General features: G+C 72.6%; 93 protein-coding genes, 3 pseudogenes and 2 riboswitches (2 of these 98 cut by a window edge). Of the genes and pseudogenes, 65 read left to right on the plus strand and 31 right to left on the minus strand.

Features of this window, described 5'->3' with window-relative positions; genetic code table 11:
• Positions 1-131, minus strand: the 5' portion of a protein-coding gene (locus tag ACFY61_RS00745; protein WP_389465058.1) for a hypothetical protein. Its footprint begins 82 nt before the window's first position; 131 of the gene's 213 nt are visible here — the first part of the coding sequence; the start codon lies at positions 129-131; its stop codon lies off the left edge, out of view.
• A gap of 134 nt (positions 132-265) precedes the next feature.
• On the opposite strand from ACFY61_RS00745, the gene ACFY61_RS00750 reads away from it, so the two are divergent.
• Positions 266-1243: a carbohydrate kinase family protein gene (locus ACFY61_RS00750; RefSeq protein ID WP_389465061.1), complete on the plus strand. Its 978-nt coding sequence runs from the start codon at positions 266-268 to the stop codon at positions 1241-1243.
• Between the two features lie 163 nt (positions 1244-1406).
• Here the strand turns inward: ACFY61_RS00750 and ACFY61_RS00755 are convergent, their stop codons facing one another.
• Positions 1407-2792, minus strand: coding sequence for a cysteine desulfurase/sulfurtransferase TusA family protein (locus ACFY61_RS00755; protein WP_389465064.1), 1386 nt, complete (start codon positions 2790-2792; stop codon positions 1407-1409).
• 268 nt (positions 2793-3060) lie between these two features.
• On the opposite strand from ACFY61_RS00755, the gene coxB reads away from it, so the two are divergent.
• The 4 genes from coxB to ACFY61_RS00775 all read left to right on the plus strand — a co-directional run bounded on the left by coxB (position 3061) and on the right by ACFY61_RS00775 (position 7543).
• Positions 3061-4050 (plus strand): cytochrome c oxidase subunit II, encoded by a 990-nt coding sequence (coxB, locus tag ACFY61_RS00760; protein ID WP_389465067.1) that lies wholly within the window; start codon positions 3061-3063, stop codon positions 4048-4050.
• The gene (gene ctaD, locus ACFY61_RS00765) at positions 4047-5780 is read left to right on the plus strand and encodes a cytochrome c oxidase subunit I (RefSeq protein WP_389465070.1); all 1734 of its coding nucleotides are present in this window, start codon (positions 4047-4049) and stop codon (positions 5778-5780) included. Before coxB ends, ctaD begins: the two co-directional genes overlap by 4 nt.
• Positions 5777-6175: a cytochrome c oxidase subunit 4 gene (locus ACFY61_RS00770; protein WP_389465073.1), complete on the plus strand. Its 399-nt coding sequence runs from the start codon at positions 5777-5779 to the stop codon at positions 6173-6175. Before ctaD ends, ACFY61_RS00770 begins: the two co-directional genes overlap by 4 nt.
• A 120-nt stretch (positions 6176-6295) precedes the next feature.
• Positions 6296-7543, plus strand: a complete 1248-nt coding sequence (locus ACFY61_RS00775) for an Ig-like domain-containing protein (protein WP_389465076.1) — start codon at positions 6296-6298, stop codon at positions 7541-7543.
• A gap of 7 nt (positions 7544-7550) precedes the next feature.
• Here ACFY61_RS00775 and ACFY61_RS00780 read toward each other — a convergent pair whose 3' ends face one another.
• Positions 7551-7952 (minus strand): hypothetical protein, encoded by a 402-nt coding sequence (locus ACFY61_RS00780; protein WP_389465079.1) that lies wholly within the window; start codon positions 7950-7952, stop codon positions 7551-7553.
• A 177-nt stretch (positions 7953-8129) separates the two neighbouring features.
• Here ACFY61_RS00780 and ACFY61_RS00785 point away from each other — a divergent pair, with 177 nt between their 5' ends.
• From ACFY61_RS00785 to ACFY61_RS00810, 6 genes are all read left to right on the plus strand, one after another.
• Positions 8130-8750, plus strand: a complete 621-nt coding sequence (locus tag ACFY61_RS00785; RefSeq protein ID WP_389465082.1) for a heme-copper oxidase subunit III — start codon at positions 8130-8132, stop codon at positions 8748-8750.
• Positions 8751-8824: 74 nt separating this feature from the next.
• On the plus strand, positions 8825-9634 hold the full coding sequence (locus ACFY61_RS00790; RefSeq protein ID WP_389465085.1) for a c-type cytochrome: 810 nt from the start codon (positions 8825-8827) through the stop codon (positions 9632-9634).
• Positions 9631-10689: a Rieske 2Fe-2S domain-containing protein gene (locus tag ACFY61_RS00795; protein ID WP_389465087.1), complete on the plus strand. Its 1059-nt coding sequence runs from the start codon at positions 9631-9633 to the stop codon at positions 10687-10689. Before ACFY61_RS00790 ends, ACFY61_RS00795 begins: the two co-directional genes overlap by 4 nt.
• The gene (locus tag ACFY61_RS00800; protein WP_389465088.1) at positions 10686-12317 is read left to right on the plus strand and encodes a cytochrome bc complex cytochrome b subunit; all 1632 of its coding nucleotides are present in this window, start codon (positions 10686-10688) and stop codon (positions 12315-12317) included. Before ACFY61_RS00795 ends, ACFY61_RS00800 begins: the two co-directional genes overlap by 4 nt.
• A gap of 152 nt (positions 12318-12469) precedes the next feature.
• Positions 12470-13534, plus strand: a complete 1065-nt coding sequence (gene trpD, locus ACFY61_RS00805; protein WP_389465091.1) for an anthranilate phosphoribosyltransferase — start codon at positions 12470-12472, stop codon at positions 13532-13534.
• 87 nt (positions 13535-13621) lie between these two features.
• A riboswitch (SAM riboswitch) is annotated at positions 13622-13738 on the plus strand.
• 213 nt (positions 13739-13951) lie between these two features.
• A complete protein-coding gene (locus tag ACFY61_RS00810) occupies positions 13952-15343 on the plus strand; it encodes an aminotransferase class V-fold PLP-dependent enzyme (RefSeq protein ID WP_389465094.1) in 1392 nt (463 codons plus the stop codon).
• Between the two features lie 48 nt (positions 15344-15391).
• On the opposite strand, the gene ACFY61_RS00815 is transcribed toward ACFY61_RS00810, so the two are convergent.
• Positions 15392-15673, minus strand: a complete 282-nt coding sequence (locus ACFY61_RS00815) for an Lrp/AsnC family transcriptional regulator (RefSeq protein WP_114057247.1) — start codon at positions 15671-15673, stop codon at positions 15392-15394.
• On the minus strand, positions 15670-16407 hold the full coding sequence (locus ACFY61_RS00820; protein WP_389465097.1) for a rhomboid family intramembrane serine protease: 738 nt from the start codon (positions 16405-16407) through the stop codon (positions 15670-15672). Before ACFY61_RS00820 ends, ACFY61_RS00815 begins: the two co-directional genes overlap by 4 nt.
• Before the next feature lie 118 nt (positions 16408-16525).
• Here ACFY61_RS00820 and ACFY61_RS00825 point away from each other — a divergent pair, with 118 nt between their 5' ends.
• The 5 genes from ACFY61_RS00825 (at position 16526) to ACFY61_RS00845 (ending at position 22369) form a co-directional block, all read left to right on the plus strand.
• Positions 16526-16765 carry a hypothetical protein gene (locus ACFY61_RS00825; protein WP_366478471.1) on the plus strand — a complete coding sequence of 80 codons (240 nt, stop codon included), beginning with the start codon at positions 16526-16528 and terminating at the stop codon, positions 16763-16765.
• Positions 16766-16840: 75 nt separating this feature from the next.
• Positions 16841-18205, plus strand: a complete 1365-nt coding sequence (locus tag ACFY61_RS00830; protein ID WP_389465900.1) for an NYN domain-containing protein — start codon at positions 16841-16843, stop codon at positions 18203-18205.
• Between the two features lie 212 nt (positions 18206-18417).
• A complete protein-coding gene (locus tag ACFY61_RS00835) occupies positions 18418-19443 on the plus strand; it encodes an NlpC/P60 family protein (protein ID WP_389465100.1) in 1026 nt (341 codons plus the stop codon).
• Positions 19444-19764: 321 nt separating this feature from the next.
• The gene (locus tag ACFY61_RS00840) at positions 19765-20811 is read left to right on the plus strand and encodes an NlpC/P60 family protein (protein ID WP_389465103.1); all 1047 of its coding nucleotides are present in this window, start codon (positions 19765-19767) and stop codon (positions 20809-20811) included.
• A gap of 445 nt (positions 20812-21256) precedes the next feature.
• On the plus strand, positions 21257-22369 hold the full coding sequence (locus tag ACFY61_RS00845; RefSeq protein ID WP_389465105.1) for a hypothetical protein: 1113 nt from the start codon (positions 21257-21259) through the stop codon (positions 22367-22369).
• On the opposite strand, the gene ACFY61_RS00850 is transcribed toward ACFY61_RS00845, so the two are convergent.
• Positions 22366-23553, minus strand: coding sequence for a glycosyltransferase 87 family protein (locus ACFY61_RS00850; protein WP_389465108.1), 1188 nt, complete (start codon positions 23551-23553; stop codon positions 22366-22368). The genes ACFY61_RS00845 and ACFY61_RS00850 overlap by 4 nt on opposite strands.
• Positions 23554-23632: 79 nt before the next feature.
• Between ACFY61_RS00850 and ACFY61_RS00855 the strand changes: the two genes are divergently transcribed.
• Positions 23633-24775 carry a glycosyltransferase family 4 protein gene (locus ACFY61_RS00855; RefSeq protein WP_389465111.1) on the plus strand — a complete coding sequence of 381 codons (1143 nt, stop codon included), beginning with the start codon at positions 23633-23635 and terminating at the stop codon, positions 24773-24775.
• 186 nt (positions 24776-24961) lie between these two features.
• Complete coding sequence (locus tag ACFY61_RS00860) at positions 24962-26575, plus strand: GMC oxidoreductase (protein WP_389465113.1); 1614 nt, start codon at positions 24962-24964, stop codon at positions 26573-26575.
• A gap of 108 nt (positions 26576-26683) precedes the next feature.
• Here the strand turns inward: ACFY61_RS00860 and ACFY61_RS00865 are convergent, their stop codons facing one another.
• The gene (locus tag ACFY61_RS00865; protein WP_389465115.1) at positions 26684-31114 is read right to left on the minus strand and encodes an FG-GAP-like repeat-containing protein; all 4431 of its coding nucleotides are present in this window, start codon (positions 31112-31114) and stop codon (positions 26684-26686) included.
• Between the two features lie 369 nt (positions 31115-31483).
• Here ACFY61_RS00865 and ACFY61_RS00870 point away from each other — a divergent pair, with 369 nt between their 5' ends.
• Together ACFY61_RS00870 and ACFY61_RS00875 are read left to right on the plus strand one after the other, a co-directional pair.
• Entirely contained in the window at positions 31484-37669 is a 6186-nt protein-coding gene (locus tag ACFY61_RS00870) for an RHS repeat-associated core domain-containing protein (protein WP_389465117.1), read from the plus strand.
• Positions 37669-38472, plus strand: coding sequence for a DUF4253 domain-containing protein (locus ACFY61_RS00875; protein ID WP_389465119.1), 804 nt, complete (start codon positions 37669-37671; stop codon positions 38470-38472). The genes ACFY61_RS00870 and ACFY61_RS00875 overlap by 1 nt, the downstream gene beginning before the upstream one ends.
• Before the next feature lie 350 nt (positions 38473-38822).
• On the opposite strand, the gene ACFY61_RS00880 is transcribed toward ACFY61_RS00875, so the two are convergent.
• Entirely contained in the window at positions 38823-40619 is a 1797-nt protein-coding gene (locus ACFY61_RS00880; RefSeq protein WP_389465122.1) for an AMP-dependent synthetase/ligase, read from the minus strand.
• Positions 40620-40857: 238 nt separating this feature from the next.
• Here ACFY61_RS00880 and ACFY61_RS00885 point away from each other — a divergent pair, with 238 nt between their 5' ends.
• The 6 genes from ACFY61_RS00885 to ACFY61_RS00910 all read left to right on the plus strand — a co-directional run bounded on the left by ACFY61_RS00885 (position 40858) and on the right by ACFY61_RS00910 (position 45953).
• Entirely contained in the window at positions 40858-41640 is a 783-nt protein-coding gene (locus tag ACFY61_RS00885; protein ID WP_389465125.1) for a metallophosphoesterase, read from the plus strand.
• Positions 41641-41745: 105 nt separating this feature from the next.
• A complete protein-coding gene (locus ACFY61_RS00890) occupies positions 41746-42186 on the plus strand; it encodes an SRPBCC family protein (RefSeq protein WP_389465127.1) in 441 nt (146 codons plus the stop codon).
• A 5-nt stretch (positions 42187-42191) separates the two neighbouring features.
• Positions 42192-43478, plus strand: coding sequence for an ArsA-related P-loop ATPase (locus ACFY61_RS00895; RefSeq protein ID WP_389465130.1), 1287 nt, complete (start codon positions 42192-42194; stop codon positions 43476-43478).
• Positions 43479-43553: 75 nt separating this feature from the next.
• Positions 43554-44069: a DUF5304 family protein gene (locus ACFY61_RS00900; protein ID WP_389465132.1), complete on the plus strand. Its 516-nt coding sequence runs from the start codon at positions 43554-43556 to the stop codon at positions 44067-44069.
• Between the two features lie 61 nt (positions 44070-44130).
• Positions 44131-45072, plus strand: coding sequence for an ROK family glucokinase (locus ACFY61_RS00905; protein ID WP_389465135.1), 942 nt, complete (start codon positions 44131-44133; stop codon positions 45070-45072).
• A gap of 77 nt (positions 45073-45149) precedes the next feature.
• Positions 45150-45953, plus strand: coding sequence for an endonuclease/exonuclease/phosphatase family protein (locus ACFY61_RS00910; RefSeq protein ID WP_389465138.1), 804 nt, complete (start codon positions 45150-45152; stop codon positions 45951-45953).
• Positions 45954-46290: 337 nt separating this feature from the next.
• Here ACFY61_RS00910 and ACFY61_RS00915 read toward each other — a convergent pair whose 3' ends face one another.
• Positions 46291-46920 carry a hypothetical protein gene (locus ACFY61_RS00915; protein WP_389465141.1) on the minus strand — a complete coding sequence of 210 codons (630 nt, stop codon included), beginning with the start codon at positions 46918-46920 and terminating at the stop codon, positions 46291-46293.
• On the minus strand, positions 46913-47692 hold the full coding sequence (locus ACFY61_RS00920; protein WP_389465144.1) for an alpha/beta hydrolase: 780 nt from the start codon (positions 47690-47692) through the stop codon (positions 46913-46915). Before ACFY61_RS00920 ends, ACFY61_RS00915 begins: the two co-directional genes overlap by 8 nt.
• A gap of 205 nt (positions 47693-47897) precedes the next feature.
• On the opposite strand from ACFY61_RS00920, the gene ACFY61_RS00925 reads away from it, so the two are divergent.
• From ACFY61_RS00925 to ACFY61_RS00950, 6 genes and pseudogenes are all read left to right on the plus strand, one after another.
• On the plus strand, positions 47898-48653 hold the full coding sequence (locus ACFY61_RS00925; protein WP_389465902.1) for a lysophospholipid acyltransferase family protein: 756 nt from the start codon (positions 47898-47900) through the stop codon (positions 48651-48653).
• A 71-nt stretch (positions 48654-48724) separates the two neighbouring features.
• Positions 48725-49939, plus strand: a pseudogene (macS, locus tag ACFY61_RS00930) (MacS family sensor histidine kinase); the annotation flags it as partial.
• A gap of 7 nt (positions 49940-49946) precedes the next feature.
• Positions 49947-50636: a response regulator gene (locus ACFY61_RS00935; protein ID WP_389465146.1), complete on the plus strand. Its 690-nt coding sequence runs from the start codon at positions 49947-49949 to the stop codon at positions 50634-50636.
• 72 nt (positions 50637-50708) lie between these two features.
• Positions 50709-51113: a hypothetical protein gene (locus ACFY61_RS00940; RefSeq protein WP_389465147.1), complete on the plus strand. Its 405-nt coding sequence runs from the start codon at positions 50709-50711 to the stop codon at positions 51111-51113.
• Between the two features lie 158 nt (positions 51114-51271).
• Entirely contained in the window at positions 51272-52300 is a 1029-nt protein-coding gene (locus tag ACFY61_RS00945) for a 6-phosphofructokinase (RefSeq protein ID WP_389465905.1), read from the plus strand.
• Positions 52301-52390: 90 nt separating this feature from the next.
• Positions 52391-53392 carry a 2-hydroxyacid dehydrogenase gene (locus ACFY61_RS00950; protein WP_389465149.1) on the plus strand — a complete coding sequence of 334 codons (1002 nt, stop codon included), beginning with the start codon at positions 52391-52393 and terminating at the stop codon, positions 53390-53392.
• Between the two features lie 177 nt (positions 53393-53569).
• Here ACFY61_RS00950 and ACFY61_RS00955 read toward each other — a convergent pair whose 3' ends face one another.
• Positions 53570-55438 (minus strand): anthranilate synthase family protein, encoded by a 1869-nt coding sequence (locus ACFY61_RS00955; RefSeq protein ID WP_389465151.1) that lies wholly within the window; start codon positions 55436-55438, stop codon positions 53570-53572.
• A gap of 276 nt (positions 55439-55714) precedes the next feature.
• Between ACFY61_RS00955 and ACFY61_RS00960 the strand changes: the two genes are divergently transcribed.
• Both ACFY61_RS00960 and ACFY61_RS00965 read left to right on the plus strand, forming a co-directional pair.
• Complete coding sequence (locus tag ACFY61_RS00960) at positions 55715-57070, plus strand: class II 3-deoxy-7-phosphoheptulonate synthase (RefSeq protein WP_389465153.1); 1356 nt, start codon at positions 55715-55717, stop codon at positions 57068-57070.
• Between the two features lie 168 nt (positions 57071-57238).
• A complete protein-coding gene (locus ACFY61_RS00965) occupies positions 57239-57496 on the plus strand; it encodes a bacterioferritin-associated ferredoxin (RefSeq protein ID WP_389465155.1) in 258 nt (85 codons plus the stop codon).
• A gap of 45 nt (positions 57497-57541) precedes the next feature.
• Here ACFY61_RS00965 and bfr read toward each other — a convergent pair whose 3' ends face one another.
• Complete coding sequence (gene bfr / locus ACFY61_RS00970) at positions 57542-58021, minus strand: bacterioferritin (protein WP_389465158.1); 480 nt, start codon at positions 58019-58021, stop codon at positions 57542-57544.
• A gap of 181 nt (positions 58022-58202) precedes the next feature.
• Between bfr and ACFY61_RS00975 the strand changes: the two genes are divergently transcribed.
• Positions 58203-58835 (plus strand): sulfite oxidase-like oxidoreductase, encoded by a 633-nt coding sequence (locus tag ACFY61_RS00975; RefSeq protein WP_389465161.1) that lies wholly within the window; start codon positions 58203-58205, stop codon positions 58833-58835.
• A gap of 38 nt (positions 58836-58873) precedes the next feature.
• On the opposite strand, the gene ACFY61_RS00980 is transcribed toward ACFY61_RS00975, so the two are convergent.
• From ACFY61_RS00980 to thiO, 6 genes are all read right to left on the minus strand, one after another.
• A complete protein-coding gene (locus ACFY61_RS00980) occupies positions 58874-59392 on the minus strand; it encodes a DUF4396 domain-containing protein (protein WP_389465164.1) in 519 nt (172 codons plus the stop codon).
• Between the two features lie 81 nt (positions 59393-59473).
• On the minus strand, positions 59474-60322 hold the full coding sequence (locus ACFY61_RS00985; protein WP_389465907.1) for a deoxyribonuclease IV: 849 nt from the start codon (positions 60320-60322) through the stop codon (positions 59474-59476).
• 11 nt (positions 60323-60333) lie between these two features.
• Positions 60334-62256 (minus strand): Stk1 family PASTA domain-containing Ser/Thr kinase, encoded by a 1923-nt coding sequence (pknB, locus tag ACFY61_RS00990; protein ID WP_389465166.1) that lies wholly within the window; start codon positions 62254-62256, stop codon positions 60334-60336.
• Between the two features lie 146 nt (positions 62257-62402).
• On the minus strand, positions 62403-63197 hold the full coding sequence (locus ACFY61_RS00995) for a thiazole synthase (RefSeq protein WP_389465168.1): 795 nt from the start codon (positions 63195-63197) through the stop codon (positions 62403-62405).
• A 6-nt stretch (positions 63198-63203) separates the two neighbouring features.
• Positions 63204-63419, minus strand: a complete 216-nt coding sequence (thiS, locus tag ACFY61_RS01000) for a sulfur carrier protein ThiS (protein ID WP_389465170.1) — start codon at positions 63417-63419, stop codon at positions 63204-63206.
• A complete protein-coding gene (thiO, locus tag ACFY61_RS01005; RefSeq protein WP_389465173.1) occupies positions 63416-64588 on the minus strand; it encodes a glycine oxidase ThiO in 1173 nt (390 codons plus the stop codon). The genes thiS and thiO overlap by 4 nt, the downstream gene beginning before the upstream one ends.
• Positions 64586-64698: riboswitch (TPP riboswitch) on the minus strand. (Overlaps the previous gene by 3 nt.)
• A gap of 82 nt (positions 64699-64780) precedes the next feature.
• On the opposite strand from thiO, the gene ACFY61_RS01010 reads away from it, so the two are divergent.
• The 5 genes from ACFY61_RS01010 (at position 64781) to ACFY61_RS01030 (ending at position 69737) form a co-directional block, all read left to right on the plus strand.
• Positions 64781-66001 carry an NAD(P)/FAD-dependent oxidoreductase gene (locus ACFY61_RS01010; protein WP_389465176.1) on the plus strand — a complete coding sequence of 407 codons (1221 nt, stop codon included), beginning with the start codon at positions 64781-64783 and terminating at the stop codon, positions 65999-66001.
• Between the two features lie 620 nt (positions 66002-66621).
• Entirely contained in the window at positions 66622-66987 is a 366-nt protein-coding gene (locus tag ACFY61_RS01015; RefSeq protein WP_389465178.1) for an Rv2175c family DNA-binding protein, read from the plus strand.
• A 69-nt stretch (positions 66988-67056) separates the two neighbouring features.
• The gene (thiE, locus tag ACFY61_RS01020; RefSeq protein ID WP_389465181.1) at positions 67057-67692 is read left to right on the plus strand and encodes a thiamine phosphate synthase; all 636 of its coding nucleotides are present in this window, start codon (positions 67057-67059) and stop codon (positions 67690-67692) included.
• Positions 67693-67843: 151 nt separating this feature from the next.
• Positions 67844-68761 carry a methylenetetrahydrofolate reductase [NAD(P)H] gene (gene metF / locus ACFY61_RS01025; protein WP_389465184.1) on the plus strand — a complete coding sequence of 306 codons (918 nt, stop codon included), beginning with the start codon at positions 67844-67846 and terminating at the stop codon, positions 68759-68761.
• A gap of 46 nt (positions 68762-68807) precedes the next feature.
• Positions 68808-69737 carry a hypothetical protein gene (locus tag ACFY61_RS01030; protein ID WP_389465187.1) on the plus strand — a complete coding sequence of 310 codons (930 nt, stop codon included), beginning with the start codon at positions 68808-68810 and terminating at the stop codon, positions 69735-69737.
• 96 nt (positions 69738-69833) lie between these two features.
• Here the strand turns inward: ACFY61_RS01030 and ACFY61_RS01035 are convergent, their stop codons facing one another.
• The 5 genes from ACFY61_RS01035 to ACFY61_RS01055 form a co-directional block, all read right to left on the minus strand.
• The gene (locus tag ACFY61_RS01035) at positions 69834-71300 is read right to left on the minus strand and encodes a phytoene desaturase family protein (RefSeq protein ID WP_389465190.1); all 1467 of its coding nucleotides are present in this window, start codon (positions 71298-71300) and stop codon (positions 69834-69836) included.
• A gap of 22 nt (positions 71301-71322) precedes the next feature.
• On the minus strand, positions 71323-71955 hold the full coding sequence (locus tag ACFY61_RS01040; RefSeq protein ID WP_389465193.1) for a DUF4126 domain-containing protein: 633 nt from the start codon (positions 71953-71955) through the stop codon (positions 71323-71325).
• Between the two features lie 64 nt (positions 71956-72019).
• On the minus strand, positions 72020-72427 hold the full coding sequence (locus ACFY61_RS01045) for a DUF3040 domain-containing protein (protein WP_389465196.1): 408 nt from the start codon (positions 72425-72427) through the stop codon (positions 72020-72022).
• 286 nt (positions 72428-72713) lie between these two features.
• Complete coding sequence (locus ACFY61_RS01050) at positions 72714-73472, minus strand: methyltransferase domain-containing protein (protein ID WP_389465199.1); 759 nt, start codon at positions 73470-73472, stop codon at positions 72714-72716.
• An 82-nt stretch (positions 73473-73554) separates the two neighbouring features.
• The gene (locus tag ACFY61_RS01055; protein WP_389465909.1) at positions 73555-74031 is read right to left on the minus strand and encodes an SAV_6107 family HEPN domain-containing protein; all 477 of its coding nucleotides are present in this window, start codon (positions 74029-74031) and stop codon (positions 73555-73557) included.
• 218 nt (positions 74032-74249) lie between these two features.
• Here ACFY61_RS01055 and ACFY61_RS01060 point away from each other — a divergent pair.
• The 3 genes and pseudogenes from ACFY61_RS01060 to ACFY61_RS01070 form a co-directional block, all read left to right on the plus strand.
• Positions 74250-74939, plus strand: a pseudogene (locus tag ACFY61_RS01060) (ATP-binding cassette domain-containing protein); the annotation flags it as partial.
• Positions 74940-75498: 559 nt separating this feature from the next.
• Entirely contained in the window at positions 75499-77583 is a 2085-nt protein-coding gene (locus ACFY61_RS01065) for a YhgE/Pip family protein (protein ID WP_389465201.1), read from the plus strand.
• Between the two features lie 30 nt (positions 77584-77613).
• Positions 77614-78228, plus strand: a complete 615-nt coding sequence (locus ACFY61_RS01070) for a TetR/AcrR family transcriptional regulator (protein WP_389465204.1) — start codon at positions 77614-77616, stop codon at positions 78226-78228.
• A gap of 666 nt (positions 78229-78894) precedes the next feature.
• Here the strand turns inward: ACFY61_RS01070 and ACFY61_RS01075 are convergent.
• The 4 genes from ACFY61_RS01075 to ACFY61_RS01090 form a co-directional block, all read right to left on the minus strand.
• Entirely contained in the window at positions 78895-81273 is a 2379-nt protein-coding gene (locus ACFY61_RS01075; protein ID WP_389465206.1) for a transglutaminaseTgpA domain-containing protein, read from the minus strand.
• Positions 81270-82646: a DUF58 domain-containing protein gene (locus tag ACFY61_RS01080; RefSeq protein ID WP_389465209.1), complete on the minus strand. Its 1377-nt coding sequence runs from the start codon at positions 82644-82646 to the stop codon at positions 81270-81272. Before ACFY61_RS01080 ends, ACFY61_RS01075 begins: the two co-directional genes overlap by 4 nt.
• On the minus strand, positions 82646-83650 hold the full coding sequence (locus ACFY61_RS01085; RefSeq protein WP_389465212.1) for an AAA family ATPase: 1005 nt from the start codon (positions 83648-83650) through the stop codon (positions 82646-82648). Before ACFY61_RS01085 ends, ACFY61_RS01080 begins: the two co-directional genes overlap by 1 nt.
• Positions 83651-83771: 121 nt before the next feature.
• The gene (locus tag ACFY61_RS01090; protein WP_389465215.1) at positions 83772-84326 is read right to left on the minus strand and encodes a beta-class carbonic anhydrase; all 555 of its coding nucleotides are present in this window, start codon (positions 84324-84326) and stop codon (positions 83772-83774) included.
• Between the two features lie 316 nt (positions 84327-84642).
• On the opposite strand from ACFY61_RS01090, the gene rsmH reads away from it, so the two are divergent.
• The 16 genes from rsmH to ACFY61_RS01170 all read left to right on the plus strand — a co-directional run bounded on the left by rsmH (position 84643) and on the right by ACFY61_RS01170 (position 102690).
• Positions 84643-85602 (plus strand): 16S rRNA (cytosine(1402)-N(4))-methyltransferase RsmH, encoded by a 960-nt coding sequence (rsmH, locus tag ACFY61_RS01095; RefSeq protein WP_389465218.1) that lies wholly within the window; start codon positions 84643-84645, stop codon positions 85600-85602.
• A gap of 58 nt (positions 85603-85660) precedes the next feature.
• Positions 85661-86365, plus strand: coding sequence for a septum formation initiator family protein (locus ACFY61_RS01100; protein WP_389465221.1), 705 nt, complete (start codon positions 85661-85663; stop codon positions 86363-86365).
• Entirely contained in the window at positions 86362-88323 is a 1962-nt protein-coding gene (locus tag ACFY61_RS01105; protein WP_389465224.1) for a peptidoglycan D,D-transpeptidase FtsI family protein, read from the plus strand. Before ACFY61_RS01100 ends, ACFY61_RS01105 begins: the two co-directional genes overlap by 4 nt.
• Positions 88324-88347: 24 nt before the next feature.
• On the plus strand, positions 88348-90042 hold the full coding sequence (locus ACFY61_RS01110) for a UDP-N-acetylmuramoyl-L-alanyl-D-glutamate--2,6-diaminopimelate ligase (RefSeq protein ID WP_389465227.1): 1695 nt from the start codon (positions 88348-88350) through the stop codon (positions 90040-90042).
• A complete protein-coding gene (gene murF, locus ACFY61_RS01115; RefSeq protein ID WP_389465229.1) occupies positions 90043-91464 on the plus strand; it encodes a UDP-N-acetylmuramoyl-tripeptide--D-alanyl-D-alanine ligase in 1422 nt (473 codons plus the stop codon).
• Positions 91461-92531 (plus strand): phospho-N-acetylmuramoyl-pentapeptide-transferase, encoded by a 1071-nt coding sequence (gene mraY, locus ACFY61_RS01120; RefSeq protein WP_389465232.1) that lies wholly within the window; start codon positions 91461-91463, stop codon positions 92529-92531. The genes murF and mraY overlap by 4 nt, the downstream gene beginning before the upstream one ends.
• Positions 92513-94120, plus strand: a complete 1608-nt coding sequence (murD, locus tag ACFY61_RS01125) for a UDP-N-acetylmuramoyl-L-alanine--D-glutamate ligase (RefSeq protein ID WP_389465235.1) — start codon at positions 92513-92515, stop codon at positions 94118-94120. Before mraY ends, murD begins: the two co-directional genes overlap by 19 nt.
• 46 nt (positions 94121-94166) lie before the next feature.
• Complete coding sequence (gene ftsW, locus ACFY61_RS01130) at positions 94167-95528, plus strand: putative lipid II flippase FtsW (protein ID WP_389465238.1); 1362 nt, start codon at positions 94167-94169, stop codon at positions 95526-95528.
• Between the two features lie 6 nt (positions 95529-95534).
• Positions 95535-96629, plus strand: a complete 1095-nt coding sequence (gene murG, locus ACFY61_RS01135; protein ID WP_389465241.1) for an undecaprenyldiphospho-muramoylpentapeptide beta-N-acetylglucosaminyltransferase — start codon at positions 95535-95537, stop codon at positions 96627-96629.
• Between the two features lie 18 nt (positions 96630-96647).
• On the plus strand, positions 96648-97421 hold the full coding sequence (locus tag ACFY61_RS01140; RefSeq protein WP_389465244.1) for a cell division protein FtsQ/DivIB: 774 nt from the start codon (positions 96648-96650) through the stop codon (positions 97419-97421).
• A gap of 277 nt (positions 97422-97698) precedes the next feature.
• Positions 97699-98916: a cell division protein FtsZ gene (ftsZ, locus tag ACFY61_RS01145; RefSeq protein ID WP_389465247.1), complete on the plus strand. Its 1218-nt coding sequence runs from the start codon at positions 97699-97701 to the stop codon at positions 98914-98916.
• 25 nt (positions 98917-98941) lie between these two features.
• Positions 98942-99652 carry a peptidoglycan editing factor PgeF gene (pgeF, locus tag ACFY61_RS01150; RefSeq protein WP_389465912.1) on the plus strand — a complete coding sequence of 237 codons (711 nt, stop codon included), beginning with the start codon at positions 98942-98944 and terminating at the stop codon, positions 99650-99652.
• 3 nt (positions 99653-99655) lie between these two features.
• Positions 99656-100375, plus strand: coding sequence for a YggS family pyridoxal phosphate-dependent enzyme (locus ACFY61_RS01155; RefSeq protein WP_389465250.1), 720 nt, complete (start codon positions 99656-99658; stop codon positions 100373-100375).
• Positions 100376-100510: 135 nt separating this feature from the next.
• On the plus strand, positions 100511-101128 hold the full coding sequence (locus tag ACFY61_RS01160; protein WP_389465252.1) for a cell division protein SepF: 618 nt from the start codon (positions 100511-100513) through the stop codon (positions 101126-101128).
• Between the two features lie 37 nt (positions 101129-101165).
• The gene (locus ACFY61_RS01165; protein ID WP_389465255.1) at positions 101166-101462 is read left to right on the plus strand and encodes a YggT family protein; all 297 of its coding nucleotides are present in this window, start codon (positions 101166-101168) and stop codon (positions 101460-101462) included.
• 49 nt (positions 101463-101511) lie between these two features.
• Entirely contained in the window at positions 101512-102690 is a 1179-nt protein-coding gene (locus ACFY61_RS01170; RefSeq protein WP_389465258.1) for a DivIVA domain-containing protein, read from the plus strand.
• A gap of 305 nt (positions 102691-102995) precedes the next feature.
• Here the strand turns inward: ACFY61_RS01170 and ileS are convergent, their stop codons facing one another.
• Positions 102996-106148 (minus strand): isoleucine--tRNA ligase, encoded by a 3153-nt coding sequence (gene ileS / locus ACFY61_RS01175; protein WP_389465261.1) that lies wholly within the window; start codon positions 106146-106148, stop codon positions 102996-102998.
• 535 nt (positions 106149-106683) lie between these two features.
• Here ileS and ACFY61_RS01180 point away from each other — a divergent pair.
• The 6 genes and pseudogenes from ACFY61_RS01180 (at position 106684) to ACFY61_RS01205 (ending at position 111889) form a co-directional block, all read left to right on the plus strand.
• Positions 106684-107559, plus strand: a complete 876-nt coding sequence (locus tag ACFY61_RS01180; RefSeq protein WP_389465264.1) for a TraR/DksA family transcriptional regulator — start codon at positions 106684-106686, stop codon at positions 107557-107559.
• 60 nt (positions 107560-107619) lie between these two features.
• Entirely contained in the window at positions 107620-108180 is a 561-nt protein-coding gene (lspA, locus tag ACFY61_RS01185; protein WP_389465267.1) for a signal peptidase II, read from the plus strand.
• A gap of 17 nt (positions 108181-108197) precedes the next feature.
• Positions 108198-109139 (plus strand): RluA family pseudouridine synthase, encoded by a 942-nt coding sequence (locus ACFY61_RS01190; protein WP_389465270.1) that lies wholly within the window; start codon positions 108198-108200, stop codon positions 109137-109139.
• Complete coding sequence (locus tag ACFY61_RS01195) at positions 109136-109612, plus strand: GNAT family N-acetyltransferase (RefSeq protein ID WP_389465272.1); 477 nt, start codon at positions 109136-109138, stop codon at positions 109610-109612. Before ACFY61_RS01190 ends, ACFY61_RS01195 begins: the two co-directional genes overlap by 4 nt.
• Before the next feature lie 63 nt (positions 109613-109675).
• Positions 109676-111266: pseudogene (locus tag ACFY61_RS01200) on the plus strand (Na+/H+ antiporter).
• 53 nt (positions 111267-111319) lie between these two features.
• Positions 111320-111889: a dienelactone hydrolase family protein gene (locus ACFY61_RS01205; protein ID WP_389465275.1), complete on the plus strand. Its 570-nt coding sequence runs from the start codon at positions 111320-111322 to the stop codon at positions 111887-111889.
• A gap of 21 nt (positions 111890-111910) precedes the next feature.
• Here ACFY61_RS01205 and ACFY61_RS01210 read toward each other — a convergent pair whose 3' ends face one another.
• The 3 genes in view from ACFY61_RS01210 to ACFY61_RS01220 are tightly spaced (at most 39 nt apart) and all read right to left on the minus strand, a layout consistent with a single transcriptional unit that may run on beyond the window.
• A complete protein-coding gene (locus tag ACFY61_RS01210; RefSeq protein WP_389465278.1) occupies positions 111911-112858 on the minus strand; it encodes a mechanosensitive ion channel family protein in 948 nt (315 codons plus the stop codon).
• Positions 112859-112897: 39 nt separating this feature from the next.
• Complete coding sequence (locus ACFY61_RS01215) at positions 112898-114622, minus strand: protein kinase (protein WP_389465280.1); 1725 nt, start codon at positions 114620-114622, stop codon at positions 112898-112900.
• Positions 114623-114656: 34 nt separating this feature from the next.
• Positions 114657-115343, minus strand: partial view of a M43 family zinc metalloprotease gene (locus tag ACFY61_RS01220; protein ID WP_389465283.1) — the 3' portion only. It continues 273 nt past the right edge of the window; 687 of the gene's 960 nt are visible here — the last part of the coding sequence; its start codon lies off the right edge, out of view; the stop codon is at positions 114657-114659.

The raw sequence follows: 115343 nt of genomic DNA on the forward strand, positions 1-115343 counted from the left end.
ACCGGGAGGGGGCCGGGCTCCACCGGAACCGTCCAGTGCGGGGCCATCCTGGCGCAGTCGCCCAGGAGCCGGGCGAAACCCGGCCGAAGCAGGGCTTCCGCGGCCGCTCCGGCGGCGTTGTAGTGGGTCATGGGGGCACCGTAGGCCCCGGCCGGGGGAGGAGAAAGGGTTACTATCGGGTAGTTTCGCCCGGTCGGCGGGGCGCCCGGGAGCGGGTAGCGTGAAGTGTCACTTTTGCCGCCCCTTTCGCAGGAGCATCCACGCCGTGCGTATCGCAGTCACCGGCTCCATCGCCACCGACCACCTCATGACCTTCCCCGGCCGCTTCGCCGACCAGCTGGTCGCGGACCAGCTGCACACGGTCTCGCTCTCCTTCCTGGTCGACAACCTCGACGTCCGGCGGGGCGGTGTCGGCCCGAACATCTGCTTCGGCATGGGGCAGCTCGGCATCCGCCCGATCCTGGTCGGCGCGGCCGGCTACGACTTCGACGAGTACCGCGCCTGGCTGGAACGGCACGGCGTCGACACCGACTCGGTGCGGATCTCGGAGGTGCTGCACACCGCGCGCTTCGTGTGCACCACGGACAAGGACCACAACCAGATCGGCTCCTTCTACACCGGCGCGATGAGCGAGGCCCGGCTGATCGAGCTGAAGGCGGTCGCGGACCGGGTCGGCGGCCTGGACCTCGTCCTGATCGGCGCCGACGACCCCGAGGCGATGCTCCGGCACACCGAGGAGTGCCGGACCCGGGGCATCCCGTTCGCGGCGGACTTCTCCCAGCAGATCGCCCGCATGGACGGCGAGAACATCCGCACCCTGATGGAGGGCGCGACCTTCCTCTTCTCGAACGAGTACGAGAAGGGCCTCATCGAGTCGAAGTCCGGCTGGACCGACGAGGAGATCCTCGGCAAGGTCGGCACCCGCGTCACCACGCTGGGCTCGCGCGGCGTCCGCATCGAGCGGGCCGGCGAGGCGCCGATCGTCGTCGGCTGCCCCGAGGAGACCGCGAAGGTCGACCCGACCGGTGTCGGCGACGCCTTCCGCGCCGGCTTCCTGACCGGGCTCGGGTGGGGCGTCGGCCTGGAGCGGGCGGCGCAGGTCGGCTGCATGCTCGCGACGCTGGTCATCGAGACGCTCGGCACCCAGGAGTACACCCTGGCGCGGGCGCACTTCATGGAGCGGTTCACCAAGGCGTACGGCGACGAAGCGGCCGCGGAAGTCCAGTCCCACCTCTCCGCCTGACCCCCGCCCGACCCGGTGGTGGGGGCTCCGCCCCCACCAACCCCGCGCCTCGAACGCCGGCGAGACCGGACGTGCCGCCCGGCCCCGTAAGGGGCGCGGGGAACTGCGCGACCAGCCACAGCCGGCGCGCGGACGAGACGACCAGGCCCGGGGCGGCCGTCGGTCAGTGGGTGCGGCGGACGCGGTACGACGGGCCGGGGGCGGTGGCGGTCTCGCCCAGGTAGTCGTGCCCCCGCATCGCACACCACGCCGGAATGTCCAGCCGCGCCACCTCGTCGTCCGACAGGACCGTGACGACGCCCCCCACCGCCACCCTCCCCATCGCCTTCGCCAGCTCGATCACCGGCTGCGGGCACCGCAGCCCCAGCGCGTCCACCGTGACCTCGCCCGCCCCTGCGTCCGGCGCCGCCGGCGCCCCCGGCAGGCCCAGTTCGGACCGCACCGACGCCACCGCCCTCGGCAGCACCTCCAGGAACGCGTTGACCTCCTCCGCCGTGGTGCCCACGGGCAGCGACACCCGTACGTTCCCCTCCGACAGCACCCCCATCGCCTTCAGCACATGGCTCGGCGTCAGCGTGGAACTCGTGCAGGACGATCCGGAGGACACCGAGAACCCCGCCCGGTCCAGCTCGTGCAGCAGCGCCTCGCCGTCCACGTACAGGCAGGAGAACGTGACCAGATGGGGCAGCCGCAGGTCGGCCGCGCCGACCACCTCCACGTCCGGCACCAGCCGGGCCACCCGCCGCCGGATCCGGTCCACCAGCACCCGCAACCGCGCGCCCTCCGCCTCCGCCTCGGCGCGCACCGCCCGCAGCGAGGCCGCGGCCGCCACGACGGCCGGGAGGTTGGGGAACCCGGGGGAGCGGCCGAACTCCCGCTCGTCGGCCGGGCCCTGCGGGGCGAAGCGGACGCCCTTGCGGACCGCGAGCAGCCCGACCCCCGCCGGCCCGCCCCATTTGTGCGCGCTAGCGGCGAGCAGCGACCAGCCGCCCTCCACGGGCCCCCACGGCAGCGACTGCGCCGCGTCCACCAGCAGCGGCACCCCCGCCGCCGCGCAGACCTCCGCCACCTCCGCGACCGGCTGCACGGTGCCCACCTCGTGGTTGGCGGACTGCAGGCAGGCCAGCGCCGTGTCCGGCCGGAGCAGTTCGGCGTACCCGGCGGCGGACACCGCGCCCGTGCGGTCCACCGGGACCTCCGTCACCTCACCGCCGCCGCCCGCCGCGTGCACCTCGGCCGCGTGCATCACCGAACTGTGTTCGACCGCTGATACGACCAGGTGACCGCCGGCCCTGCGGCGGCCGGCCAGCGCCCCGGCCACACCGGAGTGAACCGCGTGCGTCCCCGATGGGGTGAACGCCAGCTCGTCGGGGCGGCACCCCACCGCGTCCGCCGCGGCCTCCCGGGCCGCGTCCAGCAGCAGCCGGGCCCGCCGGCCCTCGCGGTACAGTCGCGCCGGGTCCGCCCAGCCCTCGTCAAGGGAGGCCTGGAGGGCCTGCCGGGCGACCGGGTGCAGCGGAGCGGCGGAGGCGACGTCGAAGTACGGCATCCCGCCACGGTAGGGCACACCGCGTCAGCCCCCGTCAGATGCCTTCCGGAGTGGGCCGTTCAGGGGTGGCCCGGCCGTCCCCCGTACGGCCGAGCCACCCCTTCGGGGGCAGTAGCGGCGCGTTGGGCACCCTCCCCGCGCGACCCCAAATAGCGTCCAGTAGGGTTTGGTCCGCATAAACATCCAAACCCCTGCCTGCGTCAGGGCCGGCGACCGACCCGAGGGCCGCAGCCGGCCGCGCGGGCCGAGACTCTCGGGAAGGCGCTACGTGAGTCCCTACGGCTCCGACCGCTCGCCGCGGCGCCCGATGCGGCGGAAGCTGCTGCAGGCGCTGACGGCGGGTGCGGTCCTGGCAACCGCCACCGGTTGCTCGTACACATGGAAAGACTTCCCCCGCCTCGGGATGCCGACCCCGGTCACCGAGGAGGCGCCGCGCATCCTCTCGCTGTGGCAGGGGTCCTGGGCGGCCGCTCTGGTCACGGGCGTCCTGGTCTGGGGCCTGATCATCTGGAGCATGATCTTCCACCGGCGCAGCCGCACCAAGGTGGAGGTCCCGCCGCAGACCCGGTACAACATGCCGATCGAGGCGCTGTACACGGTGGTCCCGCTCATCATCGTCTCGGTGCTCTTCTACTTCACCGCGCGTGACGAGTCGAAGCTCCTCTCCCTCTCCGCGAAGCCCGCCCACACCATCAACGTGGTCGGCTTCCAGTGGAGCTGGGGCTTCAACTACATCGAGGACGTCGACGGCGACGCCGCCACCGGCAAGGCCGGCTCGGTCCCGAAGGAGCTCGCCTCCATCCCGGACCGGTACACCAAGGACTTCCCGGCGGGCGCCGAGGGCGTCTACGAGAAGGGCGTCCCGGCGGACGTCAACCCGGACATGGCGGCCAAGGGCAAGACCTACCCGGGTCCGACGCTGTACCTGCCCAAGGGCGAGAAGGTCCGCTTCATCCTGTCGTCCAACGACGTCATCCACTCCTTCTGGGTGGTCCCCTTCCTGTTCAAGCAGGACGTCATCCCGGGCCACACCAACGTCTTCGAGGTCACCCCTAACCAAGAGGGCATCTTCATGGGCAAGTGCGCCGAGCTCTGCGGCGTCGACCACTCCCGGATGCTGTTCAACGTGAAGGTCGTCTCGCCCGAGGAGTACCGGGCGCACCTCAAGGAACTGGCCGAGAAGGGGCAGACCGGCTTCCTGCCGGCCGGCATCAACCAGACTGACCCGGCCCGGAACGCGGAGACGAACAAACTGTGAGCATCCTCAACGAACCTCAGGGTGCCGCCGCAGCCGACTCGTACGAGAACGAGCTGCCGGTACGGCGCAAGCAACCGGGCAACGTGATCGTGAAGTGGCTCACCACCACCGACCACAAGACCATCGGTACGCTCTACCTGGTCACCTCGTTCGTGTTCTTCATCATCGGTGGTCTGCTGGCGCTCTTCATGCGCGCCGAGCTCGCCCGTCCGGGCACGCAGATCATGTCGAACGAGCAGTTCAACCAGGCGTTCACGATGCACGGCACGATCATGCTGCTGATGTTCGCGACGCCGCTGTTCGCCGGATTCGCCAACTGGATCATGCCGCTGCAGATCGGCGCGCCCGACGTGGCGTTCCCGCGGCTGAACATGTTCGCGTACTGGCTGTACCTCTTCGGCTCGACCATCGCGGTGGCCGGCTTCATCACCCCGCAGGGTGCCGCCGACTTCGGCTGGTTCGCCTACACCCCGCTGTCGGACTCGGTCCGCTCCCCGGGCATCGGCGCCGACATGTGGATCATGGGTCTGGCCTTCTCCGGCTTCGGCACCATCCTCGGCTCGGTCAACTTCATCACCACGATCATCTGCATGCGCGCCCCGGGCATGACGATGTTCCGCATGCCGATCTTCACCTGGAACGTCCTGCTGACCGGTGTCCTGGTCCTGCTCGCCTTCCCGGTGCTGGCGGCCGCGCTGTTCGCGCTGGAGTCCGACCGTAAGTTCGGCAGCCACGTGTTCGATCCGTCCAACGGTGGAGCACTGCTCTGGCAACACCTCTTCTGGTTCTTCGGACACCCAGAGGTGTACATCATCGCGCTGCCGTTCTTCGGAATCATTTCCGAGGTCATCCCGGTGTTCTCGCGCAAGCCGATGTTCGGTTACATCGGTCTGATCGGCGCGACCATCGCGATCGCCGGCCTCTCCGTGACCGTGTGGGCGCACCACATGTACGTCACCGGCGGCGTCCTCCTGCCGTTCTTCTCCTTCATGACCTTCCTGATCGCGGTACCGACCGGTGTGAAGTTCTTCAACTGGATCGGCACCATGTGGAAGGGCTCGCTGTCCTTCGAGACCCCGATGCTCTGGGCCGTCGGCTTCCTGATCACCTTCACCTTCGGTGGTCTGACCGGCGTCATCCTGGCCTCGCCCCCGATGGACTTCCACGTCTCCGACTCGTACTTCGTCGTCGCGCACTTCCACTACGTGATCTTCGGCACCGTGGTGTTCGCGATGTTCTCCGGCTTCCACTTCTGGTGGCCGAAGTTCACGGGCAAGATGCTGGACGAGCGTCTCGGCAAGATCACCTTCTGGACCCTGTTCGTGGGCTTCCACGGCACCTTCCTGGTGCAGCACTGGCTGGGTGCCGAGGGCATGCCGCGCCGTTACGCGGACTACCTGGCCGCCGACGGCTTCACCGCGCTGAACACGATCTCCACGATCAGCTCCTTCCTGCTCGGCCTGTCGATGCTTCCGTTCATGTACAACGTGTGGAAGACCGCCAAGTACGGCAAGAAGATCGAGGTCGACGACCCGTGGGGCTACGGCCGTTCGCTCGAATGGGCGACTTCCTGCCCGCCGCCGCGGCACAACTTCATCACCCTGCCGCGGATCCGTTCCGAATCCCCGGCCTTCGACCTGCACCACCCGGAGATCGCGGCCCTCGAACACCTTGAGGACCACGCCGGCGTCAAGGCAGCCGTGACCGGTGGCAAGGAGGCCGGCAAGTGAAGATCCAGGGCAAGATGTTCCTCTGGCTCTCGGCCTTCATCCTGATCATGGCCGTCGTGTACGGCGTGTGGTCGAAGGAGCCGGTCGGAACCACCGCGCTGTTCCTGGCCTTCGGCCTGAGCGTCATGATCGGCTACTACCTGGCCTTCACGGCCAAGCGTGTGGACGAGATGGCCCAGGACAACAAGGAGGCCGACGTCGCGGACGAGGCCGGCGAGCTGGGGTTCTTCTCCCCGCACAGCTGGATGCCGCTGCTGCTGGCGGTCGGCGGTGCCTTCGCCTTCTCCGGCGTCATCTTCGGCTGGTGGCTGCTGTACTTCTCCACCCCCGTGATCCTGGTGGGTCTGTGGGGCTGGGTGTACGAGTACTACCGCGGTGAGAACCAGAACCAGTAACACGCGCGGCACGGCGTCGTACGACACGGACGGGGCCCGGACACCTCTTCGGAGGAGTTCGGGCCCCGTTTGTACTCACTTGGCGCGACGAATAAGTCATATGTCCCTAACGTGACCTTCATGAGTCACACACCGCGTCTTTGGACGGTACTCAGCTGCTCCCTGCTGGTCGCGTCCCTCGGGGCCGGCGCCACCGCGTGCGGGGGTGGCGACCACCCGCTGTCGGCCAACCCCTACGACGCGGCCGAACAGGTCGCCTTCAACAAGGTGGCGGGCAGCCGGCCCGTGGACCCGGACAAGCCGCTGGAGGTGACCGCCAAGGGCGCCGACGGCAGCCGGATCACCGATGTCATCGCGGTGGACCAGCACGGCCGCAGGCTCGCCGGAGAGCTCTCCGCCAAGGGGGACCGCTGGCACAGCACCGTCCCGCTGGCCGCCGGCGTCCGTTACTCCGTCACCGTCAGCACGGAGGACGAGCGGGGCGCCCCAGGCCTGCGCAGGCTGTCCTTCGACACGACTCCGGCAAAGAAGCTCCTCAAGGTCGAATTCGGCCCTGAGGAGGGCACCTACGGCGTCGGGCAGCCCCTCGACGCCACGCTCAACGAGCCCGTCACCGACAAGGCCGCCCGCGCGCTCATCGAACGCGGCCTGGTCGTCGACGCCAGGCCCAAGCCCGTCGAGGGCGCCTGGCACTGGATCGACGACACGCACATCCAGTTCCGGCCCAAGGACTACTGGCCGGCGAACTCCAGCGTCACCCTGCGCAGCAACCTGGAGGGCATCAGGATCGCCGACATGCACGGCGCCGCCTCCACACCGCTGAAGCTGGAGTTCGGCGACCGCGTCGAGGTCATCACCAACGCGGCCTCGCACTACATGACGTTCAAGCGCAACGGCGAGGTGGTCACCACCCTCCCCGTGACCACCGGCAAGCCCGGCTTCGCCACGCGCAACGGCACCAAGGTGGTCCTCGGCAAGCAGTACTTCGTCCGGATGCGCGGCGACACGGTCGGCATCGGCGGCAGCGAGTACTACAACCTGCCTGTCTACTGGGCTACCCGGGTCACCTGGAGTGGTGAATACGTCCACGCCGCCCCGTGGTCGATCGGCTCGCACGGCTACGCGAACGTCAGCCACGGCTGCACCGGCATGAGCACCGGGAACGCGGCCTGGTTCTTCGAGAACATCCGCGAGGGCGACCTCGTCACCGTCGTGAACAGCATCGGCGAGTGGATGCCGGCCTTCGGCAACGGCTACGGCGCCTGGAACATGGACTGGGAGGAGTGGCGGGAGGGCAGCGCCCTGCTCAAGGGCACGAAGGAAGGCCGCAGCCCGGTCGACGTGGCCAGGCTCCGGCCCCAGGTCTGAACGGACGTCAGGCGTCCACCGCGAGCCGCTTGCGCAGCAGCCGCGCCAGGGCGTCCGGGAACTCCACCGGGTCCACCGGAAGGGTGACCGCGGCGTCGGCGCGGCTCCAGGTCGCGAGCCAGGCGTCCTGCGGGCGCCCCATCAGCAGCAGCACCGGCGGGCAGCGGAACACCTCGTCCTTGATCTGCCGGCACACGCCCATCCCGCCCGCCGGCACGGCCTCGCCGTCCAGCACGCAGACGTCGATGCCACCCCGGTCCAGCTCCGTCAGCACGGCCGGGAGCGTCGCGCACTCCACGAACTCCACCGGCGGGAGACCCGCTGCGGGCCTGCGCCCGGTGGCCAGGCGGACCTGCTCCCGGGTGTTGGCGTCGTCGCTGTAGAGCAGAACCCTCGCTGTCGCCCGCATTGTTTCCTCCACGCGTCAGGAAATCCTGGCGCGGATGCTACTCCGTCCGACGTGCTGTCAGCAGCGCTTCGGGCAGGCTCGCGATCACTGCTCCGATGGGCCGTTCGGGCAGTGCACACCCCCCGGACACTCCGAACGGCACCCCCCGGGGTGAGGGCGGGATAAGCGACCGACATAATGTCGGTCGTGGCGACAGCAACGACAGTAGATACCGGGCACGCGCACCCGACGGTCAACAGGCCGAACCTCGTCAGCGTCGGAACCATCATCTGGTTGAGTTCCGAGCTGATGTTCTTCGCGGCCCTCTTCGCGATGTACTTCACCCTGCGATCGGTGACCGGTGCCGAGTACTGGAGGGCTCAGGCCGACACCCTGAACCTGCCGTTCTCGGCGACCAACACCACGATCCTGGTGCTTTCCTCCCTCACCTGCCAGCTCGGCGTATTCGCCGCCGAGCGCGGTGACGTCAAGAAGCTCCGGACGTGGTTCATCGTCACCTTCGTGATGGGTGCGATCTTCATTGGCGGCCAGGTGTTCGAGTACACCGAGCTGGTCAAGCACGAGGGCATGAGCCTCTCGTCCGGTCCGTACGGCTCGGTCTTCTACCTGACCACCGGCTTCCACGGACTGCACGTGACGGGCGGACTCATCGCCTTCCTGCTGGTCCTCGGCCGGACGTACGCGGCCAAGAGGTTCACCCACGAACAGGCCACCTCGGCCATCGTCGTGTCCTACTACTGGCACTTCGTCGATGTCGTCTGGATCGGCCTCTTCGCCACGATCTACCTGATCAAGTAGCGAACACGCCGCCGGGCACGCCCGGCACCCGTCCAGAAACACCGACGCAGAAGATCCTGACACCGGGGTAATCCGTGAAAAAGCTCTCCGCACGACGACGCCATCCGCTGGCGGCGGTCGTCGTTCTACTCCTTGCGCTGGCGGCCACTGGGGGGCTGTACGCCGCCTTCGCGCCCGCGGGCAAGGCGCAGGCCGATGAAACCTCCCAGTCCCTCGCCATCGAGGAGGGCAAGAAGCTCTACGCCGTGGGCTGCGCAAGCTGCCACGGAACCGGCGGGCAGGGTTCCTCCGACGGCCCGAGCCTGGTGGGCGTCGGCTCCGCCGCCGTCGACTTCCAGGTGAGCACGGGCCGCATGCCCGCCCAGCAGCCCGGCGCCCAGGTGCCGAAGAAGCCCAACATCTACACCCAGGCGCAGATCGACCAGCTGGCCGCGTACATCGCCTCCCTCGGCGCCGGCCCGGTCACGCCGACCGAGAAGCAGTACGACCCCGCCGGTGCCGACATCGCCAAGGGTGGCGAGCTGTTCCGCAACAACTGCGCGCAGTGCCACAACTTCACCGGCGAGGGCGGTGCGCTCACGCACGGCAAGTACGCGCCCAACCTTGAGGACGTCTCGCCGAAGCACATCTACGAGGCCATGCTCACCGGCCCGCAGAACATGCCCTCCTTCCCCGACACGACCATGCCGGAGAAGGAGAAGAAGGACATCATCGCGTACCTCCAGCACGTGAACGGCGAGTACTCGACCAACCCGGGCGGTCTGAAGCTCGGTGGCCTCGGTCCCGTCTCCGAAGGCCTGTTCGGCTGGGTGTTCGGTCTGGGTGCGCTGATCGCTGTCGCCGTCTGGGTCGCGGCCCACACCGCTAAGGCCAAGAAGTCATGAGTAGCCAAGAGATTCCCGAAGAGAAGCACCTGCCGAGCGAGCAGGGCGACGCGCACCACGGCGGTGTAGCGGTCGCGGACGACCCGTTCGCCGACCCGGGCCTGCCGGCCCACAAGCCGCGCATCCAGGACATCGACGAGCGGGCCGCCAAGCGCTCCGAGCGCACCGTGGCACTGCTGTTCACGGTCTCGATGCTGGCCACGATCGCCTTCATCGCCGCGTTCGTGGCGATCCCGGTCGACAAGATCGTGTTCATCTGGCCCCTCGGCAAGGTGAGCGCGCTCAACGTCGCCCTGGGCCTGACCCTGGGCACGGCCCTGTTCTGCATCGGCGCCGGCGCGGTCCACTGGGCCCGCACGCTGATGTCCGACGTCGAGGTCGCCGACGACCGGCACGCGATCGCCGCTCCGGCGGAGGTCAAGGCCAAGGTCCTGCAGGACTTCCGCGACGGCACCGACGAGTCCGGGATCGGCCGCCGTCCGCTGATCCGCAACACGATGCTCGGCGCGCTGGCCCTGGTGCCGCTGTCCGGCGTGGTGCTGCTGCGCGACCTCGGCCCGCTGCCCGAGGACAAGCTCCGCAAGACCATCTGGGCGAAGGGCAAGCTGCTCATCAACCAGAACACGATGGAGCCGCTGCGTCCCGAGGACGTCCTGGTCGGTTCGCTGACCTTCGCCAAGCCGGAAGGCCTGGAGGAGGACGCGCACGACTACATGTCCGAGATCGCCAAGGCCGCCCTGATGATCGTCCGCATCAAGCCGGAGGACATCAAGGACAAGCGGGAACTCGAGTGGTCCCACGACGGCATCGTCGCCTACTCGAAGATCTGCACCCACGTCGGCTGCCCGATCAGCCTGTACGAGCAGCAGACCCACCACGTGCTCTGCCCGTGCCACCAGTCCACCTTCGACCTCGCCGACGGCGGCCGCGTCATCTTCGGTCCGGCCGGTCACGCGCTTCCGCAGCTGCGGATCGGTGTGAATGACGAAGGCTTCCTCGAAGCGCTCGGCGACTTCGAAGAGCCCGTCGGTCCTGCATTCTGGGAGCGCGGATGAGCACTGCCACTGCCCCTGACACCGAGCGCAAAGCACCTCGTGGCGAGCGCGTGGCCGACTACTTCGACGGTCGGCTCGGCATCTACAGCCTCGCCAAGGCGAACATGCGCAAGATCTTCCCGGACCACTGGTCCTTCATGCTGGGTGAGATCTGCCTCTACAGCTTCATCATCATCATCCTCACGGGTGTGTACCTGACGCTGTTCTTCCACCCGAGCATGAACGAGGTCGTGTACCACGGCTCGTACGTGCCGATGCAGGGCGTCCGGATGTCCGAGGCCTTCGCCTCGACCCTGGACATCAGCTTCGACGTCCGCGGCGGTCTGCTCATCCGGCAGATCCACCACTGGGCGGCCCTGATCTTCGTCGCGGCCATGCTCGTGCACATGATGCGCGTCTTCTTCACCGGCGCGTTCCGCAAGCCGCGTGAGATCAACTGGGTCTTCGGCTTCCTGCTGCTGGTCCTCGGCATGTTCACCGGCTTCACCGGTTACTCCCTGCCGGACGACCTGCTCTCGGGCACCGGTGTCCGCTTCATGGAGGGCGCGATCCTGTCCGTGCCGGTCGTCGGCACGTACCTGTCGTTCTTCCTCTTCGGCGGCGAGTTCCCCGGTCACGACTTCGTGGCCCGGTTCTACTCGATCCACATCCTGCTGCTGCCCGGCATCATGATGGGCCTGCTGGTGGCCCACCTGATCCTGGTCTTCTACCACAAGCACACCCAGTTCGCGGGCCCCGGCAAGACGAACGAGAACGTCGTCGGCATGCCGCTGCTCCCGGTGTACATGGCGAAGGCCGGCGGCTTCTTCTTCCTGGTGTTCGGCATCATCGCCGCCATCGCGGGCATCGCCTCGATCAACCCGATCTGGGCCCTCGGCCCGTACGTCCCGGACCACGTGTCCACGGGCGCGCAGCCGGACTGGTACATGGGCTTCTCCGAAGGCCTCATCCGTGCCATGCCCGGCTGGGAGATCAACCTGTGGGGCCACACCCTGGTCCTGGGCGTGTTCATCCCGCTGGTGATCTTCCCGCTGGTCCTGGTCGCGATCGCGGTCTACCCGTTCATCGAGTCCTGGGTCACCGGCGACAAGCGCGAGCACCACATCCTGGACCGCCCGCGCAACGCCCCGACCCGTACCGGCTTCGGTGTGGCCTGGCTGACCTGGTACGTCATCCTGCTGATCGCCGGTGGAAACGACATGTTCGCGCAGTACTTCCACCTGTCGATCAACTCGATCACCTGGTTCACCCGGATCGGCTTCTTCGTCGGCCCGGTCATCGCCTTCGTCATCACCAAGCGCATCTGCCTCGGCCTCCAGCGCCGGGACAAGGACAAGGTGCTGCACGGTCGCGAGACCGGCATCATCAAGCGCCTGCCGCACGGTGAGTTCGTCGAGGTCCACGAGCCGCTCCCGCAGTCCCAGCTGTACAAGCTCACCGCGCACGAGCAGTACCGCCCGGTCGAGATCGGCCCGACGGTCGACGAGAACGGCGTGGAGCGCAAGGTGACGCGCGGCGAGAAGCTGCGCGCCAAGCTGAGCAAGGGCTTCTACGGCGAGGGCACGCAGATCGACAAGCCCTCGGTGGAGGAGTACAAGGAGATCCAGAGCGGCCACGGCCACCACTGACCTCCCCCGGCCCATCGGGCCTGATCCGTTTGACTGAAAAACGATCGCCACGGTGAGAGCCCCGTCCAGTCGCTGGACGGGGCTCTTTGCCGTCCCCGCGGCTGGATAGGCTTGAGCCCTTCCCATTCGGACTGTGGACCCAGGAGCGGACCATGAACGTTGTGACCCCGGCAGGCGGCGACAGCGTGGCGGCCGGGTCCTGGCCGGCCGTCCTCGACGCCCTGCTCTCCGGCCGTGACCTGACCGCCGACGACACCGCGTGGGCGATGGACCGGATCATGCGCGGGGAGGCGACCGACGCCCAGATCGCGGGCTTCATGGTGGCCCTGCGGGCCAAGGGCGAGACGGTCGCGGAGATCAACGGCCTGGTCCGCACGATGTACGCGCACGCCAACCTGATCGAGGTGCCGGGCCGGACGGTGGACATCGTCGGCACCGGTGGCGACGGCGCCAAGACCGTCAACATCTCCACCATGTCGGCGATCGTGGTGGCCGGTACCGGCGCCAAGGTCGTCAAGCACGGCAACCGGGCCGCGTCCTCCGCGAGCGGCGCCTCCGACGTCCTGGAGAAGCTCGGGGTCAACCTGGACCTCACGCCCGCCCGCGTGGCGGAGGTCGCCGACGAGGCCGGCGTCACCTTCTGCTTCGCGGTGAAGTTCCACCCGGCGCTGCGCCACGTCGCGGCCGCCCGCCGCGAGCTCGGCATCCGCACCACCTTCAACTTCCTCGGCCCGCTCACCAACCCGGCGCGGGTCAAGGCGCAGGCCACGGGCGTGGCGGACGCCCGGGTGGCCCCGATCGTCGCGGGCGTGCTGGCCGAACGCGGTTCCTCGGCGCTGGTGTTCCGCGGGGACGACGGCCTGGACGAGCTGACCACCACCGCCACGTCCCGGGTGTGGTGGGTTCGTGACGGGGCCGTGCACGAGCAGCCCTTCGACCCGAGGGACGTCGGCATCGACCTGGTCGACGTGGCGGCGCTGCGCGGCGCGGACGCCTCGTACAACGCCGACGTGGCCCGGCGGCTGCTGGCCGGCGAGACCGGCCCGGTGCGGGACGCCGTACTGCTGAACTCGGCGGCGGCGCTGGTGGCCCTGGAGCCCTCCTCCGGCTCGCTGGAGGAGCAGCTGCGGTCCGCGATCGTGCGCGCCGGCGAGGCCGTCGACTCCGGGGCCGCCCGCGCCGCGCTCGACCGCTGGGTGGCGGCCAGCAACGCGTAGCCCCGCAGCCCCACGCACACCGACCCCGTTCCACATCGTGGACCGGGGTCTTGCGTTGGGTGGATCTTGTGGCAGGATGTCTGACCAGGTCACGAGTGACAGCGTTTTGGCCCCGGCTTGCTGTCCGGCAACCCTCCGTCCGTGGCGGGGTGCCCCGGGTGATGACCAGGTCGCAGGCAGCAAGGCCTGCGGCAAGCGCGGACCCCTCGACACCAGGGGTCCTGGTCCCGAGGAGCCTTCTTTCGTGAGCAAGCGAATGCGATAGGCGCGTAGCGCCCCCTTCTTCACACCCTCCGTGCGGACCGCAGCGGTCCGGCGCGTCGAGGCACACCCGTACCGCATCCCGACACGGCACCCGTGTACCCGCGGACGGGACGTTCGAAGCCATTCAGCCCTGCCCTCCCGGGAGACACCGCCATGTCCGCGACCCTGAACACCACCGCCACCGCTGCCGCCGCCGACTCCGACACCTGCTGCGCCGGGCCGCTGCCCGTGCTGGGCCGGGACGTCACCGTCCCCCTGGTCACCGGCGGTGAAGTCCCCTACGCGGCCCTCGACTACGCGGCCAGCGCCCCGGCCCTGCAGCGCGTGTGGGACGACGTCGCCGCCTACGCCCCGTACTACGGCAGCGTCCACCGGGGTGCCGGATACCTCTCCCAGCTCTCCACCGACCTGTTCGAGCAGAGCCGCGCCACGGTCGCCGCGTTCCTCGACTGCCGCCCGTCCGACCAGGTGGTCTTCACCCGCTCGACGACGGACTCGCTGAACCTGCTGGCGCGGGCCCTGCCGGCCGGCTGCCGGGTCTTCGTCTTCGAGACCGAGCACCACGCCTCGCTGCTGCCCTGGCGGGACGCCGACGTCAGCTACCTGGACGCGCCCCGCACCCCCGCCGAAGCCGTCGCCACCCTGGAACGTGCCCTCGCCGACCGCGAACCCCACGGCCCCGCCCTGGTCTGCGTCACCGGCGCGTCCAACGTCACCGGCGAGCTGTGGCCGGTCCGGGAGCTGGCCGCCGCCGCCCACGCGCACGGCGCCCGGGTCGTCCTCGACGCCGCCCAGCTCGCCCCGCACCACCCGGTGTCGGTCCGGGACCTGGACGTGGACTGGGTCGCCTTCTCCGGGCACAAGCTGTACGCGCCGTTCGGCTCGGGCGTGCTGGCCGGGCGGGCCGACTGGCTCCAGGAGGCCGAGCCGTACCTGGCCGGCGGCGGGGCCTCCCGTACGGTGGCCCGCCACGCCGACGGCGGCGTCGACGTCGACTGGCACACCACCGCCGCCCGGCACGAGGCCGGCTCCCCGAACGTGATCGGGGTCTACGCCATCGCCTCCGCCTGCAAGGCCCTCACCGAGGCCGGATTCGACGAGCTGGTCGCCCGCGAGCAGCACCTGATCGCCAGGGTCCGGGCCGGCCTGGCCGAGGTGCCCGGGGTCCGGGTGCTCTCCCTGTTCGGTGACGACGCGCCGCGGGTCGGCGTCATCTCCTTCGTGGTGGACGGCTGGAACAGCTCGCACTTCGCGGCCGCCCTGTCCGCCGAGTACGGCATCGGCGTGCGCGACGGCCTGTTCTGCGCCCACCCGCTGGTCCGCACCCTGCTGGGTTCTGCCCCGCAGGAGCCCGGCGAGTGCGGCTCCCCGGAGGCCACCGCTCCCGGCGCGCCCTCGCTGAACGCCATCCGGGTCAGCTTCGGCGCGGGCACCCCCGACGAGCACGTGGACCGCTTCGTAGGGGCGGTGCGGGAACTGGTGGCGGACGGCGCGAAGTGGCGTTACCACCAGGAGGACGGCCGCTGCGTCCCCGCGTCCCGCTGACGCCGAGCGGCGTCTGAGCGGCGGGGGCGCGCGCGGTGAGGGAGTGGGTCAGGCGTCCAGGCCGATGGCGAAGGCCGCTTCCAGGTCGTGCTGCGAGTACGTGCGGAACGCGACGTGCGTGTCCGTGGCCTCCACGCCCGGGATCTTGCTGATGCGGCCGGGGATGATGTCGGCCAGGTCGTCGTGGCGGGCCACCCGGACCAGGGCGATCAGGTCGTAGGTGCCGGTGACGGAGTAGACCTCGCTGACGTTCTCCAGCGCGGCGATCGACTCGGCGATCTCCGGGATGCGGTCCACGCTGGTCTTGATGAGCACGATCGCGGTGATCACGGCTGGCTGTCTCCCTCGGTGGCCGTCGCTGGTCGCCTCACTCTAGTCGTACGCCGGTACCGCACCCACGCGTAGAGGAAGCCCATCGAGAACCCCGCCAGATGGGCCAGATAGGCCACCCCGGGCCCGCTGCCGGCCCGGTGCGCCGCCAGCCACTGGAGGGCGAACCAGAACAGCAGCACCATCCACGCCGGGAAGCGCAGCGGGAGGAACAGCAGGAACGGGAAGAGGCTGGTCACCCGGGCCCGGGGGAACAGGCAGAGGAAGGCGCCCAGCACCGCCGAGATCGCCCCGGACGCCCCGACCAGGGTGTGGTCGGAGGACGCGTTGGCCGCCGCGTACGCCACCAGCGACAGGTAGCCGGTGCAGAGGTAGAACAGCCAGAACCCCGCCCGGCCCATCCGTTCCTCGGTCATCGCGCCGAAGACGAAGAGGAACAGCATGTTCCCCAGCAGGTGGAGCCAGCTGCCGTGCACGAAGAGGGCGGTCAGCGGGGTCAGCGGCTCCCCGTCGCCCCGGCCGCCGAACAGCTCCGCCGGGACCACGCCCCAGCGCCGGAAGTGGGCGGTCCCCGACTCCACCAGCGCGTCCCCGGAGCCGTACGCCGGGTTCATCCCCGAGGCCGGGCCGAGCAGGAACACCGCGCAGCACGCGGTGATCAGCGCGTAGGTCACCGGCGCCCCCCGGACCGCCTCGCACACCGCCCGCCACCTTACGATCATGGGCAAGAGCATCCCGTAACCGGACGGATACCGCCTGCACGCCCCGCCGGGCCGGGCAGCCCGTAGGGTTACGTGCTGCTGTACGTCAGGCGCTTTACTTGAACAAGCGACGAAGGAGAGAGACGGCACGATGACGGTTCCCCTGCCGACCGCCACGACCCGGTGGCGCTGCACCCTGTGCGGCAACCTCACCCGTTTCGACGTCACCCGCTCGTCGAAGGTCGTGGAGTACGTGCACCTCGACCTCGCCGGAGAGCCGAAGGTCGAGGAGCGCGAGGTGGTCAATGAGACCATCGAGTCGGTCCGCTGCCGCTGGTGCAACGCGGTGGACCAGATCGAGCTCGTGGACAGGCCCGGCGCCGACTCCTGAACGGATCGGTGACACGGATCGGTGACACGGAACGGCAAGCGAACGGCAAGCGGAACATCACGGTAGGGGTGACGGATTGTGGAGCCAGCAAGCGGCGCTGAGCCGGCCGGTGCGGCCGGCGACGCCGCCGAGGTCCTCGACCGCCCGCTGCCGGAAGGCGTCCGGCGCCGCGTCGTCGCGCTCGTCTCGGACGCCTTCGGCGGCCTGACGCTCGCCGACCTCCCTGCCCAGCTGCGCCAGTACGCCCGTTTCACCCCGACCCGCCGCGCCAAGTTCGCGGGGAACGCCATGGCCGCGGCCGTCGAGACCGACGCCGTGTTCCGCGGCCGGGTCGCGGAGAAGGTCCGCGAGGCCCAGCCCGAGCTGGCCGGGGCCCTGGAGTCCGGGGCCCCGCCCGCGGCCGCCGACCCGCTGGACGTGGCCGCCGCCGCGTACGTGCTGCGCCCGGCCGGCTGGGTCAAGCTGGTGGCCGCCGCCGGTGAGGAGGCCCAGCGGGCCGACGCCGAACGGCTCGGCGAGGAGAGCCGGCGCGAACTGGAGCGGCTGCGCGAGGAGCTGGCCGTACTGCGGGAGGCCCAGCGCACCGGCGGCGAGCAGCTGCGGGCCGAGCTGGAAGCCGCCCGCAAGGAAGCCGAATCGCTTCAGCGGAAGCTGCGCAGCGCGCAGAACGACGTCAAGCGGGGCGAGGCCGCCCTGCGGAAGACGACCGCCGAGATCGAGGGGATCCGCGCCGAGGCGACGGCCCAGGTGGCGGCCGCGGAGAGCGAGACCCGGCGCCTCAAGGCGCGGCTCGCCGAGGCCGAGTCGGCGCTGGAGTCGTCCCGGCGGGCCACGAGGGAGGGCCGCAGCGTCGAGGACATGCGGCTGAGGCTGCTGCTGGACACCGTGCTGGACGCGGCCCAGGGGCTGCGCCGGGAGCTGGCGCTGCCACCGGTGTCGACCCGTCCCGCCGACACCGTCGACGCGGTGGAGCCGGGCCGGATGACCCCGAAGGACATCGCGGCGCGCGCCCTGTCGGAGACCGACCCGGCGCTGCTGGACCAGCTGCTGGCACTGCCGCAGGCCCATCTGGTGGTGGACGGCTACAACGTCACCAAGACCGGCTACCCGACGATGCCGCTGGAGAAGCAGCGGCTGCGGCTCCTCGGCGGGCTGTCGATGCTGGCCGCGCAGACCGGTGCCGAGATGACCTGCGTGTTCGACGGGGCGGAGTTGGCGGCCCCGGTGCTGCTCGCGCCGCCGCGCGGGGTGCGGGTGCTGTTCTCCAAGCCGGGCGTCACCGCGGACGAGTTGATCCGGCAGCTGGTGCGGGCCGAGCCGCCGGGCCGGCCGGTGGTCGTGGTCTCCACCGACCGCGAGGTGGCCGACGGCGTGGCCAAGGCCGGGGCGCGACCGGTCGCGTCCGCCTTGTTGCTGAAGCGGCTTTCGCGCGTCTCGTAACTCCTGCGCGTTATGCCCGATTTGAGGGAACGCTCGGTCAAGGGGCGCGTACGCAGCGTTCGGTGAAGGTAAAGAAGCCGGCGGGCGGCGTGAATTTTTCCCCGCAGGATTTGAAGTGATCACAGCCCGGTCACTAGGGTGCGGCCCAAACCTTCGTGCGATTGATCACTCGTCCGAGTGGCGGCGAAGGTGCTGCAAAGGAGCTCGCCTCCGTGGCCTCCCACCGTCGTCCCAAGCAGCCGAACCGCGCGCGCGTCACCGTGCTCACCGCGACCGCCGCCGCTGCCGTCGCCCTCTCCTCCCACTCGGCCGTGGCCGCCCCGGCCAAACCCGGCAAGGACGAGGTGAAGGCCAAGGTCGACGCCCTCTACGAGGAGGCCGAGAAGGCCACCGAGAAGTTCAACGGGGCCAAGGAGCAGCAGGAGAAGCTGGAGAAGGAGATCGGCCGGCTCCAGGACCAGGTCGCCCGGGGCCAGGGCGACCTCAACGAGCTCCGCCGCACCCTCGGTTCCATGGCCTCCGCCCAGTACCGCACCGGCGGCATCGACCAGTCGCTCGCCCTCTTCCTCTCCTCCGACCCCGAGGACTACCTCGACAAGGCCGCCACCCTCGACCAGTTGAGCGGCCAGCAGCTCGAAGCCGTCCAGAAGATCCAGACCAAGCAGCGCGCCCTCGCCCAGCAGCGGCAGGAAGCGGCCGCCAAGCTCAAGGACCTCGACGCCACCCGCAAGGAACTCGGCGAGAAGAAGGCCGCGATCCAGACCAAGCTCGGCGAGGCGCAGAGGCTGCTCAACTCCCTGACCGCGCAGGAGCGTTCACAGCTCCAGGACGAGGAGGAGCGGGCCAGCCGCGACGCGGGCGACCGGGCCGGCCTGGGTGGTGCGACGGGCTCGGGCCGCGCCGGGGCGGCCCTCGCCGCCGCCAAGACCAAGCTCGGCAGCGCGTACATATCGGGCGCCGAAGGCCCCACCGCCTTCGACTGCTCCGGCCTGACCCAGTGGGCCTACAAGCAGGCCGGCGTCGGCATCAGCCGGACCACCTGGACCCAGGCCAAGGAGGGCACCCGCATCCCCCTGAGCCAGCTCCAGCCCGGCGACCTGGTGTTCTTCTACGACGACCTGCACCACGTCGGCCTGTACGCCGGCAACGGCATGACCCTGCACGCCTCGAACCCGCGCGGCGGCGTCAAGTACGAGAAGATCAGCTACATGGACCCCCAGTTCGGGGTACGCATCTGAGCACGCGCGGTACCGCGCCCGCGCGCCGTACCGCGCCCCGCCGTACCGGGCCACCCCGCCGTACCACGCCACTGCGCCGTACCGGGCCACCGCGCCGTACCGCCCCGTGCGTCGACCGTCCGGGCGAATTCCGCGCCCCCCGCACGACCCCGCGCCCCGCCGATGACCTGCGTCTGTCGGCGGGGCGCCGCCGTCCGCCCGCCCGCGGGTCGTTGGCCGGGGTGTGTCCGCACGGCTACTGTCTGCCAGCGCGGAGCCCGGCCACGACCGTCCACGGGGGCGGACACGGGCGCCGCGCAGCGGAAGGGAGTGCGGCTTCCCGTGGGGAACCATCGCCGGCCGGCATCCGCCGGCCTCGACCGGAACGCGGCGGTCACCGCCCTGTCCGCCGCCGCGGCCGCCACCGCGACCGTCCTGACGGCCGGAGCCGGCACCGCCGGCGCGGCCCCCGCCGACCCGGCGTCCGGCGCCCGCGCCCAGGTGGACCGCCTCTTCGAGGAGGCGGAGCAAGCCACCGAGCGGTTCAACGAGGCGGGGGAGCGGTCCGCGAAGCTCCGCGCCGAGGTCCGCCGCGCCCAGGACGCCGTCGCCCGCGGCCAGGACCGCATCAACACCATGCGGGGCGTGCTCGGCGCCTTCGCCGGCGCCCAGTACCGGTCCGGCGGCCTCGACCCCACGATGGAACTGCTGCTCACCGAGGACCCGGACGAGTACCTGGAGAAGGCCGGCACCCTCGACCGGCTGACCGGACACCAGGCCCGCCAGCTGACCGAACTCCGCGAGGAGCAGCGGGCGCTGAACCAGCAGCGGCGGGAGGCCGCCGCCAAGCTCGCCGAACTGGAGGAGCTCCGCGCCGACGTGGCCCGGCACAAGCGGGCCGTCACCGCCAAGCTGGCGGCCGCCCGGCGGCTGCTGAACGCCATGCCCTCCGAGGAACGGGCCGACTACGAACGCTCCTCGCGGTCCGGCGACCGCGCCGGCGCCGGTGCCGTGCCCGACATGCCCTCCTTCGCCCCCGGCTCCGGTCGGGCCGCGGCCGCGGTGATGGCCGCGCGTGCCGCCGTCGGACGCCCGTACGTGTGGGGGGCCACCGGGCCCTCCGGCTTCGACTGCTCCGGGCTGATGGTCTGGTCGTACCGGCAGGCCGGGGTCGCCCTGCCGCGCACCTCCCAGGCGCAGCGGCACGCCGGACGGCGGGTCCCGCTGTCCGAGGCGCGGCCGGGGGACCTGATCACGTACCGCTCCGACGCGAGCCACGTCGGCATGTACGTGGGCAACGGCCAGGTCATCCACGCCCCGTACCCGGGCGCGCCCGTCCGCTACGACCCGGTCGGCATGATGCCGGTCTCGGGCGTCACCCGCGTCTGAGGCCGCATGGCCCGGCCCCGCGGGTGCCCCGCGGCGGAGCCCCGTGTGGTGGGACGGGGCGTCGGCTGCGCCGCTCGGCTCCGGCCGGGCCCGCTCAATCGCCGCTCGGGCTTGAAGCGCGACCCGGCTGCGACGGGTGCCCCGGGGGGCCCCGCCGGGGCCCGCTCAATCGCCGCTCGGGCTGGAGTGGCCCGGCGGGGTTTGGTCCCGCAGGCCGGCTCCGGGTGGGCAATTCCAGCCTCGCCGGCGATTGAGGCGCGGGGTACGGGGCGGAGCCCCGTGTGCTCGGGCGGAGCGGTGGCCGTGCGGCTTTGGCTTCGCCGGTGCCCGCTCAATCGCCGCTCGGGCTGGATGGTGCGGCCCGGCTGCGACGGCTGCCCCACGGGGTTCCGCCCGGTGCGCTCGGGCGGGGTGGGTGCCGGCGGGGGGCGCGTAGCATCGGCGGGTGCTTCGTTTTGCCGTCCGTGCTTCGCTGCCCGTCCTGCTGGCGCTGTCCGTCCTGGTCGGGTGCGGCGCGCCGGCCGGCGGCACCGCCGGCGCGGACGTGCGCCGGGCGGTAGCCGACTGGGCCGCGGGCGGTTCCGGCCGCCCCGCCGGGGTACCGCTGGAGTCCTGGGCGTACGAGGTCACCTCGGTCAGGGTCGACCCCGGCGGGGCCCGCGCCACCGCCGCGGCGGAACTCCGCTACCGGCTCGCCGGGTACGACACCGGCCCGGCCGCCGGCGCGCGGGAGCTGTCCCTCGCCGCCGAGGACGGCCGCTGGCGGGTCCTCGCCGACCGCCCGGCGCCGGGCGCCCCGCCGCAGCTGTGGGACCAGGGCCCGGTGAGCGTGGTGCGGGGCGACCGGGTGCTGGTGCTGGGCACGCGCCCGGAGCCGGAGCTGCGGGCCGTTGCCGCCACCGCCGACGGGGCCGCGCCGGCGGTCTCCGCCGCCTGGCCGGAGGGCCGCCCGGGCCGGGCCGTCGTACTGGTCCCCGGCTCCGCGGACCGCATGGCGGAGCTGCTGGGCGCCCCGGCCCCCGCCTACCGCGGCACGGTCGCCGTGACCACGGGCCGCGTCGGCGCCGCCCCACTGCCCGCGGACCGGGTCGTGGTCAACCCCGAGGCGTACGCGGGCCTGGCCGAGCCGGGCCGGCAGGTCGTCCTCGCCCACGAGCTCACCCACGTGGCGACCCGCACGGCCACCTCGGCCCGGACCCCGCAGTGGCTCTCGGAGGGCTTCGCGGACTGGGCCGCGTACCGCGGCCGCGCGCACACGCCGGCGCAGGCCGCCCCCGCCCTGGCCCGCGCCGTACGCGGGGGCCGGGTGCCCGACGCCCTGCCCGCCGACCGGGACTTCACCCCCGGGGGCGACCAGGAAGCCGTCTCCCGGGCGTACGAGGGGTCCTGGCTGGCCTGCCGTCTGATCGCCGACCGCTGGGGCGAGCAGGCCCTGCGCGAGCTCTACCGGGCCGCGGCCCGCGAACCGCTGCCCGAGGCCCTCTCCCGCACCCTGGGCACCGACCCCGCCGCCCTCACCGCCGCATGGAGGTCCGCCCTGCGCGCGGACCTCGCCTAGCGGGCCGGGGCCATGTCGTCCTCGGCGCGGGTGCCCGCCAGGGGTCGCGGCGCGGCCGGGGCGGGGTCCGGGGCCGACCACAGCACGCGGCAGGCCGCGACCGTCGCCCACACCAGCAGGGCGTTGCGGACCAGGATCAGCAGGATGCCGATCCACTCGCTCGCCACGATCTGCGAGAAGAACGTCGGGAACTCCAGCTGGGTGAAGGCCGTCGCGACGAGCAGGATCCGGGCGGGCCGCACCATCCGCGAGTCCGCCAGGGTCAGGCAGGCCGCCGCGAGGGCCACCAGCCACACCAGGTACTGCGGGCTGATCACCCGGCTGGTGATGGTGAACAGCAGCACCGCCGTGAACGCGGCCTCGTACACCACCCGCTCGTCGCCGGACCGGATCCGGGTCCGCAGCCGCCACACCAGCAGCCATCCGAACGCCACCGCCGTCAACCCCAGGGAGAGCGCGCTCACCGTCTGCACCCACGGCCCGAGGAACTCCACCGAGCCGTAGTTCAGCTTCACCTCGCCCTCCCACCAGCCGAACGCGCGCGCGAAGTGCAGCGGCAGCGCGCCCAGGGACTCCACCTCGGTGCCCCGGTCCCGCTGGAACGTCAGGAACGCCAGCGAGCCGGGCATCCAGGCGGCGAAGAGCAGGAGCAGCAGCGTCCCCGTGACCGCCGCCGACACCCAGGCCGCGCGGCCGCGCACCCCGGCGATCAGCAGTGCCGGCCACACCTTCAGCACCGCCCCGAGCGCGATCAGCGGGCCGCGTACCCGGGGCAGGAGGAGGGCGGCCACCGCCACCGCCGCGACGAAGATGTCGTACCGGGCGTACGCCGTCGGGCCGACCAGCGGCACCGCCCACACCCAGTACCAGGCGCCGCGCGCGCCCCGCCGGGCCAGCAGCCAGACGACCACCGCGTCGGCGGTCAGGCAGAGCAGGACGAAGGCGGCGGTGTAGGAGAGGAACGGGACGAGCCCCGGGGCCAGTACCGGCAGCGCGGCGCCGGGTGGGTACTGCCAGGTGACGTCGGTCAGGGGGTAGGTGCCGCCGCGGAGCACGCCGTACCACCCCTGGTAGATCACCGTGACGTCGATCGTCACGTCACCGCCCGGCAGGGGGATCACCCGGAAGGTGCAGAGCAGCAGCAGGATCCTGGTGGCCGACCAGGCCGATGAGAGCTTGAGCACCGCGCCATGATGCCCAGGTCGGGGGCCTCGGGGCCATGGGACGCGGCAATCCGAACCGGTCCGGTACTGTCGGCAGGCCATGCACAAGACGCTGATCGTGACCAATGACTTCCCGCCGAGACCGGGCGGAATCCAGGCATTCCTGCACAATATGGCCCTGCGTCTGGACCCGGACCGCGTCGTCGTCTACGCCTCCACCTGGAAGCGCGGCACGGAGGGGCGGGAGGCCACCGCCGCGTTCGACGCGGAGCAGCCGTTCCGGGTGGTCCGGGACCGTACGACGATGCTCCTGCCGACCCCGCGGGTCACCCGGCGGGCGGTGGGCCTGCTCCGCGAGCACGGCTGCGAGTCGGTGTGGTTCGGCGCGGCGGCACCGCTCGGCCTGATGGCGCCGGCCCTGCGGCGGGCCGGGGCGCGCCGGCTCGTCGCGACCACGCACGGCCACGAGGCCGGCTGGGCGCAGCTGCCGGCGGCCCGGCAGCTGCTGCGGCGGATCGGCGAGGGCACGGACGCGCTGACCTACCTCGGCGAGTACACGCGCTCGCGGATCGCGTCGGCGCTCACCGCCGGGGCGGCGGACCGGATGGTCCAGCTGCCGCCCGGCGTGGACGAGAAGGCCTTCCATCCGGACTCGGGCGGCGCGGAGGTGCGGGCCCGGCTGGGCCTGTCCGACCGCCCGGTCGTGGTGTGCGTCTCGCGCCTGGTCCCGCGCAAGGGGCAGGACACGCTGATCCGGGCGATGCCGCGGATCCTGGCGGCCGTGCCGGACGCGGTGCTGCTGATCGTCGGCGGCGGACCGTACGAGGCGGACCTGCGGCGGCTGGCGGCCTCGACGGGGGTCGCGGACTCGGTGGTCTTCACCGGCGCCGTCCCGTGGGCCGAACTCCCCGCGCACTACGGGGCGGGGGACGTCTTCGCCATGCCGTGCCGGACCCGGCGGGGCGGGCTGGACGTGGAGGGCCTCGGCATCGTCTACCTGGAGGCGTCGGCCACCGGGCTGCCGGTGGTCGCGGGCGACTCCGGCGGGGCGCCGGACGCGGTGCTGGACGGCGAGACCGGCTGGGTGGTGCGCGGCGGCGACCCGGGGGACGCGGCGGAGCGGATCGTGACGCTGCTGCAGGACCCGGAGCTCCGGGCGCGGATGGGGGCGCGGGGGCGGGCCTGGGTGGAGGAACGCTGGCGCTGGGACCACCTGGCCGCGGGGCTCCGCGACCTGCTCTGAACCGCCGCGGCCGCGCTTCCGCTTCGGGGCTGGGTGGTGCCGCGCGGGTCGGGGTTCGGGGTCGTGTGGTCGTCACGGCCCTGTGGGTCGTAGGGGTGGGCGGTGCGTTGTCAGGGGGTACTGTCACGCCGAACCGTGGCTGCGCCGCGTATGGGCGGATGGCGGGATTCCGCCCATCATGCCGCCATGTCACCTAATCTGACGCGCCGTCACGTACTGGGCCTCGCCGCCCTGCAGGCCGCCGCCACCCTCGGGGTGACGAGGATCGGCCTGACCGAGGCGGTCGCCGCCGCCGAGCCGACCTCCTACGCCCCCGCCGTCGTCGTCGGCTCCGGCTACGGCTCCGCCGTCGCCGCCCTCCGCCTCGGCGAGGCCGGCGTACGGACCGTCGTGCTGGAGATGGGCCGGCTCTGGGACGCCCCCGGTCCCGACGGGCGGGTCTTCCCGCCCACCACCGCCCCCGACCACCGCTCCATGTGGTTCCGCACCCGCACCGAGGCACCGCTCGCCCAGTTCCTCTGGCTCGACGTCGTCAACCGCGACATCAGCCCGTACCCCGGCGTCCTCGACCGGGTGGACCACGGCGCGATGTCCGTGTACGTCGGCCGCGGCGTCGGCGGCGGCTCCCTGGTCAACGGCGGCATGGCGCCCACGCCCCGCCGCTCCTACTTCGCCGAGGTCCTCCCGGCCGTCGACGCGGACGAGATGTACGGCACGTACTTCCCCCTCGCCCGCCGGATGCTCGGCGTCAACGACATCGACCCGGCCTGGTTCGAGTCCACCGAGTGGTACCGCTTCGCCCGGGTCTCCCGCAGGCACGCCCACAACACCGGCCTGCGCACGGTCTTCGTGCCCAACGTCTACGACTTCGGGTACATGCGGCGCGAGGCGGCCGGAGAGGTGCCCAGGTCGGCCCTGGCCGGCGAGGTCATCTACGGCAACAACCACGGCAAGCGCAGCCTCGACAAGACCTACCTCGCCGCCGCGCTGGGCACCGGCAACGTCACCATCGAGACCCTCCAGCGGGTGGCCGGCGTACGGGCCGACCCGGCCGGGGGCTACGTGCTGACGGTGCAGACCCTCGACCTGTCCGGCCGGGTCACCCGCACCCGCGAACTCGGCTGCCGCCGGCTCTTCCTCGGCGCGGGCAGCCTCGGCACCACCGAGATCCTGCTGCGGGCCCGCGACACCGGCACCCTGCCCGCGCTCAGCGAGAAGGTCGGTCTCGGCTGGGGCGCCAACGGCAACGTGATGACCGCCCGCGCCAACCACCTGTGGGACACCGTCGGCGCCAGGCAGGCCACCATGCCCGCCCTCGGCATCGACGACTGGGACAACGCCGCCAACCCGGTGTTCGCGGAGATCGCCCCGCTGCCCATGGGCCTGGAGCACTGGATCTCCCTGTACCTGGCGATCACCAAGAACCCGGAGCGCGGCCACTTCACCTATGACCCGGCCACCGACTCGGCCCGTCTCCACTGGCGGAGCGAGCAGAGCAGCCCGTCCGTGAACGCGGCCAGGAGCCTCTTCGACCGCATCAACCGCCGCAACGTCACGGTCTACCGGCACGACCTGTTCGGCGGCAACCGGGCCTTCGCCGGCGACTTCACCTACCACCCCCTGGGCGGCTGCGTGCTGGGGGAAGCGACCGACCCCTACGGCCGGGCCAAGGGCCACCAGGGCCTGTACGTCGTCGACGGCTCCCTCGTGCCGGGGTCGCTCGGCGTGAACCCGTTCCTCACCATCACGGCCCTCGCCGAACGCAACATGGCCAGGATCCTCGCCGAGGACCCGGCCTAGGGCCGTGGGCCGTGGGCCGGGAACGCGGGCCGGAACGCGGACGGGCCGGTCCCGGCGGCCGGTGAGGGCCGCCGGGACCGGCCCGAAGGCATCGGTCGTGCTGCCGGATCAGCTGTAGTGGCGCAGGAAGGTGCCCTTCGACCAGTTCCAGCCGGAGATGGTGCTCCAGCCCGCCTTCGCCCCGTTCAGGGCGCCGTTGGTGCCGGCGGTGTGCGTGAACATCCGCACCGAGCCGTCGCTGTAGCCGAACATGCTGCCGATGTCGTCCCGGCCGTCGCCGTCGTAGTCGCCGGGCACGATCTTCATCTGCCCGTACGACCAGTTACCGATGGCCGACTGCCACGCCAGGGTGGTGGAGGTGGCGAACTTGCCGGTGCGGTTGAGCGGGTCGGCGGCCGCCAGGAACATGGCGTCGTGGCCGTCGGCGTAGTCGTACCAGAGCATCATGTCGTCCAGGCCGTCGCCGTTGAAGTCACCGGCGTGCGGGTGCGTCCGGTTCCAGTCGCCCCAGCCGGTGGCGGTGCCCGCCCACGAGGAGAAGTGGTTGGCGAACCCGCCGTTGGGCAGGGCGAGGAAGGTCAGCGCCTTCAGGTCGCCGTTGCCGTAGCCGTACAGCGCGGAGAGGTCCTCGCGGCCGTCGCCGTTGAAGTCGCCCGTGATGAACTTGGAGCGGTTGACGTCCCAGCCGGTCGCACCCTCCTGGTGCGAGGGGAACGGGGCGTTGAACCCGCCGCTCACGTTCGAGGTGAAGGTGAACAGCGTGTCCCGGCCGTCCCAGTACGAGTACCAGGCCATGAGGTCGTCGCGGCCGTCGCCGTTGAAGTCGCCCGAGTTCAGGGTCATCGACCCCGAGTAGTAGCCGCCCTTGCCCGAGGACCAGGACACGAACGGGAAGCCCAGCTTGCCGTCGGCCTGCCCCAGCGACGTGAACAGCTTGACCACGCCGTCGCCGTAGTCGTAGAGCGCGGCCATGTCACCGCGGCCGTCGCCGTTGTAGTCGCCGGTCGCGAACTTCATGCGGCTGATGTTCCAGCTGCCCACCTGCGACTCGTACCCCTTCAGCGGGCCCTGGAAGGTGCCGTCGCTGTTGGTGAGGAACGAGTTGAGGGAGGACCGGTTGTCCGCGGCGACGTACCAGGCCGCCATGTCGCTGCGGCCGTCGCCGTTGTAGTCGTGCCGGACGACGGTGTTGCTGGACCACTTGGACTGGCCCGCCGTGTTGTAGATCACCAGGTTGCCGCGGTCCTGGAGCAGCGCGTAGCCGTCGGCCGCCAGGGACTTGGACTCCCAGAGGGAGTCGCCGCCGCCGGCCGGGTAGACCACCAGGTTGCCGTTCGACTGCATGAGGGCCGTGGCGCCGGGGTTGCCCGCGGTGTTCGTCTGCCACATCACCTTGCCGGCGTCGGAGGTGATGACCAGGTTGCCGTCGGCCTGCATGGTGAGCTTGGCGGAGTTGGACGTGTACGACTGGCCGGACGCGATGGTGGTGCCGGTCGGGATGTACGCGCCGCCGGTCACGCCGTCGATGGTGAACCGGCTGCTGAAGGAGGTGTTGGTGCCGGCCTCCGGGGCCCGGCCCGGCCAGCCGAGCATGGTGTTGTCCGACTTGCGGGCCCACAGGTCGGCGTAGACGGAACCGGCGGGGTCGTTCGTCATGTCGCCGGAGGACCCGATCACCGGGTAGTCCTTGGCGGGCACCCCGAAGCCGATCTTCAGCCGGCTCGCGGGCAGGCCCCACTTGGCCGTGTCGACCTCACCGAGGGTGCCGGCCTTGGTGGCCAGGGCGCGGAAGGTGTCACCGGTGGCGTCCTCGCGCAGCCAGAGGTCCGGCAGCCCGTCCGCGTTGACGTCGCCCGGGGTGATCAGGGTGAACCTGTCCCAGTCGGTGCCGCCCACCAGGGCGGGGGCGCGGCTGTAGGCGAGGTCCAGGTCCTTGGTGGCGCGGTTGCCGTAGTAGGCCCACAGCAGCTTGCCCTGCTTGACGAGCAGGTCGGGCTGACCGTCACGGTTGAGGTCGCCGGGTGCGGCGACCTGGTCGGCGTCGGCCCAGTGGTCGTCGCCGGACTCGCAGCCGATCTCCGGGTCGGCGACCGGGCAGGTGACGGTGGGCTCGGAGACCTTCGAGGGGAGGATCCGGCCGGTGCCGTCGTTCGGGTAGACCCGGATCTTCTTCCGCTTGTCGACGGCGTCGTACTCCAGGGAGACCAGGTCGTTGTACCCGTCCTCGTGCCAGTCGCCGAAGTTGGCGACCTGCTTCCCGGTGAAGGAACCGCCGGCGTTGGTGGCGTTGTTGAACTCCTTGGCGCCCTGGCTGGCGTAGGTCATCAGGGTGCCGTTGGAGTCGACGCTCCAGATGTCCCGGATGCCGTCGCCGTTGAGGTCGCCCTGGATGTCACGGGTGGCGCTGCGGGTGGCGTAGTACAGGTAGGTGGCGACGTCCGACCGGTTTCCGGCCCCGTCGACGCTGTACGCGTACACGAAGTGCGGTCCGTAGCTCGGCGGGGTGACCTTGGCGGCCTGGCCGGGCGCGACCTCCTTCACCTCCGGGTCGGAGTCGGACCAGTAGTGGTAGCCGCGGACGTCGGTGACGCCGTTGGGGTCGAAGGTGAAGGCGCCCTCGCTTCGGGCCCGGCCGGTGGTGGCGGGCCAGCCCTTCTCACCGTTGGGGAACACCGTGGAGGAGATCACCGGCGGCTTGCTGGGCCGGGTCCGGTCCACGGTGAACTTGCAGGTCTTCGAGACCACGGAGGCCGCGCCGTCCTGGTCGCGGGCGACGACGTTCCAGGTGTAGTCACCGGTGGGCAGGTCCGCGTCCGGGACGGACCAGGTGGTGACCCGGTCCTTGAGCGCGGGCAGCTTCTCCGTCTTGAACGGTGTGGTGACACCGGGCTTGAACAGCCGGAACTCGGCGAAGAGGTTGCCGGCGTCCTTGTCGTCGGTGGTCGCGTGGAGGCTGACCCGGGTGTTGCCGATGACACCGCCGGTGGAGCAGTCCGTCTTGGGGTGCGTGCCCAGGTCCTCGGGCTTCTTCGGCGGGTTGTTGTAGACGAACTCCAGGACCGCGGTCTTGGCGTCGAACTTCTTCCAGCCGAAGGTGTCCGACTCGTCCGAGGCGTACAGGCCGAGGGTGACGGACGCCTTGGGCTTGCCGGTGGAGGGCTTGGCCCGCGACTTGATCAGGTTGGTGACGTCGAACTCCAGGTTGCCGGCGGCGCAGTCCTTGCTCCACCCCTTGGAGTCGTTCACCGTGCCGAGCGGCACGGTGCCGATCTTGCCCGGCTGGTTGCTCCAGTTGGTCTTCCGGGAGATGTCACCGGTCTGCCAGAGCTGCACCGGCCGTGACTCGCAGGACCAGGACCAGGTGTTCCTGATCCGGAAGGTCGCCTTCTTGACGTCCGCGCCCATCACCGGGGTGGTGTCGAGCTGGACGAAGGACCGCGAGATGCGGTCGGAGCCGCCCGTCTCGGCCTCGTAGCCGACCCGGATCGGGTCCTTGGTGTTCCAGAACGAGGTGCGCGGGTAGTGCTTGTAGACCCGGGTCCAGTTCTGCTTCTTGCCCCAGTCCCAGGACGGGTCGATGAAGACCGGGTACTGGGTGTCGGCGTCGGTCAGCAGCGCCTGGTCGGGCTTGATCTCCAGGGTGTCCCCGGTGACCGTGGTCGGCATCGGGGCGTCGTTGGAACCCGGCGGGGGCTCGAAGGCGTCGGCGGGCGCCGGCTCCTCGGAGGTGGTGGCCGCCGTGGTGGCGGAGAAGGTGCTCGCGGCCGCCGGGGCGGGTTCGCTGGTGGCGGTGGTGGAGTCCCACATCGTCGGCGACGGGCTGGTGAACACCGTCTGCCCGGCCGGGTCGACGGCGAGCACGCTGCCGGTGTCCGGGTCGGTGGAGACGTCCAGGCCGACGGTGGAGAACTTGAACTTCAGCGAGGCGAGTTCGGGGTTCTTCGCCGCTTCGGCGGTCTTGACCACCAGCAGCTGGGAGAAGCCCTCGACCTCGGCCTTCAGCTGGAGGTCGACGCCGGGCAGCACCTCGGCGTACGTGGCCACGTTCTCGTCGAGGGTGGGCATGGGCAGCGCCTTGGGCCAGGCGAGCGTGAGGTTCCGCCCGTCCTTGACGCCGGAGAGCAGCGGGGCGGTGCCGCCGCCGGAGAACGTGACGTCGACCAGGGAGGCCTTCGGCTTCACCGCCCCTCCCGCGGCGAAGACGAGCGTCGGGTCGGTGGCGACCCAGACGCCGTCGCGCAGTACGCGGATGGCACCGCCGTACCGGCGGACGGACCAGGTGCCGTCCGGCTGCGCCCAGGTGTCGGTGGTCTCGGTGCGCGCGGAGACCAGCTCGTACGGCTGGCCGGTGGCCTGCGCCTGGGCGAGGGCGTGGTCCTCGGCGCTCGTCGAGCCGTTGGCGACGGGGTCCTCGACGGCGACCGCCGGGGTGGCGGCCGGCGGGGAAAGGGCAATTCCGGAAGTAAGAATTCCGGTAATCAGGGCGAGGGGAATCGCCCGATTCCGGCGGTGGCCGGAAGATTCGGTTCTATGTCTCACTAGGGCCTCTTGCTGGTTGATATTCGGCGAGACGATACAGCGGCAGTCGCTCTTCGGCGCAGGGACTTGAGGTTCCCTTGAGGTTTCCCGGTTGGCCCCTGCTTGGCGCTTCTGCCCTGCATATGGGCATGATCGCGATTGCGTCGGTATCCCTCCCGACGAGTCGATCATGCCGGTTTGGCCTCGGACCGTAATCTTTTCCCGTCCTGTAGCCTGCGGCGGATATTTCGAAATACCCGTAGGGGAGTACGCGTGAAATACGCGCGAAGAAGAGGGATATCGGTGGCGCTGGCCACCGCTGTCCTCCTGGGTGCGCTGCCAGGGGCCGCGAGCGCGGCCCAGGCCGAAGACCGTGTGAAACTGCCGCAGTTGAAGCAGCCGAAGGCCGTGCCGGTGACCGGCATGAAGGCGGGCGGGACCAAGCGTCCCGACGCCGCGGCCCGGACCCAGAAGCCGAAGACCGCCTGGCCGGCTGCCGGCGCCGGGCAGGTCTCCCTGGACCGCGGCGGTCGGGTGGGCTCGCTGCCCGTCAACGTGGTGCCCGAGGCGCCGCGTCCGGCCCCGAAGAGCTTCGGCGCGGCCGCGGCCCGCCCCGCCGGCGGCGCGGCCAAGGTCTCCGTCGCCGACCGGAAGACCGCCCGCAAGGCCGGCGTGGACGGCGTCCTGCTGTCCGTGTCCCGCCCCGGCGGCTCGTTCGCCCAGAAGACCCCGGCCAGGGTCGAGGTGGCGTACGACGCGTTCCGCCACGCCTACGGCGGCGACTGGGCGGCCCGGCTCCGGCTGGTGCAGCTCCCCTCCTGCGCGCTGACCACTCCCGAACGCCCGGAGTGCCGCACGCAGAAGCCGCTGCCGACGGAGAACGACGTCCGGACCGGCAAGCTGACCACCCGCACCGCGCTGGCCCCGACCGCCATGGTGATGGCCGCGACGGCGGAGGAGTCCGGCCCGACGGGCACCTACAAGGCCACCTCCCTCCAGCCCTCCGGGACCTGGAGCGCGGGCGGCTCGACCGGCGCCTTCTCCTGGACCTACCCGATCTCCGTGCCCCAGGTGCCGGGCGGCCCGCAGCCGTCCATCTCGCTGGGGTACAGCTCGCAGGCGGTCGACGGTCTCACCGCGGCCACCAACTCCCAGCCGTCCTGGATCGGTGACGGCTGGGGCTGGGAGCCCGGCTACATCGAGCGCAAGTACAAGGGCTGCGAGGACGACAAGACCGGCGGGACCAACACCACCAAGGTCGGCGACCTGTGCTGGTTCAACGACAACGCCGTCCTCAACCTCGGCGGCAAGACCACCGAACTCGTCTACGAGAGCGGCAAGGGCTGGCACCCGGCGTCCGACTCGGGCGAGAAGGTCGAGAGGCTGACCGGCGCGGTCAACGGTGACCAGGGCACGGCCGGCGTCGACGGCGCCGGCGAGCACTGGAAGGTCACCGGCACCGACGGCACCCAGTACTTCTTCGGCCTGAACCGTCTGCCGGGCTGGAAGGACAACGGCACCGCCGCCGACGACCCGGTGACCAACTCCACCTGGACGGTGCCGGTCTTCGGCAACCAGTCCGGCGAGCCCTGCTACAACGCGAGCTTCGCCAGCGGCTGGTGCAACCAGGCCTGGCGCTGGCAGCTGGACCACGTCATCGCCCCCGGTGGCGCGGCCATGGCCTACTACTGGAAGCAGGAGACCAACAACTACGGTCGCAACGTCTCCCAGGACGGCAAGGCCACCGTCACCCGCTACGTGCGCGGCGGCTGGCTGGACCGGATCGACTACGGCCTGCGTTCCGACGCCGTCTACACCGGCAAGCCCATGGGGCAGGTCTCCTTCGGGGTCGACGAGCGCTGCCTCGCCAACTGCGGGACCTTCGACGAGACCAACGCCAAGAACTGGCCGGACGTCCCGTTCGACCTGTTCTGCAAGGACGGCTCGACGGAGTGCAAGGACATGCACTCCCCGAGCTTCTGGTCCCGGATGCGCCTGAAGTCGATCACCACCAAGGTGCTGACCGGGGGCGTCCACAAGGAGGTCGACACCTGGACCCTCGACCAGAGCTTCCCGCCCTCCGGCGACGGCATCTCCACCCCGATGTGGCTGAAGTCCGTCCAGCACACCGGCAAGGCCGGCACCGCCATCACCCTGCCCGCCGTGACCTTCGCCGGCGAGCAGAAGGCCAACCGTGTGGACAGGACCGGTGACGGGCTGGCCCCGTTCATCCGGCTCCGCATGTCGCAGATCACCACCGAGACCGGCGGCACCATCGGGGTGTACTACTCCCCGCAGGACTGCACGCCCACCTCGCTGCCCGCGGCGGACGGCTCCAACACCACCCGCTGCTACCCGGTGAAGTGGGCCTTCGAGGGCGAGACCGCCCAGCTCGACTGGTTCAACACCTACGTGGTGACCCAGGTCGTCGAGGGCGACAACCTGGTGGAGTCCCCGGACAAGGTCACCTCGTACTCCTATCTGGACGGCGCCGCCTGGGCCAAGAGCGAGGACGAGTTCACCAAGGCGGAGGACCGGGTCCACTCGGTCAACCGCGGCTACGGCCGGGTCCAGACCCGGACCGGCGCCGCCTCCGACCCCAGGACGCTGAGTGAGTCCCGCTTCTTCCGGGGCATCGACGGCGCGGCGGTCCAGGACTCGGCGGGCGTGGCCGTCACCGACCGTCCGGAGTTCGCCGGCCAGGTGCGCGAGACCGCCACCTACAACGGCGACGACCTCACCAAGCTGATCACCGCGACCTCGTCCACCCCGTGGCGTTCGGCAGCCGTGGCGACCCGCAACCGGCCCGGCCTGCCCGCGCTCGTGTCGTACAAGACGGGCGTGGAGAAGGAGTCGACCCGGGCCACGGTCACGGCCGGCGTCCGCACCACCGAGATCCACCGCACCTTCGACGCGTACGGCATGATCGCCACCGAGTCGTTCACTGGCGACAAGGACAAGACCGGTGACGAGCAGTGCGTCACCAAGAGCTACGCCCGCAACACCGCCACCGGCATCGTCGACCGGGTGAGCCGGATCGAGACCGTCGCGGTGCCCTGCGGCAGCCCGGTCTCCCGCCCCGGCGACGTCATCAACGACGTCCGCACCTACTACGACGGCGGAGCCCTCGGCACCGTCCCCGGCAGCGGCCTGATCACCAAGACCGACCGGATCAACGGCAAGGGCGACGGCTACGACGTCCTCACCAGCGTCCCCAGCATCTGCGGCGCCACCGCCAACCAGCTCTGCTACGACGCCCACGGCCGTCAGACCGCCTCCGCCGACGCCTACGGCAAGGTCACCCGCACCGCCTACACCCCGGCCTCGGGCGAGGTCGCCACCACGGTCGCGATCACCAACGCCAAGAGTCACGTCGAGACCTCCGTCATGGACCCGCTGCGGAGCCAGCCGACGCAGGTCACCGACGCCAACGGCAAGATCACCACCACCGTCTACGACGCCCTCGGCCGGGTGACCAAGGTCTGGCTGCCGACCCGCTCGGCGACCACCTACCCGGACTCCCCGAACCACGTCTTCGACTACACGGTCCGCAACGACGGCCCGGTCGTCACGGCGACCAAGACCCTGTCGCACGACTCCGCCTACAAGACGGCCTACGCCTTCTCGGACGGCCTCCTGCGGGCCCGGCAGACCCAGGAGCCCTCTCCCGACGGCGCGGGCCGGCTGGTGACGGAGAGCTTCTACGACACGCGCGGCCTGGCCTGGCGCAGCTCCGGCCGGTTCTTCGCCACCGGCGCGGCCGAGCCCGTCCTGGTCACCGGGCAGGAGCTGAACTACCCGGCGTCCACCGACACCGAGTTCGACGGGGCCGGCCGGGTCACCGCCGTGATCGCCAAGCGGTTCGGCGACGAGACCAAGCGCACCACCACCAGCTACACCGGTGACACCACCACGGTCGTCCCGCCGCAGGGCGGCACCGCGACCACCACCACCGTGGACGCGCTCGGCCGTACCGTCGCGCACAAGCAGTACACGACGGCGGACCGCTCGGCCGGGCAGACCTCCTCGTACGCCTACGACAAGCGCGGCCGCATCGAGAGCACGACCGATCCCTCGGGCGCGACCTGGAAGTACACCTACGACGTCCGCGGACGCCAGATCCAGGTGGACGACCCGGACAAGGGCACGTCGAAGTACACCTACGACCAGGGCGACCGGCTCACGGACCTCACCGACGGCCGCCTGATCACCCTGCACACCGACTACGACGAGCTGGGCCGCAAGACGGCCGTGAAGAAGGGCACCACCCTCCTCTCGGAGTGGACGTACGACACCGCCACCAACGGCAAGGGCCGCGCGGCGAAGTCCGTCCGCTGGGTCAACGGGCAGGCCTACGAGTCGGCCATCACCTCGTACAACAGCCTCTACCTGCCGGTGCTCCAGCAGGTGACGATCCCGGCAGCCGAGGGTCTGCTGGCCGGCACCTACAAGTGGACCAACTCCTACAACCTCAACACCGGCCAGGTGATGTGGGTGCAGCACCCCGCCGCGGGCGGGCTGCCGTCGGAGAAGGTCGCCAACACCTACCTGTCCGGCTCCGGCCTGCTCAACACCGTGGGCGCGGGCGTCGACCCGATCGTCTCGGCGAACACCTACGACCACTACGGCCGCAACATCCGCCAGGAGTTCGGCGCCTTCGCCCAGCACCTGTGGGTGAGCCGCGAGTACGACGAGCACTCGGGCTCCCTCACCCGGTCCTACCTGGACCGCGAGGTCGCCCCGCAGCGCGTCGAGGACGTCCGGTACGCGCACGACCCCTCCGGCAACATCACCTCGATCGCCTCGGCCTTCGGCCAGGACGCCTCCCGCACCACCGACACCCAGTGCTTCCAGCAGGACGCCCTGCGGCGGGTGACGGAGGCCTGGACGAACACCGGTGAGACCTGTGCCGCCGCTCCCTCCACCTCCGTGGTGGGCGGTCCGGACGCGTACTGGACCTCGTACACCTACGACGCGGTCGGCAACCGGCAGACCGAGACCAAGCACAAGACGGCCTCCGGCCCGACCGCGGACACCGTCCGCACCTACGCCGCCCCGGCGGCGGGCAAGCACAACCTGCCGAAGGTCACCCAGACCGGCACCAGCCCGCACGAGGCGGTCTTCACCTACGATGCGGCCGGCAACACCGAGACCCGGAAGATCGGTGCCGCCGCGCTGCAGACCCTGAAGTGGGACGACGAGGGCCACCTCGCCTCGGTCACCCAGGGGACGAACACCAGCACCAACCTGTACGACGCCGAGGGCGGCCGGCTGATCCGCAAGGACTCCACCGGCACCACCCTCTACCTGCCCGGCGGCAACGAGCTCAAGCTCGACAAGGCCGGCACCACCGTCACCGGCACCCGCTACTACTCGGTCGCGGGCCAGACGGCGGCGGTGCGCACCGGCGGCAAGCTGACCTTCGTCTTCAACGACCACCACGGCACCGGTTCCACCCAGGTCTCGGCGGACGCCGCCCAGACCGTGGTCCGCCGCAAGACCGGAATCTTCGGCGAGGCCCGCGGCACCCAGCCCACGGCCTGGACCGGCGACAAGGGCTTCGTCGGCGGCACCAAGGACACCGACACCGGCCTGACCCACCTCGGCGCCCGCGAGTACGACCCGGCCATCGGCCGCTTCGTCTCCGTGGACCCGATCATGGACATGGCCGACCCGCAGCAGCAGCACGGGTACAGCTACTCCAACAACAACCCGGTCAACCTGTCCGACCCGACGGGCCTCAAGCCGTCGGAGTGCAACGAACCCGGCTTCGTCTGCCGGTACACCAGCAAGGGCTGGGACGTCGGTACCAAGGACTACACCGGCAAGCCCTACGAGAAGACCCTCACCTACGCCAACGAGGACCACGCCCAGCAGCAGGTCCGCCTGAGCAAGAAGCTCGCGCACAAGCAGCGGGAGCGGAGGTTCTTCGAGATCTGGGTGCTGGAGAAGCACGCTAAGGGCGAGTCCCTCGACCGCATACGGGACGCGAACAAACGCTGTTTCGGCGACCCCAAGTTCGCCTGCAAGTGGTCCGCCTACACCCAGGAGAACGGCGTCGACTTCTTCGGCATCGAGCTCACCAAGGGCGAGGACGACCGCATCAAGGAGGTGCTCAGTCGGATCGACGAGTCCTGGACCTGGCCGGGCGAGGAACCCGACCTCAAGGGCAAGGACTACAGGGACGTTCCCCTCAGCTTCAAGGACGGGGAGTTCGACGTCGCGTACACACTCGCCAACGAGGGGCACTACGTCGTGGCCCGCGGCGCCGGCCGCAGCCCGGACCGCTTCGCACCCGGCGCGGGCGGCTCGTTCGACGCCTGGGTCGACGGGATCCGTACGGAGTTCAAGGTCATGGCTCCGAAGGGCAAGAACGCCCAGAACTCCGTCAGGGACGAGATCCGGAGCGGATGGAAGCAGGGAGCGGACGCCGTCGTCATCCGGCTGAAGGACCACGACGAGGGGTTGGCCCGCAGGGCGATCGATTCCGTCAGGCGAGGAACCCAGAACCCGGTGGGCCTCACGAGTGTCCGTATCATCGGTGACGATTTCGATATCACCGAGGATCTCCGCTGATGTCCGGAAAGCTGGTGAACGACCGAACCGTGGACATCGACCTGATGATGGAGACGCTGGCGGACGCCGGCTTCGAAGTGCCCCCCGGTCGTCAGACGGCCGTCGCCCGCTCGGGCGTCGGTGTCGTCGGATGGCGGGTTTCCAGGGCTGCGGCCCTGACCGAGTGGAGGCGGCTGCTGGCTGCCAGGGAGCACACGGGCATGCACCCGGTGCTCACCGACCTCGACCCCGCCCGGCTGGTCGCCGGAGAGCCCGGAGACCCGGACGTGTTCGACGACCGGGCCGTGACGGCTCCGCGGGAGATCGTCGCCGAAGTGACGGCGGCGGTGCTCGCGGACCGGCTCGCGAACGCGGAGGACGACGAGGAGAGGCGCGGATGGCGGGAGGACTTCGATCCGGAGCAGCTCGCCGTCCAGGTCTCGTCCGTTCCGGACCCCCCTGCGACCATTGAGTCCACAGGGTCGTGGCTGTGTCTGGTCGGCACCCCGACCGGCTGGTCCGTGCCCGGGCTGGTGCCGGGTCGTCCGTACGCACCCAACTGGTTCGTGGGGCCGGAGAACCGGGGAATGCGCGACTCCGATCACGCGGCGTTCCTGCACACCTGGAACGACCGCTTCGGCGCCGAACTCCGCTTCGTGACCGACACGATGCTGGTGCTGGACGTCGCCCGGCCGCCACAGGACCCTCTGGAGGTGGCCGAGGCCGCCATCGAGCAGTACGCGTACTGCCCCGACGGCCATGACACGACCGCCTACGCGGACGGCCAGACCCGGACCGGGACCTGGCAGTTCACCTGGGACTGAACACCCACGCAGAACACCGGTGGCCCGGCGGGAACCTCCCGGCGGGCCACCGGTGCGTCCGGAACGGCATCCCACGAGGGCCGTGAGGCCCGGGAGCGGGCATTCGGCGCGTGCGCGCCCGATGGCGCGACTGGCCCCGGACCGAAACCTCGTGGCCGGCCCGCGACCGGGCACCCACGTGAGAAGGGCGGGGGGGGCGGCGGGGGGGGGGGGGGCGCGCCGCCCCCCCCCCCCGGGGGGCGCCCGGGGGGGGGGCCCCCCGGGGCCGGGGGGGGGGCGCGGGGGGGGCCCCCCCCCGCCGCCCCCCCCGCCCTTCTCACATCCGTACCCCGGCGCCCGGGGACCGCGCGTCAGCCGCGGTAGAGCGCCTCGATCTCGTCCGCGAAGTCCTTCGCGACCACGTTCCGCTTCAGCTTCAGCGAAGGCGTGATGTGGCCCGACTCCTCCGTGAACTGGGAGCCCAGGATGCGGAACTTCCGCACCGACTCCGCCTTGGAGACCGCCGCGTTGCCGTCGTCGACCGCCTTCTGCACGGCGGCGACCAGGTCCGGGTCCTCGCGCAGCTCCGCCGCCGTGACCCCGGCCGGCTTGCCGTTCTCCTGAGCCCAACGGCCCAGGAACTCCTCGTCGATGGTCACCAGCGCCGCCACGAACGGCCGGGCGTCGCCCACCACCATGCACTCCGCGACCAGCGCGTGCGCCCGGATCCGGTCCTCGATCACCGCGGGGGCCACGTTCTTGCCGCCCGCCGTGACGATGAGCTCCTTCTTCCGGCCGGTGATCGCCAGGTAGCCGTCCTGGTCCAGGGTGCCGACGTCACCGGTGTGGAACCAGCCGTCGGTCAGCGCCTCGGCGGTGGCCGCCTCGTTCTTCCAGTACCCCTTGAAGACGTGCTCGCCGTGCAGCAGCACCTCGCCGTCGTCCGCGATCCGCACCACGGACCCCGGCAGTGGCTGGCCGACCGTGCCGATCTTCGGCCGGTCCCACGGGTTGAACGCCGTGGCCGCGCAGGACTCGGTCAGGCCGTAGCCCTCCAGCACCGTGAAGCCGATGCCGCGGAAGAAGTGCCCGAGCCGCTCGCCCAGCGGCGCGCCGCCGGAGATCGCGTACTCGCCGCGCCCGCCGAGGACGGCGTGCAGCTTGCTGTAGACCAGCTTCGAGAAGATCTTGTGCTTCAGGCGCAGGCCGAAGGACGGCCCGCCGGTGGTGTCCAGCGCCCGGCTGTACGCGATCGCCGTCTCGGCCGCCGCGTCGAAGATCCGGCCCTTGCCGTCCGCCTGGGCCTTGGCCCGCGCCGAGTTGTAGACCTTCTCGAAGACGCGCGGCACGCCCAGGATCAGCGTCGGCCGGAAGGACTGCAGTTCGTCGGTCAGGTTCTTGATGTCCGGTACGCAGCCCAGCCGGATCGGCGCCAGCACCGCGGCGACCTCCACCAGCCGGCCGAAGACGTGCGCGGCCGGAAGGAAGAGCAGCACCGAGCAGTCGCCCGTGCGGAACAGCGGCTTGAGCCGCTCCACGACGTTGCCGCACTCCGCGAAGAAGTTCCGGTGGGTCAGCACGCAGCCCTTGGGGCGGCCGGTGGTGCCCGAGGTGTAGACGATCGTCGCCGGGTCGTCGGCGTTGGCGAGGCTGCTGCGCTCGTCGACCTCGGCGTCGGAGACCTCCGCGCCGGCCGCCTTCAGCGCCTCCAGCGCGCCCTGCTCGATCTCCCAGACCTCGCGCAGCTCCGGCAGCGCCTCGCGCAGCCCCGCCAGGGACTCGCTGTGGCCGGGGCCCTCGACCACGGCGGCCACCGCGCCGGAGTCGCCCAGGATCCACTGGATCTGCTCGGCGGAGGAGGTCTCGTACACGGGGACGGTGACGGCGCCCGCGGTCCAGATCGCGAAGTCGACCAGGACCCACTCGTAGCGGGTACGGGAGATCAGCGCGACCCGGTCGCCGGGGCGGACGCCCGCCGCGATCAGGCCCTTCGCGGCGGCCCGGACCTCGGCGAGGAACTGGGTCGCCGTGACGTCCTGCCAGGAGGAGCCCACCTTGCGCGCCATGACGGCGGTGTCCGGATGCTGAGCGGCGTTGCGGCGGATGAGATCCGTGAGGTTCCCGTCCGAGGGGACCTCGTACAAGGCCGGAAGGCTGAACTCGCGCAAGACTGCTGCTCCTCTGGGGCGCCATCGCCACGATGTGGACCGACCGGACGTTACCCACCGGTAGTGGGTTCCCGGTAGGGGGAACCGGCCAGATGTTCCGTGCGTCACATGACGCGGCATTGTCGCCCCGACACTAGTCCACGCCGCTCGGGACTAGGAAGTAACCGCAGGTCCGGCAGGCTCCCGCGGTCGGGACCGCCCCTGGTCGGCGTGGCCCGCGCCCCCCTAGGGTGAGCCCATGGATGGATCGAAAAGGCGCACGCGGGTCCATGTCGTCAGCGACGTCCACGGCAACGCCGAGGCCCTCGCCCGCGCAGGGGACGGAGCCGACGCCCTGGTCTGCCTCGGCGACCTCGTCCTCTTCCTCGACTACGCCGACCACTCCCGCGGCATCTTCCCCGACCTCTTCGGCGTCGAGAACGCCGACCGCATCGTCGCCCTCCGCACCGCGCGCAGGTTCGCCGAGGCCCGCGAACTCGGCCGCCGCCTGTGGGACGGGCTCGACCGCGAACGCCTCATCGAGGAAGCCGTCCGCCGCCAGTACGCCGAGATGTTCGCCGCCTTCCCCACCCCCACCTACGCCACCTACGGCAACGTCGACGTCCCCGGCCTCTGGCCCGAGTACGCCGGCGCCGGCACCACCGTCCTCGACGGCGAACGCGTCGAGATCGGCGGCCGGGTCTTCGGCTTCGTCGGCGGCGGCCTGCCCACCGCGATGCGCACCCCGTACGAGGTCGACGTCGAGGAGTACGCCGCCAAGGTCGAGGCGCTCGGAGAGGTCGACGTGCTCTGCTCCCACATCCCGCCCGAGGTCCCCGAACTCTGCTACGACACCGTCGCCCGCCGCTTCGAACGCGGCAGCGCCGCCCTGCTCGCCGCCATCCGCCGGACCCGCCCCCGGTACGCCCTCTTCGGCCACGTCCACCAGCCGCTCGCCCGCCGGATGCGGATCGGCGGCACCGAGTGCGTGAACGTCGGACACTTCGCGGCGACCGGAACCCCCTGGGCCCTGGAGTGGTGATCCCGCGACGCGCGGTAGCCTTCACGCGGCGGCCCCAGCCGCACACTTCCTCGAACTCCCCCAGCTGACGCGGGGAGGTAACCCCAGCCCGGAGGAGCCACCGCGATGGCGGAACACACCACATCGAGCATCACGATCGAGGCGTCGCCGGCCGAGGTCATGGCCGTGATCGCGGACTTCGCCCGCTACCCCGAGTGGACCGGCGAGGTGAAGGAGGCCGAGGTGCTCGAAACCGACGCCGAGGGCCGCGCGGAGAAGGTCCGGCTGCTGCTCGACGCCGGGGCGATCAAGGACGACCACACCCTCGCCTACACCTGGAAGGGCTCCGACGAGGTCAGCTGGACCCTCGACAAGTCGCAGATGCTGCGCCAGCTCGACGGCTCCTACCGGCTCGCCCCGGTCGCCGGCGGCAAGCACACCGAGGTCACCTACCAGCTCACCGTGGACGTCAAGATCCCCATGCTGGGCATGATCAAGCGCAAGGCCGAGAAGGTCATCATCGACCGCGCCCTGGCCGGCCTGAAGAAGCGCGTGGAAACGGCCTGACCCCCATGCGCACCCTGCTCATCACCGGCCCCGGCGGGGCCGGACGCACCACCGTGGCCGCGGCCACCGCACTCGCGGCGGCACGGCGCGGCGAGCGGGTGCTGCTGCTGTCCGGGGACGCCGGGGACCCGCTCGGAGCGGTCCTCGGCAACCCGGGCCCGGGCGTCGGCGCCGGCGTCGGCTCCGGCTCCGGCTCCGGCTCCGTCGACGGTCCGGGCGCCGCCGCCGGCCCCGTGCCCGGGCTGACCGTCGGCCGGATCGACTCCGGTGAGGAGTTCCGCGCCGGACTCCTCGACCTCCAGGAACGCGGCACCTCCGTACTCGGCATGCTCGGAGCGCGCCCGCTGACCGCCGAGGAACTCACCGAACTGCCCGGCGCCGAGCAGTTCGCCCTGCTCCGGGCCCTGCGCCGGGCCGCCTCCGGCACCGCCGCGCCCGGCACCGCGGCATCCGGCACCGCGGCATCCGGCACCGCGGCATCCGGCGCCGCCGCGTCCGGCGGGCCGCACGACCTCGTCGTCGTCGACCTGCCGCCGCTGCCCCAGGCCGTCGCCGCCCTCGCCCTCCCCGCCCAGCTCCGCCGCTACCTGGCCCGGCTGGTCCCCGCCGAGCGGCAGGCCGCCCGCGCGCTGCGGCCCGTACTGGCCCAGCTCGCCGGAGTGCCCATGCCCGCGCAGTGGCTGTACGAGGCCGCCGAGCGCTGGGACCGGGAACTGGCCGCCGTCCAGGCCGTCGTCGAAGCCCCCGGCACCAGCGTCCACGTCGTCGCCGAGCCGGGACCGGCCGCCGCCGACGCCCTGCGCACCGGCCTGCTCGGCCTCGCCCTGCACGGCCTGCCGGTCGGCCCGGTGCTGGCCAACCGCATGGTGCCCGCCGGCTCCCCGGAGCCGTGGCTGGCCGGGCTCGCCGCCCAGCAGGAGAAGTACGCCGCCCGCTGGCCCGGAGCCCGACCCCTGCCCCACCTGGGCCGCGACCCGCGCGGCCCGGAGGACCTCGCCCTGCTGGACCCGGGACCGCTGCCCGCCCCGGCCCGCCCCCGGTGGCCGGTCACGGACCGGCTCGCGGAGGACGGCGTACTCGTCTGGACGGTGCCGCTGCCCGGCGCCGAGAAGCGCGAGCTCGACCTGGTCCGGCGCGGGGACGAACTCCTGCTGGCCGCCGGACCGCACCGCAGGATCGTTCCCCTGCCCTCCGCGCTCCGCCGCTGCACCGTCTCCGGCGCCGCCCTCGCCGACGACGAGCTCCGCATCCGCTTCACCCCGGACCCGGCGCTCTGGCCCCGGAGCACCTGAACCGCTACCCCCGTTCGGGTAACGTCGAAGGTGTCCGCCCGCGCAGCATCCGCAGCATCCGCAGGAGAGTCCGCCATGAGCGAGGCCACCGACCGCCCCACCGACGACGACGCCTGGGCCGAGGCCTGCGCCGAGGACCTCGCCGCGGAGAAGGCGCGCCGCCGGGCCCGGCAGAGCGGCTCCGGCGACGGCTCCGCCGCCGGCACCGGCACCGCCGCCGAGGAACTGCTCAAGCTGTTCGAGGCCGTCGCCGACAAGGTCTCCGGGCTGAACAACCCGCTGATCGGCGCCGCCGCGCAGGGCGCCGTACGGCAGTTCGTCAACCAGGCCAGGAGCGCCGCCAAGCCCGTCGTCGAGCGCAACCCCGAGGTCTTCGACCACCTCGCCGCCGCCGGTTCCGAACTCCTCGCCGCCTACCGCTCCGCGGTCGCCGGCCACGAGCGCCGCTGGACCCGCGACGAGCGGCCGCCGCACGCACCGGACCGGCCGCAGAGGCACGGCGGGGACCGGGACCCCCGGGACGACGGCGACGGTCACGGTGACGGCGACGGCGACGGTCAGGGGCCGTCGGGGCGCATCGACCTCGACTGAGACCGCGCCGCCCTCGGGTACCGTTGGCCGTGGCGGGGTTTGACCGGAAACCGAGGGACTAATGGGACTCACCATCGGCGTCGACATCGGCGGCACGAAGATCGCGGCCGGCGTGGTCGACGAAGAGGGCACCATCCTGGACACCTGCACGGTGCCCACCCCACCGACCGCGGACGGCGTGACGGACGCGATCTGCACCGCCGTCTCCCAAGTCAGCAGCGGCCACACCGTCGAAGCCGTCGGCATCGGCGCCGCGGGATACGTCGACGACAAGCGGGCGACCGTACTCTTCGCCCCCAACATCAACTGGCGGCACGAGCCGCTCAAGGACAAGGTCGAGCAGCGCATCGGCCTGCCCGTCGTCGTGGAGAACGACGCCAACGCGGCCGCCTGGGGCGAGTACCGCTTCGGCGCCGGCCAGGGCCACGAGGACGTCATCTGCATCACCCTCGGCACCGGCCTCGGCGGCGGCATCATCATCGGCAACAAGCTGCGGCGCGGCCGCTTCGGCGTGGCCGCCGAGTTCGGACACATCCGGGTGGTCCCGGACGGCCTGCTCTGCGGCTGCGGCAGCCAGGGCTGCTGGGAGCAGTACGCCTCCGGCCGCGCCCTGGTCCGCTACGCCAAGCAGCGCGCCAACGCCACCCCGGAGCGGGCGCAGGTCCTCCTCGGCCTCGGCGACGGCACCGTCGAGGGCATCGAGGGCAAGCACGTCAGCACCGCCGCGCGGGCGGGCGACCCGGTGGCCGTCGACTCCTTCCGCGAACTGGCCCGCTGGGCCGGGGCGGGCCTGGCCGACCTGGCCTCGCTCTTCGACCCGTCCGCGTTCATCGTCGGCGGCGGGGTCTCCGACGAGGGCGAGCTCGTCCTCGACCCGATCCGCAAGTCCTTCCGGCGGTGGCTCATCGGCGGCCAGTGGCGGCCGCACGCGCAGGTACTGGCCGCGCAGCTGGGCGGCAAGGCCGGCATGGTCGGCGCGGCCGACCTGGCCCGCCAGGGCTGACGCTTTTCCGCCGTTCTCCAGGGCGCTGCCCGCCGTGCCCCCTGTGGCCGCGGCGGGCAGCGCCCTATGTTGCCTCCATGGACGCTGCGACCGACGAGACCGACGTGCCGGGCCGGCCCGGCCTGTCCGGCCTGCCCGACCTACCGCCCTCGCGCACGGAACCCGACGGGTCCGCGGTGATCCGGGTGCTCAGCTACAACATCCGCTCACTGCGCGACGACGAGGAGGCCGTGGCCCGGGTGATCCGGGCCTGCGCCCCCGACCTGGTCTTCGTCCAGGAGGCGCCGCGGTTCTTCCGCTGGCGCAAGCACGCGGCCCGGCTGGCCGCCAAGACCGACCTGGTGGTCCTGGGCGGCGGCGCCACCGCGGCCGGGCCGCTGCTGCTCTGCTCGCTGCGGGCCTCCGTGGAACGCACCGAGGACGTCCTGCTCCCGCTGACCCCGGGCCTGCACCGGCGGGGGTTCGCCACCGCGGTGGTCCGCTTCGGCGCGGCCCGCGCGGCCGTGCTCAGCGCGCACCTGTCGCTCCAGCGGGAGGAGCGGGTGGCCCAGGCGGGGCTGCTGCTGGACCGGCTCCGCGCGCTGGACGCGCCGTACGCGGTGGCGGCGGGCGACGTCAACGAAACCCCCGACGGGCCGGCCTTCGCCCGGCTGGCGGGGGAACTGCGGGACTGCCGGGCGGTGGCGCCGTGGGGCGGGGAGCACACGTTCCCGGCGGGGGCGCCGGACCGGCGCATCGACGCGGTGTTCGCTTCCGCGGGGGTGGAGGTGCTGGGCTGCGGGGTTCCCGTGGGGCTGCCCGGGGTGTCCCCGGCCGACCTCCGCGCGGCCACGGACCACCTCCCGCTCCTGGCCGCCCTCCGCCTCCCGGCGCCTGCCTGACCCCCTGCGCCGTCCCACCCGCCGACCGGGCAGCCCAGCCGTGTGCCCGGCCGGAGCGTTGGCTGCGCAGCCTTGGCTCCGCCGGGGCCCGCTCAATCGCCGCTCGGGCTTGGTGGGGCCCCGCCGGGGGTGTGGCCCTGGGGGCGGGTGCCGGGTGGGCATGTCCAGCCCCTCCGGCGTTTGAGGAGCGGGGTGCGGGGCGGAGCCCCGTGTGGTCGGGCGGAGCGTTGGCTGCGCGGCTGCGGCTCCGCCACGGCCCGCTCGGGCTCGGGGCGCGGCCCCGGTACCGCAAGGCGGCCCGGGGCTGCGCCGGGGGCCGGGGACGGGCCGGGGTGGGTCAGACCACCGCGCCGCGGCCCGGGTCGTCGTCCTCGTCGTCCCCGTGCGCCATCCGGGCCACCAACGTGGCGAAGCCGCCCAGGAACCCTCCCACCCCCAGCGTCGTCAGCCACCAGGTCATGTCCCACCGCAGCACCACCGCGAGCAGCAGCAGCACCGGTCCGCCCACCACGGCCAGCCACGCGAACTTGGCCGTCGTGTCGGCCGCCGGCAGCGGCGGCGGCTCCGGCGGCACGAAGTGCCCCTCGTCCGCCGAGTCGGGGTCGTCCCCGTCCGGCTCCGCCAGCGAGTGGTCCCGGGGCCCCGCCCCGCCCATGCCGGGCACGAACAGCACAGAGCTGCCCAGCGCCGGGGTGGCCGCGGGCCCGGACCCCGACCCGGACCCGGACCCCGATCCGGCGTCGGGACCGCCGTCCTGCTCGGGCGCAGGGGCGGGCGACGGCGCGGGCGACGGCGTCGGCTCCGGCAACACGTCCTCCTCCGGCAGCAAAAGGTCCTCGATCGGCTTGAACGGCCGCGACCCCGGCGGGTCCGGCGGCTCCTCCCCGTACCCGGCGACGATCGCCGCCCATGCCGCTTCCTCGTCGAGCGGCGGGACACCGCCCGACGGCTCCTCCTGCTCAGCCACCGGTACCCGCCCCCTCCCTTTCGCCGGTCCCCGCGAGCCGGCCGATGAACGCGAGGCTGTCCGCGAAGATCCGCTCCGCGTCATGGTCCAACGTCGCGACGTGGTAGCTCTGTTCCAGCAGTGTTTCCGTCACGTCGGTCGACGACACCCGCGCCAGGATCCGCGCCGAGTCGGCCGGCGGCACCACGTGGTCCTGAGGGCTGTGCAGGAGCAGCAGCGGCTGCGTGACCTGCGGCAGCTCCGCGTCCACCAGCTGCAGGAACTTCCGCAGCGAGTGCGCCGCCCGCGTCGGCACCCGGTCGTAGCCGACCTCGTCCGAGCCCGGCTTGGCGATGTCGCTCGCGATGCCCGGAGCGGACCGTACGAAGTGCATGGCCACCGGCAGCACCACGGCCAGCCTGTCGTGGACCTTGTTCGCCGGGTTGACCAGAACCAGGCCGCTCACCGCGTCACCGTGCTTCGCGGCCAGCCGCAGGCTCAGCGCCCCGCCCATCGACAGCCCGAAGACGAAGACCTTCTCGCACCGGTCCAGCAGCTCCCGCAGGGCCCGGTCGACCTCCGCGTACCAGTCCTGCCATCCGGTGAGCTGCATGTCCTGCCAGCGGGTGCCGTGCCCGGGCAGCAGCGGCACGGACACCGTCAGACCGCGCTCGGCCAGGTACTCGGCCCACGGGCGCAGCGACTGCGGGGAGCCGGTGAAGCCGTGGCAGAGAAGGACGCCGATCTCTCCGCCGTCGTGGCGGAACGGCTCGGCACCAGGAAGGACGGGCACCGGGGTCTCCTTGTCGGGACGAGGGGTGAGGGACGAGGGATGAGGGGTGCGGGGTGGCGTGCGTAAGGGGGTGGGCGCGCTGTGTGGCTTCACCGTACGCGACCGGACAGGCACCGACCAGGGCCGTCGGACCGCTCGTGGGGCGCCAACGGGTTAAGGTCTGTTCGACAGACACAGGAAGGCTCATCAGTTGATCTACGGCGCTATGAAGTTCTCCATCGGCGGTTCCCTGAAGCTCGCCTTCAGGCCGTGGGTGGAGGGCCTCGAGAACATTCCCGCCGAGGGTCCGGCGATTCTCGCGAGCAACCACCTGTCGTTCTCCGACTCCTTCTTCCTGCCGGCCGTGCTGGACCGCAAGGTCACCTTCATCGCCAAGGCCGAGTACTTCACCTCGCCGGGCGTGAAGGGCAAGCTGACCGCCGCCTTCTTCAAGGGCGTCGGCCAGCTGCCGGTGGACCGCTCCGGCGCCCGCGGGGCCGGCGAGGCCGCCATCAAGAGCGGCATCGAGGTCATCGAGCGCGGTGAGCTCTTCGGGATCTACCCCGAGGGCACCCGGTCGCCCGACGGCCGCCTCTACCGCGGCAAGCCCGGCGGCCTGGCCCGGGTGGCGCTGGCCACCGGCGCCCCGGTGATCCCCGTCGCCATGATCGACACCGAGAAGATCCAGCCGCCCGGCAAGATCGTCCCGAAGCTGATGCGACCGGGCATCCGGATCGGCAAGCCGCTCGACTTCAGCCGTTACAAGGGGATGGACGGCGACCGCTTCATCCTGCGCTCGGTGACCGACGAGGTCATGTACGAGATCATGAAGCTGTCCGGCCAGGAGTACGTCGACATCTACGCGACCGCCGCCAAGCGGCAGATCGCCGACGCCGAGAAGGCCGCCAAGGAAGCCAGGGCCGAGAAGACCAAGGGCGACAAGGCGGACAAGGGCGACCAGGGCGACGCGGGCGCGGAGTAGCGCTACGGCGCGGTGACCGCGGGCGGGTCCGCCCGCGCCGGGTGGGGGAGACGGTGAAGGGCGAACGCGTCATGCGCATGTCGGTGGAGCAGCCGCTGTGGCGTGCCCTGACCGCCTACCGGCTGCTCACCATGGTCTACGCGGTGCTGCTGTTCGCCTCGGCGTACCGCCAGTTCCCCCGGCCCTGGCTCGCCGCCGGCTACCTCGCCGTGCTCGCGGTCTGGACCCTGGCCACCCTGCCCAAGGTCAGGGGCGCCGCCGGCTGCACCAGGCGGTTCCTCGGTGCCGACCTGGCCGTGGCCGTCACCGGGATCCTCCTCACGCCGTTCGCCGACACCGCGGAGCGGATCGCCGGCGGCGGCCCCACCCTGCCGACCATCTGGACGGCCGGGTCCGTGCTCGCCTTCGCGATCAAGGGCGGCTGGCGCTGGGCCTGCGTCGCCTCCACCTTCGTCGCCGCCGCCAACATCGCCGTCCACCGCGGGAACCCCACCCAGGACACCCTGCACAACGTGCTGCTGGTCTGGGTGGCCTCCATCGCCATCGGATACGTCGTCGAGGTCGCCCGCGCCAGCGAGGCCACCCTCGCCCGCGCCCTGGAGATCGAGGCCGCCACCCGGGAACGGGAGCGCCTGGCCCGGGACATCCACGACGGGGTCCTCCAGGTGCTGGCCATGGTCCAGCGACGCGGCAACGAACTCGGCGGCGAGGCTGCCGAGTTGGGCCGCATGGCCGGAGAGCAGGAGGTGGCCCTGCGGACCCTCGTGGCGGGCGGGCTGACGACGGGCTCCCGGACCCCGGGCCATGCGCACGCTCAGGCACCCACGCCCACGCACCCGCCCACGCACCGGCACCCGCACCCGGCCGGTGCCCCGTCCGCCGACGCCCCGCACACCGAGCTGGACCTGCGGTCCCTGCTCGCCCCGCACGCCGGCTCCCGGGTCAGCTTCGCCGAACCCGGCACGCCCGTGGTGCTGGCCACGGCGGTCGCCCGGGAACTGGCGGCGGCCGTCGGCGCCGCCCTGGACAACGTGCGCAAGCACGCCGGCGACGGCGCCCGGGCCTGGATCCTGCTGGAGGACTGGGGCGACGAGGTGATCGTCACGGTCCGCGACGACGGGCCGGGCATCCCGGCCGGCCGGCTCGACCAGGCGGAGGGCGAGGGCCGGATGGGGGTCGCGCTGTCCATCCGCGGCCGGCTGCGGGACCTCGGCGGCACCGCCGAGCTGGTGTCCGTCCCCGGGCAGGGCACCGAAGTGGAACTGAAAGTACCCAGGGGAGGACGGACCGCGCATGAGCGAGAACACCGGCAGCACCGGCGACGGGAACACCAGGGTGATGGTCGTGGACGACCACCCGATGTGGCGGGACGCGGTGGCACGCGACCTCGCCGAGGCCGGCTTCGACGTCGTCGCCACGGCCGGCGACGGCCCGCAGGCGGTCCGCCGCGCCCAGGCCGCGGGCCCCGACGTACTGGTCCTCGACCTCAACCTGCCCGGCATGCCCGGGGTGCAGGTCTGCAAGACCCTGGTCGGCGCCAACCCGGCGCTGCGCGTGCTGGTGCTGTCCGCGAGCGGCGAGCACGCCGACGTACTGGAGGCGGTCAAGTCCGGCGCCACCGGCTACCTGCTGAAGTCCGCCGGCGCCGCGGAGCTGATCGACGCCGTACGCCGGACCGCCGCGGGCGACCCGGTGTTCACCCCCGGCCTCGCCGGACTGGTCCTCGGCGAGTACAGGCGCCTCGCCGCCGGCCCGGCGCCGGCCGCCCCCGACGAGCCGAAGGCGCCCGCGCTGACCGACCGGGAGACCGAGGTGCTGCGGCTCGTCGCCAAGGGCCTGTCGTACAAGCAGATCGCCGAACGCCTCGTCATCTCGCACCGCACGGTGCAGAACCACGTCCAGAACACCCTCGGCAAGCTCCAGCTGCACAACCGGGTGGAGCTCGTCCGCTACGCCATCGAGCGCGGCCTCGACGACGCCTAGCAGGAAACACGTTCGTGAACGGTGCCCGGTACGGGAGAGAATCCTCGGGTTCGCCCCCGTACCAGGAGATCCATGCACAAGCGCCTGCCCCTGTCCGTGATATGTCTCGCCGTCACCGCGCTCGCCGCCCCGGCCTGCGGCCCGGCGGCCGGTGACGGCGGGGCGAACACCCCGACCACGCCACCCGCCGCGTCCGCGTCCGCGTCCCCGTCCGCCTCCCCGTCCACCACCGGAGTGCGCGGGCTGACGGGGTACTCGTCCGCCTTCTACCTCCGGACGATCCGCAAGCACTACCCGGCCCTCGACCGGGTCGGCGACGAGGAACTCGTCGCCCACGGGAACGCGCTCTGCGTCACCTACGGCCAGGCCTTCGTCGACCAGGCCCTGAAGACCAAGAAGGAACTCGGCCTCACCGGCGAGGAGGCCTCGCAGGTCATCGGCACCGCGCACGGCGCCTGCGGCAGGAAGACGCTGTGACCGTCCACGTCCGACGGGCCCACCCACCACCGCCGTTCATCCCTGCGGGTGAACCTGGCGTACGGAACGCCTCGTAATTCCACCGGAATCGACCCTTCACAACGGCCTGGTGTGACGCGAGTCTCACTAGCGTGGCCGCCATGTCGAAGGGAGATTCAATGAAGGTCGGCGTGCTGACCGGCGGCGGCGACTGCCCCGGTCTCAACGCGGTGATCCGCGGCATCGTGCGCAAGGGCGTCCAGGAGTACGGATACGAGTTCCTCGGCTTCCGGGACGGGTGGCGGGGTCCGCTGGACGGCGCCACCGTCCCGCTGGACATCCCGACGGTCCGCGGCATCCTGCCGCGCGGCGGCACCGTCCTCGGCTCCTCCCGCACCAACCCGTTCAAGGTGGAGAACGGCGTCCGCCAGATCAAGGAGAACCTCGCGAAGAACGAGGTCGACGCCCTGATCGCGATCGGCGGCGAGGACACGCTGGGCGTGGCCGCCCGGCTCCACTCGGAGTACGGCATCCCCTGCGTCGGGGTGCCGAAGACCATCGACAACGACCTCTCCGCCACCGACTACACCTTCGGTTTCGACACCGCGGTAGGCATCGCCACCGAGGCCATCGACCGCCTCCACACCACCGCCGAGTCCCACATGCGGGTCCTGGTGGTCGAGGTGATGGGCCGGCACGCGGGATGGATCGCCCTGCACTCCGGGCTCGCCGGCGGCGCCAACGTCATCCTCATCCCCGAGCAGCGCTTCGACCTGGACCAGGTGTGCGCCTGGGTCAACTCCCGGTTCAAGGCGAGCTACGCGCCGATCGTGGTGGTGGCGGAGGGCGCCATGCCGAAGGACGGCGAGATGGTCCTCAAGGACGCCACCAAGGACTCCTTCGGGCACGTCCGGCTCTCCGGGGTCGGCGAGTGGCTGGCGAAGGAGATCGAGGCCCGCACCGGCAAGGAGGCCCGGACCACCGTCCTCGGGCACGTCCAGCGCGGCGGAACGCCCAGCGCGTACGACCGCTGGCTCGCCACCCGGTTCGGCCTGCACGCCATCGACGCCGTCCGGGACGGCGACTTCGGCAAGATGGTCGCCCTGCGCGGCACGGACGTCGTACGGGTGCCCATCGCCGAGGCCACGGCCCGCCTGAAGACCGTGGACCCGGAGCTTTACCGCGAGGTCGGCGTGTTCTTCGGCTGATCCCGCTCCGCGCTGCCACGGGTCGTAAGGTGACAATCCACCCGAACGACCCGCCTGAACGACCCGCCTGAACGACCCGTGGGAGCGCGCGTGGAAATCCTGGCCTTCGGTGTGCAGGCCGACGAGAGACCCCTGATCGAGGAGGCCTTCGCGGGCCGGCACGAGGTGCGCTGCCTGGACGTCTTCCTGACCGAGGACACCGCGCCCATCGCGGCCGGGTACGAGGTGGTCTCGTCCAGCGTCAACGCCGACCTCGGCGGGCGGGTGCTGCGGGCGCTGGCCGCCGGCGGCACGCGGATGATCGCCCAGCGGTCGACCGGCTTCAACAACATCGACCTGGACGCGGCGCGGGAGCTGGGGCTGACCGTCAGCCGGGTGTCGTACTACTCGCCGTACTCGGTGGCCGAGTTCGCCTGGACCCTGGCGATGGCGGTCAACCGCCGCATCGTGCGGGCCTCGAACCGCACCCGGGACTTCGACTTCCGGCTCGACGGCCTGATGGGCCGCGACCTGCGGGGCCGCACGGCGGGCGTGGTCGGCACCGGGAAGATCGGCGAGGCCTTCACCCGCATCGCGGCCGGCTTCGGCATGAACCTGCTGGGCTGGGACGTGGTGGAGAACCCGGCGTGCGTGGACCTCGGGATGAAGTACGTGGACAAGGAGGACCTGTTCGCCCGGTCCGACCTGATCAGCCTGCACGTGCCGCTGCTCGCGGCCACCCACCACCTGGTGGACGCGCGGGCCCTGCGGACGATGAAGGACGACGCGATCCTGGTGAACTCCAGCCGGGGCGGCCTCGTGGACACGGAGGCGTTGGTCGCGGAGCTGCGGGCAGGGCGGTTCGCGGGGGTCGGGCTGGACGTGTACGAGGCGGAGGCGGGCCTGTTCTTCCTGGACCGGTCGCTGGAGGCGGTGGAGGACGACACGCTGGCCCGGCTGGTGACGTTCCCGAACGTGGTGGTGACGTCGCACCAGGCCTACTACACGCACGAGGCGGTGGGGCAGATCGTTGCCGCAACGCTTCACAACGTGCAGTCCTACGTCGCCGGCCGAACCACGGAAAACACCCTCACCGCCCCCACGGCCCCCTGACCGCCGCCGCCGCCCCGCAGCCCGGCGCCGGGCGGTCGGCTCAAGCGCCGCTCGGGCTCGGGGGAGCCCGGCGGGGTGTGGCCCTGCGGGCCCGGTCCCGGGTGGGCAGGTCCCGCCCCGCCGGCGTTCGGGGCGCACGGGGCGGCGCGGGGCGTTCGGCGGCCCGCCCCGGCGGGGTCACGCGGGGAGGAGGGTGTGGAGGAGGTCGTGGAGGAGGGGCGCGCCGCGGAGGGTGAGGACGGACTCGGGGTGGAACTGGACGCCCGCGAACCCCGGCCCCCGCAGCGCGTGCACCTCCCCCGTCGCGGGGTCGCGGGACACCTCCACCCCCCGCCCGGCCAGCGCCGCCGCGGCCCGCGCGTCGCACGCCGCCGTGTACGTGTTGTAGAACCCGACGACTTCCGCCGCGCCGAACAGGTCGATGCGGACCTGCGCCCCCTGCGCCGGCTCCGCCTTGCGGACCAGCGGCAGCCCCAGCTCCGCCGCCAGCAGCTCGTGCCCCAGGCACACCCCCAGCAGCCCGTGCCGGTGCCCGGCCAGCAGGTCGCGGGCGAGGCCCCGCAGTACCCGCATCCTGGGGTCGGCGGGGTCCGACGGGTCGCCCGGCCCGGGGCCCAGGACCACCGGCCCGGCATGCGCCAGCGCGGCCGCCTGCAGCTCCGGGTCGTCGTAGCGGCGTACCGCGACCTCCAGCCCCGCCGCCCGCAGCACGTGCGCCAGCATCGCCGTGAACGTGTCCTCCGCGTCCACCACCAGCGCCCGCCCCCGCACCGGTGCCGGCTCCTGCATCCGCAGCCAGAACGGCGCCAGGCCGGCCCGCCGGGCCGCGAGGGCCGCCCGGACCCGGGGGTCCTCCGCCAGACCGCCCGCCGGGCCGCCCGCGGGCCGCTCCGCCGCCGGCGGGACCACGCCGAGCGCGGCCAGCACCCCGGCCGCCTTCGCGTGGGTCTCCGCCACCTCTCCCGCCGGGTCCGAGTGCCGCACCAGCGTCGCCCCCACCGGCACCCGCACCGTGCCGTCCGCCGCGATGTCGGCGGTCCGGATCAGGATGGGGGAGTCCAGCGTCTGGGCGCCCCCCGCGTCCCGCCCGAGCAGGGCCAGCGCGCCCGCGTAGTAGCCCCGCCCCCCGGACTCGTACCGCTCGATCACGCGGCAGGCGTTCTCCACCGGCGACCCGGTGACCGTGGCCGCGAACATGGTCTCCCTCAGCACCTCCCGCGCGTCCAGCGTGGACCGGCCCCGCAGCTCGTACTCGGTGTGCGCCAGGTGTGACATCTCCTTCAGCCGCGGGCCGATCACCACGCCGCCCCGGTCGGCGACCGTGCACATCATCTTCAGTTCCTCGTCGACCACCATGGAGAGCTCGTCGGTCTCCTTGCGGTCCGCGAGGAACGACAGCAGCGAGTCCACCGTGGGCCCGCCCGCCGGGTACCGGTACGTGCCGCTGATCGGGTTCATCACGACCGTGCCGCCGGACATCCGCACGTGCACCTCGGGGCTCGCCCCGACCAGGGTGCGCTCCCCGGTGTGCACCACGTACGTCCAGTACGCGCCCCGCTCGCCCGCCAGCAGCCGCCGGAACAGCGCCAGCGCGTCGGCCCGGCCGAACCCCTCGATCCGGCCCCGGTAGGTGCGGCGGATCACGAAGTTCGCGCCCTCGCCACGGCCGATCTCGTCCTCCACCACCCGCCGTACGGTCTCCGCGTACGCCGCGTCCGAGACGTCGAACCCGCCGTCCGAGACCCGGACCGGGTGCGCGGGCAGCGCCGCCAGCACCTCGGCGAGAGGCAGCTCGTACGCCTCCTCGGCGACCAGCATCCTCAGCGGGGTGCCGTCGTCGCGCACGTCGAAGCCGCGCTCGCGGATCTGCCGGAACGGGACCAGCGCGAGGGTCCCCAGCCCGCCCACGGGGACGTCGGCGAGACGTTCGGCCTCGTGGACGGGGCCGAGCAGCAGCTCGACGGTGTCGTGGTCGCGGCCCGGCGTGCGGCGGCGCAGCAGGGCGAAGGGCGGACAGTCGGCATCCAGAAGCCGGTCGAGGTTCATCGGGGCGTTCCTTCCAGGGGGGACGGTGGGGAGGAACGGCCGTGGAAAACACGAAGGCCGCCCCTCGGGCGGCCTTCGCGTCGGTTTCGGGTACGCGCAGTCAGTGGGCCGCCGGATGAGCGGTCCACCACCAGTTCAGGTGCGGTTGCGCGTGCATGCCGCCGACCATAGCCCACGACACCGGTGCGGCGCGGCACCGTCGTGACTCCGGATCCATCCGTCTCACGTTGTGGGCGGCGCGCCGGACGTACCTATTCAGGACGTAATGTTTACGAGGTGACCGTGAACGCTGAAACCCAAGCCCCCGCCTCCAAGGCGACCTGGCGAGACCTTCCCGCGGCGCAGCAGCCTGTGTACCCCGATGCCGAGGCTCTGCGCGCTGTCGTCGCGGACCTCGAGTCGTATCCTCCGCTCGTCTTCGCGGGCGAGTGCGACCAGCTGCGCGCCCGTCTGGGAGCCGTCGCCCGGGGCGAGGCGTTCCTCCTCCAGGGTGGCGACTGCGCCGAGGCCTTCGACGCCGTGTCCGCCGACCACATCCGCGCCAAGCTCAAGACCCTGCTCCAGATGTCCGCCGTACTGACGTACGCGGCCTCCGTGCCCGTGGTCAAGGTCGGCCGCATCGCCGGCCAGTACTCCAAGCCGCGCTCGAAGGACACCGAGACCCGCGACGGGGTGACCCTGCCGACGTACCGCGGCGACTCCGTCAACGGCTTCGCCTTCACCACCGAGGCCCGGGTGCCGGACCCCGAGCGGCTGAAGCGGATGTACCACGCCTCCGCCTCCACCCTGAACCTGGTGCGCGCCTTCACCACCGGCGGTTACGCCGACCTGCGCCAGGTGCACGCCTGGAACCAGGACTTCGTGAAGTCGTCCCCGTCCGGGCAGCGCTACGAGGCGCTGGCGCGGGAGATCGACAACGCCCTGAACTTCATGAAGGCCTGCGGCACCGACCCGGCCGAGTTCAAGGCGGTGGAGTTCTACTCCTCGCACGAGGCGCTGCTGCTGGACTACGAGGGCGCGCTGACCCGCACCGACTCGCGCACCGGCAAGCTGTACGACACCTCCGGCCACATGGTGTGGATCGGCGAGCGCACCCGGCAGCTGGACCACGCGCACATCGAGTTCTGCTCGCAGATCGCCAACCCGATCGGCATCAAGCTCGGCCCCACCACGACCGTGGACGAGGCCCTGACGTACATCGACCGCCTCGACCCGGAGCGCGAGCCGGGCCGGCTGACGTTCGTCGTCCGCATGGGCGCCGACAAGGTCCGCGACAAGCTCCCGGAGCTGGTCGAGAAGGTCACCGCGTCCGGTGCGGTCGTCGGCTGGGTCACCGACCCGATGCACGGCAACACCTTCGAGGCGGCCTCCGGGCACAAGACCCGGCGCTTCGACGACGTGCTGGACGAGGTCAAGGGCTTCTTCGAGGTGCACAAGGGCCTGGGCACCCACCCGGGCGGCATCCACGTCGAGCTCACCGGTGACGACGTCACCGAGTGCGTGGGCGGCGGCGACGAGATCTTCGTCGACGACCTGCACCAGCGCTACGAGACGGCCTGCGACCCGCGGCTCAACCGCAGCCAGTCCCTGGACCTGGCGTTCCTGGTGGCGGAGATGTACCGCGACCAGTGAGTCGTGATCAGTGAGTAGCTTCCTACGAGCGGTGGGGCGCGGATCTGTGATCCGCGCCCCACACTCGTCCCCAGGGCTTTTAGGTCACCCTAACTTTGGGTACGGTTAGGTAAGCCTCACCGAATAGGGGATGGCTGCCCGACCGTTCCTGCCAGGGAGGTGAACCGCGTGTACGTCTGCTCTTGCTTCGGTGTCACCGACAAGCAGGTCAAGGAACACGCGGCTGCCGGCGCCTGCACGCCCCGCCAGATCGCCTCGGCCACCAAGGCCGGAACCGACTGCGGCTCCTGCGTCCGCACCATCCAGGGCCTCCTCGGGCGCGGCGCCTGCCCCCGCCGGGAGCTGCTGGAGAAGGGCAAGGCCCCGGCCGTCGCCCTGGCCCCCGACTCCGAGCTGGCCGAGTCCCAGCTGGCCGAAGCGGCCTGACCGCCGGGCCCCGCACCGGCCGGCCGCCCTCGGCGGCCGCGGCCGCTAGCTCTCCGGCTGCTCGATCAGCTGCGCGATGTAGAGCGGCTCGCCGAGGCTCTCGATGAGCTCCAGCTGGGTGTCGAGGTAGTCGATGTGGTGCTCCTCGTCCGCCAGGATCTCCTCGAAGAGCCGCGCCGAGGTCACGTCCCCCTTGCCGCGCATGACCTCGATGCCCCGCCGGAGCCGGTCGATCGCCTCGACCTCGACCTGGCGGTCCGCCTGGAACATCTCGGTGATGGTCTGGCCCACCCGGACGTGGAACAGCCGCTGGTAATTGGGCAGTCCGTCCAGCATGAGGATGCGCTCGGTGAGCTTGTCCGCGTGCTTCATCTCGTCGATGGACTCTTCACGCGTGTACTTGGCGAGCTTGGTCCAGCCCTTGTTGTCCTGGATGCGGTAGTGCAGCCAGTACTGGTTGATCGCCGTCAGCTCGCCGGTGAGCTGTTCGTTCAGAAACTCGAGGACCTCGGGGTCGCCCTGCATCGCAGAGGCTCCTTCCAAGCAACAGAGACCGTGCTGGGCCACTGCCCAGCCTGAACTAGGGAGTGCGCGCATCCTTGCACCGCGGCCCGGGGCCGTCCAGTAAGTGCCTCCTTAGTAGGAGTTGCCCGGATGCGCCGTCACCTGGTCATGACCACCCTTGCCCGTCTGTCACCATGGAGTCATGGGTCAGCCGGAAAGCCGGGAATCTCCGGGAGCAGAGCAACTGGAGCTTCCTCCGGGGCAGCGGCTGCAGCGTGGCTGGCCGGTCACGCACTACGGGCCGGTGCCCAGGTTCAAGCCCGACCGCTGGGAGTTCCGGGTCTTCGGGGCGACCGCGGACGGCGAGAAGCACTGCTGGAACCACGAGGAGTTCTCGGCCCTGCCGTTCTCCTCGGTCGTCGCCGACCTGCACTGCGTGACGAAGTTCAGCATGACGGGGGCCGAATGGGGCGGGGTGCTCGCCCGGACCGTGCTGGAGATGGCACCGCCGGCCCCGCAGGTCACGCACGTGATGGTGTGGGCCGAGTACGGCTTCAGCTCCAACATGCGGCTCTCGGACTTCGCCTCCGAGCGCACCGTCTTCGCCACCCACCAGGGCGGTGAACCCCTCACGGCCGAGCACGGGTTCCCGCTGCGCCTCGTGGTGCCGCACCTGTACGCCTGGAAGGGCCCGAAGTGGGTCCGGGGTGTGGAGTACATGACCGCGGACCGCCGGGGCTTCTGGGAGGAGCGCGGCTACCACAACATCGGCGACCCCTGGCGCGAGCAGCGCTACTCCTACCAGGAACTGCCCGGGGACGGTCCCGAGCTCTAGTTCCGGTCCGGGGCCGCCGTGTGATCGCGGCCCCGTCGTCAGTGGTGGTACTGGTGGACCACCGCGTGGCCCTTGCCGCGGCCGATCATCCACTTGTTGACCGGCACGGTGATCACGAAGGCGGACGCCAGGGCGATCGCCAGGACGATCCAGAACAGCGGCGCCGACAGGTGGGCGTCCATGGCGCCGGGCCACAGGGCGATCACCCCGTTGTCGATCACTTCCATGACCGTGATGGACAGGGTGTCCGCGGCCAGTGCCACCCGGACGGCCGTCCGCAGGTCCACGCCGGCCTTCAGGACGCCGCGCAGGGTGAAGGCGTAGCCGAAGAGGAACGCCAGGACGATCGCCAGGGCCATGGTCTGCACGTTGCCCCAGCCGAGCGCCGTGCCGATGACCATGCCCAGCACCTCGCCGATGGCGCAGCCGATCAGGCAGTGCAGGGTGGCCTTCGCGGCCATGGCCCAGCTGACCTTGCCGTGCTCCTGCCGGTGGCCGTGGTGGCCGTGGTGCGCGTCGTGGGCTTCGTGCTGCTGGTGGTGGTGCGCGTGGTCCATGGGAACCCCCTGGCAACGTCGGGCAACGGTCCTGCCTACAGACAGAACCGTATACCCCCCAGGGGTATTCCTCAACGGATCTCAGCGCAGCGACTTCAGCAGTGCGACGTCCGCCGCGTGCCCCTCCTCGCCGCCCGGGGTCTCGATGATCAGCGGCACGCCGGCCGTCTCGGCGTGCGTCAGCAGCTCGGCGAAGGCGTCCCGGCCGATGTGGCCGGCGCCGATGTTGGCGTGCCGGTCCTTGTGCGCGCCCGCCGCCTCCTTCGAGTCGTTGGCGTGCACCAGCTTCAGCCGGCCCGGCCCCACCGTCTCCACCAGCAGGTCCAGCGTCTCCTTGACGCCGCCCGGCCCGGCCAGGTCGTGCCCGGCCGCGTGGACGTGGCAGGTGTCCAGGCAGACGCCGAGCTTCGGGTGGGACTCCAGCACCTCGAAGTACGGCCCGAAGTCCCAGGTCCGGGAGCACAGCGAGGAACCCTGTCCGGCCGTGGACTCCAGCAGCAGCAACGGGTCGTCGTCGTGCGTGAGCTCGTCCAGCAGCGGCAGCAGGTACCGCCCGACCTGCGCGAGCGCCTCCGCCCGGGGCCGCCCGCCGGTCGCCGAGCCGGTGTGCACCACCACGCCCAGCGCGCCGATCTCCCGGCCCCGGCGCAGCGAGTGCCGCAGCGACTCCACCGACCGCTCGACCGTCGCCGCGTTGTGCGAACCGAAGTTGATCAGGTACGGCGCGTGTACGTAGGCGGGGATGCCCGCGGCCGCGCACCCCTCGCGGAACAGCTCGTCCTGCGCGGGGTTCCCGGCCGGGGTGGCCCAGCCGCGCGGGTTGGCCACGAAGACCTGTACGGCCTCGGCGCCCATCTTCCGCGCGTAGGCCAGGCCGACCCTGGCCAGTCCGCCCGCGACCGGGACGTGCCCGCCCACCGGATTGCGTATCACTGCGCCGCCTACAGTCCCTTGGTGCGGATGGTGATCGTGCTGCCCTCGGGGGCGGTCTGGCCGCCCGGCACCGACTGGCTCTCCACGCTGTCGCCGAGCGGGATGAAGGGCCGGTCGACCTTCACCTTGAACCCGGCCGCCTCCAGGGCCTGCCGGGCGGACGCCGCGTCCTGGCCGGTCACCTGCGGCACCGGGAGCAGGCGGGGCCCCTTCGAGACGGTGAGGACCACCGTGTCCCCGGCCGCGGCCTGGGTGCCGGCCGCCACCGACTGGTTGGCGACCCGGCCCGCCGGCTGCGGCGAGTTCACCTGCTCCGGCGCCTGCTGCACCTTCAGGCCGAGCCGTTCCAGGGCGGCCCGGGCCTGGTCCGCGGGCAGTCCGACCGTGCTGGGCACCGGTACCGGCCGGCCCTTGCTGACCACGATGGCCACCGCCGTGTCCGGGGCCCGCCTGTCGCCGGCCGCCGGATCGGTGCTGAGCACCGCGCCCTGCGGCACGTCCTGGCTGAACGCCGTGGTGACCATGCCGGGGGCCAGGCCCTCACCGGCCAGCTCCGCCTTGGCCGCCTCCAGAGGCTTGCCCTTCACGTTGGGCACGGAGACCGTCTCGGGACCCCGCGAGACCACCAGCGTCACCGCGCCGTTGCCCCGGATCCGCTTGCCGGAGCCGGGGGCGCTGTCCATCACGGTGCCGCGTTCGAAGGCCTCGCTGAACTTCCGGTCGATCCGTTCCACGCCGAGCCCGGCCGCCGAGAGCTCCTTGCGGGCCTCCGCCTCCGTCTTCCCGAGCAGGTTGGGCACCTGAGTGAACTGCCCCGAGCTCACGTACCAGACCCCGGTGCCCAGCCCCAGCGCCAGCAGCACGCCCGCGACGACCAGGAACAGTCCGCGACGGGGCGGGCGGGCCGCGCGGGCCGGGCGCGCCGGGCGGACCGGGGGTGCGGGGGCCGCGGGCACCGGCTCCAGCCGGGAGGTGTGCTCGACCGTCCCGGCGACGGGCACCGGCCGGGGGATCACCCCGGTGCGGTCCTCGGAGGAGGAACGCTCCCCGGCGCGCGCCTGCGGCGGTACGGCGTCCAGATCGGCGTCGCCCAGCCCGGCGCGGGCCTCCCGGGCGAGCCCGAGCAGCGCCACCGCGTCGTGCGGGCGCAGCTCCGCGGAACGGGCGGTGGCGGCGGCCACCAGCGCGTCCAGCCGGGCGGGCAGGCCGGGGACGGCGGCGGAGGGCGGCGGCACGTCCTCGTGCAGGTGCCGGTAGAGCACCTGCGCGGGGGTGCCGCCGGTGTGCGGCTTGGCGCCGGTCAGCATCTCGTAGAGGACGACCCCGCAGGCGTAGACGTCGACGCGGGTGTCGGTCGTGCCGTTCTCGATCTGCTCCGGCGCGAGGTAGGAGACGGTGCCGAGCACGGCACCGGTGGTGCTGGTCACCGTGTCCACGGACCGGACCAGGCCGAAGTCGGCGACCTTCACCCGGCCGTCGTCGCCGATCAGTACGTTCTCGGGCTTCATGTCCCGGTGCACGAAACCGGCCCGGTGGGCGGCACCGAGCGCCGCGAGCACCGGCTCCAGGATGTCCAGGGCCGCCCGCGGCTGGAGCGCGCCGCGTTCGCGCAGCACGTCGCGCAGGGTGCAGCCGGAGACGTACTCCATGGCGAGGTAGACGTAACCCCCGTCGGTGCCCTGGTCGAAGACGGCGACCACGTTGGGGTGCGCCAGCCGGGCCACCGACTTCGCCTCCCGGATGAACCGGTCGACGAAACCGGCGTCGGCGGCGAGGGCGGGGTGCATCACCTTGAGGGCCAGGATGCGGTCGAGGCGGGTGTCGACGGCCCGGTAGACCGTGGCCATGCCGCCGACCGCGATGCGGGCGTCGACGCGGTAGCGGCCGTCGAGCACGCGCCCGACCAGGGGGTCGTCCAGGGTCGTATCCACCCGCCGATTCTACGAGCGGCCCCCGCGCCCCCCGCCGCCCCGCCCCCGCTTGCAGCGCGACTGTGACGGGCGTCGCCCGCGGCCGGCGGGGCCCGGGGCCGGGCTGGCGCCGGGGCGGGGCCCGGGGCGGGGGCCGGGGTGCGCCCTCAGAACGCCGGGCGCTCCGGGTCCAGTGCGGCCACGCCCTCCGTGGGGGAGGAGGCGTGCGCGAACCGGCGCACCGGAATGCGCCCGGCCCGGTACGCCAGCCGCCCCGCCGAGACCGCGTCCCGCATCGCCGCCGCCATCAGCACCGGCTCCTGCGCCCGCGTGACCGCGGACGCCAGCATGACCGCCGCGCAGCCGAGCTCCATGGCCAGGGCGGCGTCCGAGGCGGTCCCCGCCCCCGCGTCGAGCACCACCGGCACCCCGGCCCGCTCCACGATCAGCTCGAAGTTGTGCGGGTTGCGGATCCCGAGCCCCGACCCGATCGGCGACCCCAGCGGCATGATCGCCGCACACCCCACGTCCTCCAGCTTCCGCGCCAGCACGGGGTCGTCGTTGGTGTACGGCAGGACCGTGAAGCCGTCGTCCACCAGGGTCTCCGCGGCGGCCAGCAGCTCCTCCCCGTCGGGCAGCAGCGTCCGCTCGTCCGCGACCACCTCCAGCTTGATCCAGTCCGTGCCCAGCGCCTCCCGCGCGAGCCGGGCGGTCAGTACCGCCTCGCCGGCCGTGAAGCAGCCCGCCGTGTTGGGCAGCACGTCGATGCCCAGCCCGGCCAGCACCGACAGGACCGAGCCCTGGACCGTGGGGTCCAGCCGCCGCATGGCGACCGTGGTCAGCTCGGTCCCGGACGCGGCCAGCGCGCGTTCCAGCACGTCCAGGCTCGGCGCCCCGCCGGTTCCCATGATCAGACGGGAGCCGAAGGTGCGGCCGCCCAGTGTGAAGAGATCGTCGGCCATGTGCGTTCAGCCTCCCTGGACCGCGGTGAGCACTTCGATCCGGTCGCCGTCGCCGACCGGGGTGGCGGACCACTGCCCGCGCGGTACGACGGCCTCGTTGAGCGCCGCCGCGACCCCGGCCGGGGCCCGGGTCAGGACGGCGACCACCGCGTCGAGGGTGGTGCCGGCGGCGAGCTCGCGCGTCTCGCCGTTGACGGAGACGGAGACGGTGGTGGCGGTCATGCGAAGGACTCCTCCCGGACGGCCGAGAAGCGGCGGGGACTGAAGGGGCGGGCGACCTCGGGGAGTTGGCCGGTGGCGAGGAGCTCGGCCATGACCTCCCCGGTCAGCGGGGTGAGCAGCACCCCGTTCCGGTAGTGCCCGGTGGCCAGGTGCAGGCCCGGCAGTTCGGTGGGGCCGAGCAGCGGGGCGTTGTCGGGGGAGCCGGGGCGCAGGCCCGCCCGGGTCTCGGTGAGCGGGAGTTCGGTGATGCCGGGCACCAGTTCGTGGGCGTCGCGGAGGAGTTCGTACACCCCGCCGGCGGTGACCGTGGTGTCCCAGCCCAGCTCCTCGCTGGTCGCGCCGATCACGAGCTCGCCGTTCTCGCGCGGCACCAGGTACACGTGGCTGCCGCGGACCACCGCCCGCACCGTGCGGGACAGGAACGGTGCGTACGCGCGGGGCACGGCCAGCCGCAGCACCTGCCCCTTGACGGGGCGGACCGGCGGCACCGCCTCGGCGGGCACTCCGGCCAGCCTGCCGCTGAGGCTGCCCGCCGCGAGCACCACCTGGCCGGCGGACACCCCGGTGCCGTCGTCGAGGAGCGCCCCGGCCGCCCGGTCCGCGGTGACGGTGAGGCGTTCGGCGGCCGCGCGGTGGAAGACCACTCCGGCCCGCTCACAGGCGGCCACCAGCGCGGCGGCCAGCCGGCGGGGGTCGACCTGGTGGTCGCCGTCCACCCGCAGGCCCCCGCGCACGCCCGGCGCGAGCATCGGCTCCAGACGCCGGCACTCGCGGCCGGTCAGCCACTCCGACTCCAGGCCGCAGCGGCGCTGCAGGGCGTGCAGTTCGCGCAGGTGCAGCCGGTCGTCGGCGTCGAGGGCGACGGCGAGGGTGCCGCAGGCCCGGTAGCCGATGTCCGTTCCGCCCGAGGCCTCGCCCAGTTCGGCGGCGAACTCCTCGTAGCGGGCGGCGGAGGCCAGGTTGAGGCCGAGGAGCGTCTCCTCGCCGTAGTGGAGTTCGGTGACGGCGGCCAGCATGCCGGCCGCCACCTGGGCGGCCCCGCCGCCGGGCGCCGGGTCGGCGACCGCGACGGTCAGGCCGCGGCCGGCCGCCCGCCAGGCCGTGACCAGGCCGATGATCCCGCCGCCGAGGACGAGTACGTCCGTCGGCCCGGTTCCGTTTCCGTGCATGGGCGTCCAGCCCCTCCCTTCGCCGGCATGACCCGGATCAGGTTCGTACGGTCGGAGGCCGGCCAGCCTCCCTCTCAGCCCGGTGCGCCCGGACTCCCGCGGATAGGTACGGTGGCCAGACTAACCCCCGGCCGGAGGGCCGGGTAAGGGTGACCATTCCTGACGTGCCGTCAGATGGTTAGGGTGGGCCACGTGAGCGAGCAGACGCAGAACACACAGCCCGGCGCCGGAGTCGTCATCGTCGGCGCCGGCATGGCCGGGGTCCAGTCGGCGGTCGCCCTGCGCGAGGCGGGCTTCACCGGCCCGGTCACCCTCCTGGGAGCCGAACCGCACCAGCCCTACGACCGGCCCCCGCTCTCCAAGGCGGTCCTGCTCGGCAAGGCCGAGGACTCCGCCTTCGACGTCGACTTCACCGGCCTGGACATCGACCTGCGGCTCGGCGTCGAGGTCACCGCCCTGCGCCCCGCCGACCGCGAACTGGACACCGAGGCGGGACCCGTCCCGTACGAGGTGCTCGTCCTCGCCACCGGCGCGGAACCGCTGACGCTGCCGGGCGCCGCGGGAGTCCCCGGCGTCCACCTGCTGCGCACCCTCGACGACGCGGAACGGCTGCGGCCGGTCCTGGCCTCCGCGCCGGAGGTCGTCGTGGTCGGGGCCGGCTGGATCGGCGCCGAGTTCGCCACGGCCGCGCGGGCCGCGGGCTGCGCGGTGACGGTGGTCGAGGCCGCCGACCGGGTGCTGGCCGGGGCCCTGCCGGCGGAGGTCACCGCGCCGATGGCCGACTGGTACGCGCAGGCCGGTGCCCGGCTGATCACCGGTGCGAAGGTGGCCTCCGTCGAACCGGGCCTGGTCCGGCTGGACGACGGCCGCACGCTGACGGCGGGCGCGGTGGTCGTCGGCATCGGCGCCAGGCCCGCCACCGGCTGGCTGGCCGGCAGCGGGGTCGAGCTCGGCGCGGACGGCTCCGTCACCGCGGACGACCGGCTGCGGACCTCGCTGCCCGGGGTGTACGCGGTGGGCGACTGCGCCTCCTTCCCCTCGGCCCGCTTCGGCACGCGGCTGCTCGTCCACCACTGGGACAACGCGCTGCAGGGGCCGCGGACGGTGGCGGCGAACATCCTGGGAGAGGACCGGGCGTACGACCCGGTGCCGTACTTCTGGTCGGAGCAGTTCGACCGGTTCGTGCAGTACGCGGGGCACCACGCGGGGGCCGACACCATGCTCTGGCGGGGCGAGCCCGCCGGGGCGGCGTGGTCGGTGTGCTGGCTGCGGGACGGCGCGCTGGTCGCCCTGCTGGCGGTCGGCCGGCCCAGGGACCTGGCGCAGGGGCGCCGCCTGATCGAATCCGGCGCGAAGCTCTCCACCCCCAAGCTCACGGACCCCACCACCCCCCTCAAGTCCGCCACCGCCTGACCGACCCGGCCCGGCCTTGGTGGGGCCCACGGGGGTGTGGCCCTGCGGGTCCGTGCCGGGCGGCCACATCCGGCCCCTCCGGCGTTTGAGGAGCGGGGTATGGGGCGGAGCCCCGTGTGCTCTGGCGGAGCGTTGGCTGTGCGGCTGTGGCTCCGCCGGGGCCCGCTCAATCGCCGCTCGGGCTCGAAGTGCGGCCCGGGTTCATCCGGCACCCCGGGCTCCGGCCGGGCCCGCTCGATCGCCGCTCGGGCTTGGTGGGGCCCGCCGGGGGGTGGTCCTGCGGGCCGGTGGCGGGTGGGCATGTCCAGCCCCTCCGGCGTTTGAGGAGCGGGGTATGGGGCGGAGCCCCGGGTGCCTGAGCGGAGCGTTGGCTGCGCAACCTTGGCTCCGCCGGTGCCCGCTCAATCGCCGCTCGGGCTCGAAGTGCGGCCCGGGTTCATCCGGCACCCCGGACTCCGGCCGGCCCGCTCGATCGCCGCTCGGGCTTGGTGGGGCCCGCCGGAGCAGGGTTCGGGGCGGAGCCCCGGGTGGTCGGGCGGAGCGTCGGCTGCGCGGCTGGGCGGCGCTCGGGTGGCGTGGCTCGGGTACCGGCCCCCCTCCAGGGATGGCAGGCTTGTGCCGTGACCGAGATTGACGCAAAGATCGACGCCCTCGTCCCCGACTGGCTGCACCTCCCCGACATCGCGGAGATGCTCGACGTCGAGGTGACCCGGGTCCGCCAGCTGGTCAAGGAAGGACAGCTGATCGCGGTGCGCCGCGGAGAGAACCGCACCCTCCAGGTGCCCGCCGCCTTCATCGACGGCGACAAGGTGGTCAAGGGCCTCGCCGGGACCCTGACCCTCCTCCGGGACGACGGCTTCGACGACCAGGAAATGCTGGAGTGGCTCTTCACTCCCGACCCGACCCTGCCCGGCACCCCCGCGCAGGCCCTGAGCGAGAATCGCGGGACGGAGGTCAAGCGCCGCGCACAGGCGCTGGCCCTCTGACCCGATCCGCTCCGCGGCGTACGGGCCCCCCGCCGGGGCCCGTACACCCGCTCACCTGGGGGGTTTCCCATGTCCCTGGCCGACGCCCGGCTCTACCTCTGCACCGACGCCCGCAAGCGCCAGGGTGACCTCCCCGAGTTCCTCGACGCCGTCCTGGCCGGCGGCGTGGACATCGTCCAGCTCCGCGACAAGGGCATGGAGGCCGCCGAGGAACTGGAACACCTCCAGGTCTTCGCCGAGGCCGCCCGCCGCCACGGCAAGCTGCTCGCCGTGAACGACCGCGCCGACGTCGCCCACGCCATCGGCTCCGACGTGCTGCACCTCGGCCAGGGCGACATCCCCGTCCCCGCCGCCCGCGCGATCCTCGCGCCCACCGTGCTCATCGGCCGGTCCTGCCACGCCGAGGCCGAGGTCGACGCCGCGCTCGCCGAGCCCGGCGTGGACTACTTCTGCACCGGGCCGTGCTGGCCCACCCCCACCAAGCCCGGCCGCCACGCCCCCGGCCTCGACCTGGTCCGCTACGCCGCCGCCCGGCGGCCCGCACGCCCCTGGTTCGCCATCGGCGGGATCGACGCCGGCAACCTGGACCAGGTGCTGGACGCCGGCGCCGAGCGCGTGGTCGTCGTACGTGCCATCACCGAGGCCGACGACCCCGGAGCGGCCGCCGCCGCCCTGGCCAAGCGGGTCCGCGACCGCGTCGCCTGAGCCGCCCGCAACCTCCGCCGCCACCACTGACCTCCGCGGCCTTTGTCCGAAACGCCGGACCGGCCCGCCCCCGGCGGGCACAGTGTCCAAAACCGCGTCCAAGGAGTGGACACGGCTTCGGCGGGCCGGAAGGCCCGTCTAACCTGCCCGTATGGCCCTTGGTACCGCTTCGACCTGGACGGATCGTGCACGCACGGTCCGTGACCTGCTCGCGTCCGGCAACCCCTCGTACTCCTTCGAGTTCTGGGCGCCCAAGACCGAGAAGGGCGAGCGGAACCTCTGGAACGCCCTCCGGCGGGTCGAGGCGGTCGCCCCGAGCTTCGTCTCGGTCACCTACGGCGCCGGCGGCTCCACCCGCGGCGGCACCGTCAAGGCCACCCAGGAGATCGCCGCCGACACCACCCTCACCCCGGTCGCGCACCTCACCGCCGTCGACCACTCCGTCGCCGAGCTGCGCCACGTCATCGGCCAGTTCGCCGACGCCGGCATCCGCAACATGCTCGCCCTGCGCGGCGACCCGCCGGGCGACCCGATGGGGGAGTGGGTGCCCCACCCCGAGGGCGTCCACTACGCCGCCGACCTCGTGCGGCTGCTGAAGGAGTCCGGCGACTTCTGCGTCGGCGTCGCGGCCTTCCCCGAGATGCACCCCCGATCCGCCGACTGGGATACGGACATCCGGCACTTCGTGGACAAGTGCCGCGCCGGCGCCGACTACGCGATCACCCAGATGTTCTTCGATCCGGAGAATTATCTGCGGCTGCGCGACAGCGCCGCCAAGGCGGGCTGCGAGACGCCGATCATCCCTGAGGTCATGCCTGTTGTGGGCATCAAGCAGCTCGACCGGTTGCCCCAGCTGAGCAACGCGGTCTTCCCCGCGGACGTGAAAGAGCGCATGCTCGCCGTCAAGGACGACCCGGCCGCTGTACGCTCCATTGGCATCGAGTTCGCCACGGAGTTCTGCGCGCGGCTGCTGTCCGAGGGTGTCCCGGGGCTGCACTTCATCACGCTGAACAACTCCACGGCGACCCTCGAGATCTACGAGAACCTCGGCCTGCACCAGCGGGCCTAGACCGGCCGCACCCCCGTCGGGCGGCCGCAGGCGAGAGGGGCCAGGCATGGGGATGTACGTCCTCTACGGCGCGTTCGGGCTGGTCGCGTTGTGGCTGCTCGCCGAGGTGCTGCTCCAGTACAAGGCGCGCCTGCGCTGGCGGCTGCTCGCGTTCGCCGGCTTCCTGGGCGTGGTCGCGGGCGTGGTCCTGCCGTCCGTCATGGTCATCGGCGTCGGCGCCGCCGCCTTCGCCGTCGGCCAGACCCTGGTGACCCTGTCGTTCCGCAAGGGCTTCGTGGCCGGCTGGGCGCTGCGCCGCGGCGCGCCCGAGGACGAGGACGGGCACGCCCCCGCCGGCCGCCGCGCGGGCGCCCGGCCCCGCCGCGAGGAGCCGTCCCTGCACGTGTCCGGCTTCGCCTTCGAGGACGCCGACGGCGAAGAGGACGTGTTCGACGACCGGCCCCGCGGCGCCCGCCGCCCCGCCGGCCCGGACGTCTTCCAGCCGGAGCCGGTGCCCGAGGAGACCGGCTCGTACGGCATCCAGAGCCTCCAGGACCCGCAGGGCGGTGCGCCCTACCAGGGCTACCCCTCCGCCGACCCGTCCGTCACGGCGCCCTTCGCCTCGCCCTTCACCACCGCCGACCAGGACGCCCACCAGTACGCCGCCCACTACGACCCGCAGGCCCAGCCCGGCTACGACTACTCCGGCGGCTACCACTCCGGCGGCGAGCAGCAGGTCTACGCCGCCTACTCCGACCCCTACATCGGCACCGGCGGGGTGGCCCAGCCCCAGCCCTACGGCTACGCCGACCCGTACGTCCAGCAGCAGTACGGCGCGGACACCCCGCCCGGCGGCGTGTGGGTGCCGCAGCAGCGCGACGCCGGCCAGCCCTACCCGCCGCCGCAGCAGCAGCCCTGGGCCGGACAGGACCCGCTCCAGCAGCCCCAGCCCTACCCCTACCAGGGCACCGGCGAGTACGAGCAGTACCGCTACTGACCCGCGGCACGGCTGACCCGCCGTAGCACTACGTGCCCGGGGTAGCGCTACGGCCCCGCGCCACGCTACGGCCCGCCGCGCCGGCGGCCCGCGTCGTCACTGTGAGCCGCGGAAGTCCGCGCCCTCCACGATCAGCCCCGCCACCAGCGCCCCGCTCATCCCGGCGTGCGCGAGCCCGCCGCCCGGGTGCGCCCAGCCGCCCGCCAGGTAGAGCCCGGGCACCGCCGTGGTGTTCGCCGGGTACAGCAGCCGGCCCTCCGCTCCGGCGAGCGCCGGCCCGGGCACCGCCCCGCCGCGCGCGCCCGTCGACGCCTCCACGTCCGCCGGGGTACGCACCTCCTGCCACAACAGCCTCTCCCGTAGCCCCGGGACGGCCCTGGAGGCCGCCTCCAGCAGCTCCTCGGCCTCCTTCCGGACCGTCGGGCCGTCCGTCCAGTCCACGACGCCCTGGGGCGCGCAGGTGGCGCGCACGGTCACCGCCTCGTGCTCCTCGTCGGGCCGGGTGGCGGGGTCGTCGGGGCGCAGTACGGTCACCACCCGCCGGCCGCGGCCCGGGGAGTGCACCTCGGTCCGGTGCACGGTGCCCTCCGGGCGGGTGCCGCGCAGCGCCAGCATGAGGGTCAGGCGTCCGGTCATCTCAAGGCCGTCGCGGGGCGGCCTGGCCCCGGCCGGCCAGGGCGAACCGCCGCCCGGCGCGGGGAGGGACAGCCCTGTGGGGTCGACCGCGCAGACCACCTGGTCGGCTGTGCCGGTGGTGCCGTCGGCCAGCAGCACTCCGGCCGCGCGGCCGTCCCGGACCAGCACCTCGCGCACGTCCGCGCCGAAGCGGAACTCCACCTTGCGTTCCAGGCAGCGCTCGTACACGGCGGTGGCCAGCTCCCGCATGCCGCCCAGGACGTACCAGCTGCCGAAGGTCTGCTCCATGTAGGGCAGGACGGTCGCGGCACCGGGCGCGGCGGAGTCCAGGCCGTGGCCGTGTGCCTCGTCGAGGAGGAGTGCGGCGAGCGGGCCGCCGAGCTCGTGCTCCGCGATCCGCCCGAGGTCGGGCGTGCGGCGGCGGAACAGGCCGGCCTTGCGCAGGGCGGGGTAGGGGTCGCGGCCGAGTACCTGCCAGTCGGGCCGGAGCGGTTCCTCCAGCAGCGGGCGCCGGGTGGCGTCCCAGACGTCGCGGGCACGGTTGAGCAGGGCGTTCCACCGGTCTCCCGCGCCGGCGCCGAACGCCTGGTCGAGGGCGGCCGCCACGCCGCCGCGGGAGGCGTTCGGCAGGGTGAGCGCGGTGCCGTCCGCGAGCAGGTGGCGGACCTGCGGGTCGACCTGGACCATGCGTACGCACTCTTCGAGCGGGCGCTTGCCGGTCTTGACGAACAGGTCGCGGTAGACGGCGGGCAGGTGCAGCAGGCCGGGGCCGGTGTCGAAGGTGAAGCCGTCGCGTTCGTACCGTCCGACGGCGCCGCCGTAGTCGGCCGAGCGCTCGTACACCGTCACCCGGTGGCCTGCCACGGCCAGCCGGGCGGCAGTCGCCATCGCGCCCGTCCCGGCGCCGATCACCGCAATTCGTGCCATGGGCCGACCCTATCGGCCCAGTTCAGCCGGGTGTTGTCCCGGTCCGGTCGGGGGCCCGCTCGCGCCGGGCCCGCTGTCTCTCCTCGCGGCGCTGGGCGCGGCGGCGCAGGAACCGGCGGATCCGGGACCACAGGTAGACGAGGGCGGCGAGGCCGAGGACGAGGAGGACTGCGGCGATGGCGGCGGCGGCCTCGGGGTGGAACATGGCGAACGTGACGAGGCCGGCGACTCCGAGGTCCTCGGCGGTGCTCATGGCGATGTTGCTGAACGGTTCCGGCGAGGTGTTGATCGCCATCCGGGTGCCGGCCTTGACGGTGTGGCTGGCCAGGGCGGTGGAACCGCCGATGGCTCCGGCCGCGAGGTCGGACAGCGAGCCGGTCTGCCCGGCGAGCAGGGCGCCGATCACGGCGCCGGAGAGCGGTCGGATCACGGTGTGGACGGTGTCCCAGAGGGAGTCCACGTAGGGGATCTTGTCGGCGACGGTGTCGCAGAGGAAGAGCACGCCGGCGGCGATCAGGACGTCGGTGCGCTGCAGGGCGGCGGGCACGTCGTCGCTGAGTCCGGCCGCGCCGAACACGCCGAGCAGCAGGACCACGGCGTAGGAGTTGATGCCGCTGGCCCAGCCGCTGGTGAACACCAGGGGCAGCACGCTCATCCGCCCAGCATGACGCAGGAAGGGGGCGGCCGCCTCGGCGGCCACCCCCTCACCCGGTGGTTTTTCAGTGCCCCTGTTGTTCGTCGCGGCGGCGCTGCCACCGCTCTTCGATGCGCGTCATCATCGACCGACGCTGCCGGTTCTGGCTGCGGCCCGGGCCGCCGGCGCTGCCGGAGACGGGCTGTTCGCCAGGTTTGGGTGCTTTGCGCCATCCGGTGACCGCGAGTACCGCGCAGCCCAGCATGACGAGGAAGCCCACCACGCTGATCCAGATCAGATTTCCCTGCGCGACCATTCCGGTCATGAGGAGCGCGATACCCACCAGAAAGCCTGCGACTGCCTGGTAGACCCGTCGTCGGGTGTACGTACGCAGCCCGCTTCCCTCAAGCGCTGTCGCGAACTTGGGATCTTCGGCGTACAGCGCTCGCTCCATCTGCTCGAGCATTCGCTGCTCGTGCTCCGAGAGCGGCACGGGAGTCCTCCTCATCCGTCGGTCGCGGGGGTGGCGACCGGGGGTCCCCTTCAGGATAGGCAGGGAATCGCCCCCGTGAAACCCGCCCCTCTACGCCACGTTTCTTTACAGATAATCACGGCCGAGATGTGCACCGACCCGAACCGTACTGCCGCTCGGGGGGCCGTCGAGGCCATTGTTCCCCAACGGCCTGTTCACCACACCGGACGGTGTCCCCCGATCATACGGGTCCGGCCGCCGGAACGGAGGGCTTGCGGGCAGACCGCCCCGGAGGAAGCCGCCCAGTTCAGGCGGCCTTCTCGCCCAGCACGTGCAACTGCGTGGCGACCGCGTGGAAGGCGGGCAGCTCGGCGGCCGCCTCCTCCAGTTTGAGCAGCGCTTCGACGGCGCCCGGCTCGGTGTCCACCAGGACTCCGGGCACCAGGTCGGCGAAGACCCGTACGCCGTGCACCGCGCCGACCTCCAGGCCGGCCGAGCCGACCAGCTCGGACAGCTGCTCGGCGGTGAAGCGGCGGGGCACCGGGTCGCCGGAGCCCCAGCGGCCGGCCGGGTCGTTGAGCGCGTTGCGGGCCTCGGTGAAGTGGCCGGCGAGGGCGCGGGCGAGCACCGCGCCGCCGAGGCCGGCGGCGAGCAGGCTGAGGATGCCGCCGGAGCGCAGCGCGGACACCGCGTTGGCGACGCCCTCGGCGGGGTCGTCCACGTACTCCAGCACGCCGTGGCAGAGCACCACGTCGTAGGAGTCGCGCTCGACGACCTCCAGGAGACCCTGGGCGTCCCCCTGGACCCCGCGGACCAGCTCGGCCACGCCGGCCTCGGTGACCCGCCGCTCCAGCCCGAACAGCGCGTTCGGGCTGGGGTCGACCACGGTCACCCGGTGGCCCAGCCGGGCCACCGGGACGGCGAACTTTCCGGTGCCGCCGCCGGTGTCGAGCACGTCCAGCACGTCCCGTCCGGTGGCCTTCACCCGGCGGTCGAGGGCCTCCTTCAGGACCTCCCACACCACGGCGGTGCGGAGGGAGGCGCGGGGACGGGAAGTGTCGGACACGACGGATGACTCCTCGGCGCAGTGGCATTGGGCGGTGCGGCCCCCACCCTATTGCCTTCCGGCGCCGCTCAGCTCATCCCCTTCACCCCGCGTCGGGGCGCGGCTGGGGCAGCGGCTGCGGGAGGGTCGGCGGCAGCGCCAGCATCCGCTCGACCAGCCGCAGGAACATCGCCACGGCCCGGACCAGGTCGTCCGCGTCCCGGTCGGTCGCCGCGCCCGCTATCCCGGCCTCCGCCCGGGCCCGGCGGTCCGCGCCGGAGGCGAAGAGGGCGCTCCACTCGGTCAGCTCGGGCGCTATCTCCGGGAGCACCTCCCAGGCGCTGCGGATCCGGGGCCGGCGGCGCGGGTGCACCGGCTCGGGGCGGCCGCGGGCGGCCAGTACGGCGGCCGCGGTCCGCAGGGCGGCGAGGTGGGCGGTGGCGTACCGCTCGTTGGGCCGGGGCAGCAGGGCGGCCTCGTCCAGGCCCTGGCGGGCCTTGGCGAGCAGGTCGAGGGCGGCCGGCGGGGCGGAGGACCTCCGCAGGACGGGGTGGACAGGGGACGGGGACGGTGTGGCCATGACGAACCTCCTGTCGTTGCGTTCTGTCGCGTGCTCGGCGGCGCGGATGGCCGCGCTGCGTGCATCCATCGTGACCGTCCCCACTGACAATCGCCCCGACCTGCGCTTTCGGGCCATTCCGGGGCTTCGGGGACCCCCGTGGGGGCACCCGGTCTACGAAGGGTGGTAGTTTTTGAACTGACCAGTCAGTTCAAAGAAACGCGACGAAGGGGGAGGGCGTGGACAGCCCGCGAGGCGCGGCCGTCAGGGCCGAGGACTTCGGACTCAAGGGACCGCGCGGCTGGGTCTTCCGGGGCGTGGACGTGGACGCGGCCCCCGGATCCCTGATCGCCGTCGAGGGCCCCTCCGGCAGCGGCCGCACCTGCCTGCTGCTCGCCCTCACCGGCCGGATGAAGCCGACCGAGGGGCACGCGGAGATCGGCCGGCTGCGGCTGCCGAAGAAGATGGCCGCGGTCCGCCGGATCTCCGCACTCGGCCCGGTCCCCGGGGTCAACGACCTCGACCAGGCCCTCACCGTCACCGAGCAGCTCCGCGAGGGCGCGCTGCTCCAGCGCCGCTTCGACGGCCCGGTCCGCGGCCTGCTCCGGCCCCCGGCCGAGCGCGCCGCCGCCACCGCCGCCCGGATCGAGGCGGCCCTGGCCACGGCCGGCCTGGACGTGGCCGCCCTGCCCAAGGGCGGCCGCACCTCCGTGCGCGACCTGGAGCGGCTGGAGGCCCTCCGGCTCTCCGTGGCCATCGCCCTGCTGGGCGACCCCCGGGTGCTCGCCCTCGACGACACCGACCTCAAACTCTCCGAAGCCGAACGCGTCGAGGCCTGGGCCCTGCTCCGCCGCCTCGCCGACTCCGGCCTCACCGTGCTCGCCGTCTGCAGCGAGGCCCCCGCCGACGCGGTGGTCCTGCGGACGGCCGCCGCGCCGGAGCCGGTGGAGCCGGGGGGCTCCACCGGCCCGGCCCCGCGACCCACCCGCCTCCGCGGCGGCCGCCTCCGCAGCCGCCGCGCCGGCACCCCGGCGAAGACCGCCCCGCCGGCCGCGGCGTCCCCCGTCACTCCCGCGGCCGACCCGGAAGCGAACCCCGCCCCCGTACCGGCCCCGGCCGAGCCCGCGCCGGCGACGAAGGCCACCCGGACGAAGAAGGCCGCGCGGGCGGCGAAGCCCGCACCGGCGGACCGGACCGCACCCGCGACGGGGTCGGCGCCGGAGCCCGCCCCGGCCCCGGCGACGGCCGGGCGCACGCCCGAGGCGAACCCCGAGGCGAACCCTGCGGCAGAAACCGCGGTGGAAAACGCCGGGGCGGCCGCGCCGGCGGAGCAGGCCGTACCCGCGGAGGCCGCGCCCGCGGAGACCGCCGCCCCCGCCGGGGCGGCCGCGCCTGCGGACGAGCCCGCAGCGCCTGCGGAGGCCGCCGCGCCTCCCGCCGACGGCGGGAACACCGAAGACCACGACGACACCGCGAAGGAGACGGGCGATGCGCTCGCCGAAGCTCGCCGCGCTTGAGCTCAAGCGCTTCGGCAGGGGGAAGCTGCCGCGCAAGGCGCTGGTCGCGCTGCTGCTGATCCCGCTGCTCTACGGCGCCCTCTACCTCTGCTCCTTCTGGGACCCGTACAGCCGCCTCGACCGGGTCCCCGTCGCGCTCGTCAACACCGACCGCGGCACCACCGTCGACGGTGAGCGCCTCGACGCCGGCGACGAGATCGCCAAGAAGCTGAAGGACAGCAAGACCTTCGGCTGGCACGAGGTGGACGCCGAGGAGGCCGCCGAGGGCCTGGAGAAGGGCACCTACTACCTGACCCTCACTATGCCGGCCGACTTCAGCGAGAAGATCGCCTCCAGCTCCGGCGACGACCCCGCCACCGGCGCCCTCCAGGTCCGCACCAACGACGCCAACAACTACATCGTCGGCTCGATCTCCCGGACCGTCTTCTCCGAGGTCCGCTCCGCCGCCTCCACCAACGCCTCCCGCGGCTTCCTCGACAAGATCTTCATCTCCTTCTCCGACCTGCACGACAAGACCGCCGAGGCCGCCGACGGCGCCACCCAGCTCAAGGACGGCACCGTCAAGGCCAAGCAGGGCGCCAAGGACCTCGCCGACGGGCTCGACACCGCCAAGGAGAAGACGGGCGAGCTGGCCGGCGGCCTCAAGAAGCTCGACGGCGCCGCCGCGCAGCTGGAGACCGGCAGCCGCGACGTCGCCGCCGGCACCCAGGTCGTCGCCGACAAGGTGAACGGCGCCGCCGCCAAGGCACGCCCGTTCGTGAAGGACCCCAAGGGCCTGGCCGCCCAGGCCGAACTGGTCGCCGACACCGCCAAGGTCGTCAACAAGCACCTCAAGACCTTCGCCGAGAAGGCCCCGGCCGTCGCGGCCGTCACCAAGAAGGTCTCCGCGAAGAGCTCCGAGGTGTACACCGAGACCTGCGTCACCGGCCCCAAGCCCTACCCGGCGAGCTGCCCCAAGCTCAAGGAGGTCAAGGACGGCGCCGCGGAGGCCGCCGAGCTCGCCGGCGACGTCGACGCCGTCGTCAAGACCACGGGCGGCGACCTGGACAAGCTCGGACGCCAGCTCACCGACCTGGAGAAGCAGGCCCGCGACCTGGCGGAGAAGGCCCCCGGCCTGGCCGCCGACCTCGACGCGGCCGTCGCCAAGGTCAACGCCCTCAACTCCGGCGCCCACAAGGTCGCCGACGGCATGGACAAGCTGCACACCGGCCTCACCGCCGCCAGCAAGGGCTCCGCCGGGATCGACAACGGCGTCGGCAAGCTCGGCGACGGCGCGCACCGCCTCGACGGCGGCATCTACAAGCTGGTCGACGGCTCCGGTGAGCTCGCCTCCGGTCTGCACGAGGGCGCCGGCAAGATCCCCGACTACGACCAGCAGCAGCGCGACACCCGCACCGAGGTCATGGCCGACCCCGTCCGCCTCGCCGCCGAGTCCCTGCACAAGGCGCCCAACTACGGCACCGGCTTCGCCCCCTACTTCATCCCGCTCTCCCTCTGGGTCGGCGCGATGGTCGCCTACATGCTGATCACCCCGCTCAACCGCCGGGCCCTCGCCGCCGGCGCCTCGCCCTGGCGGATCGCCCTGGCCGGCTGGCTGCCGGTCGCCTCCCTCGGCGTCCTCCAGGTCGCCCTGCTGATGTCCGTACTGCACTACGGCCTCGGCCTGGAGATGGCCCACCCGGCCGCGACCATCGGCTTCCTCGCCCTGGTCACCGGCTGTTTCGCCGCCATCGTCCAGTGGCTCAACGCCAAGTTCGGGGCGGCCGGACGGATCCTCGTCCTCGCGGTGCTGATGCTCCAGCTCACCTCGGCCGGAGGCACCTACCCGGTGCAGACCAGCCCCGGATTCTTCAACGCCATCCACCCCTACCTGCCGATGTCCTACGTCGTCGAGGGCCTGCGCCGGCTCATCACCGGCGGCGACCTGGCCCCCGTCTGGCAGGGTTGCGCGGTCCTGACCGCCTTCACCGTCGGAGCGCTCGCGCTCACCGCCCTCGCGGCCCGCGGCAAGCAGGTCTGGACCATGGACCGTCTGCACCCCGAACTGAGCCTCTAGGGACACGTGACACCTGTGACAATCAGCGCCATGGACAGCAGCACCAGCACGCGCCGGCAGGCGACCCGGCAGAAGCTCTACGAAGCGGCCGTCACGCTCATCGCCGAACAGGGCTTCTCCGCCACCACCGTCGACGAGATCGCGGAACGCGCCGGGGTCGCCAAGGGCACGGTCTACTACAACTTCGCCAGCAAGACCGAGCTGTTCGAGGAGCTCCTCCGGCACGGGGTCGGGCTGCTCACCGCCAACCTGCGGGCCGCGGCCGACGCCACGGAGGAACGCGGCGGCACCAGGGTGGAGGCGCTGGACGCGATGATCCGGGCCGGCCTGGTCTTCATCGACCGCTACCCGGCCTTCACCCAGCTGTACGTGGCGGAGCTGTGGCGCACCAACCGGGCGTGGCAGTCCACGCTCATGGTGGTCCGGCAGGAGGCCGTGGCCGTGGTGGAGACGGTGCTGCGGGAAGGGGTCGAGCGGGGGGAGCTCAGCACCGAGATCGACGTGCCGCTCACCGCGGCGGCGCTCGTCGGGATGGTCCTCGTGGCGGCGCTGGACTGGCAGTCCTTCCAGCGCGAGCGGTCCCTGGACGACGTGCACTCGGCGCTGTCGCTGCTGTTGCGGGGGCGGGTGAGCGGGGGGCGCTGAAGGGACCCCCGGTCGGCGGTGCCGCGGGGCGGGGGATGGGCGTAGAACTAGGTATCCGTACCTAGACGGACAGATGAGTACGTGTACGGATGGGCCTCCACCTGCGGGAACAGCAGACTGGGGGCCACGGACGGAGGACCCGGCCCGCACCGCCGACACGGGGCTGCGGAGCGGGCCGGGAGCCTCGTCCGGCACGCGCGCCGGCCCGGCGGTGGCTCCAGGGGGAACGAGCCACCGCCGGGCCGCGCCCATGCCCCGGATCCATTACCGCGCGGCCAATGCTCCGCCCGGGCACACGGGGCTCCGCCCCGCACCCCGCGCCTCAATCGCCGGCGAGGCTGGATTTGCCCCCGGAGCCGGCCCGAGCGGCCACGCCCGCGCGGGGCCGATCCAGCCCGAGCGGCGTTTGAGCGGGGCCGGCGGAGGCGTAGCCGCGCGGTCGGTGCTCCGCCCGGGCACACGGGGCTCCGCCCCGCACCCCGCGCAATCGCCGGCGAGGCTGGAACTGGCCGCCCGGGGCCGGCTTGCAAGGCAACTCCTGCCGGGCCCCTTCAAGCCCGAGCGGCGATTGAGCGGGGCCGGCCCGGGTGCCGGGCACATGGCGGAGCCGGGCCGCGCCATCCAGCCCGATCGGCGGTTGAGGCGCGGGGCCCGGCCCCGGGCGGGTCAGCCGCGGCGGAGGTGGGGGCGGAGGGTGGCGGCCCGTTGGGTCAGGGTGGTCCAGCGGGCTGTCGCCGCCCAGGCGACGCGGGCCGCCGAGCGGGGGAGGAGGAGCGCGCGCAGCCGGCCCCGGCGATTCGTGCCGGCCAGGAGGGCCGCGCGGGCCGCCAGGACGTCCGCCGCCAGCCCCGGGTAGCCCGCGGGCGCGCCCGGCGGGGCGTACAGGGCGCGTTCCACCGCGCCCGCCACCCGGTGCACCGCGGCCGCCGGCTCCGCCGGAAGCGCGCCGAGCTCCACGATGCGGGTCGCCGCACCCCGCGGCGACAGCGCCTCGTCCGGCACGATGCCCACGTCCCACGCCGCGTCACCCAGCTCCCGCCACGCCGCCGCCGGGTCCCCCCGGCCGAGCCGCGCCGCCCGGACCCGGCCGCGCCACAGGAGGGGGAGCAGGGGCAGGGCGAGGAGGACGAGGACCGTCGCGGTGACGCCGAGCACGGGTCCCCAGGCGACGCCGTCGTCGGTGGGGGAGGAGTCCGCGCCCGCCGCGGCCCCGCAGTCGCCCAGCCGCCGGGCCTCCGGCGGACAGGCGTCGTCCGAGGAGGACGGCGCCGGCGCGGGGACGTTCGCGCTCTGCGAGGGCAGCGGCGCCGGCGCGGACGGCAGCGGCGCGGGCGCCTCCGGACGGGTGTAGTCCGGGGCCGTGCCCCGGGTCGGCGTCGGCTCGAACCGGGTCCAGCCCACGCCCTCGAAGTACAGCTCCGGCCAGGCGTGTGCGTCCTTCATGCTCACCTGCACGCTGCCGTCCGACAGCCCCGTGCCCGGCGTGAAACCGACCGCCACCCGCGCCGGGATCCCCAGCGAGCGCGCCATCGCGGCCATCGAGAACGAGAAGTGGACGCAGAAGCCCTCCTTGTCCCGCAGGAAGCGGGCGATGGCCTGCGATCCGGAGCCGGAGGACGTCCGCGTGTCGTACGTGAACCCGCCCAGCTCCTTCACCGCGAACCAGTTCTGCAGCTTCAGCGCCTTCGTGTAGTCGTCCGTCGCGCCCCGCGTGACCTGCCGGGCCGTCTCGGCCACCACCGGCGGCAGGTTCTCCGGGAGCCGGGTGAACTCCTCCAGGAACCGGGCCGGCGGCTTCGGCGCCGCCGAGAGCCGGCGGGCGGTCGGCCGCAGCAGCAGGCTGGTCACCGTGTACCGGGCGCCCTGCACCGTCTGCTTCTTGTTCTTCCCCAGGTCGTCGCCGATCAGGGTCCGGCCCACCGGCTCGAACCGCCAGCGGCCTTCGATCTCCACCTTCGTCGCCGGGTACGGCATCGGCAGGTACCGCTGCACGTAGTCCTGGGCGGCGGAGACGCTGGTGCGGACCTCGGTCCCGCTCCGCCGTACCTCATCGTCCAGCCCCGGCACCTGCGGCAGCCGTTCCGGGACGTCCGTCAGGCTCCGGCCGGAGGACTTCCACTCCACCCCGTCGAACTCGTCCAGCGACACGATCCGCAGGTACTGGTCGGCCTGCCGGTTGTCGGTGCGGTAGCGCAGCACCGGCCGGTCGTCCTGGGCGTTCAGGCTGTTCTGCAGGGCGACCAGCGGGTTCACCGCCGAGATGGTGCCGCCGCCCGGCCCGGAGCCGCCGCCGTCCTCGCCCGTGCCGCCCATCAGTCCGCCCGAGGGCGTGGGCAGCACGTACGCCACGCCCATCGCGATCAGGACGGCGACCGCGCCGATCCGCCGGCCGGTCCGCACCTGGGCCAGGGCCCGCCCGCCACCGGACCCGGAGCCGCCCGACGCGCCCCCGCCGAAGACCCGGCCCCACTGGGCCAGCCGGTCCCGGCCCTCGGCCAGCAGCAGCATCAGGTAGCCCGCGGCGGCCGGTACGAACAGCAGCCAGTCCCCGCCCCCGGACAGCCCGGCGGCCACCGAGTACAGGGCGAGCAGCGGCAGCCCGGACGCGGCCGCCGTGCGGAAGGTCACCGCGAGCACGTCGACGAGCAGCCCGACGAGCAGTACTCCGGAGACCAGCAGAAGCCGGATGCCGTCGGTCAGCGGGGCCGGGATGGCGTACTCGGCGACGTCCGCCAGGCCCTCCTGGTAGAGCCGGCCCAGCCCGCCGACCAGCTGGTCGCCCAGTCCCTGCGAGGCGGTGACCGACCGGCCCTCCCCGGCGAACAGCACCATCAGCAGGAGCAGTGTCGCCAGCAGCTGCGCGGCCACGGTCAGGGGCCGCGCCAGCGGCACCCGCCGGGCCAGCGCCCCCACCCCGCTCTGCACCGCCAGCAGCACGGCAGCCTGGAGCAGCCACTGCTGGGTGGCGACCAGCGGCCACAGGGACAGCGCCGTGAGCAGGGTCGCCAGCGCCGCGAAAACGGTCAGTCTCGCCCGGCCGCTCATGGCCGTCCCCCCGAAGTCCCGTGGGCCTGCGGCATCCCGGCGGCGGTGCCCGCCGACCCGGCCTGCCGCCACAGCTGTGCCAGCGAGGCGCCCGGCGGCACCGCGAGGACCGTCCAGCCGGCCTCGCGCAGCCGCCGCAGCCGCTCGGCGGCCGGGGCCACGGCGGCGTCCGCCGGAGCCCTTCCGCCCCACGCCGCCGGGTCGAGCACGAAGGCGACCCCGCCGCCACCGCGCCGCCGCAGCTTCGCGGCCATGTCCGCCTGTACGTCGTCGAGGCCGCCGAAGAAGGCGATCAGCAGGCCCTCGTTGCCGCCGCGCACCGCGTCGTGGGCGCGGGACAGCCCGGCGCCGTCGGAGTGGCCGACGACCGCGAGCGTGTCCAGCATCAGTCCGGCGGCTTCGGCGGACTCCTGGCCGCCGGCGGAGAACCCGCCGGCGGTGAAGCCCCCGGCGGCCTCGCCACCGACCGTGCTGCCCGTGTCGGTGAGCAGCCGGACGGAGAACCCGCGTCCGAGCAGGTGCAGCAGGACGGAGGCGGCGCCGGACACGGCCCACTCGAAGGCCGAGTCCGGGCCGGCGCCCTCGTAGGCGACCCGCCGGGTGTCCAGCAGGACCGTCGCGCGGGCCCGCTGCGGCTGTTCCTCGCGGCGCACCATGAGCTCGCCGTAGCGGGCCGTGGACCGCCAATGGACCCGGCGCAGGTCGTCGCCGTAGCGGTAGCCGCGCGGGATCACGTCGTCGTCGCCGGCCAGCGCCAAGGAGCGCTGGTTGCCCTCGCCGTAGCCGTTGGACTCGCCGGTCAGCTTCACCGGCGGCAGCGGTTCGGTGTGCGGGATCACGGTGAGGGTGTCGTACGTGCTGAACGAGCGGGTCAGCTCGACCAGCCCGAACGGGTCGGTGAGCCGCAGCTGGAGCGGGCCCAGCGGGTAGCGGCCCCGCAGGTCGGAGCGGACCCGGTAGGACACCTCGCGGCGGCCGCCGGGCTCGACCCGGTCCAGGACGAACCGGGGCCGCGGCCCGAGGACGTACGGCACCCGGTCCTGGAGCATCAGCAGACCCGTGGGCAGCCGGGACACGTTGTCCATGCGCAGCTGCACCCGGGCCTCGGCGCCGGCCGGCACCCGCATGGGGGTGAGGCGGCGGCTGCCGGAGACCCGGTAGCGGGTGCGGTGCAGGGCGTAGACGCAGATCAGCGGCAGGACCGCGACCAGCAGCCCCACCTGGAGCAAGGCGTGCTGGCCCAGCACGAAGGCACAGGCGGAGGCCGCTGCGCCGGCGGCCAGGAAGGAGCGGCCGCGGGTGGTGAGCCCGGAGAGCGTGGCGCGCAGCCCGTTGCTCCCGCCGCCGGCCCCGCCGGGCGTGGCGGCGCTCATCAGAAGCCCCGGACGCCGGGCGGCTGCTGGCCGTGCTGGTGGGCGGAGGGCACCGGGGTGCGCTGCAGGATGTCGGCGACGACCTGCTCGGCGGTGCGCCGGTTCAGCTGGGCCTGGGCGGTGGGCAGCAGCCGGTGCGCGAGGACCGGCGCGGCCAGCGCCTGCACGTCGTCGGGGAGCACGTAGTCGCGGCCGGCCAGGGCGGCGGAGGCCTTGACGGCGCGCAGCAGGTGCAGGGTGGCGCGGGGCGAGGCGCCGAGGCGCAGGTCCGGGTGGCTGCGGGTGGCGGAGACCAGGTCGACGACGTAGCGCCGGACGGGCTCGGCCACGTACACCTCGCGCACGGCTTCGATCAGCTTGGTGATCTCGTGGGCGTGCGCCACGGCGGCGAGGTCGTCCAGCGGGTTCACCGCGCCGTGCACGTCGAGCATCTGCAGCTCGGCGGCCGGGCTGGGGTAGCCGACGGAGACCCGGGCCATGAAGCGGTCGCGCTGGGCCTCGGGGAGGGGGTAGGTGCCCTCCATCTCGACCGGGTTCTGGGTGGCGACGACCATGAACGGCGAGGGCAGCTCGTAGGTCTTGCCGTCGATGGTGACCTGCCGTTCCTCCATGGACTCCAGGAGCGCGGACTGGGTCTTGGGCGAGGCCCGGTTGATCTCGTCGCCGATCACGATCTGGGCGAAGATCGCGCCGGGCTTGAACTCGAACTCGCGGCGCTGCTGGTCGAAGATGCTGACGCCGGTGATGTCCGAGGGCAGCAGGTCCGGGGTGAACTGGATCCGCTGGACGGAGCAGTCGATGGACTTGGCCAGCGTCTTGGCCAGCATGGTCTTGCCGACGCCGGGCACGTCCTCGATCAGCAGGTGCCCCTCGGCGAGGAGCACGGTCAGCGCGATACGGACGACCTCGGGCTTGCCCTCGATCACGCTTTCGACGGACCTGCGGACCCGCTCGGCGGTGCTGGTCAGGTCCGCGAGGCTAGCGCGGTCGTCATAGGTCGTCACCTGGTTCTCCACCCCAAACACCCAAAAACGTCGTCGAACGGGGACGGCCGGGCCCGGGCAGAGAGAGGGGACCCGGGCGGCGTTCCCACCGCATTGTTGACGGAGCCCGGGCCCTTGTCACTCACGAGGCCGGATCGATCTCCCGGAGCAGCCCGGTGTGCACGTCGAAGACGAAGCCTCGCACATCGTCCGTGTGCAGCAGGAAGGGGTTGGTCCGGACCCGCTGCATGGACTGGCGGACGTCCTGGTCGACGTCGCGGAAGGCCTCGACGGCCCAGGACGGGCGCTGGCCGACCTCGTCCTCCAGCTCGTGGCGGAAGTCCTCGGTCAGGCTCTCCAGGCCGCAGCCGGTGTGGTGGATGAGGACGACGCTGCGGGTCCCCAGGGCGCGCTGGCTGATGGTGAGGGAGCGGATGGTGTCGTCGGTGACCACGCCGCCCGCGTTGCGGATGGTGTGGCAGTCGCCGAGCTGGAGGCCCAGGGCGGCGTGCAGGTCGATGCGGGCGTCCATGCAGGCCACGACGGCCACGTGCAGGACGGGCCGGGCGTCCATGCCGGGGTCGGTGAAGCGGTCGGCGTAGGTGCGGTTGGCGGCGATCAGGCGGTCGATGACGCTGTCACCGGCACCCTGGGCCAGGGATGCGGAGTCGGTCGGCGGGGTTGCGTGAGTCGTCATGTCTACAGACGTTAGTGGTCACAGCGTGTCAAGGCCTTGCGTGAGCTTGGACAAAGGGCGTCAACATGTCTTGTGTGAGCTAATCCACAGGGGTGGCGCGGTCGGGGCCGTAAGGGTGATTCGCGGCTCCGCGGGGTTCCCGGACCGGTGCCACACCGGGCGGAGGCCGGTTCGTTGACCGCGGCGACCGTTGGACTAAAGTGACGCGAAACCGGCGGGGGCCCGGTCGGGGTACCGTCAGCCGCCCTCCGGCCCGTGAACATCCCGCGTGCGCGGTGCGTACGCATACGCCCGCGCCGTAATCTGAGAGGGCGCCTTGACCAGCGAATCCCGACACGTCCCGGTGATGCTCCAGCGGTGCCTGGACCTGTTGGCCCCGGCGCTGGAGAAGCCGGGAGCGGTCGTCGTCGACTGCACCCTCGGCCTCGGCGGCCACAGCGAGGCCCTGCTCAAGCGGTTCCCGGCGGTCCGCCTCGTCGCGCTCGACCGCGACAAGGAGGCACTGCGCCTCTCGGGTGAACGCCTCGCCCCCTACGGTGACCGGGCGACCCTCGTGCACGCCGTGTACGACGAGCTCCCCGAGGTCCTCGACCGGCTCGGCATCCCCGCCGTCCAGGGCGTCCTCTTCGACCTCGGCGTCTCCTCCATGCAGCTGGACGAGGCCGGCCGCGGCTTCGCCTACGCCCAGGACGCGCCACTGGACATGCGGATGGACCAGACGACCGGGATCAGCGCGGCGGAGGTGCTCAACACCTACCCGGCGGGCGAACTGGTCCGCATCCTGCGCGCCTACGGCGAGGAGAAGCAGGCCAAGCGGATCGTCTCGGCGATCGTCCGCGAACGGGAGAAGGAGCCCTTCACCAACTCGGCACGGCTGGTGGAGCTCATCCGCGACGCCCTGCCGCAGGCCGCCAAGAGGACCGGTGGCAACCCGGCGAAGCGGACCTTCCAGGCGCTGCGGATCGAGGTCAACGGGGAGCTGTCCGTGCTGGAGCGGGCCATTCCCGCGGCGGTGGAACGGATCGCGGTCGGCGGCCGGATCGCCGTCCTGTCGTACCACTCGCTGGAGGACCGACTGGTCAAGACGGTCTTCGCGGCGGGCGCCGCGTCCACGGCCCCGCCCGGGCTGCCGGTCGTGCCGGAGAAGTACCAGCCGAAGCTGCGGCTGCTCACCCGGGGAGCGGAGCTGCCCACCGAGGAGGAGGTCGCCGAGAACCGGCGGGCCGCCCCCGCCCGGCTCCGCGGCGTGGAACGCATCCGCGAAGCCGTGCTGTGACCCCGCCCGGCGCGGGCCGGGCCGGAACGAACACCGAAGCGCGTACCCGGGAGGAAGCGTGAGCAAGGTGGCCACGGCCACGCGGATGCGCGTGGCCCGGATCGGCGCGGCGCGGCGGGTGCGCGCCGGCCGGCCCGCCCGCGGAGGGCCCGCGCAGGCCGCCCGGGCCCCCTTCGTGCTGCTGGTGGTCGCGCTGCTGGCGGGCGGCCTGATCAGCCTGCTGCTGCTGAACTCGGCGCTGAACCAGGGCTCGTTCCAGCTCAGCCGGCTGAAGAAGGAGACCACCGCGCTGACGGACGAGCAGCAGGCCCTCCAGCGCGACGTCGACGCGCACTCGGCGCCGGACGCGTTGGAGCGCAGGGCCCGGGAGCTGGGCATGGTGCCCGGCGGCAGCCCGGTCTTCCTCGGCCCGGACGGCCGTACCGCCGGCACCCCCGTCCCCGCCGAGGCCCCGCCGCCCCCCGCGCCGGACCCGGCACCGACCGCGGCCCCGACCCGGGTTCCCGACCCGAACGCGGCCCCGACCGGCCCGAACGCGGTCCAGGACCCGGTCCCCGACCCGGCGTCCGCGCCGGGCCGGCCGCCGGAGCAGGCCCCGGCACAGCCGCCCGCGCAGGGCGGCACCCCCCCAGCTCCCGGCGGAACCCCCCGCGCAGGACGCCCCGGACCGGGGCCCGGCACCACCCCCCGGGCAGCCGCCCGCGCAGAACCCGGCACCACCACAGACGCAGCCCTCCCCGACCCCCGGACGGTGACGACGTGAGCCCCAAGGAGCCGCCCCGCCGCCGCGTGCCCGGTCCCGCACGCCCGCGCCCGCCCCAGCCCGGCGGACGGCCCGCCACCCGCCCGGCCACCCGCCGGCCCGCAGCCCCGCGCAAGCCGCACACCATCCGGCTCGGCAGCCCGCGGCCCCGCCTGCGACTCGTCAGCATCGGGCTGACCCTGGTGATGCTCGCCTTCGTGGTGCGGCTGCTCCAGGTCCAGGCCGTCGACGCCTCCACGTTCTCCGCCGTGGCCTCCAAGAACCGCTACGCCAGCTACACGCTGGCCGCCGAACGCGGGGACATCACCGACCGCAAGGGCGTGGCCCTCGCCACCAGCGTGGACGCGTACGACATCACCGCCGACCCGTCCATGTTCACGCCGAAGGAGAGCAAGGCCCCCGACGCCCCCGAGCAGGCCGCCGCCCTCCTCGCCCCGATCCTCGGCAAGGACGCCGCCGAGCTGACGGCACGGCTGAAGACGCAGAACACCCGGTACGTGGTACTGGCCCGCCGCCAGACCCCCCAGGTGTGGAACCAGATCCGCGACCTCAAGCGCGTCTTCGCCGAGAAGGCCACCGCCGACAAGAAGAACAACGGCCCCGGCGCCAACGTCCTCGCCGGCGTCTTCCACGAGGAGAGCAGCAAGCGGGTCTACCCCAACGGCACCCTCGCCGCCGGGATACTGGGCTACGTCAACGCCGAGGGCCACGGCGCCGGCGGCCTGGAGTCCGCCTTCGACAGGATGCTGGCCGGCAAGGACGGCGAGGCCACTTACGCCCAGTCCGGCGGCCGCCGCGTGCCCACCGCCGGCTCCAGCGAACAGCCCGCCGTACCCGGCCAGGACATCGAGCTGACCATCGACCGCGACATCCAGTGGGCCGCCCAGAGCGCCATCACCGCGCAGGTCGAGAAGTCCCGGGCCGACCGCGGCTACGTGATCGTCCAGGACACCCGCACCGGCGAGGTCCTGGCCATGGCCAACGCGCCCGGCTTCGACCCCAACGACCTCACCAGGGCCCGCTCCACGGCCATGGGCAACGCGGCCCTCCAGGACGTCTACGAGCCGGGCTCCACCGCCAAGGTGATGTCGATGGCCGCCGTCCTGGAGGAGAAGAAGGCCACCCCCGGCACCCACGTCACCGTCCCCAACCGGCTGCACCGCGGCGACCGCCTGTTCAAGGACGACATCGACCACCCGACCTGGTACCTCACCCTCAACGGGGTGCTGGCCAAGTCCTCCAACATCGGCACCATCCTGGCCACCGGCCAGCTCGGCAGGAACCAGGCCCAGGCCAACGAGGTGCTGCACTCCTACCTGACCAAGTTCGGCATCGGCCGGCCCACCGGACTCGGCTACCCCGGCGAGTCCCGCGGCATCCTGGCCCGGCCCGGCGACTGGTCCACCTCCCAGCAGTACACGATCCCCTTCGGCCAGGGCCTGTCCGTCAACGCCATGCAGGCGGCCTCCGTGTACTCCACCATCGCCAACGGCGGGGTCCGGATCGAGCCGACCCTGGTGCGCGGCACCAAGGGCCCCGACGGGCGCTTCACCCCCGCCCCCGCCCCCGAGAAGACCCGCGTGGTCAGCGAGGAGACCGCCAGGACCCTGGCGCAGATGCTCGAATCCGTGGTCGACGACCAGGAGGGCACCGGCACCAAGGCGAAGATCCCCGGCTACCGCGTGGGCGGCAAGACCGGCACCTCCAACCGAGTGGATCCGGCCACCGGCCGCTACAAGGGCTACACGGCCTCCTTCGCCGGCTTCGCCCCCGCCGACAAGCCGCGCCTCACCGTCTACTGCGCCATCCAGAACCCCACCAGAGGCAGCTACTTCGGCGGCCAGATCTGCGGCCCCGTCTTCAGGACCGTCATGGAGTTCGCTCTCAAGACGCTCCAGGTGGCCCCGACCGGAACCGCACCCGCCGGTCTGCCGGTCACCTTCCAACCCGGCCAGTGATCCAGAAACAGCACGAGGCATCCAGTGACGACCATCACCCCGCAACCCGGGAACCGGAACACCCACGACCCCTCAATTCCCGGCGGGCCCGCCACGCCCGGTACGCTCACCGCCGTGCCCCACGCTGATCAGCCCAGAACCGCCCAGAAACCCCCGGCAGCGCCGCCGGGAGCGCCCCGGCCCGCGGCCGCCCGCCCGACACCGCTCGGCGAGCTGGCGGCCCTGCTGGGTACCGACGCTCCGGCAACCGCTGCGCAGATCACCGGCATCACGCACGACTCGCGCGCGGTCCGCCCCGGTGACGTGTACGCCGCCCTGCCCGGCGCGCGCCTGCACGGCGCCGACTTCGCCACCCAGGCCGCCGCGCTCGGCGCCGCCGCGATCCTGACCGACCCGTCCGGCTCCGACCGCGCCGCGGCCACCGGCCTGCCGGTGCTCACGGTCGACGACCCGCGCGGCCGGATGGGCGAACTCGCCGCCGAGATCTACGGGCGGCCCGGCGAGGCCCTGCTCCAGATCGGCATCACCGGCACCTCCGGCAAGACCACCACCGCCTACCTGGTCGAGGGCGGCCTGCGCGGAGCCGGACGCACCACCGGACTGGTCGGCACCGTCGAGATGCGCATCGGCGACGAGCGCATCAAGTCCGAGCGCACCACCCCCGAGGCCACCGACCTCCAGGCCCTGTTCGCCGTCATGCGCGAACGCGGCGTCGAGGCCGTCGCCATGGAGGTCTCCAGCCACGCCCTGGTGCTCGGCCGGGTCGACGGCTGCGTCTTCGACGTCGCCGTCTTCAACAACCTCAGCCCGGAGCACATGGAGTTCCACTCCGACATGGAGGACTACTTCCAGGCCAAGGCACGGCTGTTCACGCCCGCCCGGGCCCGGATCGGCGTGGTCAACCTCGACGACGAGTACGGCCGCCGCCTGGCCAAGGAGTCGGCGATCCCCGTGGTCACCTTCTCCGCCGCCGGCGACCCCGCCGCCGACTGGCGCGCCGTGGACGTGACCTGCGGCCACATGGGCTCCACCCTGACCCTCCTCGGCCCCGACGGCCGGCGGGTCTCCGCCACCGCCCCGCTGCCCGGCCCGTTCAACGTGGCCAACACCGTCGCCGCGGTCGTCACCCTGGCCACCGCCGGCCTGGACCCGCAGACCGCCGCCGACGGCGTCGCCGCCGTGCCCGGCGTGCCCGGCCGGCTGGAGCGGGTCGACGCCGGCCAGCCCTACCTGGCCGTGGTCGACTACGCCCACAAGACGGACGCGGTCGAATCGGTCCTGCGCGCCCTGCGCGAGGTCACCGAGGGCCGGCTGCACATCGTCCTCGGCTGCGGCGGCGACCGCGACACCACCAAGCGCGGCCCCATGGGCGCCGCCGCCGCCCGGTACGCCGACACCGCCGTCCTGACCTCCGACAACCCGCGCTCCGAGGACCCCCTGAAGATCCTCGCCGCGATGTTCGAAGGCGCCGCGTCCGTACCGCCCGGGGAACGCGGCACCGTCATCGTCGACGCGGACCGGGCCTCGGCCATCGCCACCGCCGTCGCCCGTGCCGGGGCCGGGGACACCGTCCTCGTCGCCGGCAAGGGCCACGAGCAGGGCCAGGACACCGCGGGCGTGGTACGCCCGTTCGACGACCGCGAGGTCCTGCGCGCCGCCATCGCCGCCGCAACCGAGAAAGCCGTGCACCCGCACGACCGACAGGCCGAGGTGAACTAAGTGATCGCCCTCTCCCTCGCCGAGATCGCCGACATCACCGGCGGGCAGCTCCACGACATACCGGATCCGTCCGCCCAGGTCACCGGATCCGTCGTCTACGACTCCCGGGAGGTCGAACGGGGCAGCCTGTTCGCCGCCTTCAGCGGCGAGCGCGTCGACGGCCACGACTACGCCGAACGGGCCGTCGCCGCCGGAGCCGTCGCCGTCCTGGCCACCCGGCCCGTCGGAGTCCCCGCGATCGTCGTCCCCGACGTCGAGAAGGCCCTGGGCGCCCTCGCCCGCGCCGTCGTCGCCCGCCTCGGCACCGACGTGGTGGCCCTGACCGGTTCCGCCGGCAAGACCTCCACCAAGGACCTCATCGCCCAGGTGCTCCAGCAGCACGCGCCCACGGTGTGGACGCCGGGCTCCCTCAACAACGAGATCGGACTGCCCGTCACGGCGCTGCGCGCCACCGCGGAAACCCGGCACCTGGTGCTGGAGATGGGCGCCCGCGGCATCGGTCACATCGCCTACCTCACCGGCCTGACCCCGCCGCGGATCGGCGTCGTGCTGAACGTCGGCACCGCCCACATCGGCGAGTTCGGCGGCCGCGAGGCCATCGCCCAGGCCAAGGGGGAGCTGGTCGAGGCCCTCCCGGCCGAGGCCGACGGCGGGGTCGCCGTACTCAACGCCGACGACCCGCTGGTCCGCGCCATGACCGCGCGCACCAAGGCCCGTACGGTCCTCTTCGGAGAGGCCGACGACGCCGACGTCCGGGCGACCGACGTCCGGATGACGGAGCGGGGACAGCCTTCCTTCACACTGCACACACCCACCGGGTGCAGTGATGTGACCTTGCGGCTGTACGGTGAGCACCACGTGTCGAACGCGCTCGCCGCGGCCGCCGTCGCCCATGTGCTGGGCATGTCCACCGACGAGATCGCCACCGCGCTCTCCGGCGCGGGCACGCTCTCGCGCTGGCGTATGGAGGTCACCGAGCGGGCCGACGGCGTGACGGTCGTCAACGACGCCTACAACGCGAACCCCGAGTCCATGCGGGCCGCACTCCGTGCGCTCGTCGCCATGGGCGGCGCCGCGAAGGAACGCGGGGGGCGTACGTGGGCGGTGCTCGGTCCCATGGCCGAGCTGGGGGACGACTCTCTCGCCGAACACGACGCGGTCGGGCGGCTCGCCGTCCGGCTCAACGTGAGCAAGCTCGTCGCGGTCGGGGGCAGGGAAGCGTCCTGGCTGCAACTGGGCGCATATAACGAGGGTTCGTGGGGTGAGGAGTCGGTGCTCGTGTCCGACGCGCAGGCGGCGATCGACCTGTTGCGCAGTGAACTGCGCCCGGGGGACGTCGTGCTGGTGAAGGCATCCAGGTCCATCGGCCTGGAGCGGATCGCACAGGCACTGCTCGCCGAGGGCGAGGTTGCCGCCCGATGAGGCAGATCCTGTTCGCCGGTGTCATCGGTATGTTCCTCACGATCATCGGCACCCCGCTGCTGATCAAGCTGCTGGCCCGCAAGGGCTACGGCCAGTTCATCCGGGACGACGGCCCGCGCGGCCACCTCGGCAAGAAGGGCACGCCCACCATGGGCGGCATCTCCTTCATCCTGGCGACGCTCGCCGCGTACGCCCTGACGAAGGTGATCACCTCCAGCGAGCCGACGTTCTCCGGCCTGCTGGTGCTCTTCCTGATGGCCGGCATGGGCCTGGTCGGCTTCCTGGACGACTACATCAAGATCGTCAAGCAGCGTTCGCTGGGTCTGCGGGCCAAGGCGAAGATGGCCGGCCAGCTGATCGTCGGCATCGCCTTCGCGGTGCTCGCGCTGCAGTTCTCGGACTCGCGCGGGCTCACCCCGGCGTCCGAGAAGATCTCCTTCGTCACGGACTTCGGCTGGTCCATCGGCCCGGTGCTGTTCGTGGTCTGGGCGCTCTTCATGATCCTGGCCATGTCCAACGGCGTGAACCTCACCGACGGCCTGGACGGCCTCGCCACCGGCGCCTCGGTGATGGTCTTCGGCGCGTACACGTTCATCGGCGTCTGGCAGTACCAGGAGTCCTGCGCCAACGCGATGACGCTGACCAACCCGGCCGCCTGCTTCGAGGTCCGCGACCCGCTGGACCTCGCGGTGGTCGCCTCGGCGCTGATGGGCGCCTGCTTCGGCTTCCTGTGGTGGAACACCTCGCCGGCCAAGATCTTCATGGGTGACACCGGCTCGCTGGCCCTCGGCGGCGCGCTCGCCGGTCTGGCCATCTGCTCCCGCACCGAGCTGCTGCTCGCGCTGCTGGGCGGCCTCTTCGTCCTGATCACCCTGTCCGTGGTCATCCAGGTGGGCTCGTTCCGCCTCACCGGCAAGCGCGTCTTCCGCATGGCCCCCCTCCAGCACCACTTCGAACTCAAGGGGTGGTCGGAGGTCCTCGTGGTGGTCCGGTTCTGGATCATCCAGGGCATGTGCGTCATCGTGGGTCTGGGCATCTTCTACGCAGGATGGGCAGCGGACAAGTGAGCGACTCGCAGCGGCCGGGCGGGCCCGGTGACCACCTGACCCCGCTGGGCCCCGACGCCCTGGCGCGGTACGGGCTGCCGCGGCGGATCGCCGTCGCCGGGCTCGGCGTCAGCGGGATCAGCGCCGCCCGGGCCCTGGCCGGGCTGGGCGCGACCGTGACGGTCGTCGACAACGGTGACGGCGACGCCCACCGCGCGAAGGCCGCCGAACTCGCCGGCCTCGGCATCGAGGTCCGGCTCGGGCACCTGCCCGACGGCGCCCGCGCCGGGGAGACCCTCCCCGAGGGCACCGAGCTGGTCGTCACCTCGCCCGGCTGGAAGCCGGACAGCCCGCTGTTCCGCGCGGCCGCCGAAGCCGGCGTGGACGTGGTCGGCGACGTCGAGATCGCCTGGCGGCTGCGCGACGCGGGCGCCGAACTCCGCGCGGCCCGCCGGTCCGCCGGGGACTCCACGCACGCCGCGGACTCCGCGGACGCCGGGGACGCCGCGCCCGGACGCGGCGCGGCCGAGTGGCTGGCCGTGACCGGCACCAACGGCAAGACGACCACCACCCAGATGCTGGCGTCCATCCTGCGCGCGGCCGGACTGCGCACCGCCGCCGTCGGCAACATCGGCACCCCGATCATCGACGTGGTCCTCGGCGAGCAGGAGTACGACGTGCTCGCCGTCGAGCTCTCCAGCTACCAGCTGCACTGGGCCCCGAGCCTGCGCGTCCACTCGGCCGCCGTGCTCAACCTGGCGCCCGACCACCTCGACTGGCACGGGTCCATGGAGGCGTACGCCGCCGACAAGGGCCGCATCTACGAGGGCAACTCCGTCGCCTGCGTGTACAACGCCGCCGACGCCGCCACCGAGCGGCTGGTCGAGGAAGCCGACGTGGTCGAGGGCTGCCGGGCCATCGGCTTCACCCTCGGCGCCCCCGGCCCGTCCATGCTCGGCGTGGTCGACGGCATCCTCGTCGACCGGGCCTTCGTCGAGAACCGGCAGAAGAACGCCCAGGAGCTCGCCGAGGTCTCCGACGTCGACCCGCCGGCCCCGCACAACATCGCCAACGCCCTGGCCGCCGCCGCCCTGGCCCGCGCCTTCGGCGTGGAGCCGCGCGCGGTCCGCGACGGGCTGCGCGACTTCCGCCCGGACGCGCACCGGATCGCGTACGTCGCCGAGACCGGCGGGGTCACGTACATCGACGACTCCAAGGCCACCAACACCCACGCCGCGGAGGCCTCGCTGGCCGCCTACGACTCGATCGTCTGGATCGCCGGCGGCCTGGCCAAGGGCGCGACCTTCGACGAACTGGTCCGCAACTCGGCGAAGCGGCTGCGCGGAGCCGTCCTGATGGGCGCCGACCGGGCGCTGATCCGGGACGCGCTGGCGCGACACGCCCCCGATGTGCCGGTCGTCGACCTCGAACGGACCGACACTGGGGCGATGCTCACAGCGGTCCGGGAGGCGGCCCGTCTCGCCGAGCCCGGCGACACGGTCCTGCTGGCACCCGCCTGCGCCTCGATGGACATGTTCGCGAACTACGGCGAGCGCGGCGACGCGTTCGCCGGGGCGGTGCGCGAACTGGCCGCGGAATCGAGGGCGTAGCGCCCGTCCGACCGGCTGCTCGTACGAGTGGAGGGGAAGACGACTGATGCCGGCCAAGCAGATGCTGCCGGGGCGGCGGCCGACCGCAGTCCGGGCGCAGCTCCGCAAGCGGCCCGCGGCGACGGCCAGGAGGCCCGTCGGCCGCGGGTCGTTGGACGGGGTCCGGCGCACCTACCGTCGGCTGCGCCGCACTTGGGACCGACCGCTCACGGCGTATTACCTGATTTTCGGCAGTTCCCTGCTCATCACCGTGCTCGGCCTGGTGATGGTCTACAGCGCCTCCATGATCAAGGCGCTCCAGCTGGGCCTGTCCCCTTCCTACTTCTTCCAGAAGCAGTTCCTCGCCGCCGCCATCGGGACCGGACTGCTGCTCGCCGCCTCCCGGATGCCGGTCAGACTGCACCGGGCGCTCGCCTACCCGGTGCTGGCGGCGACCGTGTTCCTGATGGTCCTCGTCCAGATCCCCGGGATAGGGGTCTCCGTCCAGGGCAACCAGAACTGGATCTCGCTCGGCGGCCCGTTCATGCTCCAGCCCAGCGAGTTCGCCAAGCTGGCCCTGATCCTGTGGGGCGCCGACCTCATGGCCCGCAAGGGCGGCAAGGGCCTGCTCACCCAGTGGAAGCACCTGCTCGTCCCGCTGGTGCCGGTGACCTTCCTGCTGCTCGGACTCATCATGCTCGGCGGCGACATGGGAACGGCGATGATCCTGTGCGCCATCCTGTTCGGACTGCTGTGGCTGGCCGGCGCCCCCACCCGGCTGTTCGTCGGGGTGCTGGCGGTCGCTGCGGCGATCGGGGCCGTCCTGATCAGGACCGCCCCGCACCGGATGCAGCGACTCTCCTGCATCGGCGCGACCGACCTGGGCCCCCAAGGTGAATGCTGGCAGGCCGTTCATGGAATCTTCGCCCTCGCCTCGGGCGGATGGTTCGGTTCCGGCCTCGGTGCCAGTGTGGAAAAATGGGGAGAACTACCCGAAGCACACAACGACTTCATCTTTGCCATCACCGGGGAGGAACTGGGGCTGGCGGGGACGCTGTCGGTACTGGGTCTCTTCGCGGCTCTAGGCTATGCGGGTATCCGCGTGGCCGGACGCACGGAGGATTCCTTCGTCAGGTATGCCGCGGGAGGCGTGACCACCTGGATCACGGCCCAGGCCGTGATCAACATCGGTGCGGTGCTCGGTCTGCTGCCGATCGCCGGTGTCCCGCTCCCGCTGTTCTCCTACGGGGGTTCCGCCCTGCTGCCGACCATGTTCGCCGTCGGACTGCTCATCGCCTTCGCGCGTGAGGAGCCCGCGGCGCGCGCGGCGCTCGCGATGCGACAGCCGAAGTTCGGCTGGAAGCGGTCCGGGCCGATCTGGAAGTCGATGAGACGGCGCGTCAAGAAGCGTCCGTCCGGAGAGCGGTGAATTTCGGTGCATGTCGTACTCGCCGGTGGGGGGACCGCCGGCCACATCGAGCCGGCGCTCGCCCTCGCGGACGCCCTGCGCAGGCAGGACCCGACCGTGGGCATCACCGCCCTGGGAACCGAGCGCGGTCTGGAGACCCGCCTGGTCCCGGAGCGCGGCTACGAACTGGGACTGATCCCGGCCGTTCCGCTGCCCCGCAAGCCCACGCCCGAGCTGATCACCGTCCCCGGACGCCTGCGCGGCACCATCAAGGCCGCCGAGCAGATCCTGGAGCGCACCAAGGCCGACTGCGTCGTCGGCTTCGGCGGGTACGTCGCCCTCCCCGGCTACCTCGCCGCCAAGCGCCTCGGCGTCCCGATCGTCGTCCACGAGGCCAACGCCCGTCCCGGCCTGGCCAACAAGATCGGCTCCCGGTACGCGAACGCCGTCGCCGTCTCCACGCCCGACAGCAAACTCCGGGGCGCCCGCTACGTCGGCATCCCGCTGCGCCGCTCCATCGCCACCCTGGACCGGTCCGCGGTCCGCCCCGAGGCCCGCGCCGCCTTCGGACTCGACCCCAACCTGCCGACCCTCCTGGTCTCCGGCGGCTCCCAGGGCGCGCGCCGGCTCAACGAGGTCGTGCAGCAGGTCGCCCCCACGCTCCAGCGCTCCGGGATCCAGATCCTGCACGCGGTCGGCCCCAAGAACGAACTGCCGCGCGTCGACAACATGCCCGGCATGCCGCCGTACGTCCCGGTCCCGTACGTGGACCGGATGGACCTCGCGTACGCCGCCGCCGACATGATGCTCTGCCGGGCCGGCGCCATGACCGTCGCCGAGCTCTCCGCCGTCGGCCTCCCCGCCGCCTACGTCCCGCTGCCGATCGGCAACGGCGAACAGCGGCTCAACGCCCAGCCGGTGGTCAAGGCCGGCGGCGGCCTGCTCGTCGACGACGCCGAGCTCAGCCCGGAATGGGTGCAGAACAACGTCCTCCCGGTGCTCGCCGACCCGCACCGGCTGTACGAGATGTCGCGTTCCGCCGCCGAGTTCGGCCGCCGGGACGCGGACGAACTGCTGGTCGCCATGGTGTACGAGGCGATCGCAGCGCACCGAGCCCGCTGACCCCAGGAGGCACCGCCCGTGGCCGGACCCGAACCGAAGAAGAGATCCGGCCCGAGCGGCCCCGGCACGGCGCGCGCCCCCCTCGCCCGCCTGCGCCGGGGCCCCGTGCTGGCGGCCCTCGCCGCCGCCGTGCTGCTCGCCGGCGGCGGCAGCTGGGCGCTCTACGGGTCCGACTGGCTGCGGGTCGAACAGGTCACCGCCGAGGGCACCGACGTGCTCACCCCGCAGCAGGTGGTGCAGGCGGCCGCGGTGCCCGTCGGCGCCCCCCTGGCGAGCGTGGACACCGACGAGATCGAGGCCCGGCTGCGCGGCCGGCTCCCGCGTGTGGATTCGGTCGACGTGGTGCGCTCCTGGCCGAACGGGATCGGGCTGGAGGTCACTGAGCGCAAACCCGTCCTGCTCATCAAGAAGGACGCCGACTTCGTGGAAGTGGACGGTTCGGGCGTCCGGTTCGACACGGTGCCGAAGCCCCCGCCGGGCGTTCCCCTCCTGGAGCTGGACGCCGCGCGCTCGCCGAGCCTGCGCCGGTTCGACGAGGACCGGCTGCTGATCGAGGCGGTGGGCGTCGCCGCCGGCCTGCCCGAGGCCCTGAGCAGGGAGGTCCTGCGGGTCAGGGTGGGCTCGTACGATTCCTTCGTACTGGAGTTGACCCGTGACCGGACGGTCATGTGGGGGAGCGCCGAGCAGGGTGAGGCCAAGGCCCGCGCGTTGACGGCCCTGCTGAAGGCGGCCCCCCGTGGTGGCCACTTCGATGTGAGCGCTCCCACGGCCCCCGCGGTGTCCGGGAGTTGACGTCGGGTCGAGGCCCGACGCACCCTGGTTGGCCAGCGATATGGGTGATCACATAGGGTGAAAAGAAAAACGGGAGGTTCGGCGTGTTCGTTGAACACGCGCTACTTGTCGACTTAGTGTCCTGTCCGGAAGAGTCCAAGGATCAGACACACTCCTAACCCTAAACTTCAGGGTGAGGGTTCGGGTCGGCGCGTTCGGACCGTCCCAATTTCGGCATCAGTCGTCGCACCGCGCTCCGCGGGGCGGCGACACGTAATCGAGGCGAGAGGCCTTCGACGTGGCAGCACCGCAGAACTACCTCGCAGTCATCAAGGTCATCGGTGTCGGCGGCGGTGGTGTCAATGCCATCAACCGAATGATCGAGGTCGGTCTCAAGGGCGTCGAGTTCATCGCCATCAACACGGACGCGCAGGCGCTGTTGATGAGCGACGCCGACGTCAAGCTCGACGTCGGCCGTGAACTCACCCGGGGCCTCGGCGCCGGCGCCAACCCGGCAGTCGGTCGCAAGGCGGCAGAGGACCACCGCGAGGAGATCGAGGAGGTCCTCAAGGGGGCCGACATGGTCTTCGTCACCGCCGGTGAGGGCGGCGGCACCGGAACCGGCGGCGCACCCGTCGTCGCGAACATCGCGCGCTCGCTGGGCGCCCTGACGATCGGCGTGGTCACCCGCCCGTTCACCTTCGAGGGCCGGCGCCGCGCCAACCAGGCGGAGGACGGCATCGCCGAGCTCCGCGAAGAGGTCGACACCCTCATCGTCATCCCCAACGACCGGCTGCTGTCCATCTCGGACCGCCAGGTCTCCGTGCTCGACGCCTTCAAGTCGGCCGACCAGGTCCTGCTGAGCGGTGTCCAGGGCATCACCGACCTCATCACCACCCCCGGCCTGATCAACCTGGACTTCGCCGACGTCAAGTCCGTGATGTCCGAGGCCGGCTCGGCCCTGATGGGCATCGGTTCGGCCCGCGGCGACGACCGCGCGGTGGCCGCCGCCGAGATGGCGATCTCCTCGCCGCTGCTGGAGGCCTCCATCGACGGCGCCCGCGGCGTCCTGCTCTCCATCTCCGGCGGCTCCGACCTCGGCCTGTTCGAGATCAACGAGGCGGCCCAGCTGGTCTCCGAGGCCGCCCACCCCGAGGCCAACATCATCTTCGGCGCCGTCATCGACGACGCCCTCGGCGACGAGGTGCGGGTCACGGTCATCGCCGCCGGCTTCGACGGCGGACAGCCGCCCGCCCGCCGGGACAACGTCATCGGCGCCGCGTCGACCAAGCGCGAGGAGCCCCCGGCCCCGGTCCGCCCGGCCGAGCCGGCCCGCCCGTCCTTCGGTGGACTGGGCAGCGTCACCCCGCGCGAGGAGCCCCCGGCGCCGGTGGAGCCGGCCCCGGTGAGCGAGGCCGCGCAGCCCTCGGCCGCGGCGGCCCCGCCGGTCCCGTCGGCCCGGCCGTACCAGGACAGCCCGGCCGAGGAACTGGACGTTCCGGACTTCCTGAAGTGACCAAGTGACCATAGGACAGCAGACCGTGGGCGGCGCCCACTTCGCCTTCACCGACAGGTGGGGCGGGGTGAGCGCCGTTCCGTACGAAGAGCTCAACCTCGGCGGGGCCGTCGGCGACGACCCGGCCGCGGTCCGGCGCAACCGCTCCCTCGCCGCGGAACGGCTCGGCATCGACCCCGCCCGCGTGGTCTGGATGAACCAGGTGCACGGGCGGGACGTCGCCGTGGTGGACGGGCCGTGGGGAGATTCCCGGGAGGTTCCCGCCGTCGACGCCGTGGTGACCGCCCGCCGGGGCCCCGCCCTCGCGGTGCTCACCGCCGACTGCGTCCCGGTCCTGCTGGCCGACCCCGTGGCCGGGGTCGCCGCCGCCGCGCACGCGGGCCGGCCGGGACTGGTGGCCGGGGTGGTACCGGCAGCCGTCGAGGCGATGGCCGCGCTCGGCGCCGACCCCGCCCGGCTGGTCGCCCGTACCGGACCCGCCGTCTGCGGGCGCTGCTACGAGGTGCCGGCCGGGATGCGGGACGAGGTGGCCGAGGCCGTACCCGCCGCGTACGGAGAGACGAGTTGGGGGACCCCCGCCGTCGACGTGGTGGCCGGGGTGCACGCCCAGCTCGCCGCGCTGGGGGTCACCGACGTCCGGGCGTCCGGGACCTGCACCCTGGAGTCGCCGGACCACTTCTCCTACCGCCGCGACCGGGTGACCGGCCGGCTTGCCGGATATGTCTGGTTGGACTGATCGATGATGGACCGTAAGTCTGAGCTCGCCGCCAACCTGGCGCGGGTGGAGGAACGTATCTCGTCCGCCTGCGCGGCCGCCGGCCGGGCACGGGAGGAGGTGACCCTGATCGTGGTCACCAAGACCTACCCGGCGAGCGACGTACGCATCCTGGCGGAGCTGGGCGTCCGTCACGTGGCGGAGAACCGCGACCAGGACGCCGCCCCCAAGGCCGCGGCCTGTGCGGATCTGCCGCTCCGCTGGCACTTCGTGGGCCAGTTGCAGACCAACAAGGTCCGTTCCGTGGCGGGATACGCGCACGTGGTGCAGTCCGTCGACCGGCCCCGGCTGGTGACCGCCCTCTCGGCGGCCGCCGGGAAGGCGGAGCGGGAGCTGGGGTGCCTGGTCCAGATCGCCCTCGACGCCGAGTCGGGCGAGCGGGGCGAGCGCGGGGGAGCCGCCCCCGAACAGCTGGGGGAGTTGGCCGAGCTGGTGGCCGGGGCCCCGGGGCTGCGTCTGGACGGGGTGATGACGGTGGCGCCGCTGGCCGGTCCGTACGCGGGTCGCGAACGGGCCGCGTTCGAGCGGCTGGTGGAATTGTCATCCGGCCTGCGCGCCGACCATCCGGCTGCGACCATGGTGTCCGCGGGGATGAGCGCGGACCTGGAACAGGCCGTGGCGGCCGGGGCGACACACGTGCGCGTCGGCACTGCGGTACTCGGCGCGAGACCCCGGCTCGGGTAACGTCGCGAAGAAAGTCGGACCACAGCAGAAAATATGGTCATTCCCGCCGGTGAGCGGGCAGACCACGTGGATCGCGGGCAGTTGGTGACAAAGATGACAATCCCGTAATCCACCACAGAGCGGAGGACTCAGAGAATGGCCGGCGCGATGCGCAAGATGGCGGTCTACCTCGGCCTCGTGGAGGACGACCGGTACGACAACCCGGGTTACGACCCCGACGACGAGTTCGAGCCCGAGCCGGAGCCGGAGCGCGTCCGCGACCGGGATCGTAGGCAACAGCCCGTGCATCAAACGCCCGTAACGGACGAACCGGTACGAGTGGCACAGCCTCCGGCCCCCCGCGAACCGATCCCGTTGCCGGTAGATAACGGACGTCCCGCACGAATCGCCCCCGTGGCATCCATCACACCTGAACGCCCGAACCTGGAGAAGAACGCCCCCGTGATCATGCCCAAGGTCGTGTCCGAGCGGGAGCCGTACCGCATCACGACGCTGCACCCCCGGACCTACAACGAGGCCCGTACCATCGGGGAACACTTCCGCGAGGGCACCCCGGTGATCATGAATCTCACGGAGATGGACGACACGGACGCGAAGCGCTTGGTCGACTTCGCGGCCGGTCTCGTGTTCGGTCTGCACGGCAGCATTGAACGCGTGACACAGAAGGTGTTCCTGCTGTCTCCTGCTAACGTCGATGTCACGGCGGAGGACAAGGCCCGCATTGCGGAGGGCGGGTTCTTCAACCAGAGCTAGACCGGACAGGCGAGAACAGGGGAGAGGGAAGCACGGCATGGGCGTCGCACTTCAAGTGGTCTACATCGCGCTGACGTGCTTCCTCGGTGTGCTGATCTTCCGACTGGTCATGGACTACGTCTTCCAGTTCGCACGATCCTGGGAACCGGGGAAGGCGATGGTGGTCGTTCTCGAGGCCACCTACACTCTCACCGATCCACCGCTCAAGCTTCTGCGGCGGTTCATCCCGCCGCTGCGTCTCGGGGGCGTGGCACTCGACCTGTCCTTCTTCGTGCTGATGATCATCGTTCTCATCCTGCGAGCCATCGTGGCCAACGTTGCGAGCAGCCTGTGAGCGATACGGTCTTGTTGACTGCCGACGACTACGTAGAGGTGAAGAAGACATGCCGCTGACCCCCGAGGACGTGCGGAACAAGCAGTTCACGACCGTCCGTCTCCGAGAAGGCTATGACGAGGACGAGGTCGATGCCTTCCTTGACGAGGTCGAGGCCGAACTGACCCGTCTGCTGCGCGAGAACGAGGATCTGCGCGCGAAGCTGGCCGCCGCTACGCGTGCCGCCGCGCAGAGCCAGCAGCAGGCGAACATGCGCAAGCCGGAGCCGCAGGACCAGCGCGGTCCGGGCGCCCCCGTTCCGGCGGCCATATCCGGCCCGCCGGTCCAGCAGGGCCCCCCGCAGATGGGCCCGCCGCAGCTCCCCGGCGGCGCCCCGCAGCTCCCGGCCGGCCCCGGCGGTCACGGCCCCGGCCCGCAGGGCCACGGCCCCGGCCCCCAGGGCCCCGGCCCGATGGGCGGCCCCGGCCCGATGCAGCAGCACCCGATGGCCGGCCCGAACCCGTCCATGGGCGGCCAGAACCCGCTCGGCCAGCCGATGCAGCCCATGGGCCAGCAGATGCAGCAGATGGGTCAGCCCCCGATGGGCATGCCCCCGCAGCAGCCGCAGCTGCCGCAGCCCGGCCAGGGCCCCGGCGGCGACAGCGCCGCGCGCGTCCTCTCGCTGGCGCAGCAGACCGCTGACCAGGCGATCGCCGAGGCCCGTTCCGAGGCCAACAAGATCGTCGGCGAGGCCCGTTCGCGTGCCGAGGGCCTGGAGCGGGACGCCCGTGCCAAGGCGGACGCGCTGGAGCGGGACGCGCAGGAGAAGCACCGCGTCGCGATGGGCTCCCTGGAGTCCGCCCGCGCCACGCTGGAGCGCAAGGTCGAGGACCTGCGGGGCTTCGAGCGTGAGTACCGTACGCGCCTGAAGTCCTACCTGGAGTCGCAGCTGCGCCAGCTGGAGACCCAGGCCGACGACTCGCTGGCCCCGCCGCGGACCCCGGCGACCGCCTCGCTGCCGCCGTCGCCGGCGCCGTCGATGGCTCCGGCCGGTGCGATGGGCATGGGCTCGCCGTCTCCGATGTCCGGCCCGCCCCCGATGGGCGGCGGCCCGTCGTACGGCGGCCAGCAGCAGATGTCCCCGGCGATGACCCAGCCGATGGCTCCGGTCCGGCCGGCCGGTCCGCAGCCGATGGGGCAGGCGCCGTCGCCGATGCGGGGCTTCCTGATCGACGAGGACGACAACTAAGCGGGGGCGTAGTCGCCGCGGCAGTCACCAGGGCCGGGCCCGGTTTCCCTCAGGGGACACCGGGCCCGGCCCTTTTCCGTACCCCGGCGGGGTCGCGCGGGCAGCGCTCCGCCCGGGCTCCCGCGGCTCTGCCCCGGACCCCGCGCCTCGAGCGCCGGCGGGGCCGGAGGCGCCCGCCGGGCGTTGCCCGTGGGGCCGGGTGCGGGGTGGGGACCCAGGGCCCGAGCGGGGTCGGGCGGAGCCGTGGCGGACGCGACGCGGCCCGCCGTCCCGGGGTGGGAGGCGGGCCGCGGTGGTGGGGTGGGTCAGGCCTTGCGGAGGCGGAACGTCAGGGAGAGCGCGGCGTCCTCGAACGGGGCGCCGTACGTGTCGTCCGCCTCGGCCGCACCCGGCGCGAAGTCCGTCGCCAGGACCTCGTCCGCGATCAGCTCCGCGTGGTCCGTCAGGGCCTTCACCAGCTCCGGGTCCTCGGAGGACCAGCGGAGCGCGATGCGGTCGGCCACGTCCAGCCCGGAGTTCTTCCGGGCCTCCTGGATCAGCCGGATCGCGTCACGGGCCAGACCCGCGAGCCGCAGCTCCGGGGTGATCTCCAGGTCGAGGGCGACCGTGGCGCCGGAGTCGGAGGCCACCGACCAGCCCTCGCGCGGGGTCTCGGTGATGATGACCTCCTCCGGGGTCAGGACGACCTCCTCGCCGTTCACCGCGAGGGTGGCCGAGCCGGAGCGCAGGGCCAGGGACAGCGCCGCGGCGTCCGCCGCGGCCACGGCCTTGGCCACGTCCTGGACGCCCTTGCCGAACCGCTTGCCGAGCGCCCGGAAGTTCGCCTTGGCCGTGGTGTCCACCAGCGAGCCGCCGACCTCCGACAGCGAGGCCAGCGAGGAGACGTTCAGCTCCTCCGTGATCTGGGCGTGCAGCTCCGCGGACAGCGACTCGAAGCCGGCCGCGGCCACCAGTGCCCGCGACAGCGGCTGGCGGGTCTTGACCCCCGACTCGGCGCGGGTGGCGCGGCCCAGCTCGACCAGGCGGCGGACCAGCAGCATCTGCCGGGAGAGGTCCGCGTCCACCTGCGCCGCGTCCGCCTCCGGCCACGAGGACAGGTGCACCGACTCCGGGGCCTCCGGGGTCACCGGGACGACCATGTCCTGCCAGACCCGCTCCGAGATGAACGGGGTGAGCGGGGCCATCAGTCGCGTGATCGTCTCGACCACGTCGTGCAGGGTCCGCAGCGCGGCCTTGTCGCCCTGCCAGAAGCGGCGGCGCGAGCGCCGCACGTACCAGTTGGACAGGTCGTCCACGAAGGCGGACAGCAGCTTGCCGGCGCGCTGGGTGTCGTACGCCTCCATCGCGTCGGTGACCTCGCCGACCAGCGCGTGCAGCTCCGAGAGCAGCCAGCGGTCCAGGACCGTCCGGTCGGCCGGCGCCGGGTCGGCCGCCGAGGGCGCCCAGTTCGACGTACGGGCGTACAGGGCCTGGAAGGCGACCGTGTTCCAGTAGGTGAGGAGCGTCTTGCGGACGACCTCCTGGATGGTGCCGTGCCCGACGCGGCGGGCCGCCCACGGCGAGCCGCCGGCCGCCATGAACCAGCGCACCGCGTCGGCGCCGTGCTGGTCCATGAGCGGGATCGGCTGGAGGATGTTCCCCAGGTGCTTGGACATCTTGCGGCCGTCCTCGGCGAGGATGTGGCCCAGGCAGACCACGTTCTCGTACGAGGACTTGTCGAAGACCAGCGTGCCGACCGCCATCAGCGTGTAGAACCAGCCGCGGGTCTGGTCGATGGCCTCCGAGATGAACTGCGCCGGGTAGCGCTTCTCGAAGACCTCCTTGTTCTTGTACGGGTAGCCCCACTGCGCGAACGGCATCGAGCCCGAGTCGTACCAGGCGTCGATGACCTCGGGCACGCGGACCGCGGTGTGCGCGCAGTTCTCCGCGGTGCAGGGGAAGGTGACCTCGTCGATGTACGGGCGGTGCGGGTCCAGGGACGAGTGGTCCCGGCCGGACAGCTCCGACAGCTCGGCGCGGGAGCCGACGCAGGTGAGGTGGCCGTCCTCGCAGCGCCAGATCGGCAGCGGGGTGCCCCAGTAGCGGTTGCGCGACAGCGCCCAGTCGATGTTGTTGTTCAGCCAGTCGCCGAAGCGGCCCTGCTTGACCGACTCCGGGAACCAGTTGGTCTTCTCGTTCTCCCGCAGCATCGCGTCCTTGACGGCGGTGGTGCGGATGTACCAGGACGGCTGCGCGTAGTACAGCAGCGCGGTGTGGCAGCGCCAGCAGTGCGGGTAGCTGTGCTCGTACGCGATGTGCTTGAACAGCAGGCCCCGGGCGTCGAGGTCGGCGGTCAGCTTCTCGTCGGCCTTCTTGAAGAAGACGCCGCCGACGAGGGGGACCTCCTCGGCGAAGGTGCCGTCCGGGCGGACCGGGTTGACCACCGGCAGGCCGTACGCGCGGCAGACCGCGAGGTCGTCCGCACCGAAGGCGGGCGCCTGGTGGACCAGACCGGTGCCGTCCTCGGTGGTGACGTACTCGGCGTTGACCACGAAGTGGGCCGGGGCCTCGAAGGGGACCAGGTCGAAGGGGCGCCGGTAGGTCCAGCGCTCCATCTCCTCGCCGGTGAAGGACTGCCCGGTGGCCTCCCAGCCCTCGCCGAGGGCCTTCTCCAGCAGGGGCGCCGCCACGACGATCTTCTCGGTGCCGTCCGTGGCGACGACGTAGGTCACCTCGGGGTGGGCGGCGACGGCCGTGTTGGAGACCAGGGTCCACGGCGTGGTCGTCCAGACCAGCAGCGCGGCCTCGCCGGCCAGCGGGCCGGAGGTCAGCGGGAAGCGGACGTAGACGGAGGGGTCGACGACCGTCTCGTAGCCCTGGGCGAGCTCGTGGTCGGACAGGCCGGTGCCGCAGCGCGGGCACCAGGGGGCGACGCGGTGGTCCTGGACCAGCAGGCCCTTGCCGAAGATCTCCTTGAGCGACCACCAGACGGACTCCACGTACTCGGGGTCCATGGTCCGGTAGGCGTCGTCCAGGTCCACCCAGTAGCCCATCCGGGTGGTGAGCTCGGCGAACGCGTCGGTGTGCCGGGTCACGGACTCGCGGCACTTGGCGTTGAACTCGGCGATGCCGTACGCCTCGATGTCCTGCTTGCCGTTGAAGCCGAGCTCCTTCTCGACGGCGAGCTCGACGGGCAGGCCGTGGCAGTCCCAGCCGGCCTTGCGGGCCACGTGGTAGCCGCGCATGGTCCGGAAGCGGGGGAAGACGTCCTTGAAGACGCGGGCCTCGATGTGGTGGGCGCCGGGCATTCCGTTGGCGGTCGGCGGGCCCTCGTAGAAGACCCACTCCGGGCGGCCCTCGGACTGCTCCAGCGTCTTGGCGAAGGTCTTGTTCTCGCGCCAGAAGTCGAGGACTGCGTGCTCCAGGGCGGGCAGGTCGACCTGGGCGGGTACCGGGCGGTACTGCGGCGTACTGGTCATGAGGGTGTGTCTTCCTCCGGCGGGCTGCTTCGTCTCCGTCCGGAGGGACGAGAGCGCGCCGGCTCCCGCGGTACCACCCTCCTTGGCCGCCGGACGGGTCCGGTGGCCCCCTCATTAGGGGTGCGAGCCGGTTCTACTGACCCGCTGTGCGGGTGTTCTTCCGGCGGCTCCGGGGTGATGCTTCACGTCGCGCTCGCCCCCGGGCTCTCACCGTCCCCGGGTCGCTCCTGGCTGCGTCCGACGCTACTCGTCCCCATCCATGCCTTTCGCTGGGCCCAGTGTACGGGCCGGGGAGCCGCTCGGCCGACCGGTTTGTGCGCGCCGTCCGTGCGCCCCGTGCGGTGACCCGAACGGTCCGATGCGCCCGCACGGCCCTCGGCGGGGGCGGTGGGGCGGATTACCTGGCGCGGTGCTGGGCACAACGGATGCAGGTTGGTCCCGGCGGACGCGCGCCCCGTTGCCGCGGGGCTGGAGTCGATTTATCGTCCCAGCACGATTTGCGTGCAAGATCACCATATGTAAAGGGGCCGCGGCCATGGTGACGAAGAAGCGAGCGGTAGCCGCTGTCACGGCCGGTGAGGCGGTGGAACGGCCGGCCCCGGCGAAGCGGGCCGCGCCGGCGCGCACGGCCGCCAAGGCGGCCGACGGGAAGGCCACCGCCAAGGCGGCCACGGGCAAGGCGGCGGCGAAGAGGACCACCGCCGCCACCGCCGCCAAGGCGGCGAAGAAGACCACCGCCGGCCCCGCGGCGAAGGGCTCCGCCGCCGGGGCGGGCAAGACCGGGACCACCGCGGCTCCGGCACGGAAGAGCAGCGCCAGGAAGACGACCGCGAAGAAGGCCACGGCCCAGGACACCGCCCGGGCCGAGGAGGCGGCGCAGGCCGCGGACGAGACGGGAGCCGGAGCAGTGGTTGCCAAGAAGAGCACGGGTACGAGCAAGGCCAGGAAGACCGCCACGGCCGCCACCAGCGGCCTGCCCAAGGTCCGGCCGGTGGCGGCGGCCGCCGCCGCGCCCGGCGAGCTCGCCGTACGCCCCGGAGAGGACCCGTGGACGCCCGAAGAGGTCGCTCAGGCCCGTACCGAGCTGTCGGGCGAGGTGGTGCGGCTGCGGGCCGAGCTGGAGGCCTCCGAGCTGGCCATCACCGGCCTGATGCGGGACGGCGGCGGTGGCGCCGGCGACGACGAGGCCGACACCGGCAGCAAGAACATCACCCGGGAGCACGAGATCGCCCTGGCCGCCAACGCCCGCGAGATGCTGGAGCAGACCGAGCGGGCCCTGGAACGCCTGGGCGCCGGCACCTACGGCCTGTGCGAGACCTGCGGCCGCCCCATCGGCAAGGCCAGGATGCAGGCCTTCCCCCGGGCCACCCTGTGCGTGGAGTGCAAGCAGCAGCAGGAACGGCGCCACTAGGGCGGTCGGCCCGCCTGACGTACCCTCGTCCCAGTTGTCGAGCTAGTTCGAGGGACTCACGTGGCAGAGGCGGAGCGCATCATCGGTACGCCGGAGGTCGGGGACGACACGCAGCCGGAGCCCGCGCAGCCCAAGGGGCGGCGCAGGATCACGGCGCTGCTGGTCGTGGCGCTGCTCGCCTACCTGCTCGATCTCGGCAGCAAGATGGTGGTGGTGGCCAAGCTGGAGCACCAGCCGCCGATCGAGGTCATCGGTGACCTGCTGAAGTTCGAGGCGATCCGGAACCCCGGAGCGGCCTTCGGTTTCGGCGAGGCCTTCACGGTGATCTTCACCTGCATCGCGGCGACCGTGATCGTGGTGATCGTGCGGCTGGCCCGGAAGCTGTACAGCCTGCCCTGGGCCATCGCGCTCGGCCTGCTGCTCGGCGGCGCCCTGGGCAACCTCACCGACCGCGTCTTCCGCTCCCCGGGCGTCTTCCGGGGAGCCGTGGTCGACTTCATCGCGCCCGCGCACTTCGCCGTGTTCAACCTCGCGGACTCCGCGATCGTCTGCGGCGGCATCCTGATCGTCGTGTTGTCGTTCCGGGGTCTGGACCCCGACGGGACCGTCCACAAGGACTGACAAGGCATACTCGACGGGTGAGTACGATTCCCGAGATCCGCACCCTGCCCGTTCCCGACGGCCTCGAAGGCGAGCGCGTCGACGCCGCCATCGCCCGTATGTTCGGGTTCTCCCGGACCAAGGCCGCCGAGCTCGCCGCCGCGGGGAAGGTCTCGGTCGACGGCAGCGTCGTCGGGAAGTCCGAGCGGGTGCACGGCGGCGCCTGGCTCGAAGTCGAGATGCCCGCCCCGCCCCGCCCGGTCGAGATCGTGGCCGAGCCGGTCGAGGGCATGGAGATCGTCCACGACGACGAGGACATCGTCGTGATCATGAAGCCGGTCGGCGTGGCCGCCCACCCCAGCCCCGGCTGGACCGGCACCACCGTCATCGGCGGCCTGGCCGCCGCCGGCTACCGGATCTCCACCTCCGGCGCCGCGGAGCGCCAGGGCATCGTGCACCGGCTCGACGTCGGCACCTCCGGGCTGATGGCCGTCGCCAAGTCCGAGCGCGCCTACACCTCGCTGAAGCACCAGTTCCGCGAGCGGATCGTGGACAAGCGCTACCACACCCTCGTCCAGGGCCACCCGGACCCGATGAGCGGCACCATCGACGCCCCCATCGGCCGCCACCCCAACGCCGACTACAAGTGGGCGGTCACCCAGGACGGCAAGCCGTCGATCACCCACTACGACCTGATCGAGGCCTTCCGCGCGGCCTCCCTCCTCGACGTCAAGCTGGAGACCGGCCGCACCCACCAGATCCGCGTGCACATGGCGGCCCACCGGCACCCCTGCGTCGGCGACCTGACCTACGGCGCCGACCCGACCATCGCCAAGCGGCTCGGCCTCACCCGCCAGTGGCTGCACGCGGTGCGCCTCGGCTTCGAGCACCCCGCCGACGGCCGCTGGGTCGAGTTCGAGAGCGGCTACCCGGCCGACCTCCAGCACGCCCTGGACGTCATCCGCGCGGAGAGCGAGTGACCGCGCCGCACCACGCGCCGTACGAGGTGAGGGTCGCGGACGGCGAAGCCGACCTCGCGGCCTGCTTCGCCGTCCGCACCGAGGTCTTCGTGGTCGAGCAGTCGGTCCCCGAGGAGATCGAGTACGACGCCTACGACGCCGGCGCGGTCCACGTGCTGGCCGTCGGACCGGACGGCCCCCTCGGCACCGGCCGCCTGCTGCACGGCCCCGCCGCGGCCGGCAAGACCGGCGACCCGGCCGTCGGATCCCTCGGCCGGCTCGCCGTCCTTGAGTCCGCCCGCGGGCTCGGCGTCGGCGCCGCGCTGGTCCGGGCGATCGAGGCCGAGGCGGCGCGCCTCGGCCTGACCGCGGTGCACCTCGGCGCGCAGACCCACGCCCTGGGCTTCTACGAGCGGCTCGGCTACACGGCGTACGGCACGGAGTTCGAGGACGCCGGCATCCCGCACCGCTCGATGCGGCGCGCGCTTCCGTGACGCCCGGGCCTCCCCGCCGCCCGGCAACCGCAACGAGACGGACCTAGCTGGCAGGGTGGGGGAGTGGATCAGCTCCTCCTCCTGTTCGTCCTGCTGCTGGGCGCGGTGGTGACCGTCCCGCTCGGCGACCGGCTGGGCGTGCCCGCCCCCGTGCTGATGACCATCGCCGGAGTGGTGCTGGCACTACTGCCCGCCGTGCCCCCGGTGGACATCCCGCCCGAGTACATCCTCCCGCTGGTGCTCCCGCCGCTGCTCTACGCCTCCGCGCAGCGCACCTCCTGGCGGCAGTTCACCGCGAACCTGCGCCCCATCCTGCTGCTCGCGGTGGCCCTGGTCTTCGTCACCACCGCCGCCGTCGCCGGGGTCGCGCACGCCGTGGTCCCCGGGCTCCCCATCGCCGCGGCCGTCGCCCTGGGCGCCCTGGTCGCCCCACCCGACCCGGTCGCCGCCACCGCCGTCGCCGGCTCGCTCGGACTGCCCCGGCGCATGGTCTCCATCCTGGAGGGCGAGGGCCTGTTCAACGACGTGACCGCCATCGTCCTGTACCACGTGGCCGTCGCCGCGGCCGTCAGCGGGACCTTCTCCTGGAGCGGGGCGCTCGGCGAGTTCGTGCTCTCCGCTGTCGTCGCCGTCGCCGTCGGACTGGCGCTCGGCTGGGCCGCCAACCGGCTCATGGGGGGCCTGGGGGACGCCACCCTGCAGATCGGGCTGACCCTCCTCGTGCCGTTCGTCGCGTACGCCCTCGCCGAGGAACTCCAGGGCTCCGGCGTGCTGGCCGTGCTCACCACCGCCCTGTTCCTCGCCGAGTACGCGTCCGACGCCGACGACGTCCTGGGCCGGCTGGCCGGGCACACCTTCTGGGAGGTCGTCGACACCCTCGTCACCGGTGTGGCGTTCGGCCTGATCGGGCTGGAGCTGCACGTCGTCTTCGGCACGGCCACCGGCCGCTGGCAGGAGATGGCCGGCTGGGCCGCCGTGGTGGTCGCGGTGGTGGTCGGCGTACGGCTGGTCTGGCTGCTGCCCGCGGCATGGCTGGCGAAGCGGCTGCACGACCGGCGCGACTACGACGAGGAGATCCCGCTGAGCTGGCGCGAGAGCGTGGTGATGTGGTGGGCGGGCATGCGCGGCGTGGCCTCGGTGGCCCTGGCCCTCGCGATCCCGGCGCACGGAGTCCGGAGCGCCGTTCCCCGCCCGTGACGAGATCGTCTTCATCGCCTTCGCGGTGATCATGGCCACACTGGTGGTGCAGGGACTCACGCTGCCCTGGCTGGTCCGGCGGCTGGGCGTGGAACCCGACACCGACGCCGAGCGCGCCTTCGAACGACAGCTGGCCATCCGCGCCGCCAAGGCCGCCCGGCGGCGGCTCAAGGAGATCGAGGGCGTCGAGGAACTCCCCGAGGACCTGATCGAACAGCTGCAGAAGCGGGCGTACGACGTGGGCGCGCGGATCAGCCCCGAGATGGTCGACGAGGAACGCCGCGACGCCTACGCACGTCGCGTCCAGCGGCTCCGGGACGTCCAGCGGATCCAGCGCGAGATGCTGTCCGCCGCCCGCCACGAGGTGCTGGCGGCCCGCAGCGAGCCCGGCGCCGACCCGGAGGTCGTCGACCGGGTCCTGCGCCACCTGGACGTCCGCAGCCTCCGCAACCCCTGACCCGCGCCCGGCCCGCGCCGGGCGCGCCCGCCCGGGGCTGGCACGATGGGGGGATGAACATCGTGCTCTTCCATTCGACGTACGGGCTGCGCCCCGCCGTGCACGCCGCCGCCGACCGCCTGCGCGACGCCGGCCACGAGGTCGTCGTGCCCGACCTCTTCGAGGGGCGCACCTTCGGCACCGTCGAGGAGGGCATGGCCCACAGGGACGACATCGGCCGGGACGAGCTGCTGCGCCGCGCCGTGCTCGCCGCCGCCCCGCACTCCGACCGGGGCCTGGTCTACGCCGGGTTCTCCTTCGGCGGTTCCGTCGCCCAGCACCTGGCCCTCGCCGACGACAAGGCCCGCGGGCTGCTGCTCCTGCACGGCACCGCCGACATCGCCGACGACGCCGCGGTGGACGAGCTGCCCGTGCAGCTGCACGTCGCCGACCCCGACCCCTTCGAGCCGCACGACTGGCTGACCACCTGGTACCTGCGGATGGGCCGGGCCGGGGCCGACGTCGAGGTGCACCGGTACCCGGGCGCCGGGCACCTGTTCACCGACCCGGACCTGCCGGACTACGACGCCGAGGCCGCCGAGCGGGCCTGGAAGGCCTCGCTCGGCTTCCTCGACACCCTCTGATCCCCGCCGCTCCGGTCGCCGCTACTCCGGGAGCCGCGCGGTGCCGGGGGCTTGTGCCCCCGGCGGGGGCTCCGCGGCCGCGGTGGCGATGCGGGGGAGCGCGTACGGATGTTCCGCGGCCAGCCAGGCGATCAGCCGCTCGCGGACGGCGCAGCGCACGGTCCACAGGTCGTCCGCGTCCTTGGCGGTGACCACGGCCCGCACCAGCACCGTGTGCGGGGTGGTGTCCGTCACTGCCAGTCCGCTGGAGCGGCCGTCCCACTCCGGCAGGTCCTTCAGGATCGCGTCCAGCCTCTCCCGCATGAGCGCGACCGGGGCCCGGTGGTCCACGTGCAGGAAGACCGTGCCGGTCATCTCCACCCCGCCGCGCGACCAGTTCTCGTACGGCTTCGACGTGAAGTACGACACGGGCATGGTGATCCGGCGTTCGTCCCAGGTGCGGACCACCAGGAACGTCAGCGTGATCTCCTCGACCGTGCCCCACTCACGGTCGACGACCACGGTGTCCCCGATCCGGACCGTGTCGCCGAAGGCGATCTGCAGTCCGGCGAACAGGTTTGCGAGGGTGGACTGGGCCGCGATCCCGGCGACGATGCCCAGCACACCGGCCGAGGCGAGCATCGAGGCACCGACCGTGCGCATCGCCGGGAAGGTCAGCAGCATCGCGGCGAGCGCGACGACCACGACCGCGGCCGCCGCCACCCGCAGGATCAGGGTGACCTGGGTGCGGACCCGGCGCACCCGCGCCTCGTCCTCCGCACCCGCGGCGAACCGGGCGTACGCGGCCTCGACCACGGCGTCCACGACCTGGATGAACAGCCAGGCGGCCGCCCCGATCAGCACCAGCGTCATCGCCCGGCCGACCCAGTAGGACTCGGAGTGGAAGGCCTTCACGAGCACCGCGCCCAGGAGCACCAGCGTGGGCGGCAGACAGCGGCGCAACAGCAGGGAACGCAGCAGGTGTTCCATGTTCCGACCGTAGCGGACCGGCCTCCTCCGGAGGAGGCCTCAGTCGTGGCGGCAGCGGCCGCCGGGTGAGCCGGCCGGTGGAGCGCACTGGTAGCCGAGGTCCGAGGCCCGGTCGCTGAGCCAGCGTCCGATGCACCGGTCGGCGGTGGTCCGGCCGCGCTCCGCGCAGAAGGCGAGCGCGGCGTGGCCGTCGGCGAAGGGGCCCGGGGCGTACACCACCCAGTAGCCGGGCCGGAGTGACGCGTAGTCGGCGGAGCGCAGGACCCGGGCCTCGGGGACGGTGGCGCGGATGGTGGCGAGCCGCTGGTCGCGGACGGCCGTGCCGCTGCGTTCGGGCTCGGAGTACAGCTGGGCGATCCAGCGGCCCCCGGCTTCCGGTCCGGGTTCCGTTTCCGGCTCCGTTTCCGTTCCGGTGGACGGGGTGGACGGGGGCGGCGGCAGCGGGGCCGGTGTGCGGCTCGGGCTGGGGCTCGGCGACGGGGACGACGACGGCGACGGGGTGTGGGACGGGGCCCCGGAGGTGACGGGTGCGGCGGTGGCCGGCGGGGAGGCCGGGGTGGTCGGGTTGGCCGGGGCGCGGCCGTCGTCGCGGCCCGGCGCGCCGGCCTCGAACAGGGAGTACCCGCCGAACCCCAGCAGGGCCAGGGCCAGTACGGCGGCGGCCGCGGCGAGCGGGGTGACCCGCCGCCGGGCGTTCCCGGCCTCCGGGCCGGTCCCGTACGGGCCGGCGGCCGCGACCTCGAAGGCGGGCACGGCGTCCCGGGGCGCGGCGTCGTAAGGGGTGACGAGCGCCGGCGCGGCCGGGGGCGTGGCGGCCCGCTCCGGCGGGCGCGGGGCGGGTGCCGGGGGAAGCGGGGGCGGGGGGCCGAACCGCCCGGCGGGGCCCGGGGCCGGGGCGGGTGCCGGCGCGGGTGCGGGGTCGGCGCGGGTGGGTCCTGGCGCGGGGGCTCCGCCCGCGGCGACCTCGGCCAGCAGTGCGTCCAGCCGCGCGGCGTCCGGCCGGGCCGCCGGGTCGCGGACGAGCACGGCGGCCAGCACGGGCGCCAGGGGTCCCGCGCGGCGCGGGGGCGGCACCGGGTCGTCCAGTACGGCGGCCAGCGTGGCCAGGGTGGTGGCCCGGCGCATCGGACTGACGCCCTCGACGCACACGTACAGCGTCAGGCCCAGTGACCACAGGTCGGAGGCGGGCAGGTCGGCGCCCCGGATCCGCTCGGGCGCCAGGTACTCCGGGGTGCCGATGACCTCGCCCGTGGCGGTCAGGGAGGTGGCGTCCTGCAGGGCGGCGATCCCGAAGTCCGTCAGCACCGCCGAACCGTCCGCCCGCAGCAGCACGTTGGCCGGTTTCACGTCGCGGTGCCGGATCCCGGCGGCGTGCGCGGCGCGCAGCCCGGCCAGCACCTCGCGGCCGGTCCGGGCGGCCTCGGCGGGCCGCAGCGGGCCGTTCTCCAGCCGCCGCTGGAGACAGTCGCCGGGCAGCAGCTCCATCACCAGCCAGGGGTGCGGGTCCTCGTCGACGATGTGGTGGATCGTCACCACGTTGGGGTGGCTGATCCGGGCCTGGGCGCGGGCCTCCCGCAGGACCCGCTCGCGCAGCAGCCGCAGCGCCGCGGGGTCGTCGTGCCCGGCCGGGGGCCGGACCTCCTTGACCGCCACGTCACGGTGAAGGGCACGGTCCAGCGCGCGCCAGACCGTGCCCATCCCCCCGCTGCCGAGCTTTTCCAGCAGCTCGAACCGTCCGTCAACCACGTCCCCCGGCGCGCTCATGGCGCCAGGGTAGGGCAGTCGGGACGGCCCTCGCTCAGCCCGCCCGGTATGCGGTCCAGTGGCTCTGCATGCGGCTCACCTGGCCGGAGGTGAACTGGTACATGCACGCGTCGTACGTGTAGTCCATGAAGTTGTGGATCGGGTCCACGCCGGACTTGCTGGCGCAGGAGTCGCGGCCGGTCGGGCACTCGTACGCGGCGCTCTTCTCGGCCGGGGTGTCGGCGACGGAGTCACCGCTTCCGTTACAACCGCCCTGGAAGGTGTGGTACAGGCCCATCCAGTGGCCGACCTCGTGGGTGCCGGTGTCGCCCTCGTTGTAGTTGGCGGCGGAACCGCCGGGCAGCGAGGAGTCGAGCAGGACCACGCCGTCCATCGAGGGCTGCGAGGCGTAGGAGCTCGGGAAGGTGGCCCAGCCGAGCAGCCCGCCGGAGAGGTTGGCGGTGTAGATGTTCAGCGCGTTGGCGCCGCCCTTGCGCAGGGTGCTCTTCATGGTCTTCTCGGCGGTGGAGCCGGAAGCCAGGTTGTACCAGCTCGCGTTGTCCGTGTAGTCGGTCGCGACCAGCTGGAACTGGAAGTTCGAGTTCACGTTGCCGGTGCCCTGGCCGCCGAAGGCGGCGTTCAGGACGGCCATCTGCTTGCCGACGTCGGTGGACGTCAGCTTGCCGGTGGTGCCGGAGTGGATGACGTGGAAGTACACCGGGATGGTGGTGACGGCCTCGGC

Origin of the sequence: Streptomyces sp. NPDC012888 (genome assembly GCF_042900645.1) — a bacterium.
Classification (GTDB): domain Bacteria; phylum Actinomycetota; class Actinomycetes; order Streptomycetales; family Streptomycetaceae; genus Streptomyces.

What these genes read in the sequence shown, in the direction of transcription:
- ACFY61_RS00755 (WP_389465064.1), bottom strand. Translation starts at nt 2,792, where the DNA reads ATGCCGTACTTCGACGTCGCCTCCGCCGCTCCGCTGCACCCGGTCGCC.
- ACFY61_RS00775 (WP_389465076.1), top strand. Translation starts at nt 6,296, where the DNA reads ATGAGTCACACACCGCGTCTTTGGACGGTACTCAGCTGCTCCCTGCTG.
- ACFY61_RS00780 (WP_389465079.1), bottom strand. Translation starts at nt 7,952, where the DNA reads ATGCGGGCGACAGCGAGGGTTCTGCTCTACAGCGACGACGCCAACACC.
- ACFY61_RS00785 (WP_389465082.1), top strand. Translation starts at nt 8,130, where the DNA reads ATGTCGGTCGTGGCGACAGCAACGACAGTAGATACCGGGCACGCGCAC.
- ACFY61_RS00795 (WP_389465087.1), top strand. Translation starts at nt 9,631, where the DNA reads ATGAGTAGCCAAGAGATTCCCGAAGAGAAGCACCTGCCGAGCGAGCAG.
- ACFY61_RS00800 (WP_389465088.1), top strand. Translation starts at nt 10,686, where the DNA reads ATGAGCACTGCCACTGCCCCTGACACCGAGCGCAAAGCACCTCGTGGC.
- trpD (WP_389465091.1), top strand. Translation starts at nt 12,470, where the DNA reads ATGAACGTTGTGACCCCGGCAGGCGGCGACAGCGTGGCGGCCGGGTCC.
- ACFY61_RS00810 (WP_389465094.1), top strand. Translation starts at nt 13,952, where the DNA reads ATGTCCGCGACCCTGAACACCACCGCCACCGCTGCCGCCGCCGACTCC.
- ACFY61_RS00820 (WP_389465097.1), bottom strand. Translation starts at nt 16,407, where the DNA reads ATGCTCTTGCCCATGATCGTAAGGTGGCGGGCGGTGTGCGAGGCGGTC.
- ACFY61_RS00825 (WP_366478471.1), top strand. Translation starts at nt 16,526, where the DNA reads ATGACGGTTCCCCTGCCGACCGCCACGACCCGGTGGCGCTGCACCCTG.
- ACFY61_RS00855 (WP_389465111.1), top strand. Translation starts at nt 23,633, where the DNA reads ATGCACAAGACGCTGATCGTGACCAATGACTTCCCGCCGAGACCGGGC.
- ACFY61_RS00860 (WP_389465113.1), top strand. Translation starts at nt 24,962, where the DNA reads ATGTCACCTAATCTGACGCGCCGTCACGTACTGGGCCTCGCCGCCCTG.
- ACFY61_RS00875 (WP_389465119.1), top strand. Translation starts at nt 37,669, where the DNA reads ATGTCCGGAAAGCTGGTGAACGACCGAACCGTGGACATCGACCTGATG.
- ACFY61_RS00885 (WP_389465125.1), top strand. Translation starts at nt 40,858, where the DNA reads ATGGATGGATCGAAAAGGCGCACGCGGGTCCATGTCGTCAGCGACGTC.
- ACFY61_RS00890 (WP_389465127.1), top strand. Translation starts at nt 41,746, where the DNA reads ATGGCGGAACACACCACATCGAGCATCACGATCGAGGCGTCGCCGGCC.
- ACFY61_RS00895 (WP_389465130.1), top strand. Translation starts at nt 42,192, where the DNA reads ATGCGCACCCTGCTCATCACCGGCCCCGGCGGGGCCGGACGCACCACC.
- ACFY61_RS00900 (WP_389465132.1), top strand. Translation starts at nt 43,554, where the DNA reads ATGAGCGAGGCCACCGACCGCCCCACCGACGACGACGCCTGGGCCGAG.
- ACFY61_RS00905 (WP_389465135.1), top strand. Translation starts at nt 44,131, where the DNA reads ATGGGACTCACCATCGGCGTCGACATCGGCGGCACGAAGATCGCGGCC.
- ACFY61_RS00910 (WP_389465138.1), top strand. Translation starts at nt 45,150, where the DNA reads ATGGACGCTGCGACCGACGAGACCGACGTGCCGGGCCGGCCCGGCCTG.
- ACFY61_RS00925 (WP_389465902.1), top strand. Translation starts at nt 47,898, where the DNA reads ATGAAGTTCTCCATCGGCGGTTCCCTGAAGCTCGCCTTCAGGCCGTGG.
- ACFY61_RS00935 (WP_389465146.1), top strand. Translation starts at nt 49,947, where the DNA reads ATGAGCGAGAACACCGGCAGCACCGGCGACGGGAACACCAGGGTGATG.
- ACFY61_RS00940 (WP_389465147.1), top strand. Translation starts at nt 50,709, where the DNA reads ATGCACAAGCGCCTGCCCCTGTCCGTGATATGTCTCGCCGTCACCGCG.
- ACFY61_RS00945 (WP_389465905.1), top strand. Translation starts at nt 51,272, where the DNA reads ATGAAGGTCGGCGTGCTGACCGGCGGCGGCGACTGCCCCGGTCTCAAC.
- ACFY61_RS00955 (WP_389465151.1), bottom strand. Translation starts at nt 55,438, where the DNA reads ATGAACCTCGACCGGCTTCTGGATGCCGACTGTCCGCCCTTCGCCCTG.
- bfr (WP_389465158.1), bottom strand. Translation starts at nt 58,021, where the DNA reads ATGCAGGGCGACCCCGAGGTCCTCGAGTTTCTGAACGAACAGCTCACC.
- ACFY61_RS00975 (WP_389465161.1), top strand. Translation starts at nt 58,203, where the DNA reads ATGGGTCAGCCGGAAAGCCGGGAATCTCCGGGAGCAGAGCAACTGGAG.
- ACFY61_RS00980 (WP_389465164.1), bottom strand. Translation starts at nt 59,392, where the DNA reads ATGGACCACGCGCACCACCACCAGCAGCACGAAGCCCACGACGCGCAC.
- ACFY61_RS00995 (WP_389465168.1), bottom strand. Translation starts at nt 63,197, where the DNA reads ATGGCCGACGATCTCTTCACACTGGGCGGCCGCACCTTCGGCTCCCGT.
- thiS (WP_389465170.1), bottom strand. Translation starts at nt 63,419, where the DNA reads ATGACCGCCACCACCGTCTCCGTCTCCGTCAACGGCGAGACGCGCGAG.
- thiO (WP_389465173.1), bottom strand. Translation starts at nt 64,588, where the DNA reads ATGCACGGAAACGGAACCGGGCCGACGGACGTACTCGTCCTCGGCGGC.
- thiE (WP_389465181.1), top strand. Translation starts at nt 67,057, where the DNA reads ATGTCCCTGGCCGACGCCCGGCTCTACCTCTGCACCGACGCCCGCAAG.
- metF (WP_389465184.1), top strand. Translation starts at nt 67,844, where the DNA reads ATGGCCCTTGGTACCGCTTCGACCTGGACGGATCGTGCACGCACGGTC.
- ACFY61_RS01030 (WP_389465187.1), top strand. Translation starts at nt 68,808, where the DNA reads ATGGGGATGTACGTCCTCTACGGCGCGTTCGGGCTGGTCGCGTTGTGG.
- ACFY61_RS01035 (WP_389465190.1), bottom strand. Translation starts at nt 71,300, where the DNA reads ATGGCACGAATTGCGGTGATCGGCGCCGGGACGGGCGCGATGGCGACT.
- ACFY61_RS01040 (WP_389465193.1), bottom strand. Translation starts at nt 71,955, where the DNA reads ATGAGCGTGCTGCCCCTGGTGTTCACCAGCGGCTGGGCCAGCGGCATC.
- ACFY61_RS01055 (WP_389465909.1), bottom strand. Translation starts at nt 74,031, where the DNA reads ATGGCCACACCGTCCCCGTCCCCTGTCCACCCCGTCCTGCGGAGGTCC.
- ACFY61_RS01065 (WP_389465201.1), top strand. Translation starts at nt 75,499, where the DNA reads ATGCGCTCGCCGAAGCTCGCCGCGCTTGAGCTCAAGCGCTTCGGCAGG.
- ACFY61_RS01070 (WP_389465204.1), top strand. Translation starts at nt 77,614, where the DNA reads ATGGACAGCAGCACCAGCACGCGCCGGCAGGCGACCCGGCAGAAGCTC.
- ACFY61_RS01075 (WP_389465206.1), bottom strand. Translation starts at nt 81,273, where the DNA reads ATGAGCGGCCGGGCGAGACTGACCGTTTTCGCGGCGCTGGCGACCCTG.
- ACFY61_RS01080 (WP_389465209.1), bottom strand. Translation starts at nt 82,646, where the DNA reads ATGAGCGCCGCCACGCCCGGCGGGGCCGGCGGCGGGAGCAACGGGCTG.
- ACFY61_RS01090 (WP_389465215.1), bottom strand. Translation starts at nt 84,326, where the DNA reads ATGACGACTCACGCAACCCCGCCGACCGACTCCGCATCCCTGGCCCAG.
- mraY (WP_389465232.1), top strand. Translation starts at nt 91,461, where the DNA reads ATGAGGCAGATCCTGTTCGCCGGTGTCATCGGTATGTTCCTCACGATC.
- murD (WP_389465235.1), top strand. Translation starts at nt 92,513, where the DNA reads ATGGGCAGCGGACAAGTGAGCGACTCGCAGCGGCCGGGCGGGCCCGGT.
- ftsW (WP_389465238.1), top strand. Translation starts at nt 94,167, where the DNA reads ATGCCGGCCAAGCAGATGCTGCCGGGGCGGCGGCCGACCGCAGTCCGG.
- ACFY61_RS01155 (WP_389465250.1), top strand. Translation starts at nt 99,656, where the DNA reads ATGATGGACCGTAAGTCTGAGCTCGCCGCCAACCTGGCGCGGGTGGAG.
- ACFY61_RS01160 (WP_389465252.1), top strand. Translation starts at nt 100,511, where the DNA reads ATGGCCGGCGCGATGCGCAAGATGGCGGTCTACCTCGGCCTCGTGGAG.
- ACFY61_RS01165 (WP_389465255.1), top strand. Translation starts at nt 101,166, where the DNA reads ATGGGCGTCGCACTTCAAGTGGTCTACATCGCGCTGACGTGCTTCCTC.
- ACFY61_RS01170 (WP_389465258.1), top strand. Translation starts at nt 101,512, where the DNA reads ATGCCGCTGACCCCCGAGGACGTGCGGAACAAGCAGTTCACGACCGTC.
- ileS (WP_389465261.1), bottom strand. Translation starts at nt 106,148, where the DNA reads ATGACCAGTACGCCGCAGTACCGCCCGGTACCCGCCCAGGTCGACCTG.
- ACFY61_RS01180 (WP_389465264.1), top strand. Translation starts at nt 106,684, where the DNA reads ATGGTGACGAAGAAGCGAGCGGTAGCCGCTGTCACGGCCGGTGAGGCG.
- ACFY61_RS01205 (WP_389465275.1), top strand. Translation starts at nt 111,320, where the DNA reads ATGAACATCGTGCTCTTCCATTCGACGTACGGGCTGCGCCCCGCCGTG.
- ACFY61_RS01210 (WP_389465278.1), bottom strand. Translation starts at nt 112,858, where the DNA reads ATGGAACACCTGCTGCGTTCCCTGCTGTTGCGCCGCTGTCTGCCGCCC.
- ACFY61_RS01215 (WP_389465280.1), bottom strand. Translation starts at nt 114,622, where the DNA reads ATGAGCGCGCCGGGGGACGTGGTTGACGGACGGTTCGAGCTGCTGGAA.